Raw genomic sequence first — 102,868 nt, 5'->3', positions numbered from 1 at the left:
CCGGCGCCCCCCGAGCTCTCCCCCCTGCATTGCGGGGGCCGGGTGTGTTGTGTATATGAGCCCGTTGTGATACTCCTAAAAAGAGACGCGGCGTTTTTTTACCGTTGGGGGTGCTGGGGGGGGGGGGGCTGCTCCGGGGGGTTGGCGCCTTTAACCCCGGGCGGGGGGGCTACCCGTTTAGCGCCGCCGCCCATCCTTCCCCTTCCAGCCCATGACCATCACCCTGACCAGAAAAATCGCCGGCGCCGTCGCCGCCGCCGCCGTGCTCGGCGGCGCAAGCTATGCCTGGCTGCACTTCCATCGCGCGGGTCCCGGCCCGGAATTCATCAGCGGCAATGGCCGCATCGAGGCCACCGAGATCGACGTCGCCGCCAAGCTGCCGGGGCGGCTGCAGGACATCGCCGTCAACGAGGGTGACTTCGTGGCCGCCGGCCAGGTGCTGGGCCATATGCAGGTGCTGTCGCTGCAGGCCCAGCATGACGAGGCGGTGGCCATGCGCCAGCAGGCGATCGCCGGCGTCGCCAGCGCCGACGCGCTGGTGGCGATGCGCCAGAGCGACTACCAGGCCGCGCAGGCGCTGGTGGTGCAGCGCGAAAGCGAACTCGATGCGGCGCAGCGGCGCCTGAACCGTTCCGAGACGCTGGTGCTCGAGGGCGCCTCGTCCGAGCAGGAACTGGACGACGACACCAGCCGGGTGCGCGCCACGCGGGCGGTGATCCGGGCGGCCCGGGCGCAGGCGGCCGCTGCCCGCGGCGCGATCGACGCCGCCCGCACCCAGGCCGCCGGCGCGCGTTCGGCGGTGACGGCGGCCGAGGCCACGGTCGCGCGCATCGCCGTCGACATCGCCGACAGCGCGCTGACGGCGCCGCGCGCCGGCCGGGTGCAGTACCGCATCGCCCAGGCCGGCGAAGTGCTGGCCGGCGGCGGCAAGGTGCTCAACCTGGTGGACTTGAGCGACGTCTACATGACCTTTTTCGTGCCCGAACAGGCGGCCGGCAAGCTGGCCTTGGGCGCGCCGGTGCGGGTGGTGCTGGACGCCGCGCCGCAGTACGTGATCCCGGCGCAGGTGTCGTTCGTCGCCAGCACCGCGCAGTTCACGCCCAAGACGGTGGAGACGGCCAGCGAGCGCCAGAAGCTGATGTTCCGGGTCAAGGCGCAGATCGAGCCGGCGCTGCTGCGCAAGCATTTCAGGCTGGTCAAGACCGGCCTGCCCGGCGTCGCCTGGGTGCGGCTGGACAGCCAGACGCCGTGGCCGCCCGAGCTGGAAGTGCGGGTGCCGCAATGACCAGTGCTGCGGCCGCCGCCAGTCCCGCCCCCGTGGCCGAGCTGCGCGGCGTCGCGCTGCGCTACGGCAAGGCGGTGGCGCTGGCCGGCGTCGACCTGGCGCTGCCGGCCGGCTGCATGGTCGGCCTGATCGGGCCGGACGGGGTCGGCAAGTCCAGCCTGCTGTCGCTGCTGGCCGGCGCGCGCATGGTGCAGCAGGGCGAGGTGCGGGTGCTGGGCGGCGACATGCGCGCCCTGCGCCACCGCGACGCCGTCTGCCCGCGCATCGCCTACATGCCGCAGGGACTGGGCCGCAACCTGTATCCGACGCTGTCGGTGGAGGAAAACCTGCAGTTCTTCGGCCGCCTGTTCGGCCACGACGCGCCCGGGCGCCGGCGCCGCATCGACCAGCTGACGGCCGCCACCGGACTGGCGCCGTTCCTGCAGCGGCCGGCCGGCAAGCTGTCGGGCGGCATGAAGCAAAAGCTCGGCCTGTGCTGCGCGCTGATCCACGATCCCGACCTGCTGATCCTCGATGAACCGACCACCGGCGTCGATCCGCTGTCGCGCGCCCAGTTCTGGGACCTGATCGACGGCATCCGCGCCCAGCGCGCCGGCATGAGCGTGCTGGTGGCCACCGCCTACATGGAGGAAGCCGAGCGCTTCGACTGGCTGGTGGCGATGGATGCGGGCCAGGTGCTGGCCACTGGCGCGCCGCAGGCGCTGCGCCTGCGCACCGGCACGGCCACGCTGGAGGCGGCCTTCATCGCGCTGCTGCCGGCCGACAAGCGCGGCGGCCACCAGGCCGTCACCGTGCCGCCGTTCCAGGCGCCGGCCGACGGCGACGGCATCGCCATCGAGGCGCAGGGGCTGACCATGCGCTTCGGCGATTTTGTCGCCGTCGACCACGTCGACTTCCGCATCCGCCGCGGCGAGATCTTCGGCTTCCTCGGCTCCAACGGCTGCGGCAAGTCGACCACGATGAAAATGCTGACCGGCCTGCTGCCGGCCAGCGCCGGCAGCGCCCTGCTGTTCGGCGCCCGGGTCGACGCCGGCGACATGGCGACCCGGCGCCGGGTCGGCTATATGTCGCAGGCGTTTTCGCTGTATGGCGAACTGACGGTGGCGCAGAACCTGGTGCTGCACGCGCGCCTGTTCAGCGTGCCCGAGGCGGACATCGCCGCGCGCGTGGCCGACATGGCGGCGCGCTTCGGCCTGGCCGGCGTGATGGACACGCTGCCGGAGCGGTTGCCGTTGGGCGTGCGCCAGCGCCTGTCGCTGGCGGTGGCGATGGTGCACCGGCCCGAGTTGCTGATACTGGACGAGCCCACCTCCGGCGTCGACCCGGTCGCGCGCGACCTGTTCTGGCGCCTGATGATAGACCTGGCGCGGCGCGACCATGTGACGATCTTCATCTCCACCCATTTCATGAACGAGGCCGAGCGCTGCGACCGCGTCTCGCTGATGCACGCGGGGCGGGTGCTGGTCAGCGCGGCGCCGGCCGCGCTGGTGGCCGAACGCGGCGTCGCCACGCTGGAGCAAGCCTTCATCTCCTACCTGCGCGAGGCTGCGGCTGCGGACGACTCGGCGCCATCGGCCACACCGGCATCCACGACCGCCTTGCCGCCCGCGCCGGAGACCACCCCGCAAACACGCTGGCGCCGCAGCCTGGGGCGCGCCTACAGCTACACGCTGCGCGAGACGCTGGAGCTGCGGCGCGATCCGGTGCGCGCCACGCTTGCGCTGCTGGGTACGGCGATCCTGATGTTCATCATCGGCTACGGCATCAACATGGACGTGGAAAACCTGTCCTACGCGGTGCTGGACCGCGACCAGAGCGGCCTGAGCCAGAACTATGCGCTGAACCTGTCCGGCTCGCGCTACTTCATTGAGCATGCGCCGCTGGCCGACTACGACGACCTGGACCGCCGCATGCGCAGCGGCGAACTGGCGCTGGCGATCGAGCTGCCGCCCGGTTTCGGCCGCGACATCGAACGCGGCGTGCCGGTGGCGGTGGGCGCCTGGGTCGACGGCGCGATGCCGATGCGCGCCGAAACCACGCGCGGCTACGTGCAGGGTATGCATCAGGGCTGGCTGGCCGACCTGGCGCTGCACCGGCTGGGCTCGACCACGGCCGGCGCCGGCGCGCTGGAGACGCGCTACCGCTACAATCCGGACGTGCGCAGCCTGCCGGCGATGATACCGGCGGTGATCCCGATGCTGCTGATGATGATACCGGCCATGCTCAGCGCGCTCTCGGTGGTGCGCGAAAAGGAACTGGGCTCGATCCTGAACCTGTATGTCACGCCGGTCACGCGCGTCGAGTTCCTGCTCGGCAAACAGATCCCGTACATCGGCCTGGGCATGCTCAACTTCGCGCTGCTGACGCTGCTGGCGGCGACGGCCTTCGGCGTGCCGGTCAAGGGCAGCCTGGCCACGCTGACCCTGGCCGCGCTGGTGTACGTGCTGTGCTCGACCGGGCTGGGCCTGCTGGTGTCGACGTTTACCCGCAGCCAGATCGCCGCGCTGTTCGTCACCATGATAGGCACCATCATCCCCTGCGTGCAGTTCGCCGGGCTGCTCAATCCGGTCTCCGGGCTGACCGGCGCCGGCGCCGTGATCGGCCGCATCTACCCGGCCACCCATTTCCTCACCATCAGCCGCGGCGTGTTCAACAAGGCGCTGGGGCTGGGCGACCTGGCCGGTTCGCTGTGGCCGCTGCTGCTGGCGGCGCCGCTGATCCTGTCGGCGTCGGTGCTGCTGCTGAAGAAACAGGAAGGCTGACCATGCGCGTTCCCCTGGCCACGCGGCTGGCCCACATCTACCGCCTCGGCGTCAAGGAGCTGTGGAGCCTGCTGCGCGATCCGGCCATGCTGGTGCTGATTGTCTACACCTTCACCGTCTCGATCTACGTGGCCGCCACGGCGATGCCGGAAAGCCTGCACAACGCGGCCATCGCCATCGTCGACCTGGACGGCTCGCCGCTGTCGGCGCGCATCGCGTCGAGCTTTTATCCGCCGCATTTCCGCTCGCCGGTGCTGGTCAGCGCGGCGCAGGCGGACGCCGGCCTCGACAACGGCGACTACACTTTTGTGCTGGCGATCCCGCCGGACTACCAGCGCGACACGCTGGCCGGCCGGGCGCCGGACATCCAGCTCAATGTCGATGCCACGCGCATGAGCCAGGCCTTCACCGGCAACGGCTACATCCAGCAGATCGTCGCCGCCGAGGTCGGCGATTTCGCGCGCCGCCACCAGGCCGCCGCGCCGCCGGTCGACCTCGCGCTGCGCATGCGCTTCAATCCCAACCTTGAGCAGTCCTGGTTCGGCTCGCTGACCGAAATCATCAACAACGTCACCATGCTGTCGGTGATACTGACCGGCGCGGCGCTGATACGCGAGCGCGAGCACGGCACCATCGAGCACTTGCTGGTGATGCCGGTGACGCCGGTGGAGATCATGCTGGCCAAGATCTGGGCCATGGGCCTGGTGGTCGTGCTGGCGGCGCTGGCGGCGATGCTGTTCATCGTGCAGGGCGCGCTGCAGGTGCCGGTGCGCGGCTCGGTGGCCCTGTTTGTGCTGGTGGCCGCGCTGCACCTGTTCGCCACGACTTCGATGGGCATCTTCCTCGCCACCTTGGCGCGCAGCATGCCGCAATTCGGCATGCTGATGGTGCTGGTGCTGCTGCCCTTGCAGATGCTGTCGGGCGGCACCACGCCGCGCGAGAGCATGCCCGAACTGGTGCAATACCTGATGCTGGCCGCGCCGACCACGCATTTCGTCGCGGCCGGCCAGGCCATCCTGTACCGGGGCGCCGGCATCGACGTCATCTGGCCGCAGATGCTGGCCATCGCGGCGATCGGCGCGGTGCTGTTCGCCGGCTCGCTGCGCCGCTTCCGCAACACCATCGCGCAGATGGCTTGACGGCGCGCCGTTACGCAGTCGCAGGCAATTTGGCGATCAACTTGTCGAGCGTGATCGGATAGTCGCGCACGCGCACGCCGGTGGCGTTGTAGACGGCGTTGGCGATCGCCGCGCCGACGCCGCAGATGCCGAGCTCGCCCACGCCCTTGGCTTTCATCGGCGACGAGATCGGATCGGTCTCGTCCAGGAAGATCACTTCCTGGTGCGGGATGTCGGCGTGCACCGGCACCTCGTAGCCGGCCAGGTCGTGGTTGACGAAGAAACCGCCGCGCTGGTCGATGACCAGCTCTTCCATCAGCGCCGCGCCGACGCCCATCGTCATCGCGCCGATGACCTGGCTGCGCGCCGATTTGGGATTCAAGATGCGGCCGGCCGCGCACACGGCCAGCATGCGCCGCACGCGGATTTCGCCGGTGTAGATGTCCACGCCGACCTCGGCGAAGTGTCCGCCAAAAGTCGACTGCTGGCATTTTTTATCGAGGTCGCCGTATTCCATGAGGTCCTCGGCCACGACATCGCCATCGGCCGCCGCCTGCGCCAGCGGCATCGAGCGGCCGCCCGCCTGCACCGTGCCGCCGGCAAACGCCGCGCCGGCCGGATCGAGGTCCAGCTTTTGCGCCACCGCGTCGCGCAGCTTGACGCAGGCCGCGTACACGCCCGCCGTCGAGCTGTTGCCGCCCCACTGCCCGCCCGAACCGGCCGAGACCGGGAACGACGAGTCTCCCAGTTTGACGACGACCTTGGCCAGCGGCACGCCCATCATCTCGGCCGCCGTTTGCGCGATCACCGTGTAGCTGCCGGTGCCGATGTCGGTCATGTCGGTTTCCACCGTGACCACGCCGTTGCGGTCCAGCCGCACCCGCGCCGCCGACTTCTGCACCAGGTTGTTGCGGAAGGCCGCAGCCACGCCCATGCCGACCAGCCAGCGGCCGTCGCGCGTTTTGCCCGGTTGCGCGCTGCGCTGGTTCCAGCCAAATTTGTCCGCGCCGGTGCGCAGGCATTCCACCAGCCGGCGCTGCGAAAACTTGCGGTCCTTGTTCGACGGATCGGAGGTCGTGTCGTTGATGATGCGGAACATGACCGGATCCATCTTCAGCTTCTCGGCCAGCTCGTCCATCGCGATTTCCAGCGCCATCAATCCCGGCGCCTCGCCAGGGGCGCGCATGGCGTTGCCCTCCGGCAGATCCAGCACCGCCAGCCGCATTTTGGTCATGCGGTTGGCGCCGGCGTACAGCAGCTTGGTTTGCTGCACCGCCGTCTCGGGCTTGCCGTCGGGCAGATCGCCGGACCAGCTTTCATGGCCGATGGCGTTGATCTTGCCTTCGCGGCTGGCGCCGATGCGGATGCGCTGGATGGTGGCTGGACGGTGCGTGGTGTTGTTGAACATCAGCGGGCGCTGCAGCGCGACCTTGACCGGACGTCCGGCCGCCTTCGCCCCCAGCGCCGCCAGCAAGGCTTCCGCGCGCAGGAACAGCTTGCCGCCGAAGCCGCCACCGATGTAGGGCGAGATCAGGCGCACGTTTTCCTTGGGGATGCCCAGCGTCCTGGCCATGTCGCCCTTGCTCCAATCTATCATCTGGTTCGCGGTCCAGACCGTCAGCTTGTCGCCATTCCAGACCGCGATCGACGCGTGCGGTTCCATCATCGAGTGGGACTGGTCGGGCGTGGTGTAGGTCGCGTCCAGCTTGAGCGGGGCGGAGGCAAAGGCGCCGGCGAAATCGCCGACCTTGCTGTCCTTGTTTTCCTTGTCGGGATGCGGAGCCGCCTTGTCCTTGGCCTTGGCCAGGTCGTAGGCGCCTTTTTCGGCCGCATATTTCATCTGCACCAGCTGCGCGGCGGCGCGCGCCTGTTCGAAGGTTTCCGCCACCACCAGCGCGACGGCCTGGTGGTAATGCTGGATGTCCGGTCCGCCCAGCAACTTGGCCGTGTTGAATTTACCCTTGCCCAGCTTGCCGGCGCTGTCCGCCGTGACGATGGCGATGACGCCCGGGGCGCGCCTGGCCTCGTCCAGCGACATCGAGACGATGCGGCCCTTGGCGATGGCCGATCCGACCACGTAGCCGTAGGCGGCGTTGGGCGCCGCGGCGTGCTGCTCATACGCATACGGCGCGGTGCCGGTGGTCTTGCACGGGCCGTCGATGCGGTCGACCGGCTGGCCGACCACCTTCAACTGGTCGATGGGATTGGTGGTGGCGGGCGTGGTGAATTTCATGCTGTCAGCCTTTCTTCGCTTCCGCCAGCACCGAACTGAGCGTACGCTGGACCAGGGGAATCTTGTATGCGTTTTCGTGCGTGGTCTTGGCGCCGGCCAGCAGTTGCTCGGCCACCGCCTTGCCTCCTTGCGGCAGGCTGGCGTCGGCCGCCGGCAAGCGCCACGGCTTGTGCGCGACGCCCCCCAGCGCCACGCGTCCGCTGCCGTCGCCCTGCACCACCGCCGCCACCGACACCAGCGCGAACGCGTACGACGAGCGGTCGCGCACCTTGCGGTAGATGTGGTTGCCGCCCAAAGGCTTGGGCAGGGTCACGCCGGTGATCAACTCGCCGGGTTGCAAGGCGTGTTCGATCTGCGGCGTGCTGCCGGGCAGCTTGTGAAAATCGGCGATCGGGATGGTGCGCACCGATCCATCCGGCCGCACGGTTTCGACGTTCGCGTCCAGCAACTGCATGGCCACCGCCATATCGCTCGGATGGGTGGCGATGCAGGCATCGCTGACGCCGACCACCGCGTGGTTGCGGCTGTAGCCGGCGATGGCCGAGCAGCCGCTGCCGGGCTGGCGCTTGTTGCAGGCCTGGTTGGTGTCGTAGAAGTACGGACAGCGGGTCCGCTGCAGCAGGTTGCCGGCGGTGGTGGCCTTGTTGCGCAGCTGGGCCGACGCGCCGGCCAGCAAGGCGCGCGACAGCACGCCGTAGTCGCGCCGCACGCGTTCGTCGGCGGCCAGGTCGGTGTTGCGCACCAGCGCGCCGATCCGCAGCCCGCCTTGCGAAATGGCCTCGATCTTGTCCAGGCCCAGGCCGTTGACGTCGATCAGGTGCGGCGGCGTTTCAATTTCCAGCTTCATCAGGTCCAGCAGATTGGTGCCGCCGGCGATGAACTTGGCGCCGGGCGTGCGCGCGGCCGCAGCGGCGGCTTCGGCCGGCGATTGCGCGCGCTGGTAGGTGAACACCTTCATGCCGCCCTCCCCGCCACCTCGGTGATGGCGTCGATGATGTTGGAGTAGGCGCCGCAGCGGCAGATGTTGCCGCTCATGCGCTCGCGCAGTTCGGCCGCGCTGAGCACCGGCTTGGCGTTCAGGTCGGCGCTGACGTGGCTCGGTATGCCCTGCTTGATTTCGTCCAGCACCGACACGGCGGAACAGATCTGCCCCGGCGTACAGTAGCCGCACTGGTAGCCGTCGTGCTTGATGAAGGCGGCCTGCATCGGATGCAGCTTGTCCTTGTTGCCCAGCCCTTCGATGGTGGTGACCTTGGCGCCGTCGTGCATGACCGCCAACGTCAGGCAGGAATTGATGCGACGGCCGTCGACGATCACCGTGCAGGCGCCGCACTGGCCGTGGTCGCAGCCTTTCTTGGTGCCGGTCAGGTGCAGGTGTTCGCGCAGGGCGTCGAGCAGCGTGGTGCGGGTGTCGAGATTGAGCTGGTGGGTCTGGCCGTTGACTTGCAGCGAGGTCTTGGCCAGGACGGGAGGCGGATTGTTGCTTGCCGGTGTAGTGGCTTGTGCGCTTGCAACGGCGGGCACGGCGGCGGCCGTTGCGGAAAGTGCGCCGGCGATGAGCAACTCGCGCCTGGCAACGTTAATATCGCTGAAATCGTTCATGTCGATCGCATCCTCTGGTGTAGTGGCAGCTGGCGATGGACATGGTAAGCGGATAACTGTTAAGCCGACGCACGGTTGTCAACCGAGCGTGCTATAGCGCACGTACCTCGTCTTCCGTGAAGCCGGCCTTGAGACGCGCTTCGATGTTGAACGGGCCGCGCAGCGTCGGCGCCTTGTAGCGCACGGCCAGCTCGGCGTAGGTGGCGCGCGGCTCCAGGCCGCGCTGCTGGCACAGGTGGCCGTACCAGCGGTTGCCGATTTCCACGTGGCCGATCTCGTCGCGCAGGATGATGTCGAGGATCCTGGCCGCTTCAAGGTCGCTGGCCTGGGCCAGCTTGGCGCGCAGCGGTGGAATCGCGTCGAGGCCGCGCGCCTCCAGCGTGCGCGGCACCAGCGCCATGCGCGCCAGCACGTCCTCGGTGGTCTTGCCGACCATTTCCCACAGGCTGTCGTGCGCGGGGAAGTCACCGTATTGATATCCTAGCGTCTGCAAATGGGCGGACAGCATGGCGAAATGCGTGGCTTCCTCGGCCGACACGCGCAGCCAGTCGACGTAGTATTCGGACGGCATGTCCGGGAAGCGCCACAGCGCGTCCAGCGCCAGGTTGACGGCATTGAATTCGATGTGGGCCAGCGCGTGGATCAGCATGGCGCGGCCTTCGACGGTGGCCATCGAGCGGCGGCCTACCTGCAGCGGCGGCACCAGCTCCGGCCGCGCAGGACGACCAGGGATGGCGGCCTGCGGCTCCAGCGCGGCGCCCTCGGCCAGTCCGCAAGCGCCGGTGGACCAGGCCGCGTCCATCGCCGCCACCGCCATGACTTTGGCGGCCGGATCGGCTTCCAGCAGGCAATGCAAGGCGTAGGCGCGTAATTCCTGGGGGCTTGGGGGCATCGTGTAAACTCTGGCAACTATGGAAAGCGCGCAGTGTATCAAATTTATTTGGCACTGCACGAAGCGGGCGTGTCGATTTGGCGGCTGGTCGTTCGTCGTCATTGAAATCACCCCAATCACCTAGGAGATCCCGATGACTATCACTATTACAGCCTTTGAACGCTCGCCCGACGGCGGCATGGGACTGGCACGCGATACGCGCGTACGCTGGGCGTTGGAAGAAGCCGGCCTGCCCTATGACGTGCGCCCGGTTTCATTCTCCGCGATGAAGCAGCCGGCGCATTTGGCCATTCATCCCTTCGGCCAGATTCCAACCTACGAGGACGGCGATCTTGTGCTGTTCGAGTCGGGCGCGATCATTTTTCACATCGCCTCGCGCTATCCGGGCTTGTTGCCGGACGATGCCAACGCCCGGGCCCGCGCGATCACGTGGATATTTGCCGCACTCAACACGGTGGAGCCGCCGATCCTTGAAATTGTTACCGCAAAATTTATGGAGGGCGACAAGCCTTGGAGCAAGGAACGCATGCCCCTGATTGCGGATCGCATCCGCAGCCGGCTGGAGCAACTCTCGGCGCGCCTGGGCGATGCCGAATGGCTGGACGGCGGGTTCAGCGCGGGCGACCTGATCATGGTGTCGGTGCTGCTCAGGCTGAGGCCATCGGGTATTCTGAATGAATTTGCAAGCTTTGCCGCCTATGTTGCCCGTGGCGAAGCGCGGCCTGCGTACAAACGGGCTTTCGCCGCCCAATTGGCGTTCAACACTAAATAAACGGAGGAAAAAGATGACACGAGTTCGCGTTGAAGGTTTTACCGTCTCGCTCGACGGATACGGAGCGGGTCCGAATCAGGGCATCGACAATCCGCTGGGCGTCGGCGGAACGGAATTGCACCAGTGGCTAATCCCGACACGCACGTTCCAGCAGGCCCTGTTTGGCAAGGACGGCGGTACGACCGGGGTTGACGATGATTTCGCCGCCCGCAGCTTTCAGAACGTCGGGGCCTGGATTCTTGGACGGAATATGTTCTCCCCCGATCGCGGGGACTGGCCGGACAAGAACTGGAAAGGCTGGTGGGGAGACAATCCGCCATATCACGTTCCGGTTTTCGTCCTGACCCACTACGCCCGTCCTTCCATCGAGATGGAGGGCGGCACGACGTTCCACTTCGTCACGGGAGGCATACACGAGGCGCTCGACCGGGCACGCGAGGCCGCTGCCGGAAAGGACGTACGGATCGGCGGCGGAGTGAACACCATCAAGCAGTATCTCCGTGAGCGCCTCATTGATGAATTGCACATCGCTATCTCGCCGGTCCTGCTCGGCCAGGGAGAGTCGCCGTTCCAGGGGATAGACCTGCGGACCCTGGGATATGAATGCGTGCGATCCGTCGCGTCGGAGAAGGCCACGCACGTCGTCCTGAGGCTTAAATAACAGCGGGCTCCAGCAGCGTCAAGGTTTGTTGCCCGCTGTCCAGCCTGGCGCGCAGGCCGACCGGGATGGTGAACTGGTTGCGGATGTGGCCGAAGGAATAGCCGGCGACGGCAGGACGCGTCAGTGGCAGCAGATGCTGGTCGACGGTTTCGTCCAGCGTCAGCGCGCTTTCGCCGTCGGTGGCTTCGCAGTTCTCGAAGATGCCCAGCATGACGGCCGCCGCATGGCGGAAGCCCTGGCTCAGCTGCAACTGCGTCATCATGCGGTCGACGCGGTACGGTTCCTCGTTGACTTCCTCCAGGTACAGGATGGCGTCGTGGAAATCGGCCGCGTACGGCGTGCCGGCCAGCGCGGCCACCAGCGACAGGTTGCCGCCGATGAGCCTGCCGGTGGCGATGCCCTCGTGCACGGTGCGGATCGCGTAGTTGGGCTGTTCCAGCGCCTTCTGCGCGTTGTCGGTCGACATGGCAATGGTGTAGCTGTCGTGCGGCGTCATCAGCACGTTTTGCAGCTGCGACACTGAATATTCCGAGAACGTGGACGACGCCACCGGGCCATGGAAGGTCACCAGCCCTGAGTGCCGCAGCAGCGCCAGGTGCAGCGCGGTGATGTCCGAATAGCCGATCAGGATCTTCGGATTCGCGCGTATCAGCTGGTAGTCGATATGCTCGAGCAGCGAGATGCAGCCTGAGCCGCCGCGTATCGCCCACACGGCCTTGATCTCGGGATCGAGGAACATGCCGTGCAAGTCTTCCAGCCGCTGCGCCACCGTGCCGCCGTAATTGCCGTAGACATAGTTGATGTTGTCGCCGAGCCGAACCCGCAGTCCCAGCGATTCGATATTGGCCACAGCTTTGGCCAACGCCCCGTCGCTGGTGTGTCCGCCCGGCGCGACGATGCCTACCAGGTCGCCCGGCTGCAGGCGTCGCGGCTTGATCAGGTGCATGGATTTCTTTCGATGGGCGGCCGCTGCCGCCGGCAGTCCGGTAGTCCCCAGCGCGGCGGCGGCCAGCAGATTGCCGAACTGCCGCCGGCTGAAGGACTCCGTCATTACAGGAACTTGTACTTGAGCAGGATACTCAGCGAACGTCCGCGTGGATCTGCCACCCGGGGATCCCAGCCTGCGCCAACCACTTCATCCACGTTGTGCGCGGTGAACGGCGGATCCGTATCGAGCAGATTTTGTATGCCGATCGTGATCGTAGTGTTTCTGATGCCCGAGTAGGTGGCCGACAGGTCGTACTTGGTGTAGGCCTTCACGTCCGGGTTGAAGCCCGGCGGCGGCGCTGCCTTGCCGCCGTCCGGCAACTGGTCCTTGTAGCCGGAGCTGTAGTTCTGGATCAGCATCGCGCTCCAGTCGCCGCGCGCCAGGCTGATGGTGGCGTTGTGCTTCCAGCGCAGGTACAGGTCGCGGGTGTAGAAGTTGCCGACGTATTCCTTGTACGGCTGGCCTTCGATCTCGGCGAACTTGAAGCTCTGGGTGTAGGTGCCGTCCAGGTTGAAGTTCCACTTGTAGTCGCTGACCTTGCCTTCGCCACGCAGGCTGAGGTCGGCGCCGCGCGTCTTGGCGCCGGCCGCGTTGATCCAGCCGGCGGTCACGTAGGCGATGGTACCGTCCGCGTTGCGGATGATGTTCCCCGACAGCGCGGCCGCGTTGGCCAGCACCACTTGCGGCGTGCGGTTCAGGATGCGGTTGATCGAGTTGATCGCCCAGTAATCCAGCGAGGCCGAATAGCCCTTGACCGGTTCGATCACCATGCCGACGCTGCCCTGCTTCGACGTTTCCGGCTTCAGGTTGGGATTGCCGCCGGTGGTGTAAGGCAGGCGGGGAATCGCGCAATAGGCCGGGTCGCCGGGGTGGGCCGGGCAGCCGATGGGATCAATGATGCCGTTCGGCAGTTCCTGCGACAGCTGGGCCGAATACAGCTGCGTGAAGCTCGGCGCCAGGAAGCCCTTGTTGGCCGAACCGCGGAACAGCAACGAACTGGTCGGCTGGTAGCGGAACGAAACCTTGGGATTGGTGGTGGCGCCGAACACGCTGTAGTGGTCGCGGCGTACCGCCAGTTGCATTTCCAGTTCCTTGGTGATCGGCACCAGCAGCTCGGTGTAGACGGCCTTGACGTCGCGGCTGGCGTCGGGCAGCGCGGCATTGCCCGGCGACAGCAGGATCTGCGTGGCGTCGACGTCCTGCGCGAAGTTGTAGCCCTCGCGGCGCAGGTCGAAGCCCACCGCCATCGACATGGCGCCGGCCGGCAGCTGCCACACCTCGCCGGACAGGTTGCCGTCCAGCGAAGTCAGCGTGGTCTTGCCGTGCTGGAAGGCGCCGCGGAACATGGTGGATTCGACCAGGTCCTTGGCCGCCTGCGTCTGGGTCTGGCCGTCGGTGGCCCACGGATTGATGATGCCGGTGGCCAGCGCCGCGTTGATCTTGCTGGTGTAGCCGTAGCCGTTGGTCAGCGCGGTCTTGGTGGTGCTTTCCGCATGCGACACGCCGGCGCGGTAGTCCCACTTGCCGAGCACGCCTTCCAAGCCGACCAGCACGCGCGCATTGTCGGTGACGTTTTCCTGGGTGCGGTTGCCCCACGGGTAGGCGCGCCACTTGTAGATGATGGGCTTGGTCTTGTCGAAGGTCGGGATGATGGCCGACAGGTCCTGGTAGTAGGCGCCGCCGACCGGGTAGGCATTGCCGGCCGCCAGCGAGGTCGAGATCTGCACCGGCGTCAGCTCGGCCGTGGCCTTGGTGTGGCCGAACAAGCCTTCGACGAACAGCTTGTGGTCCGGGCTGATCTGCAGCGTGGCGCGGGTGACCGCGTTCAGGCGCTCGACCGGGAAGCTGATGACGTAGTCGGCGCCGTAGTCGTAGGCGCAGGAATAGGTGCTGCGGGCTGGCGAGGTGACGTCCTTCCACAGCGCGGTCTGGTATTGCGACATGCCGGGAACGCTGTCGCACTTGCCCTGGAAGCTCAGCGGATTGGCTTGCAGGTAGGTGGTCGGATCGCCCGGACGCTTGAAACCGGTGCCCAGCGCGGTGCCGGCGCCGGTCAGCTGGTTGGCGTACGGCGTGCCGGTGGTGTCCGGCGACAGGCCGCGCGCCGGCTGGAAGCCGTTGGCGAACGAGCGGTCACGCGAGCTGAGTTTCTCGTTGTTGTCATAGGTCACGCTGCCCATGACGTTGTAGCCTTCCTTCTGCAGCGAGCCGAAGCCGCCCAGCAGCGACAGCCGGCGGGTGGCGCCGCCGCCCTGCTGGGTGAAGTTGTCGCTGAGCGAGGCTTCGAGGCCGGTGTAGTCGGTGCGCAGGATGAAGTTGATCACGCCGCCGATGGCGTCGGTGCCGTAGATGGCCGAGGCGCCGTCCTTGAGGATCTCGACGCGCTGGATCGCGCCCAGCGGGATCGCGTTCAGGTCGACCGCCTTGGCGCTGGCGCCGAAGCTGGCGATGCGGCGGCCGTTCAGCAGCACCAGCGTGCTGTTGGGGCCGAGACCGCGCAGCGACGCGTACGAGGCGCCGCCGCTGACGCGGTCGGCGTCGGCGCCGAACACGTTGTTACCCGAGGTCATGTTGTCGGCGCCGGTGCCGTTGGCGGACAGGCTGCGGATCAGTTGCTCGGTGCTGGTGATGCCGGATTTTTCGATGGTGTCGTAGCTGATCACCTGGACCGGCAAGGCGCCCTCCTTGGCCACCCGCTTGATGCTGCTGCCGGTAATTTCGACGCGCTGCATCGCGGCGCCGGTATCCTGCGCAAACACCGGTCCCGCTACCGGGGCCACCACACCTATCAACGCAATCATTTGCGCCAGTTTCTTAACCTTCACGGCCTCTCCCTTTGATTGAACTTTGCGAGCTATCGAGTGCGGCCGGTGGCAATGTCATAGCATTACGTTATCCCGCCGTCGCTCAGATTAGTCCCATGCTTCCTATGCCAGCTAATGAAAATAGCTACTGTGCGTATAACTTTTAGTAATGAAGCCGGGCTTTGCGCAGCAGCATGCCAGTGGGGAGCGATTTGCGAAATGGTATTTGTATCTTTTTTGCCACGTTGTTATTAATAAACATCAGCCGACGGGCCGCTGCGCGGTCAGCTAAGTAAGGCACGGGCGGCTTCGGCGATGCTGCGGGCCAGTTGGCCGGCGCCGTGCGACAGCGGCGCGTGGGCCGGCGTCAGCAGGTAGAGCTGGATGGGAATTTCCGGCGCCCATGGCCGGCTTTGCAGGCGTCCGCGGCCGGATGCGGCGGTGAACGGATCGACCACCGCCATGCCGCCGCCCGCCTCCACCAGCGAACGGGCGATCTGGTAAGTCTGCACCACGGTGTGGAAGCGCGGCTGGATGCCTTGCGCCTCGCAGGCCGCCACCACCATCTCGCCCAGCGGATCGTTGTCGGCGTAGCCGATCAGCTCGCCTTCCAGCTGCGGCGCGGTCAGCGGCGTGGCGCTTTCCTGGTCCGGCCAGCGGCCCAGCGGCGCGATCACCGTCATCACGCCCTGCGCGATCGGTTCGGCGACGATGCCGGGATGGCGCGGGTCCTGCAGCGACAGGCCGAGGTCGGCCTCGCCCAGGCGCAGCGTGTTGACGATTTCGCTGGTGTGGTGGGTGGCCAGTTCGCAGCGGGTGTCGGCGAAGGCGCGGCGCCAGTCGCTCATCGCCTGCGGCAGCACGCTGACGGCGATAGTCGGCGTCGACACCAGGCGGATGGTTTCCACCGTGCGGCCCTTGAGGCTGGCGGCCAGGCGGCGGATGCCCTGCAGGTCGCGGTTGAGCTTTTCGGTCTCGGCGAACAGGCGGTGCGCTTCCGGCTTCGGGTACAGCTTGCCGCGCACGCGCTCGAACAGCGGCATGCCCAGTTGCAGCTCGCAATGCTGCAGCACCTTGGTGACGGCCGGCTGCGAAATGTGCAACACCTGCGCCGCGCCGCTGATGGTGCCGACCTGCATGATCGCGTGGAAAACTTCGATATGACGTAACCGCATCGTCTTTCTTTCAATAGCGCAATGAATGGGCATTCTACACAAGCCACGGTAAGCGGCAACGCATACGGCGCCCCTCTCGCTCCGAAAATGCTACGCTAGCCAGTTCAATCCCGGCACAGGAGCGAGACATGACTATCACAGGAAGCTGTCACTGCGGAAAAACCACTTTTCAAATCGACGGCGGGATACCCGATGCCCTGACCCGCTGCACGTGTTCGTTCTGCGCCAAGCGAGGCGCGCTGCTGGCGTATTACACCCCGGCCCAGTTTCACGTGACGTCCGCGGCGCCCGACGACGCGACCTATCGCTGGAACACCAACCTGGTAGCGCATCATTTCTGCGCCAACTGCGGATGTGCGACCTACTCCGACAGTCCAGCCTTCGAGATGGACGGCAGCTGGGATCAGCATACCCGCCGAATCGGCGTCAACGCGCGTCTTTTCGACAATTTCGACGCGTGCGCCGCTCACGTCGAAGTCATTGATGGCAAAAATCTTTGGTAGAAGTGAATTGCTACTGTAGCAGGAGCGCCGCCCGGACGCTGCCATGAGTTTGCTCGAGCAAGGCTTGCGCGTCCGCCACGGAGCGCTTGCGCATCAGCGCGACGATGGCGACCTTGACGTGGAAGCCGCATTGTTCCAGCACCGCGCGGGCGCTGGCCTCGTCTGCGCCGGTCACGTGCATGGTCAGCGCGACGGCGCGGCGCACCAGCTTGGCGTTGGTGGCCTTCATGTCGACCATCAGGTTGCCGTAGACCTTGTTCAGCCGCACCATGATGGCGCTGGAGATGGTGTTGAGGACGATTTTCTGCGAGGTGCCGGCCTTCAGCCGAGTGCTGCCGGAGATGACTTCCGGCCCCGTATCGAGCGTGATGCCGAACTCGGCCCGCATGGCGACCGGCGCGCCGCCGTTGTTGGCGATGCCTATGGTCAGCGCGCCGCTGGCGCGCGCCACGTCCAGCGCGCCCAGCACGTAAGGCGTGGTGCCGGAGGCGGCCAGCAGCAGGACGACGTCGTTGGCTTGCGGCCGCAGCCCGGCCATGTCGAGTCCGCCCTGCTCCCGGTTGTCCTCGGCGCCTTCGACCGCCTGGAACATCGCGCCCTTGCCGCCAGCCAGCAGCGACAGCGCCCGTTCATGCGGCCAGGAAAACGTCGGATGCAGCTCGACGCCGTCCAGCACGCCCAACCGGCCCGAGGTGCCGGCGCCGACGTAAATCAGCCTGCCACCGGCGGCAATGCGTGGCACCGCCGCGTCCACCGCGGCGGCGATGACGGCGGCGGCGCCACGCACGGCGTCCAGCGCGTTGAACTGGTCGGCGATCAGCGTGCCAACCAGCTCGGCTACCGGATACTGGTCCAGGCCGGTATGTTCCTGACTCGGGAGTTCGGTCTTTAGCATGCAAGAAGTGTAAGCTTGAATGCCGATTGCGGGTTATGAAAGCTTGCCAGATGGTCATTCCGAAAAGTTATACAAGGAGAGCCGGTTTTCATTGGCCTGGGTCGGATTGGCACAGTATTCTTGCCCTATCGAATAACCAAGGGCCAACATGAAACGCGAAATGCAGGCCTTGATGGGCATGTTGTTGATGTCCGGCGTGACGGCGGTCAGCGCCGGCCCCGCCGCCACGCTGGACCAGGAGCTGGCCGCCGTGGCCGCCGATCCGGCAATGCCGCTGGCCAGCCTGTCGGTGCTGGCGGTGCGCAACGGCAAAGTGCAGTATCAATATCAAACCGGCCAGCGCCGCATCGGCGCCTCGGCCGCGCCGGTCAATGCGGACACCATGTTCCGCATCGCCTCCATCTCCAAGATGATGACCACCTTCGGCGTGATGAAACTGGTGGAACAGCATCTGCTGGACCTGGACGCCGACGCCGGCAGCTACCTCGGCTACGCGCTGCGCAATCCTCATTTCCCGGAGCAGCCGATCACCTTGCGCATGTTGCTGACGCATACCTCGTCGCTGCGCGATGACGGCGGCTATTCCTGGGGCGCCGACGTCGCCATCCGCGACAAGCTGACCGGCGCGGGCGGCGTCTGGGCCTCGGCCGCCAACGCGGCGCCCGGCGCGTATTTCACGTATACCAACCTGAACTGGGGCGTGATCGGCACCATCATGGAAAAAGTCAGCGGCGAGCGTTTCGACCGCTTGATGAAACGCCTGCTGCTGGAGCCGATGGGCATACGCGGCGGCTATAATCCGTCCGAATTCTCCGCAGCCGAACTGGCGGACGTGGCCACGCTGTACCGCAAGCGCACCGTCGATACCGAGGTGTGGGACAGCGCCGGCCCGTGGATCGCGCAAGTGGACGACTACGGCACGCGGCCGCCGGCGGCGCCCGCCGGCATCGCCCACTACATCATCGGCGGCAACGGCACGCTGTTCAGCCCCACCGGCGGCATGCGCATCTCGGCCAACGATCTCGGCAAGATCATGCTGATGCTGATCAACAAGGGACAGTATCAGGGCCGGCAGATACTCAAGCCCGAGACCGTGACGCTGATGTTCAGCCAGCAATGGCAGGACAACGGCAGCAACGGCGACACCTATCGCGGCCTGTACCACAGCTGGGGCCTGGGCAGCCAGCGCTTCGAAGACCTGCCCGCCTTCGGCAACCGGCTGGTCGAGGGCGGCGGCTTCAGCGCGGCCGGCCACCTGGGCGATGCGTACGGGCTGATCTCCACCTTCGTCGTCGACCTGAAGCGCGGCAACGGCATGGTGTCGCTGATCGGCGGCACCGGTGCCGATCCCGAGCGCAATCCCGGCCGCTACTCGGCCATGACGCGCAGCGAAGAGCGCATCCTGACGGCGCTGTACCGTCACGCCATCCTCGGCCAATAATGATGAGCCAGGTGATAGTCATCGGCGGTGGCGTGGTGGGGCTGACATCGGCCTGGTGGCTGGCCGAGGCCGGCTACAGCGTGAGCTTGCTGGAGCGCGAGGCCGAAGTCGGCAGCATGGCCAGCTACCGCAACGGCGGCCAGTTGAGCTACCGCTACGTGGCGCCGCTGGCCGATGCCGGCGTGCCGCTGAAGGCGCTGCAATGGCTGTTCCAGCCCGACGGCCCGCTGCGCTTCAAGCCGGAGGCCGACCTGCGCCAATGGCGCTGGCTGGCGCAATTCCTGCGCAACTGCAATGCCGACAGCAACCGCCGCACCACCGCCACCTTGCTGCAATTGGGCGAGCTGAGCCGCAATGCGATGACCGAGCTGTCGCTGCAGTTGCCGCTGTCCGAGTTTTCCTGGCGCGACGCCGGCAAGCTGGTGGTCTACCGCAGCAAGCGCTTGTTCGATCGCGCCGCCGCCAACGCGGCCGCCTACGCCCGCGTGCTGGACCCGGCCGGCACGGCGGCGTACGAGCCGGCGCTGGCGGCGCTGCAAGGCGACCTGGCCGGCGGCATCTTCAATCCGGGCGAGGCGGTGGCCGACTGTCACGCGTTTTGCGTGGCGCTGCGCCAGCGTCTGGCAGATCACCGCAACTTCAGCGGCGTGCTGCGCTGCGACGTGCAGGCGCTGCTGACCGAGCGCGGCCGGATATCCGGGCTGCAGACCTCGATCGGCCGGCTGGGCGCCGACCATTTCGTGCTGGCGGCCGGCATCGACAGCCGCGACCTGGCGGCCGGCGCCGGCCTCTACCTGCCGATCTATCCGCTCAAGGGCTACAGCCTGAGCGCGCCGATACGCCCGCAGGACCTTGCGCCGGAAATCAGCGTCACAGATTTCGAGCGCAAGGTACTGTACGCGCGCATCGGCGATCAATTGCGCATCGCAGCGATGGTGGACCTGGTCGGCGCCGACCGCCGCATCGACCGCCGCCGCGTCGAGGGCCTGGTGCGGCTGGCCAGGGAAGCCATGCCGGGCGCGGCCGACTATGCCGGCGCCCAGGCCTGGGCGGGGCTGCGTCCGGCCACGCCGAACAGCGCGCCCATCATCGGCGCCACCCGCTACGACAATCTGTGGCTCAACGTCGGCCACGGTCCGCTCGGCTTCACGTTTGCCTGCGGCACCGCCAGCATCCTGGCCGGCATGCTGCGCGGCCAACAGGATCCATTCCCGCTCGACGGCCTGCGTTTGCCGCCCTGATCAGTTGCCAGACAGTCACTTTGCATTACAATTTGGCATTCGAACTTGGGAATGTCATGAAACACTCACTGCTGCATACGCAAACGCACCATACGGCCCGCGCCCTGTCGATGCGCCGATTGTTGCGCGACGGCGCGCCGCATGAGCGCAAACTGGTGTTCGGCTTGTGGCTGCTGTCGCTGGCGGCCAGCATCGCGCTGGGCCTGGCGACCGTGATCTTGCATTGGTCGGGACTGCCGGTCCGGCTGGGCGGGATCGAGCTGTACGTCACCGTCTATCCGCCGCTGGTGATATGCATGCTGTGGACGCTCACCTGCGGCTGGTGGTGGGGCGCGGTTCCCGGCTACCTGGCGACGCTGATGCTGGCCCTCTACAGCGGCATGCCGCCGGGCTGGGCGTTGCTGTTCAGCGCCGCCAATCCGCTGGGCTTCGCCGTCGTCGCGCTGGGCTACCGGGCCATCCCGATCAGCCGCCATCTGCACAACCCGGGCTCGGTGCTGTTTTATTTGCAGCTGGCGTTTGTCGGCGCGATCTTCAGTTCCAGCGGCGCGCTGGTGTGGTGCTACACCAACCGCATCGGCAGCAACGCGCTGCTGCCGATCTGGCAGGGCTGGTGGCTGGGCGCCTTCCTGCAAAGCGTGGTCATCGTGGCGCCGTTGCTGGCGGTGCTGTGGCCGCATATCGAGCGATGGCAGTCGGCGCGGCGATACTTGCTGGTCAAGCCGGGCGCCGATCCGCGCCGCTCGGTGTTGCGGCTGCTGGGCTGCGTGTCCGGCGGCGTGCTGCTGTACGGCTATGCCACGCTGCAACTGGCCGACCGCCTGCTGCTGGCGCAGTCGGGCGGCATCTCGCCGGGGCTGGCGGCGGTGATGGCGGTGGCCAGGGATACCACCTGGGCGTTCTACTGGGTGATGGCGTTGATCGTCGCCTTCATCGCGTTTTTCGGCTACCAGATGTTCGTGCACTGGCAGAGCCTGACCAACCAGCTGCTGGACGAGCTGCGCGTGGCCAACCAGCGGCTGTACACGCTGGCCGGCACCGACAGCCTGACCGGCCTGCACAACCGCCGCGTGGCGGACGAGCGCATCGCCGCAGAATGGCAGCGCGCGCGCCGCCTGGGCCATGGCGCGGCGCTGTTGATGATAGACATCGATCATTTCAAGCGCATCAACGACGGCCACGGCCATCCGGTCGGCGACGAGGCGATCCGCATGCTGGCGGCGGAAATCCGCGCCATGACGCGCGACATCGACAGCGCCTGCCGCTACGGCGGCGAGGAATTCCTGATCATCCTGCCGCAGGTCGACGCCGAAGGCGCCCATGCGTTTGCCGAACGCCTGCGCCAGCGCGTGGCCGAGCTGCCGGTGGCCTGCGCAGGCGGCACGCTGCACATCACCATCAGTCTCGGCATCGCCCTGTTCGATGCGGCCGAGCAGAGCCATCAGCGGTGGATCGAACGCAGCGACCATGCGCTGTACGAGGCCAAGCGCGACGGCCGCAACCGCGTGGTGCTGCGGTCCGCCTGACTTGGTTCCCCAGGAACTAATCCCTGTCCTACACCGACACCACACGCGCACCTATACCTGTACTGTCGCGGTCCTAGCATGATGAGCATTGTCGCCGCGTCGTTGACGCAGGGACTTTACCAACCATCTGGAGACCAAAATGAGCTACCTAGACCGCGACACATATGGCATCTACAGTAACGACAGCGACACCGACAGCGGCCCCGGCCCACGCCTGATGGGCGCCGACACGCTGATCGGCGAGGACGTCTACAACCGCCAGGACGAAGACCTGGGCGACATCAAGGAAATCATGCTCGACATGCGCCAGGGCCAGGTGGCCTATGCCGTGCTGTCCTTCGGCGGCTGGCTGGGCATGGGCGACAAGCTGTTCGCCGTGCCTTGGCAGGCACTGCAGCTCGACACCGTCAACAAGCGCTTCCTGCTGGACGTGACCAAGGAGCACCTGAAAAACGCGCCGGGCTTCGACAAGGACAACTGGCCCGACATGGCCAGCGCGGAATTCAGCACCCAGATGCACAATTTCTATGGCACCCAGCAGAACATGCCGGGCGCCCGCACCGCCAGCGGCAGCGTGATGGGCAGCAGCAGCGGCAGCCTGCAGAGCGATCCGGGCTACAGCGGCGGCACCACCGCTCCTGGCAGCCGCAGCGGCGACCTGTAATCTGGCCCACAGGGCGCACACATTGGCTCGTCAAGGCATGCGATAGCACGCATGCCTGGCGGGCTTCTCTGGTCTAATCGCTGCATCGACAGCCACTAGACCGCCCCATGCGCAAAACCCTTCCAACCCTTTCTCTGGTACTGGCGCTGAGCGCCATCCTCCTCCCCGCCTTTGCCTTTGAACCGTTGCCGCCGGAAACCATGGACGACACCCGCGTGTTCAAGGTGGAAGTGCTGCAAGTCACCGACATCGAACCCTACCAGGAAGCCTACAACGGTTTCATCTCGTCGCTGCAGGCGAGCGGGCTGGTGGCCGGCAAGAACCTGAGCGTCAACCGCGTGGCGATCGACTTCGACGTGGAAAAAGGCGGTTTCTGGAGCAAGCTCGGCGTGCTGCTGCGCATCCGCCAGGAGGCCGGCCGCATCGTCAACGCCAAGCCGGACATGGTGCTGACCATCGGCACGCCGGCCACCAAGTACGCGCGCGGCATGCTGGCCGAGGCCCACATCCCGCTGGTGTTCACGGCCGTGGCCAATCCCGAGGACGCCGGCTGCGTGTCGCTGGTCGACGGCGGCGAAGGCACCACCGGCTCCACCCTGTACACCGACATGTCCGACTCGCTGAAGCTGGTCAGGGACGTGTTCCCCAATGTGCACCGGATCGGCATGGTCCATACCGACGATGAAAACGGCGTCGCCAACGTGGCGGCCGCCACCGGCAGCGGCAAGCCGCTGGGACTGGAGGTCAGCGCGCGGCTGGTCAACAAGACCGACCACATCGCGCCCACGCTCAAGGAACTGTACAACGGCGGGCACGGCGTCGACATGTTCGCCGTGCCGCTGGACACCTACTACGGCCTGCATCGCTACGAGGCGGCGATGGACCTGGGCGATTTCGGCATGGAAAACCAGGTGCCGGTGGTGACGCTGGCGATGGTGCGCGTGCCGGGCGCGGCGCTGTACATCGGCGCCGACTTCACGCAGGTCGGCCGCCTGGCCGGCAACCAGGCCGCCAAGATCCTGCAGCGCCACACCAAGCCGGACGTGCTGCCCATCCTGCGCCAGCAAAACCCGACGGTGCTGGTCGATCCGGCGCGCATGGCGGCGCTGCACATCACCCTCCCCTCCGCGCTGGCGGACCGCAAGACCGAGGCCAGCAACGGCTTCTGGCAGATCGACTTGGCAAAATGACTTAATTGCACCAAAACCGGGCATTTGCTCTGGCACGCTTCTTGATAGAAGGTAAACGTACTCACCAGGGAATGTTCGATATGGCAAAATTCTTTAACGAAATGACCGCTGATGGCCTGGCGCACCATGCCAGTTCCGAGGTCCGTGAACACTACCGCGAGTTCTGCGGCTGGCTGCAGCGCCAGTCCGCCGAAACCATCGAGCGCAAGCGCGCCGAGGCCGACCTGACCTTCCGCCGGGTCGGCATTACCTTCGCCGTCTACGGCGACGATGCCGGCACCGAACGGCTGATTCCATTCGACACCATTCCGCGCATCATCCCGGCGGCCGAATGGACGCAGCTGCAGACCGGGCTGGTCCAGCGCGTCAAGGCGCTGAACATGTTCATACACGATATCTATCACGACCAGAACATCATCAAGGCCGGCATCATCCCCGCCGAGCAGATCTACAAGAACGCGCAGTACCGGCCGGAGATGCAGGGCATCAACGTGGTGTCCGACATCTACGCCCACATCGCCGGGGTCGACATCGTGCGTGCCGGCCAGGGCGAGTTCTACGTGCTGGAAGACAACCTGCGGGTGCCGTCCGGCGTGTCCTACATGCTGGAAGACCGCAAGATGATGATGCGGCTGTTCCCGGAGCTATTCGCCCGCAACAAGATCGCGCCGGTCGACCACTATCCCGACTTGCTGCTCGATAACCTGCGCTCGGTCGCGCCCATGGGCGTCAACGACCCGACGGTGGTCGTGATGACGCCGGGCATGTACAACTCGGCCTATTTCGAGCACGCCTTCCTGGCCCAGCAGATGGGCGTGGAGCTGGTCGAGGGCAAGGATTTGTTCGTCAGCGACAATACCGTGTTCATGCGCACCACGCGCGGACCGAAGCGGGTGGACGTGATCTACCGCCGGCTCGACGACGATTTCCTCGATCCGCTGGCCTTCCGCCCGGATTCGTCGCTGGGCGTGCCGGGCCTGCTGTCGGTCTACCGCGCCGGCCGCGTGACCTTGGCCAACGCCATCGGCACCGGCGTGGCCGACGACAAGTCGATCTACCCGTTCGTGCCCGACATGATCAAGTTCTACCTGTCGGAGGAACCGGTGCTGAACAACGTGCCGACCTACCAGTGCAGGAAGCAGGAGGATTTGCAGTACACGCTGGCCAACCTGCCGGAGCTGGTGGTCAAGGAAGTGCACGGCGCCGGCGGCTACGGCATGCTGGTCGGTCCGGCCTCGACCAAGCAGCAGATCGAGGATTTCCGCCAGCGCCTGCTGGCCCGGCCGGACGGCTACATCGCCCAGCCGACGCTGGCCCTGTCGGCCTGCCCGACCTATGTGGAAAACGGCATCGCGCCGCGTCACATCGATCTGCGTCCGTTTGTGCTGTCCGGCAAGACCATTTCGATGGTGCCCGGCGGCCTGACCCGCGTCGCCCTGCAGGAGGGCTCGCTGGTGGTGAACTCGTCGCAAGGCGGCGGCACCAAGGATACCTGGATACTGGAACGCTAAGGAGACAACAATGTTAAGCCGCACCGCAGATCACCTGTTCTGGATGGCCCGCTACACCGAGCGCGCCGAAAACACCGCGCGCATGCTGGATGTGAACGTGCAGACCTCGATGCTGCCGCAGTCCGACGCGGAAAACGCCCGCGGCTGGCGCGCCATGCTCGGCATTTCCGAGCTGCAATCGGCGTTCGACCTCAAGTACGATACGCTGGAGGCGCGCGCCGTCATCGATTTCATGGTGCGCGATCCGGACAACCCTTCGTCCATCGTGGCCTGCCTGACCGAGGCGCGCGAAAACGCCCGCGCCGTGCGCGGCACGCTGACCACCGAAGTGTGGGAAATCCAGAACCAGACCTGGCTGGACATGCAAAAACGCCTGGACAGCGACTTGCTGGAAAACGATCCGAGCAAGTTTTTCGAGTGGGTCAAGTTCCGTTCGCACCTGTCGCGCGGCGTGACGGTCGGCACCATGCTGCGCGACGAGGCCGTGCATTTCATCCGCCTGGGCACCTTCCTCGAGCGGGCCGACAACACGGCGCGCATCCTGGACGTCAAATTCCACGGCGGCGGCGCCGAAAGCGGCACCATGAGCCAGCGCGACTTTTATTACTGGGGCGCGCTGCTGCGCTCCGTTTCCGGCTTCGAGATCTACCGCAAGGTGTATCGCGACGTGATCACCCCGGCCCGCATCGCCGAGCTGCTGATGTTGCGCGGAGACATGCCGCGCTCGCTGCTGGCCTGCATGGACGAGGTGGTGCAAAACCTGCGCGAGGTGCGCAACGACGTGTCGGCCGATACCGAGCGCTTCGCCGGCAAGCTGCACGCCGACCTGCGATTCGCCAAGCTCGACGACATCCTGGCCAACGGCCTGCACGACACGCTGACGCGCTTCCTGGCGGACATCTATCAGTTGGGCAACCGCGTCAGCCGCGATTTCCTGGTGCCGCTGGCGGCATGACCGAGACTATTCCATGCAACTCAATATACGACACGAGACACGCTACACCTACACCACCCCGCTGGCGTACACCATCCAGCAGCTGCACCTGACGCCGCGTGCGGAGGCGCAGCAACACGTTTTATCGTGGAATATCGCCATGCCCGGCCACGTGCACGCGTACACGGACGCCTACGGCAACCTGTCGCACATGATGACGATGAACGTGCCGCACCAGGGCCTGGCCATCGTCGCCTCCGGCGTGGTGGAGACCACCAGCCCGGTCAACGGCAGGATTCCCAACGGCGACACGGTGTCGCCGCTGATCTTCACCGTCTCCACCCGGCTGACCGAGCAGACCCCGGGCATCCTGGAACTGGCGGCCTCTTGCCTGCCGGACGGCAAGGCCCAGACCAAGGATCTGATGTGCCTGGCTGAGCACATCTTTGGTGCGGTCCGGTATCAAAGCGGTGCGACCGCCGTCACCACCAGCGCCAGCGACGCGCTGGAACTGGGCCAGGGCGTGTGCCAGGACCATGCGCACCTGTTCCTGGCCTGCTGTCATGCGCACGGCATTCCGGCCCGCTACGTGTCCGGCTACATCGATCCGGAAACCAGCGACCATGCGGCCAGCCACGCCTGGGTCGACGCCTGGGCCGAGGACAAGGATTACAGCGGCTGGGTCAGCATCGACGTCACCCATGCGCGGCTGATGACGGACGCGTATTGCCGCCTGGCCATCGGCCGCGATTACGATGCGGCGGCGCCGGTGCGCGGCGTGCGGCGCGGCGGCGGCGTGGAGTCGATGAGCGTGGACGTACAGATCGTGCCCCAGTGAGGGTGTACAATAATCGTTCCAGAAATCAATAATTTGCTACGAAGATGACATATTGTGTAGGCATGCGCCTGAATGCAGGGCTGGTGTTCCTGTCCGATTCGCGCACCAACGCGGGCGTGGACCAGGTCGGTACTTTCCGCAAGATGAGCGTGTTTGAAATACCCGGCGAGCGGATGATGGTGATGATGACCGCCGGTAACCTGTCGATTTCCCAGTCGATACGCCAGCTGGTGTCCGAGCAGGTCGGCGCCGACGGGCGCAGCATCTGGAACGCGCCGACCATGCACGAGGCGGCCCGCATCCTCGGCGACGCCGTGCGCCAGGTGCACGAGCGCGACGCCAAGTCGCTGGCCGAGTTCGGCATCGAGTTCAACGTCAGCATCATCTTCGGCGGCCAGATCAAGGGCGAGCGCTGCCGCCTGTTCCAGATCTACTCGGCCGGCAACTTCATCGAGTCGCACGACGAAAACACGTATTTCCAGATCGGCGAGGCCAAGTACGGCAAGCCCATCATCGACCGCGTGGTGACGCCGGCCACCAGCCTGGACGACGCCGCCAAGTGCGCGCTGATCTCGATGGATTCGACCCTGCGCTCGAATGTTTCGGTCGGCCTGCCGCTGGACCTGCTGGTCTACGACAGCGGCGCGCTGGCGGTGACCCATTTCGTCACCATCGACGAGCGCAACCAGTATTTCCAGATGATACGCAGCACCTGGGGCGATCAGCTGAAAAGCGTGTTCGAGGGGCTGGACAACCCGGTCTGGAACGCCGCGCCCGAGGCCACCAGCAATGTGTTGCATTCGACGCGCAGCGGCGGCAAGCCGGTGCGGGTGGCGCCACCGGCCAATGTGGCCGCCCCGGCAATGTCCACCGCGCCGCTGCAGACGCTGGCGCAACAGTTTCATGACGGGCAACAATAAAACGGCAGGCGGCCTCCTGCCCGGAAAGGGTATGATGGCAGCAACATTCAACTTTCACTGCTTTGGAGCGCCGCATGTCTGACGCCTCACCGCCGAAGGGCGAGGAAACGATTTTTTCGGTCGATACCTTACTGAAATACATGGGCAACGACGACAAGGCGCTGGCCATCGTGTCGAAAATCGTCCGCGACGCCTGCGCGCCGGGCCTGGCGCCCATCCAGCAGGCCGGCGCCGCGCTGCGCGAAGAGCGCCTGCCGGAGGCCGGCAAGCTCCTGCACAGCCTGCGCGGCTCGATCGGCACGCTGGGCGCCAAGCGCCTGGTGGCGTCGTCGCTGAAGGTGGAACAGGCGATCGCCGAGCGTCAGCTCGACCAGATCCCCGCCCTGTTCGCCGCGCTCGAGGCGGAGTACATGCTGGTCTTGCGATCGGCCAACGAATGGCTGCAGCGCAACGCCCCGCAAGACGGAAAAACGGCCCAGGCTTGAACCCGGGCCGTTGCGCCTACAGCTGGCTCATGCCGCCATCAACGATCAGCTCGGTGCCGACGATAAACGCGGCTTCCGGGCTCGACAGATAAACCACCGCACTTGCCACCTCATCCGGCGTGCCGAAGCGTTTCAGCGGGATCATGGCCTGGATGCCGGCCGCCACTTCGTTCAATTGTTCCGCCTCCATGCCCAGCTTGCCGTACAGCGGCGTGGCGACCGGGCCGGGGCTGACCACGTTGACACGGGCGCCACGGCCTATCAGCTCGGCCGACAGCGTCTTGGCCAGTGAAATCAGGGCCGCCTTGCTGGCGGCGTAGACGCTGGAATTTTCCATGCCGATGTGGGCATTGATCGAACCGTTCAGGATCACGGCGGCGCCCGGGTTCAGCAGCGGCGTGACGGCCTGGATGGTGAAATAGGCGCCCTTGACGTTGGTATTGAAGATGTGGTCCCAGAAAGCGTCGTCAACATTGCCCAGCGGCGAGAACTTGGCCACACCTGCATTGATGAACACGGCATCCAGCGTCAGGCCCAGCGCGCTTAGCCGGGCGCCCAGCGCGGCGGCGGATTGGCTGTCGGCGGCATCGCTGACGATGGCGATGGCGCCGCCGCCCAGTTGTTCGCGCGCCTCATCCAGCTTGGCCTGGTCGCGGCCGGTGATGACCACGCGGGCGCCTTCCCTGGCGAATTGTTGGGCGGTGGCCAGGCCAATACCGCTGTTACCACCGGTCACCAGTACAGTTTTGTTTGCGAAGCGATTCATGATGGACTCCTGAAGTAGGGTTAAGTTGCAGCGCCGGGTTGGCTGCCATGGACTCCACTATATGATTCAGTCGTACTATCAACAATCGGCAAAACAAGCATGTTCCATTCATTAATTATGAATGGATGAGCCTGCTGCATTGCAACCTGCAGACTGCGCCAAGGGTGCTAACGAATGGTTACAATTGTTACCCTGATTAACGCGCTGCCTACAAGAGTAGGAAATTGTTCGTGTTAATATCGCCATCATTCTGCAGCATGGTCCTGGATAGCAAGGCGGAAGCGAGGCTACATCAAGCGTGCGTCGTGATTTTGGACAATTTTGTAGAATGGAAATAACGATTTACTACGTTTCGCGTATTGCGTATTAGACAATTTGCCCGTGTGCAAGTATAATGCTGCAATGCGTCGCTGGATTTTTGTCGTTACGAGCTTGAAGTGCTGCGAAAGATGGCCACAAGCGTCTCCTTGGAGTGAATTGTAGGAAGACTTTCCTTACCGTAGTGGCACTGATTTAACCAAGGGTAACTAACATATGGAATTATTCAACAAGTCTGGCGTGCTGGTATCGTCTGTCCTGGTGCTGGTCGGAGCGTTGATCGCCTGCCAGGCACAGGAAGACGCGATCCCCTCGCCGACGGTGATCGAGGCCGCGGCAATGCAGCTGGGGCCGCAAGGCCAGGCAGCCGCCGAGCGCCGCTTGCAGGAATGGGCCGACCAGGGTTCGCCGGTCGCCCAGCGCGAACTGGCGCTGCGCTACTTATCCAATCCCGCCAAGCGCAGCGAAGCGCGCCAGCTGTTCGAACGCGCCGCCAGCGCCGGCGATGCGCAGGCCGCTGTCGGCCTGGTCGGCATGTACCACGGTGGCGCCACCGGCATGGACACCACCGCCGGCAGTATCAGCACCAGCCGCTTGATCAAGGAAGCCGCCAACGTGAATTACATCGCGCCGCATTAAGCTCAGCAAGCTCCAGCATAGAGCCGTAATACCTCCGGGTGTTGCGGCTTTTTTATTGCCCGCCTGCTTTATAATTTACAAATACTGAATGGGAGGCCGGAATGGACAGGTTGCGTGCACTGGAAGTGTTCGTTGAAGTGGTACGCAGGGATGGCTTCGCCCGCGCGGCGGAGGCGCTGGACACCTCGCCGGCCAACGTTACCCGCTACATCAGCGACCTGGAGGCGCACCTGCAAACACGGCTGCTGAACCGCAGCTCACGCAAGATGTCGCTGACGTCCAGCGGCGAGGCGCTGTTCGAGCGCGCCAAGTCCATCCTCGACGACGTGGCCGAGGCCGAGGCCATCGTTTCCTCGGCCACCATGCAGCCGCACGGCCTGCTGCGCATCAACGCCCCGCTCAGCTTCGGCGTGCTGCACCTGGCGCCGCTGTGGGCCAAATTCATGCGGCAATATCCCGACATGCAGCTCGACGTCGCGCTGATCGACCGCGTGGTCGACATCGTCGAGGAAGGTTACGACATGGCGATCCGCATTTCGCGCGCCGGCTCGACCTCCCATGTGGCGCGCAAGCTGGCCACGTCGCACAACATCCTGTGCGCGGCGCCGGAGTACGTCCAGCGCTGCGGCATGCCGATGCAGCCGGCCGACCTGCTGCAGCACACCTGCATCGGCTACAGCTATTCGGCCACGGCCGACGAATGGCAGATCCTCGATGCGAACGGCCAGCCGCAATCGGTCAAGGTGCAGTGCGTAATGCACAGCAATAACGGCGACACCGCGCGCGCGGCCGCGATCGGCGGGCTGGGCGTGATCTGGCAGCCGAGCTTCCTGGTCGGCGCCGACCTGCGCGCCGGCCGCCTGGTGCGCGTGCTGCCCGACTACCACATGCCCGATATCGACGTGCTGGCGGTCTATCCCAGCCGCCGCCACCTGAGCGCCAAGGTGCGGGTGATGATCGATTTCCTCGTGGAAGAATTTTCCGGCATTCCGCCGTGGGACCGAGTCGACTGATTTCCCTACTTATAAATCCGTTTTTTCAATTGACGCAGATCAGACGACCTGCCATCTGTAACGCAGATACTCAAAAGTGCTGACCGCACTGGAGGAACTGTGAAGATGGATGATGGCGAGCAATACCGGGAGCAGTACAGGGAGCAACTGCTGGCCTATACACGACAGCACCGGGCGGGTCACTGGAGCGGCAGCTTTGCCCAGTTCATGGAGCAATTGCTGCCGGCGGCGCCCTGCCAGTTCGCGCGCAGTTCGCACCAATACCTGTGGGACATGTTGTGCTGGAGCGGCCAGCAAGGCGAGGACGGCAAGCTGCGCTTCAGCCTGTTCGCCGACGAGCTGTTCGGCATCGACGACGCGCTGGCGCGGGTGGCCGACTATTTCAAGGCGGCGGCGGCCGGCTCGGAGGTCGGGCGGCGCCTGCTGTTGCTGCTGGGGCCGCCGTCCGGCGGCAAGTCGACGCTGGTGATACGGCTCAAGCGGGGGCTGGAGGAATACAGTTACACCGACGCCGGCGCCTTGTACGGCATCGCCGGCTGTCCGGTGCACGAGTCGCCGCTGCACCTGGTGCCGCACACGATGCGCCCGGGCTTTCGCGAAGGCTACGGCGTCGACCTGTCGGGCGAGCTGTGTCCGCATTGCCGCGTGCGGCTGGAGCAGGAATACGGCGGCGACTTCCTGCGCATGCCGGTCGAGCGCATCTTCATTTCCGAGGCCGGCCGCAGCGGCATCGGCACCTACGCGCCGCACGATCCGAACACGGCCGACATCGCCGACCTGGTCGGTTCGGTCGACCTGTCCAAGGTGGCCGAGTACGGCGACGAGGGCGATCCGCGCGCCTGGTCGTGGTCGGGCGCGGTGTACGCGGCCAGCCGCGGCATGCTGGAGATGATCGAAATCCTCAAGGTCAAGCGCGAGTTCCTCTATCTACTGCTGACCTTGACGCAGGAGAAGAACGTCAAGGTCGCGCGCTTCCCGCTGATCTATCTGGACGAGACCATCCTGGCCCACACCAACCTGGCCGAGTTCCGCAAGTTTTTGCAGGAAAGCGAGAACGAGGGCCTGCTGGACCGGATGGTGATCGTGCAGGTGCCCTACACGCTGAATTACCGCGAGGAGGCGCGCATCTATCACAAGCTGATCCTGGCGGCGGCGCCGGCCTTCCGCAGCGTGCACCTGGACCCGCATGTGCTGCATTCGGCCGCCGTGTTCGCGGTGCTCAGCCGGCTGCACGAGGGCGAGGACCGCGACGGCGAGCTGGCCAGGCGGGTGCGCATCCATGCCGGCGAGGATGTGGACGGCGTGCACCAGGCGGAGGCGCAGCGCGTGCGCAGCAAGGAAAAAGCGCCCGACGAGGGCCTGTCCGGCGTCTCGCCCCGCTTCGTCATCAACGCGCTGTCGAACGCCATCATCCAGTCGCCGCGCAGCAGCCTGACCACGATGGACCTGCTGCTGGCCTTGAAGGACGGCATAGAAAGCGACGCCCGCATCGAGCCGGCGCGCAAGCGCAAGTGGGTCGACTATCTGGTGTTGACGCGCAAGGATTTCTACAACCGCTGGGTCAAAGAGGACGTGCACAAGGCCTTGTTCGTGTCGTTCGAACAGGAAGTCGAGGAGTTGCTGGGCAAGTACCTGGACGAGGTCGAGGCCATGCTGGACAACCGCCAGGTCAAGGACCCGATCACCAGCGAGGAGCGGCGGCCGGACGAGCGCTTCCTGCGCGCGGTGGAGGAGAAAATCCAGATTTCCGATTCCGGCAAGCAGTCGTTCCGGCAGGAGGTGGTGCGCAAGGCGATGAGCGCGTACAAGCGCGGCCAGCGTTTCGGCCTGGGCAGCCATGCGCAGCTGCGCGACGCCCTGCAGCAATACCTGTTCGAGCAGCGGCGCGATGTGCTGCGGCTGGTCAGCTCGGCCAAGCGGCCCGACGACGACGTGCGGGCCAAGATCTCGGCGGTGGAGCGGCGCCTGGTCGACGAATACGGTTACGACAGCCATTGCGCGCGCGAGGCGCTGAACTACGTCACCACGCTGCTGGCGCAGGAATGAGGACCGACCATGCTGCAAGGCCAAGGCGACTGGTACGAACTCTTTTCACGCGGCGCGCGCGACTGGCTGCGGCACAACGACAAGGTGCGCGAGGCGGTGCGCGGCCACTTGCCGGAGATTGTCTCCTCGTCGGACCTGATGAGCGGTACGGGCGCGCGCAGCGTGCAGGTACCGCTGCGTCTGCTTGAGCACGCACATTTCCGCCTGTCCGAGGGCAACAGCCGCACCGCCGCCGGCCAGGGGCCGGGCCAGCCGGGCGACCTGCTGCTGCCGCCGGAAGACGAATTCGGCGAAGGCGGCGCCGGCAATGCCGAAGGCGCGGTGACGCTGATGATGGAGTTCGCCGTCGACGATATCCTGGACTGGCTGTGGGAGGAATTCCAGCTGCCGCAGCTGCAGCCGCGCAGCACGGCGGCGCTGGACCAGCCCGAGGTGCGGCACCGCGGCTGGGACAAGCGCGGCGCCCGCTCGCGGCTGGACCGGCGGCGCACCGTCAAGGAGGCGATCAAGCGCCGCGCCGTGCAGCAGGCGCCGGCGCCGTTCACCAACGACGACCTGCGCTTCCGCCAGCTGGTGGAATTGCCGCGACCGTCGAGCAACGCGGTGGTGTTCTTCATGCTCGACGTGTCGACCAGCATGACGCAGGCCGAACGGCGGCTGGCCAAGACTTTTTTCTTCCTCGCGCTGCAGGGCTTGCGGCGCCGCTACCGCCACGTGGAACTGCGTTTCCTGGCGCACGCGGCGCGCGCGTGGGAATTCAACGAGCGCGATTTCTTCGAGGTCAGCGGCATGGGCGGGACGATGGCGTCGACCGGCTTCCGTCTGGCGCAGTCGCTGCTGCAGGCGCACTATGACACGGCCAGCTACAACAGCTATCTGTTCTACGCGTCCGACGGCGACAATTTTTCCGAGGACCGCGTGGCGGCCAGCCAGCTGCTCGGCCAGCTGGCGAAATGCATGAACTACATGGGCTATGTCGAAACCCTGCCCGGCATGCCGCGCATGCTGGAAACCGAGATGGGACGGATGTGGAAGGAGCGCGAGCGCCAGGGCTTGCCGCTGTCCAGCGTGGTGCTGACCGGCGGCGAGGACGTGATCGCCGCGCTGCGGCAGTTCCTGACGCGGCAGGCCGGCGCCGAGGCTCAGGCATGAGCACGCTGCAAGACTACGCGCCGCAGATCGAACAGCTGGCCGGCGAGCTGGGCCTGGAATATTACCCGGTCGATTTCGAGCTGGTGCCGCAGAATTTCATGCTGGAGATCGCCGTCTACGGCGTGCCGGTGCGCATGCACCACTGGTCGTTCGGCCTGCGCTACATCCACCAGCTGCTGCACCAGAACATGGGCCATTCGCGCATCTTCGAGGTGATGTTCCCCGGCGACCCGTGCCGCGCCTACCTGATGAACAACAACAGCCTGGCGGAAAATACACTGGTCACCGCCCACGTCATCGGCCACGCCGACTTCGTGCGCAGGAACGCGCTGTTCGAGCGCTTCATGAAGATGGCGGGCGGACACATCCTGGAGCAAAGCGCGGCGCGCGCGCACCGGCTGGAAGAGGCGCTGGCGCGGCACGGCCAGCGCAAGGTCGAGGCCGTGCTGGACGCGGCGCTGGCGCTGGAGCCGCACATCGATATCAACCAGGAACTGTACCGCGCGCCCTACCCCGATGCGGACGCGGCGGCGCCGGCGCCGCCGGAGCCCGGCGCGTTCCAGCGCCGCTATCAGTCGCTGCCCGGCGAATCGCCGCCGCCGCCGAGAACGGGCGGCCGCCCCACCCTGCCGCCGCATGCCGAGCATGACCTGCTGTGGTTCATCGCCCGCTACGCGCCGGAGATGCAGGACTGGGAGCGCGACATCTTCCTGGCCGTGCGCGAGGAATCGTTTTACTTCTACCCGGTGCACGCTTGCCAGATCATGAACGAAGGCTGGGCCTCGTACTGGCACGCGCGCCTGCTGCGCGAGGCGGAGTTCCTGCCGCACGCGTTGTACCTGCAGGCGCTGGCGGCCCATTCGGACGTGGTGCGGCCGTATGCCGGCGAGCAGCAGCTGGCGTTGGCGGTCAATCCCTATCACCTGGGCTTTTGCATGTGGGACCGCATCGTCGAAAAGCGGGGACTGGAGGAGGCGCGCCGCATCTGCGCCGAGGAGGACGACTTCGGCTTCATCCGCAACTACCTGGACGCCGAGCTGGCCGGGCAGCTGGACCTGTTCACCTACCAGGTGCGCAAGGATGGCGAAACCCGCGTGCTAAGCCGCGACCTGCATGACGTCAAGGAAGCGATCCTGGCGCCGAAGTACAACTACGGCGCGCCGCGCATCGCCGCCGAGCGGGTGCAGGACGACGGCAGCCTGATCCTGCGCCACGACCATGCCAGCGACGGCCGCGGCCTGGACCTGGCGCAGGCCGAGCAGGTGCTGGACTACGTGGCGCGGATCTGGCGCAGGCCGGTCAGCCTGCACACGGTGGATTTTCGCGGCGTGGGACGGGTGCTGACGATCACCCATCCAGCTGCTCAACATACCAGCGCAAAGCCTGCTTGAGGCCCCGGCGCAGGTCGTGGGTGGGCGCGTAGCCCAGCAGGTCGCGGGCCTTCGAGATGTCGGCCTGCGAATGGCGCACGTCGCCGGCGCGGAACTCGCCGTACTGCGGCTGGTAGTCGCGCAGATGCGGATACTCGTCGACCAGCAAGCCCTGCAGCATCAGATACAGATCGTTCAGGCTGGTGCGCGCGTTCAGCGCGACGTTGTAGACCTGGTTGACGGCGGCCGGGTGCTCGGCCAGCGCCGCCAGCAGATTGGCCTGCACCGCGTTGGCGACGTAGCAAAAGTCCCGGCTGCTCTCGCCGTCGCCGTTGATCACCAGCGGACGCCGCTCTATCATCGCCGCGATCCATTGCGGGATCACGGCGGCATAGGCGCCGGCCGGATCCTGGCGCGGACCGAACACATTGAAGTAGCGCAGGCCTATCGTCTCGGTGCCGTAGCAGCGCGCGTAGACGCCGGCGTACAGCTCGTTGACGTATTTGGTCAGCGCATACGGCGACAGCGCGTTGCCGACGTGCTGCTCCTGCTTGGGCAGCGCCGGATGGTCGCCGTAGGCCGCGCTGGAGGCGGCGTACACCAGGCGCCGCACGCCGGCCAGCCGCGCCGCGTCCAGCACATTGAGGTAGCCGCCGATGTTGATGTCGTTGCTCAGCAGAGGATCGTCGATCGAGCGCGCGACCGAGCCCAACGCGGCCTGGTGCAGCACGAAGTGGGCGCCGTCGCAGGCCTGGCGGCAGGCCGCCGGGTCGCGGATGTCGCCTTCGATCATCTCGAAGCGGCGCCAGGCGACGACGCCGACGGCGTCCCTGACCTGGTCCAGGTTGTGGCGGTAGCCGGTCAGGAAATTGTCCACCCCGACCACGCGCTGCCCCAGTTCCAGCAAGGCTTGCAGCAGGTTCGAGCCGATGAAGCCGGCCACGCCGGTGATCACCCAGCGGTACTGCTCCTGTTCCAGATGTTCGCGCGCGGTCTGGTAGCTGCTGGCGGCCGGCGTGCCGTTTTCATAGTCGGACATCACAGCCTCCATACGCTGAGGCCGCTTTCGCGCAGCGCCCGCTCGTCGAATTGCGATTTGAGATCGATGAAGCAGCCGGCCGCCACGATCTTGTCCTGCATCTGCTGCAGCGGCCGTTCGGCCAGTTCGCGGTGCGCCACGGCGCTGATCATCGCTTCGGCGCACGGCAGCTCGTCCCAGCTTTCCAGCTTGACGCCGTATTCGTGCATGGCCTCGTCGGCGTCGGCCACCGGATCGTGCACATGCACCTGCAGCCCGTAGGATTCCAGCTCGCGTATCATGTCGGCCACCTTGGAGTTGCGCAGGTCCGGGCAGTTTTCCTTGAACGTCAGGCCCAGCACGTTGACGCGGCAACCCTTGAGCTTGAAGCCCGCCCGCACCATCTGCTTGACGGTTTTCTCCGCCACGAACTTGGCCATGTCGTCGTTGATGCGGCGCCCCGCCAGGATCACGTGCGGATGGTAGCCCAGCATCTCGGCCTTGTGCGTCAAATAATATGGATCGACGCCGATGCAGTGGCCGCCGACCAGGCCGGGGCGGAACGGCAGGAAGTTCCACTTGGTGCCGGCCGCCTGCAGCACTTCCAGCGTGTCGATGTCGAGCCGGTCGAAGATGATGGCCAGCTCGTTCATCAGCGCGATGTTCAGGTCGCGCTGGGTGTTTTCAATGACCTTGGCCGCCTCCGCCACCTTGATGCTCGAGGCGCGGTGCACGCCGGCGTCGACCACCTGCTCGTACAGCAGCGCCACCCGCTCCAGCGTCTCGGCATCGTCGCCGGAAACGATTTTGCGGATCGACGCCAGCGTGTGTTCCTTGTCGCCGGGATTGATGCGCTCGGGCGAGAAACCGACGTGGAAATCGCGCAGCCATTGCAGGCCGGAACATTGCTCCAGCACGGGGATGCAGATTTCCTCGGTCGCGCCCGGATACACGGTGGATTCGTAGATGACCACGGCGCCTGCTTTCATATGCCGTCCCACCGACTGGCTGGCGCTGACCAGCGCCGAAAAATCCGGATTGTGCGCGCTGTCGACCGGTGTCGGCACGGCGACGATGATGTAGTCGGCCTCGCTGAGCGCGGCCGGGTCGCAGCCCATTTCCAGCCAGCGCGACGCGGCGAACTGCGCGGCGTCCACCTCGCCGCTAGGATCGATACCACGCCGGTAGTTGGCTACTTTGCGCGCCGACAAGTCCACGCCGATGGTGCGGCGCCGGGTTCCAAACGACACCGCCAGCGACAAGCCGACGTACCCCAATCCAACCACGGCAACCACTTCCATTTGACACCTCGCATGTGAGCATTAAATTAAGTCTTTGCCGATTCTACGGAGCGCACGGGAGGCGGCTGTTGAGATGGCACAAACGCGTACCGATTGCGCGGCAAGGCGATGCCGTTTGCGGCGTATCAACGAGGTGGAGCGTCAGAGTTCCTACTCTATGCATTCCACAGGCCAGGGAGAGCTTCATGTCGCGTGTCTTGTTCGTAGCAGTGCGGTCGGCGCGGTAGCCGCCTTATGCCCTTGCGTCTGCAACTGACCAGGACGATGTCGCTGGTGTTCTTCGCCGGCTTCGTGTTGGCGGCGGGCGTGTACCCGTTGCGGGACAGCTGGCTGCCGGCGATATTGCTGGCTTATGGCGCGCTGCTGTGCTGGCGTCCCGCGCTGTGGATGCTGGCCTTGCCGGCATTGTTGCCGGCGGTCGACCTGGCGCCGCATACCGGCTGGTTCTTTCTCGAGGAAATCGATCTGCTGCTGTTGCTGACGGCGGGCTTCTGCTATTGGCACCTGGCGCCGGCGCGCCTGCCGCGCTTTCCACCGCTGTTCACCGTCAGCCTGGCGCTGCTGGTGGCGGCCTGCGGCATCGGCTTGTGGCGCGGGCTGCAACCGCTGCCGGCCATCGACGCCAACGCCTTCAACAACTATCTCAGTCCCTACAATGCGCTACGCGTCGGCAAGGCCTGGCTGTGGGCACTGATATTGCTGCCGCCGTTGAAGCGCGCCGCCGGCCCCGGCCTGGAAGGATTGCAGCGGCTGCTGGTGCCCGGCATGCTGGCCGGCTTGCTGCTGGTCAGCTGCGCCGCGATCCATGAGCGCATGCTGTTCCCCGGCCTGCTCAATTTCGCCAGCGACTACCGCATCACCGCGCCCTTCTCCGCCATGCACACGGGCGGCGCCGCGCTGGACGGCTATCTGGCGCTCAGCTTTCCCCTGCTGGCCGCCTGGCTGCTGGGCCGGCAGTCGCCCGCGCGCCAGATGGCGGCGATGGTCCTGCTGCCGCTGGCTTTGTACGCGGGTCTGGCCACGTTTTCGCGCGGCCTGTACCTGGCCTACGCGTTGGCCTTCGCGATCCTGCTGGGCGTGCCGTTGAGCGCCAGGCTGCGCGAGGTCGGCGCGGTGCGTTTCGCCCGCCGCTACTGGCGGACCGCGCTGGCGCTGCTGCTCGTCGTGCTGCTGCTTGGATGGATGCTGGACCTGGTGTTCCGCAGCAGCGGCTACCGCGGTTTCGGCGCCGCGCTGGCGCTGCTGGCCGCCACGCTGCTGCTGTCGGCACAGGCGTTGCGGCCGGCGGTGCTGATCTGCGGCCTGGTCTGCGGACTGGCGCTGGCCGGTTTGCTGGCCTGGCTGCTGCCCGCTTTCGACCCGCCGCTGGCGTTGCTGAAGCCGCCCTATCTGCTGTTCATCTGCTCGGCGCTGGCGTTTGCCGCCGCCCTGCTGCGCGCGCGCGTCATGCTGCCGCTGGCGGCGATCGCCTTTGCCGGCCTGCTGTTCAACGCCGCCTGGATCGCCTACCACCACGCCGGCGAACCGACGCTGATGCCGAGCGCGGGCTTGCTGCTGATGGCGGTGTCGCCGGTGGCCTTGAATCTGGCCCGGCGCAAGCCCTTGTGGCGTCCGACCCGACGCCTGCTGTCCCACGCGCTGGCCGGCGCGCTGGTGCTGGCGGCGGTGGTGCCGATCGTCAACGGCTACTATGTCGGCGAGCGCTTCGCCACCACCAGCGGCGACCTGGCCACCCGCGTGCGGCACTGGAACAACGTGCTGGCCGTCATGGACGACGACCCGGCCACCGTCCTGCTGGGCGCCGGCCTGGGGAAATTTCCGTCGCTGTATTTCTGGCGCAATCCGGTGCACGAAGTGCCGCCCGCCTACCGCTACCTGGATCAGGCCGGCAATCGCTACCTGCGCCTGGCCACCGCCGACTATCCGGCCGGCTACGGCGAGATGCTGCGCATGCTGCAGATCGTCAAGGTCCAGCCCGCCACACCCTACCTGCTGGCCGTGGACGTGCGCAACGGCGGGCCGCCCGCCTTCCTGCACGTCAATCTGTGCGAACGCCAATTACTGTATCCGCAGGGCTGCGTCGCCATGCCCCTGCGCCAGATCGGCGGCGCGCCGGCCTGGCAGCGCCTGCAATTGACCATCGCGCCAAGCGAGCTCGGCCGCGATGGCGCGCCGGTGCAGCTGGAGATTTCCACCGAAGGCGAGCACGCGGCGCTGGATATCGACAACGTCAGCTTGCGCAGCGCGGTGGACCATCGTGAGCTGGTCCGCAACGGCGACTTTTCCGAAGCGAACACCTGGTGGTTCTTCAGCAGCGACCACCACCACCTGCCCTGGCACGTCAAGAACCTGGGCCTGAACCTGTATTTCGAAATGGGCTGGCCAGGGCTGCTGGCCTACGCCGGCATGCTGGGCAGCGCCTGCGCCGCGCTGCTGCGCCGTAGCCGGTCGACCGGCCACGGCGTGCCGCCGGCGGTCTGGCTGGCTTCGCTGCTGGCGTTCCAGGCGGTCGGCCTGTTCGACAGCCTGTTCGACGTGCCGCGCATCACGCTGCTGTTCATGCTGGTGCTGTTTGCCGCCGCCCTGAGTCCCGCCACGCCGCCACGGAGTGTACGATCATGAAACTTTTACCCTTGCTGCCGCTGTTGTGGTTGGGATTGTGCGCGCCGCCTGCCGCCCATGCAGACGAGCTCAGCCATACCATCGAAGTCGTCAAGCCCTCGGTGGTCGGCATCGGCAGCTTCGTCAAGACCCGCAGCCCGGCGCTGTCGTTTGTCGGTTCCGGTTTCGTCATCGGCGACGGGTTGACCATCATCACCGCCGCCCACGTGGTCAACGACCTGTTGCAAACCGGCCAGGGCGATACGTTGGGCATCCTGCTGCGCCAGGGCGACGGCGCGCAGTTCCGCTCCGCCACCGTCAGCATGATCGACAGGGAACACGATCTCGCGCGCCTGCAGGTGCGCGGCACGCCCATCCCCGCGCTGCAGCTGGGCGATTCGACCAAGGTACAGGAAGGAAAATCGCTGGCCTTCATGGGCTTCCCGCTGGGCATGGTGCTCGGCCTGCGCCACGTCACCCATCGGGCGACGGTGTCGGCCATTACGCCGGTGGTCATGCCCGCGCTCAGCTCGCGCCAGCTGGACGTCAAACAGCTGAGCCAGCTGGCCAAGCCGACCTACGCCGTCTTCCAGCTCGACGGCACGGCTTATCCCGGCAGCAGCGGCAGCCCGTTGTTCGACCCGGACAACGGCAAGGTGATCGGCATCGTCAACATGGTGTTCGTCAAGGGTGTCAAGGAGACGGCGATCACCGCGCCCAGCGGCATCACCTATGCGATTCCCGCGCAGTTCATCGGCGAGATGGGCCGGTAAGCCATGTCAAGTCTTGCCCGCCAGCAGACGGCCGGTAATACCCGGCTCGTCCCACGTCGGGAAGAAATATGGATAGAACGAACGCTCGGTGCTGTCCTGCTCCATCAGCCCGCCGAACTTGCGGATCTGCTCGCCCATGTAATCCAGTTCCAGGCGCAGCAGCACAGCCGGCGCGCCGACCCGCGTGCAAGGCCGTTCGCCGCCAAAATCGCGGAAGCCCAGCATGCGCTTGTAGAACATCACGTGACGGGGATTTACCTCGATCACGTAATCGGTATAACCATGGATGTTGTGGGCGTAGATGTAGGAAATGTGTATCAGCGCGGCAAACACCCGCTTGGATACGCCCTTGTCGATGGCCAGCCGCGAAGGCTCGCACAGGCGCCGGTTCTGGCTTCGCAGTTCGTCGAGCTTGTCGCGGAAATTTTCGTCGGCCGGCAGGCCGACTTCTTCGTTGTCCAGACACAACGACATGGTGCCCACGGTCTGTCCACCGGTTTCGGCAAACAGCGTGATCTTGTTCAGGGCATGGACGGCATTCGGATCGACCGAATAGCCGCGCCAGCCGTACATTTTCTTCAGTAGCAGGCTGGCGGCTTCGCGCCGTCCCTGCGAGTTGGCCATACGAATATGAAAAATTTGCTGATCTATGGTGTGGTCCAATTCCACCTCTTTCTTGCCCTCGCCGACCACTAGGTCGCGCAGGCCTGGACTCGCTTCGAATGAAACTATGGCGTCGTCATGTTGCACAATTGGCATCCTGTCAGGTCTGTCGGCCAGCTGTCGGCAAAGGACAAACTGGGCTCATGCTCTTCAGACCTGCTGCTGAGACAGAAAGTTCCCCGAAAATTGAAATATTTTTTTGCCGGTCAGAACCAGCTCTCCGGGATCACCAGCACGTCGCCGGGCAACACATTGACGTTGGCGGAAATATCGCCGTCGCGCAGCAAGTCCTGCAGGCGCACCGGCACCTTTTGCTGGGCCCCGTTCACCGTACGGATGAGGCTGGCTTTGTTGCCGGCGGCGAAGTCGGTGATGCCGCCGACGGCGATCAGCACGTCCATCAGCGACATCCCCTGGCGGTAGGCCAGCGCCTGCGGCTTGGCGGCCTGGCCGATGACGCGGATCTGCTGGTTGTACGGACCGACGAAGCTGGTGACGATGACGGTGGCCATCGGCTGCTGGATGTATTTTTCCAGCGCCTTCTCGATGTCGCGCGCCAGCTCGGTCGAGGTCTTGCCGGCAGCCTGCAGGTCTTCCACCAGCGGCGTGGTGATCTTGCCGTCCGGCCGCACCGGCACGCTGACCGAGACCTCGGGATTGCGCCAGACATTGATGTTGACGACGTCGCCGGCGCCGATCAGGTAGTCCCGCTGCACGGGCGGCGGCTCGTCTTGCGGCGGTAGCGGTTGGTGCGCGCAGCCGCACAACAGCAGCAGCGTCAGCAGGGAGGAAGTGAATGGGCGGCTAAATGAATACATGGGGGATCTCGCTGGAATAGGCAGGATTCCATGATTCAGAAAACCCGCCCACCTCTGCTTGATCTGGCTCAAGCACTGCACAGTTAATAAAAAATCCAATTTTGTCGGTCATATAATTTGACTTCCGCAGCCTTACAACTGGAGCAATCGGACTATGGAACAGATGATTAACCAGCTGTTAATCAGCTTGCAGGGGATATGGAAATATCGCTGGCAGGCGATCGCCGTCATGTGGCTGGTGGCGATATTGGGCTTTGCCAAAGTGGCGATGCTGCCCGACGATTATCAAACCTCGGCGCGGGTATTTGTCGACACCCAGAGCATATTAAAACCGCTGCTGTCGGGGATGACCAGTGTGCCCAACGTCGAACAGCAGGTGTCGATCATGAGCCGCACGCTGCTGAGCCGGCCGAATGTCGAACGGGTCATGCGCATGGTGGACCTGGATATTAACGCCAAAACCCCGCGCGATCACGAACAGCAACTGGACGAATTAATGAGCAAGATAAAAATCGGCGGCACCGGTAATTACGACATTTATACCATCACATATAACAACCGTAATCCCAGGCTGGTGCGCGACGTCGTGCAGTCGCTGCTGACGATATTCGTCGAAGGCAGTTTCAAGGGAAAAAACGGCGAGCAGAAAAAAGCCGTCCAATTTATCGACGACCAGATCAAGGCCTACGAGGATAAATTGATCACCGCCGAAAACCTGGTCAAGGAATTCAAGCTTAAAAATAATGGCGTGCTGCCGCGCCAGGGTGTCGACTACAGCAACCAGCTGATGCAGTCGTCGGATACGCTCAACACCGCGCGGCTGGAGCTGGTGGAAGCCGAGCAGGCGCGCAACGCCATCCGCAGCCAGATCAGCGGCGACGAGCCGGTGCTGGGCGCCGACCTGAACCCGGCCAGCATCGACAATCCCGAGATCGACGGCCGCATTTCCGCGCTGAACAAGAACCTCGACGCGCTGCGCATGCAATATACCGAGCTGCATCCGGACATCGTCGCCGCCAAGCGCCTGATCGCCCAGCTGGAGGCGCGCAAGGTCGAGGAAAGCAAGCTCAAGCCGTCCGGCGACCCCGGCAAGAACTACAGCCCGATGCTGCAGCAGCTGAAGGTGGCGCAGACCGAGGCCGACGCCAAGGTGGCGGCGATCAGCGCCCGCGTGCAGGAATACGCGGCGCGCCACCAACGCCTGCTGGCCCAGGCCAACGCGGTGCCGGAGATCGAATCGGAGCTGTCGCAGCTGAACCGCGACTACCTGATCAACAAGGACAACTACGAAAAGCTGATCGGCCGGCGCGAGGCCGCCAAGCTGTCGGGCGATCTCAGCTCGACCACCGACATGATGAGCTTCAAGATCATCGACCCGCCGACCGTGCCGCTGACGCCGATCGGACCCAACCGGCCTCTGCTGTACAGCCTGGTGCTGGGCGGCGCGCTGCTGACCGGCGTGGCCACGGCCCTGCTGATCAGCCAGGTCCGGCCGACTTTCCTCAGCCCCAGCGAGTTGCGCGAGCGCACCGCCCTGCCGGTGCTGGGCACGGTCTCTATGAACTGGACCGAGGCCGAGAAAATCAAGCGCAAGCGCGGCCAGTACCTGTTCGGCGGTGCCCTGTCCTGCCTGTTCGTGGCCTACGGCGGCGTGCTGGCGATGACCTTGCTGCGATACTAGGAGAAACGGATGGATCAAGCCAACGATCAGTTAGTGCTGCGCAACGGCGCGGCGCGCTATGTCGATATCAACCTGGAGCGGCTCAACAAGCTGGGCATGGTGACGCACGATGGCGGCCGCACGGCGGTGGCCGAGGACTTCCGCATCATCAAGCGGCCTCTACTGCGCAACGCGCGCGGCGACCACGATGTCGCGCCGCTGCGGCACGGCAACCTGATCGTCGTCACCAGCGCGCTGCCCGGCGAAGGCAAGACGTATTGCGCGGTCAACCTGGCGATGAGCATCGCGATGGAAATGGACATCACCGTGCTGCTGGTCGACGCCGACGTGGCCCGGCCGTCGGTGCTCAAGGTGCTGGGCCTGCCCGCCGAGCCGGGCCTGATGGACATCCTGCTGCGCGAGCAGACCGAGCTGTCGGACGTGATCTTGAAGACCAACGTGGCCACGCTGAGCATCCTGCCGGCCGGCCGCGCCAACAAGCACGCCACCGAGTTGCTGGCCAGTCGCAGCATGAGCCGGCTGCTGACCGAGATCGCCGAGCGCTACGCCGACCGCATCGTCATCTTCGATTCGCCGCCGCTGTTGATGACCACCGAGGCCAGCGTGCTGGCCGCGCAGATGGGCCAGATCGTCATGGTGGTCGAGTCCGAGACCACCACCCAGCACGCGGTCAAGGAAGCGTTGCGGCAGATCGAGCAATGTCCGAACGTCAGCCTGATCTACAACAAGAGCAAGTCGTTCCCGGGCGGCGAATACTATGGTTATTATGATTAACCTGGCTCCGCGCGGCGCTCCTTACCAGCTGAGCATATTAGTACTGTTGAGTTTGCCAGCAGCGGCGATTCCGTCCGAGTGGACCGTCATTCCATCGCTGCGCCTGCGTGAAACCTACAGCGACAATATGAACCTGGCGCCGGCGGGCCAGGCGCGCAGCGAATTCAGCACGGAAATCACGCCCGGCATCGCGATCAGCACCAACGGCCCGCGCCTGAACCTGGCGCTTGACTACTCGCTGCGCCAGGCGTTCTACACGCGCGAGGCCGACCGCCGCACCCAGCAGCTCGATGCCAGCGGCCACGCCCAGGTGCTGCAGGACTGGCTGTATCTCGACGCCCGCGCCAGTATCAGCCAGCAGAACATCTCGGCCTTCGGCCCGCAGCAGATCGATACGCTGCAGGTGACCGGCAACAGCAACACGGTGCGCGCCACCAATATCAGCCCTTATCTGCAGCACTATTTTCACGGCCTGGCCACCGCGCGCCTGCGCTACGACTATGATCGCGTGACCAGCGGCAGGCTGCTCAGCGTGCGCAGCGACCGCACCAACCTGCAGCTGACCGGCGACAACGGCGGCCAGGGCTGGAACTGGTCGCTGTCGGCCGACCGCCAGAACATCGACGACGCGGCGCTGCCCAAGGTCACCATGAGCGACACCACGCTGACGCTGAGCTATCCGTTCAACAGCCGGCTGTCCGGCTTCGTCACCGGCGGCTACGAAAAAAACGATTACCATACCAACGGCACCCAACCGGAGGGACGCCACTGGTCGGTCGGCGCCAACTGGACGCCGTCGCCGCGCACCAAGATCGCCGCCAGCGTCGGCCGCCGCTTCTTCGGCAACACCTACAGCCTGGATGCCGACTACCGCATGCGCAGCATGTACTGGACCGTCAGCTACAACGAAGACATCACCACCACCCACGGCGAGTTCCTCAGCATCCCGCCAACCGGGCTCAGCGATTTCCTGTACCAGTTGTGGGCCACCCGCATCCCGGATCCACAGACGCGCCTGCAGACCATCAAATTGTTCCTGCTGGTCTCGCAGATGCTGGGACCGAACGGCAACGTCAATTTCTTCAGCCACCGCTACTATCTGCAGAAGGACTTGAAGCTGGGCACCGTCTACAGCACGCCGCGCAGCGCGCTGGCGCTGACGCTGTCGAACACCCGCCGCACCGCCCAGACCAGCAGCGCCATCGACAGCCCGCTGCTGGGCCCGGACGAACTGGCCTTGGAAGACCACACCCGCCAGAGCGCCGCCCAGGCCGGCTGGAACTGGCGCATGTCGCCGCGCAGCAACGTCACCGTGGGCGCCAGCCTGAGCCGCGTGGAATCGCTGAGCACCGGCCGCTCCGACCGCAACGCCGCCGTGACCGTGGCGCTGACCCAGCAACTGGCGTCCAAGGTCAGCGCCAGCGTCGACCTGCGCCATATCCGCCATACCAGCAACACCGGCGGCAACTACCGTGAAAACGGCATCGGCGCCTCCGTCTCGATGGCGTTTTAAATGGAGTCCACCATGTCCGCCCCTGCCCGCATCGTCTGTGTCGTCGCCGCCCGCCCCAACCTGATGAAGATGGCGCCCATCCTGCGCGCGCTGAAGCAACCCGAGCATCATCTGCAGGCGCTGCTGGTGCACACCGGCCAGCACTACGACAGCGACATGGACGGCCAGTTCTTTGCCGCGCTGGGCATGGCCGCGCCGGATTACCAGCTCAAGGTAGGCTCGGCCAGCCACGCGGTGCAGACCGCCGAGGTGATGCGCCGCTTCGAGCCGGTGCTGGAACAGTCCGATCCGGCCGCCGTGCTGGTGGTCGGCGACGTCAACTCGACGCTGGCCTGCGCGCTGACGGCGGCCAAGATGAATATCCCGGTACTGCACGTGGAGGCCGGCCTGCGCAGCTACGACCGCGCGATGCCGGAGGAAATCAACCGCATCCTGACCGATCAGCTGTCGACGCTGCTGTTCACCAGCGAGTCCAGCGGCATGAGCAACCTGCTGCGCGAAGGCGTGGACCCGGCGCGCATCCATTTTGCCGGCAACGTCATGATCGACACGCTGCAACAACAGCTGCCGCGCGCCACCTCGGTAGCCGACGTGCTGCGCCAGGCGCACCTGGCCGGTTTCCTGGAGGACGACGCACAATACGCGCTGCTGACCCTGCACCGGCCATCCAACGTCGACGATCCGCGCCGCCTGCGCGCGCTGATGGAAACCATGGTCAGGCTCAGCGCCGACCTGCCGGTGCTGTTCCCGCTGCACCCGCGCACGCGCGACATGCTCAAGCGCCACGAGCTGACCGCCCTGCTGCAGACGCCGCGCATCGCCTGCCTGCCGCCGCAATCCTACCTGGACATGCTGGGCCTGATGAAGCATGCGCGGGTGGTGCTCACCGATTCCGGCGGCGTGCAGGAGGAAACCACGGCGCTGGGCGTGCCCTGCCTGACCTTGCGCGAAAACACCGAACGGCCGGTCACCGTCACCGAGGGCAGCAACGCCATCGCCGGCCGCGACCCGGCCGTGATCCTGGCGCTGAGCCGCGACATCCTGCGCTACGGCGGCAAGGCCGGCCGCATTCCGCAATTCTGGGATGGACATGCGGCCGAACGCATCGCCGGCCACATCGCCGGCTGGCTGGCAAACGAGCGGGAGCGCGGCTGATGCGCAACGCCCTGTCCATCGACGTCGAAGACTATTTCCAGGTCTCCGCCTTTGCCGGCCACATCGACCGCGCCGACTGGGACCGGCTGCCGTGCCGCGTCGAGCACAACGTCGACCGCATCCTCGGCCTGCTGGACCAGCACCACACCCACGCCACTTTTTTCACGCTGGGATGGATCGCCGAACGCTACCCGGCGCTGGTGCGCCGCATCGTCGCCGGCGGCCACGAGCTGGCCAGCCACGGCTACGCCCACCTGCGCGCCAGCGAGCAGACGCCGGCCCAGTTCGCCGACGACATCGTCCGCAGCAAGCATTTGCTGGAGCAGCTGTGTGGCCTGGCCGTGCTCGGCTACCGCGCGCCCAGCTTCTCCATCATGGAAGACAACCTGTGGGCGCTGGACAGCCTGCGCGAAGCGGGCTACCGCTACAGTTCCAGCATCTATCCGATCCAGCACGACCACTACGGCATGCCCGGCGGCAGCCGCTTCGCCTGGCGCCCGCGCGGCGACCAAGGCGTGCTGGAGCTGCCGGTCAGCACCGTGCGCATGCTGGGCCGCAACTGGCCGGCCGGCGGCGGCGGCTACTTCCGGCTGTTGCCGTACGCGGCCTCGCGCTGGGCCTTGCGGCGCATCAATTCGGCCGACGGCCAAGCTGGCATATTTTACTTTCACCCGTGGGAACTCGATCCCGGACAGCCCAGGCAGCGCGGCATCGCGCTCAAGACCAGGTTTCGCCACTACCTCAATCTGCACCGGATGGAGGCACGCGTGGCCCGCCTGCTGACCGACTTCCACTGGGGCCGCGTCGATCACATCTTTCTGGGGACAGCATGAAGCAATGGAGTGTCGGCACGATGGGGCCGCAGGATCGCGCGCGGTGGGATGCCTTTGTCCAGCGCTGCCCGAGCGCCACCTTCTTCCACCGCGCCGGCTGGCAGCGCGTGATCGAGGAGGCCTTCGGCCATCCCACCTGGTATTTGGTGGCCGAGTCCGAAGGCCGGATCGGCGCGATCCTGCCGCTGGCGCAGGTCAACAGCCGCCTGTTCGGCAACACCCTGTGCTCGCTGCCGTTCTGCGTCTACGGCGGAATCGCCGCGCTGGACGACGGCGCCGCCGCCGCGGTGGACCAGGCCGCCCAGCAGCTGGCGGCGCGGCTGCGGGTGGACCATCTCGAATACCGCCAGCTGCAATCGACGCACGCCGACTGGCTGCACAAGGACCTGTACGCCACGTTCCGCAAGCCGCTGCTGGCCGACAACGAACGCAACATGCTGGCCATCCCGCGCAAGCAGCGGGCGATGGTGCGCAAAGGCATCGCCGCCGGTCTCACCAGCGTGATCGACAACGGCACCGAAGACTTCTTCAATAATTACGCCACCAGCGTCCACCGGCTGGGCACGCCGGTCTTCAGCCGCCGCTATTTCCGCCTGCTGCAAGAGCAGTTCGGCCAGGACTGCGAAGTGCTGACGGTACGCCATGCCGGCAAGCCCGTCTGCTCGGTGCTGAGCTTCCATTTCCGCGAAGAAGTGCTGCCCTACTACGGCGGCGGCGGCGATGCCGCGCGTGTACTGGCCGGCAACGACTTCATGTACTGGGAGGTGATGCGCCGCGCCGCCGAACGGGGCTGCACGCTGTTTGACTTCGGACGCAGCAAATACGGCACCGGCGCCTTCGCCTTCAAGAAGAACTGGGGCTTCGAGCCGCAGCCCCTGCGCTACGACTACCAGCTGCACCGCGGCAAGCGGCTGAAGGACGTGCAGCCGCTCAATCCGCGCCTGCAAGTGCTGATCAAGGCGTGGCGTTTGATGCCCTTGTCGCTGGCCAACGCCATTGGTCCGCACATCGTGCGCCAGCTGGGATAGCGCCATGCGCGACCTGCTGTTTTTGGCCCACCGCATCCCTTTTCCTCCGAACAAGGGCGACAAGATCCGCGCCTATCACACGCTGCGTTACCTGCGGCAGCACTTCCGCGTCCACCTCGGCTGCTTCGTCGACGACGCCGCCGACCTCGCGTACGTGGAAGGCCTGGCTGCCGAGTGCGCCAGCAGTTGCTTCATCCGCCTGCATCCGCGCAGGGCCCGGCTAGCCAGCCTGCCGGCGCTGTGGCGTGGCGAAGCGCTCAGCCTGCCTTATTACCGCCATGCCGGCCTGCAGCGCTGGGTCGGCAAGACGCTGTCGCAATACCGTATCGCCACGGCGATGGCGTTCTCCGGGCCGATGGCGCAGTATCTGCCGGTCCGCACCGCGCACGGGCCGCTGGCGCGGGTGCTGGACCTGGTCGATGTCGACTCCGAAAAATGGCAGAACTACGCGGACAAGCGGCAATGGCCGTTGTCGTCGCTGTACCGGCGCGAAGGCCGCTGTCTGCTGGAATTTGAACGCGCAATGGCGCGCGGCGCGGAACAGGTGCTGCTGGTGTCGCGCGCCGAAGCCGCGCTGTTCAGGCTGCGCGCGCCGGAGTCCGCCCACAAGACTGGCCACTTCAACAATGGCGTCGACAGCGTGTATTTCTCGCCTCAGCCGTCGGTGCCGGATCCGTACGGCGGCGCGCGGGCGCTGGTGTTCACCGGCGCCATGGACTACCCGCCTAATATAGAAGCAGCCAGCTGGATGGCCGAGCGCATCATGCCCGCGCTGCGGTTGCAGTTTCCCGCGCTGCAATTCCATATCGTCGGCTCGCGCCCGGCCGCCGCGGTGCAGGCGCTGGCGAAGCGGCCCGGCATACACGTCAGCGGCACCGTGCCGGACGTGCGGCCCTACCTGCAGCACGCGGCGCTGGCGGTGGCGCCGCTGCAGATCGCGCGCGGCGTGCAGAACAAGATACTGGAAGCCATGGCGATGGAACGCACCGTGGTCGCCACGCCGCAGGCGCTGGAAGGCATTTCGGCGACGCCGGGAAGCGAAGTCATCAGCGCCTCCGGCGAAGGCGAATTCATCCGGCACATCAGCCGGCAACTGCTGTCGCCCGACGAGCTGGGCGCGGCCGCGCGGCGGCGCGTGCTGCTGGATTATCAATGGGAGCGCAATCTGCAACGGCTGGGCGCGGTGCTGGGCGTGGAGATGCCATCGCCCTCGCCATCCCCGGCGTCCTCCCCGGCGGAGTCGGCGCCATGAGCGTCGCCACGACATTGCTGCCGGCGGCTGAACCGGAGCAGACGGAGCCGGCTCAACAGCCGCTGCCGCCACCTTCGGCCACGCGCTGGCGCTACGGCCTGCTGATCGCCGCGCTGTGTGCGCTGTTGGGCATGTATCTGCCGACGGCGGCCGCCATGGCCGAGATCTGGTGGCGTTCGCAAACCTTTGCCCACGGTTTTCTGATACTGCCGGTGTGCCTGTGGCTGGTCTGGCGCCAGCGCGACCAGCTGGCCGCCGTCCCCTGTCGGCCGTCGCCGCCGATGCTGCTGGTGCTGGCCGCGTTGGGCGCCACGTGGATGCTGGCCGCCGTCGCCAACGTGCAGGTGCTGCAGCAATATATGCTGGTGTCGATGCTTGCTGTGACGGTCGCCGCCGTGCTTGGCTGGCGCTATGCGGCCGCGATCGCTTTTCCGCTAGCCTATCTGCTGCTGGCGGTGCCGTTCGGCGAGGTCTTCATTCCACCGCTGATCGAATTCACCACCCGCTTCACGGTGGGCGCGCTGCAAATGGTGGGCATACCCGTTTTCCAGGAAAACAATTATCTGGCTCTGCCCAGTGGCAACTGGTCGGTGGTCGAGGCCTGCAGCGGCCTGCGCTACCTGATCGCTTCGGTCGCGCTGGGCACGCTGTATGCCTACCTGACCTACCGCAGCCCGGTGCGGCGCGCGGCATTCATGGTGGTCGCCGTGGTGTTGCCGGTGCTGGCCAACGGCGTGCGCGCCTTCACCATCGTGCTGGTCGGCCACCTCAGCAACATGACGCTGGCGGTCGGCATCGACCACCTGATCTACGGCTGGGTGTTTTTCGGCCTGGTGTCGATGCTGATGTTCTGGACCGGCGCCCGCTGGCGCGAAGCCGCGCTGCCGCCGCCTGCCGAGTCGCCCGCGGCGACGGCGCCCTCGGCCACGCCGGCCGCCTTCGCCGCGATGGCGCTGGCGGCAGTGCTGGTGGCCGCCGTCTGGCCGCCGCTGGCCGGCACCGCCTTGCAAGCGGCGCCACCGGACCATGCACCGGAGGCCCGCTTGTCGCTGCTGCCGCCGCCTCCGCCGTGGCGCACCGCCGACATGGCGCCCAACGACTGGCATGTGCTGCACCGCGGCCAGCCGCAGCGCTGGCAGGCCAACTACCTCAATGGCGCCAGCAAGGTATCGCTGCAGCTGACCTGGTATCGCCACCAGTCCAAGGGCGATGAATTGCTGGCCCGCGTGTGGAACGCGCTGCCGCTTGACGGCCCCCAATGGAAGGAACTCGCCAGCGAACCGCGCACGGTGCGCGTCGGCAGCCGCAGCTTCACGGTGGAGCAAACCATCGTCCAGGCCGGTGCTGTCAAGCTGCTGGTGTGGCGCTGGTATCGCCAGGCCGGCGTCGACACCGACAGCCCCTTGCTGCTCAAGCTCTTGCTGGCGCGCAGCAAGCTGCTGGGCGGTGCCGACGGCGCCGCCGAAATCGCCCTCGCAGCCGGCTACGACGAACAGCCGGCCCAGGCCGCCGCAGCCATGCACAACCTGCTGACAGCCATGCTGCCCGCGATCGACCAGGGACTCGACCATGTCGCCGGCCGCTGACACCGAAAATCCACCTGTTGCGCCACTGATCGTCCACCTGATCCACAGGCTGGACGTGGGCGGCCTGGAAAACGGCCTGATCAACCTGATCAACAACCTGCCACCCGACCGCTATCGCCACGCCATCGTCTGCCTGCAGGACTACACCGACTACCACCTGCGCATCCGGCGGCCGGGCGTGGAAATCATCAGCATCAACAAGCGCGACGGCAAGGACTGGGGCCATTACCTGCGCCTGTTCCAGACCCTGAAGCGCTTGCGACCGCTGCTGGTACATACCCGCAACCTGTCCGGCATCGAAGGTCAGCTGCTGGCGGCGGCGGCCGGCGTGCGCCTGCGCGTGCACGGCGAGCATGGACGCGACATGAACGACCTGCACGGCCTGAGCCGCAAATACCGTTTGCTGCGCAAGCTGCTGCGCCCGCTGATCGGTCATTTCATCGCCGTCAGCAAGGACCTGGAAGCATGGCTGATCGGCACCATCGGCGCCCGTCCGCAGCGCGTGACCCATATCTGCAACGGCGTCGACAGCCTGCAGTTCCATCCACGCCTGGGCCCGCCGGCCGCCATCGGTCCGCCGGGCTTCCTGTGCGAGGACGCCTTCGTTATCGGCAGCGTGGGCCGCATGGTCGAGGTCAAGGATCATCTGTCGCTGGTGCAGGCCTTCGTACTGCTGATCGCCCAGCATGCGCTGCCGCGCGACCAGCTGCGGCTGCTGATCGTCGGCGACGGCCCGTGCAGACAGGCCTGCCTGGATCTGCTGCGCCAGGCCGGCATGAGCGAGCTGGCCTGGCTGCCGGGCGCGCGCGACGATATTCCGCAAATGCTGCGCGCCATGGACGTGTTCGTGCTGCCGTCGCTGGCCGAGGGCATGTCCAACACCATCCTGGAAGCGATGGCCACCGGCTTGCCGGTGGTCGCCACCGAGGTCGGCGGTAATTCCGACCTGGTCCATGGCGGCTGGACCGGCTCGCTGGTGCCGCCGCAATCGCCGGAGCTGCTGGCCGACGCCATTCTCGACTATTTCCATATGCCGGCCCTCGCCGCCAGCCACGGCCAGCGCGGCCGACGCCGTGTGCTGGCCGAATACAGCCTGGTGGCGATGGCCGATGCTTATCTTGCCGTCTACGACGCCCTCGCCGCTCCACCGCCACCTGATCGATGAAAGGACAGCCATGTGCGCCATCGCCGGAATTTATGACCTCCTCCGCCACCCGGATATCGACGCCAGCCTGCTGCTGGCGATGACCGACAGCCAGACCCATCGCGGCCCCGACCAGGGCGGCACGCACCTCGAAGCCGGCATCGGCCTGGGCCACCGGCGCTTGTCCATCATCGACCTGGGCGGCGGCCAGCAGCCGCTGTTCAACGAAGACCACAGCGTGGTGGTGGTCTACAACGGCGAGATCTACAACTTCCAGGCGCTGGCGCGCGAGCTGCAGCAGTTCGGCCACATCTTCCGCACCCACAGCGACACAGAGGTCATCGTGCACGCGTGGGAACAATGGGGCGAGCGCTGCGTCGAGCACTTCCGCGGCATGTTTGCCTTCGCGCTGTGGGACCGCCGGCAGCAGGCGCTGTTCCTCGCGCGCGACCGGCTCGGCGTCAAGCCGCTGCACTACGCGCTGCTGGACGACGGGCAACTGCTGTTCGCCTCCGAGATGAAGGCGCTGCTGCTGCATCCGGGGCTGCGCCGCGAGCTCGACCCGCTGGCCGTGGAAGAGTATTTCGCCTACGGCTACATCCCCGAGCCGCGCACCATTTTCCGCCAGATCCGCAAGCTGGAACCCGGCCACACGCTGCTGCTGCGCAAGGGCGCCACGCTGGCCGCACCGCGCCGCTACTGGGACATTCCCTTCGCCGTGCGGCAGCCGGTCAGCGAGGAACAAGCCGCCGACGAGATGCTGGAGCGCCTGCGCGAAGCGGTGCGCATCCGGCTGGTGGCCGAGGTGCCGCTGGGCGCCTTCCTGTCCGGCGGCGTCGACTCCAGCGCCGTCGTGGCGATGATGGCGCGCGAGTCGGCCGAGCCGGTCAACACCTGCTCGATCTCGTTCGGCGACCCGCAATACGATGAAACGCCGTACGCCAACATGGTGGCCGAGCGCTACCGCACCCGCCACCACAGCCAGCGCGTGGAGCAGCACGAGATCAGCCTGGTCGACCGCCTGGCCGGCCTGTACGACGAGCCGTATGCCGACAGCTCGGCCTTGCCGACCTACCGCGTGTGCGGACTGGCGCGCCAGCGGGTGACGGTGGCCTTGTCCGGCGACGGCGGCGACGAGAACCTGGCCGGCTACCGCCGCTATCGCTACCACGTGCACGAAGAGCGCTTGCGCAGCATGCTGCCGCTGGGCGTGCGCAAGCCGCTGTTCGGCACGCTGGGACGGCTCTATCCCAAGGCCGACTGGGCGCCGCGTCCGCTGCGCGCCAAAACGACCTTCGAAGGGCTGGCGCGCGATTCGGTGGCGGCCTATTTCCACGGCATCTCGCTGATGAGCGACACCATGCGCGGCGCGCTGTTCAGCCCGGAACTGAAGCGGCAGCTGGGCGGCTACCAGGCGGTCGAGGTGCTGCGCCGCCACGCCGCCAACTGCCCCAGCGACCATCCGCTGTCGCGCGTGCAATACCTGGACCTGAAGACCTACCTGCCCGGCGACATCCTGACCAAGGTCGACCGCGCCAGCATGGCCCACGGCCTGGAGGTGCGTGTGCCGCTGCTCGATCATCAACTGGTCGAATGGATGTCCAGCCTGCCGCCGACGCTCAAGCTGCGCGGCGGCGTCGGCAAATACCTGTTCAAGCGCGGCCTCGAGCAATTGCTGCCGCGCGAACTGCTGTACCGCAACAAGATGGGCTTCTCGGTGCCGCTGGCCGAATGGTTCCGCGGTCCGCTGCGGGCGCATCTGGAGAGCAGCCTCGGCAGCCCGGTGCTGGCCGACTGCGGCATGTTCAACCTCGGCTACGTGCGCGAGCTGATGGCGCAGCACCTGTCCGGCCGGCGCGATCACAGCGCTGCGCTGTGGTCGTTGTTGATGTTCGAATCGTTCCTGCGCCAATTGCCCGCGGCGGCGCCGCGCAACCTGATCAGGCAGGCCGCATGAAACAGCCACTACACGTACTGCACATCCTCGACCATTCGCTGCCGCTGCACAGCGGTTATACCTTCCGCACGCTGGCGATCCTGCGCCAGCAGCGCGCGCTGGGCTGGCGCACCACTCACCTGACCAGCGCCAAGCAAGGCGACGCGGCGGCGCAGGAAGTCGATGGCTGGCACTTCCTGCGCACGCCGCCGCTGCGGGCCTGGTGGACGGCGCTGCCGGTGCTGGGTCAGCTGGGCGTGGTCATCGGACTGTACCGGCGCCTGCTGCAAGTTGCGGCGACGACCAAGCCGCATATCCTGCACGCCCACTCGCCGGCGCTGAACGCCCTGGCCGCGTTGCGGGTCGGCCGCAAGCTGGGCATCCCGGTAGTCTACGAAATCCGCGCATTCTGGGAAGACGCCGCCGTCGACCACGGCACCAGCCGGGCCGGCGGCCTGCGCTACCGCATCTCGCGCGCGTTGGAAAGCCATGTGCTGCGGCGCGCCGACGCCGTCACCACCATCTGCGAAGGCTTGCGCACCGACATCGTCGCGCGCGGCATCGCGGCGGCCAAGGTCACCGTTATTCCGAATTCTGTCGACAGCGTGCTATTTCCGCAGGCGCGCCCGCCGGACGGCGTGTTGGCCCGTTCGCTGGGCCTGGGCGGCGGTCCGGTGCTGGGTTTTCTCGGCTCGTTCTATGCCTACGAGGGCCTGGCGTTGCTGATCGGTGCCATGCCGCGCATGCTGGCCGTGTTGCCGGGACTGCAACTGCTGCTGGTCGGCGGCGGCCCGCAGGACCTGGCGCTGCGCGCGCTGGTGGCCAAGCTGGGCCTGCAAGGCAAGGTTATCTTCAGCGGCCGCGTGGCGCACGACAAGGTCGCCGATTATTATGGGTTGACCGACATCCTGGTCTATCCGCGCCTGCCGATGCGGCTCACCGAACTGGTCACACCGCTCAAGCCGCTGGAGGCGATGGCGCAGGGGCTGCTGGTCGTGGCCTCCGATGTCGGCGGCCACCGGGAACTGGTCCAGCACGGCAAGACCGGCATCCTGTTCAAGGCCGGCGACGCCGAAGCGTTGGCGGAACAAGTGATACAGCTGGTGCGCCAGGCCGATACCTGGCCCTTGCTGCGCCGGCAAGCGCGCGCCTACGTCGAGAGCGAGCGCAACTGGGCCGCCAGCGTCGCCCGCTATGGCCCGATCTACCAGCGCCTCACGGCGCAAGCGTCATGAGCCGTCCGCCTTGCAATGACAGCAGCACCGTCGCCATGGCCGGGCTGCGCATCGCGCTGATCGGCCCGCTGCCGCCGCCGGCCGGGGGCATGGCCAACCAGACGGTCCAGCTGCACGCCCTGCTGCGCGCGGCCGGCGCCGAGGTCGAGCTGGTGCGCGTCAATCCGCCGTGGGCGCCGCACTGGGTTGCCGGCATCCGCGGCCTGCGCGCCGCGCTGCGCCTGCCGCCCTACCTGTGGCGGCTGTGGCGCGCCGCCGGACAGGCGCAGCTGCTGCACGTGATGGCCAATTCCGGCTGGTCGTGGCATCTGTACGCGGCGCCGGCGATCTGGATCGGCCGTCTGCGTGGCAAAGGCGTGGTGGTCAACTATCGCGGCGGCGAGGCCGAGGCCTTCCTCGCCCGCAGTGCCGGCCTGGTCGGCTTCAGCATCCGCCGCGCGCACGCGGTCGTCGTGCCGTCAGCCTTCCTGTCCGGCGTGTTCGGGCGGCACGACATGGCCACGCAAATCGTGCCCAACATCGTCGACCTGCAGCGTTTTGGGCCGGCCCGGAATGTGCCGGGACGGGGTGAAATCCTGATCGCACGTCATCTGGAAGCGCTGTACGACCATGCCACGGCGCTGCGCGCCTTCGCGCTGGTGCGGCGCGAACTGCCGCGAGCCCGGCTGACCATTTGCGGCGAAGGCCCCGAGCTTGAACGCTTGAAACAGCTGTCGCGGGAACTGCGGCTGGACGACGCCGTGCACTTCGCCGGCAAGACCGGCCACGCCGCGATGGCCGGGATCTACCGGCGCAGCGACCTGATGCTCAATCCCAGCCTGGCCGACAACATGCCCAATTCCGTGCTGGAAGCCTGGGCCAGCGGCGTGCCGGTGGTCAGCACCAATGTCGGCGGCATTCCGCATCTGATCAGCGACCAGGTCACCGGCCTGCTGGTGCCGCCCGGCGACCATGCCGCCATGGCGCAGGCGATGCTGGCCGTGCTGCGTGACCGGGAGCTGGCCAAGGCGCTGGCGTCCGCCGGCCTTGACGAAGCCCGCCGCTATACATGGAACAATGTCGCGCCTTTGCTGATGGCGCAATACCGCCGCGTGCTGAAGCGCCCGCCGGCCTTCGGCTACACGGCGCTGGTGTCCTCGCTGCTGTTCCCCGTGCATGAGCTGCTCAAGCGGCACCGCAGCGTCGCCCTGCGGCGGCGCATGGAGCACACCCAGTGGTGGCCGCAGGCGCAATTGCAGGAATTGCAGCTGCAGCGCCTGCGCGCCCTGCTGCTGCATGCCTCCGAGCACGTGCCGTATTTCCGCCAGCTGTACGCGCGCATCGATTTCGACGCCAGCCAGGTCAGGGACTTGAGCGCGCTGCGCCGCCTGCCCATCCTGAACAAGGCCGACATCAACGGCGGCCGCGACGACTTCATCGCCGACAACGCCGGTCCGCTGCAGCGCTTCAACACGGGCGGCTCCAGCGGCGAGCCACTGATCTTCTACCAAGGCAAGGAGCGCGTCAGCCATGACGTCGCCGCCAAGTGGCGCGCCACGCGCTGGTGGGGCGTCGACATCGGCGATCCCGAAGCCCTGATGTGGGGCTCGCCGATCGAGCTCAACGCGCAGGACCGCTGGCGCAGCCGCCGCGACCGCCTGCTGCGCAGCCTGCTGCTGCCGGCGTTCGACCTGTCCGCCGCGCGGCTGGACGACTATCTGGACAAGTTGCGGCGCCAGCGTCCGGCGATGCTGTTCGGCTATCCGTCTGCCATGTGCGTGCTGGTGCGGCACGCGCAGACGCGCGGCGTCAAGTTGGACGGACTGGGCGTCAAAGTCGTGTTCGTCACCGCCGAGCGCCTGTACGACGAGCAGCGCAGCCTGCTGGAGAATGCGTTCGCCGCGCCGGTCGCCAACGGCTACGGCGGCCGCGACGCCGGTTTTCTTGCCCACGAGTGTCCGGAAGGTGGGCTGCACATCACGGCCGAAGACGTGATCATTGAAATCGTCAATGCGCAAGGCGCGCCGGTGGCGCCGGGCGACAGCGGCGCCATCGTCGTCACCCATCTGGCCAGCGCGGATTTCCCGTTCATCCGCTACGCCACCGGCGACGTGGGCTCGCTCGACACCCGCCAGTGCCCATGCGGACGCGGCCTGCCCTTGCTGAAACGGGTCGAGGGCCGGGTCACCGATTTCGTCGTCGCGCTCGACGGCACCGTCATGCACGGCCTGGCGCTGATCTACGTGCTGCGCGACCTGCCGCAGGTGCGCGCCTTCAAGATCATCCAGGAAAGCCTGGAACTCACCCGCGTGCTGCTGGTGAGCGTGGACGGCTTGCCGCAGGCCGTGCACCTGAGCATCGTCAGCCAGTTCCGCGCGCGCCTGGGTGCGACGGTAAGCATATCGATCGAGGAAGTAGCGGAGATTCCGGCGGAAGCGTCCGGAAAACACCGTTATGTCGTCAGTAAAATCGCCGCCAAATAAAGAGATACCAACATGCCTATACTTGCCTATGCCGTCGTGACTCTGTTGCTGGCGATCACGCTCTACACGCTGCACAAGCTGCGGCGCGTGCACATCCTGCTGCACGATTTCCGCGACCAAAGCCGCAACGACCAGGTCGGCATGTTCCGGCAACTGGAGGCGCTGCAAGGCCTGTACATCGAGCTGGACATGAAGAAAAGCCTGCCGCCGACGCGCGGCTGGGCGGCGTCGCCGGACTTCCTGCTGGAAGTGGCGCGCCAGGCGCGCACCATGCCAGGCGCAACCGTGGTTGAATGCAGCAGCGGCACGTCGACGCTGGTGCTGGCCCGGTGCATGCAGCTGAACGGCGCCGGCAAGGTCTACAGCCTGGAGCACGACGCTCATTTCGCCGCGCAAACCCGCGCCCAGTTGCGCCGGCTCGGCCTGCAGGAATGGGCGCAGGTGGTCGACGCGCCCTTGCAGCCTTACAATCTGGATGGGCAGTCGTGGCCCTGGTATGACCTGTCCGGATTGCCTACCCAGCTGAATATCGACCTGCTGGTCATCGACGGCCCGCCGTTGGCCACGCGCACGCTGGCGCGCTATCCGGCCGGCCCCTTGCTGTTCCCGAAGCTGAACGCCGGCGCCGCCGTCTACCTGGACGACTCGGCGCGTCGCGATGAGCAGTCGATTTTGCGGCGGTGGCAAGAAGAATTCCCAGCGCTGGCGCAATCGGCCAGCAGCTGCGAGAAAGGCTGCGCGGTGCTGCGCAAATCTTAATGTTCGGCCACGATCGCCCGCACCATCCGGGTTTCTTCCGGATGTTGCAGCTGGTAGCGGTCGCGTCCCGTGTGTCCCCGCGCGAGGTGGGCGGCGATGGTGGCCGGCGTCAGCTCCACGCCAAAGTCCTCCGGCACGCCGGCGCCGTCGCCGAACATGCGGCTCAATATCATCTGCCCGACATTCTTGCGGTAGTGCGATGGTTCCCAGTAATACACCATGTCCGGCCTGCTGCTAACCTGCGGTATCGACTCCGTGGTCACGCTGTTGAACCCTGAAAAATCATAAATTCTTACGTCGCAGCCGCGCGCGCGGTGCCGGGCGCCGAGATCGGCCAGTTGCGTCTGCCAATTTTCCAGTTCCGGCCACTTACCGGCCCAATACAAGGCGTCGCTGGTCATCGCATGGGTGGGATTGACGTACAGCCGCACGCTGGTCCCTCCACGGCATAGCCCGGCCACGCTGTCGTCAAGCGCCTGCATGGCCTCGGCCGTCGGGCCGGTGCCGCGGATGTATTCCCGCACGCGTGGCACGATGGCGGTCTTGGTCCCGCCCCAGCCATCGATACGTTCGCGCATGCAGACGTCGTCGCGCTGGCCTTGCAGGGCCAGACTGGAGCGGCAATTGCCGCTGAACGTGCCCTTCAGCAGACGGATCGAATCGGCCGTCATGTCCAGCGTGATCGCCCGTTTAAGGTTGAGCAAGGCGCGCCGCCACAGATACAGCGGCCCCTTGGCCACCAGCTCGCGGTCGAAGTCGGTATTGCCGATCTCCATCGAGAAGGACGGTGCGTCGATGCCCCACGCCACGGCTTTCAGGTTGCCCACGGTCGCCGCATGGCGCACCATCGCCATGGCGTCGCTGAGGGAGGCGCCGGACAGGGCGCCGTTGAACACCTCCTGTCCGGCAAACGCGGCGATCCCGGTCGGCAGGCCCAGCTCAGTGCGAGAATTGCCGACATAGACGATCGCGGGCTTGAATCGCGCCAGCGCATAAGTCTTGCCCCAGGCGCTGAGCCGCTCCCGGCCCGGCTGCATGCGCTGCAGCTCCGGCGTGTTCCATTGATGGATCAGATAGGGATCCAGTTGATAGTTGAGCGCCGCCACCGTGCCGATCACCGCCGCGCTGCAGGCGACCAGGATCGTCACGTAACTACGCCATTCCGCGTTCGAGTGTGTGCTCATGATCAGAATTGAAAGTATAGGAATTCGCTGACCCGGTTCATGCTGAACACGCAGCCCAGGAACAGCAACGAGAACGCCAGACTCCACGCCATGCGCGGACGCCAAGCCCACAGCAGGCTGCCCTTGCGATGAAAGATCTGTTCGACGCAGGGCGCGTAATGGCGGAAAATTTCTTGCGTATTCGGCGCGACGAACGCCAGCAACATCGCCAGCAGCAATACCGGAATGCCGGCGCCGCTGAAATCGATCCAGCGTATGCCGGTGAAGCTGGCGTGCGCCGGCAGATACGCCGCGTAGGCGGCCAGGCCATGCGGTAAGGCCAGCCCGTTGACTCCCACCATGCCGCTCAGGACGCCGCCGGCCGTTTCCAGGTCGGGCGCGCGGAACACCACCCACGCGGCCAGCACCGCCAGGAAGGTCAGCGCCCTGCCCCACAGGCGCGGCGCCCGCTGGCCGACGAGTGCGGTCCAGCCCTGGTGCGCGACCAGATACAGGCCGTGCAAGCCGCCCCACACGACGAACGACCAGCCGGCGCCGTGCCACAGGCCGCCCAGCAGCATGGTCAGCATCAGGTTGCGGACGCGGCGCGCGGCGCCATGGCGGTTGCCGCCCAGCGGCACGTATAAATAGTCGCGCAGGAAACGCGACAGCGTCATGTGCCAGCGCCGCCAGAACTCGGCGATGTTGGCCGCCTGGTACGGCGAATTGAAGTTCAGCGGCAGCTTCACGCCGAACAGCCGCGACAGGCCGATCGCCATGTCGGAATAGCCGGAAAAATCGAAATATAGCTGGAACGCATAGGCCAGCGCGCCTATCCACGCCTCCACCAGCTGCGGATGCGCGCCCGCCGCGAACACCGGCGCGACCAGCGTCGACAGCGGATCGGCCAACAGCACCTTCTTGGCCAGCCCCATGACGAAAATCGACAGGCCGACGGCAAAGTCTGCCGCATGCAGGCCGGGACGCTGCTCGAATTGCGGCATCATCTCCTTGTGGTGCAGCACCGGCCCCGCGATCAGGTGCGGGAAATAGCTGACGAACAAGGTGTAATGCCAAAACCTGTATTCGCCGGCCAGGCCACGATAGCAATCGACCAGGAATGCGATCTGCGTGAAGGTGAAGAAGGATATGCCGATCGGCAGCACCACCGCCCAGCCATGCAGATGCGTATGCGCCAGCGCGTTGACGCTGTCGAGGAAGAAATTGGCGTACTTGTAGTAGCCCAGCAGCAGCAGGTTGGCCGTCAGAGCAAGCACCAGCCAGCGCTTGCGGTTGGTGGGCACCGCCGCGACGATGCGCCGCGCCGCCAGGTAATTGAAGACGATGGACGCCATCAGCAAGGGCAGATAGCGCACGTCCCAATAGCCGTAGAAGAACAGCGAGGCCAGCGCCAGCCAGCCGGTCGCCCAGCGCGGCCGCCAGCGCGCCAACACCGCATACCCGGCCAGCACCAGCGGCAGGTACAGGAACAGGAAGCTGAAGGAATTAAACAACACGGCAAGCCTCCTGCTGTTGCACCTCGGTGTAGCAGGCGACGATCTGCTCGGCCACCCGTTGCCAGCTGTAGCGCTCGACCAGCGCCCGCACGGCTGCGCGCTCGGGCGGACGCTCGGCCAGCTGCGTCAGCGCCAGCCGCATGCCGGCGCTGTCCTTCCAGCGCAGCTGCTTCAGTGCAAAAGCGCTGTCGGGCAGGCTGAGCGCGCTTTCGTCGGTCATGACGACCGGCGTGCCGGCCGCCAGCGCCTCCAGCACCGACAGCGGAAACACCTCGCCCTGGCTGGGCAGCGCCAGTACCGAGGCGGCGGCATAGGCGCTGGCCAGCAGCGGATCGGCATGTTCCAGCTGTCCCAGCCAGCGCACGCGCGGCATCGCCAGCAGCTGCTGCAGATAGCCCTGGTGCTGGCGCTGGGCTCGCCCTATCAGCACCACCGGCAAGCCGGTGCCGGCCAGGGCCTGCAGCAGTCCCAGCTGATTCTTGTACGGGGAAATCGCCCCGACCATCAGCACGAAGGGGCCGCTCAGGCCGGTATGCTGGCGAAACTTGTCCGGCTGGGCGTCGAAGAAATGCGGGCTGATGCCATTTGGCAGCACGCGTACCTTTTCCCTCGGTGTATGGAATGCGCGGACGATGGCGTCCCGCTCGGCCGCGCCCAGCGCGATCACCAGCTGCGACAGCTGCAGCGCGCGCTTGATCTGCGCGTAGCTGGTTTGCACGTTCCAGCCGGTGATCCTGCCGGCCAGGCGATCGGCCAGGCGCGCACGCATGCCGTCCAGCCGGCTCCAGCCGGGAGACAGCACGGCCGACAGGACCAGCGGCACGCCCAGCTCCGCCGCCAGCTCCACCAGCCGGTGGTTGCCGTTGATGGCGGAGAACACATGGATCAGATCGAACTGATCCAGCCGCTGCCGGTTCGGATCGACCAGTTCCACCCGCAAGCCGGGCACGGACAGCCGCTGCAACGCCGCGATGGTCGAACTTACCTGTATCTGCAAGCCGCCCTCGCGCTGGAACAGCATCGGATAGGAGAGGATGCCCACGCGCATAAATGATCCTTTACGGTAGTTTGCCGAGCAAGGCCAGCGCCTTGCGCCCGGCCAATGTGCATTCGGCGGCCAGCTCGTGTTGGAAGAACAGGATCGCCGCCAGCCACGGCAGCAAGGCGCACAGCGCCGCGGCCAGTAGTTGCGGCAACGGATGCGTCAATGAAAACGGCTGCCAGGCCATCAAGCCCAGCGGCCCCGCCAGGCTGACGGCGGCGACCAGCGCGCTGCGGCGCACCGCGCCCAGCAATGCCGGCAACTGCAGACCGGTCAGCCGATGCAGCGTCAGCCAGGTCCAGCCGCTGCGGAAGACGGCACCGACCACCACCGCGAACGCCACCCATTTCAAACCAAAAGGCGCCGCCAGCAGCACAGCCACGACGCGCACCGGCACCGACAAGGCGTCCAGCCTGGCTTGCGCGCCGACCTCGCCCATCGCCACGAACAGGTAGCGCGACATGCTGAACATGCTATACAAGGCGCTCGAGACGCAGATGATGCGTATCAAGGGCACGCAGGCATCCCATTGGTCGCCGTACAGCACACGCACCACGGCCGGCGCCATGATCGCGACGAAGCCGAAAAACGGCCAGGCCAGCGCCGTCACGTAGCTGATGGTGGTCAGGTAGGCTTGCCGCAAGTCCTGGCCGGAGCGCGCCTGCGCTGAAAACAGCGGGAAGATCACCGGCGAGATCGCGCTGGTCACCAACTGGTTGAAGACATTGATCACACCCTGCGCCTTGCCGAAAATGCCGACTTCCGCCACGCCGATCATCTTGCCGACGATCAGGTCCGGCGCAGCCACGCCCAGTTCGTCGGCAACGCTGCCGGCGGTGGTGATCGAGCCGAACGACAGGATGCGCCCCATGCCGCGCCGCGCCGGCAGCCAGGGCAAGCCCTGCGGCCGACAGCAGATGCTGGCCAGCAGCGATGCCGCGGTTCCCGCCACCGCGCCCCACACCAGGCTCAGATAGCTGTAGCCTGCCAGCGCCATGCCCACCGAGCACGCCAGCTGGGCCAAAGTGCTGCAAGTGTTGATCGTGAAAATCGACGAGAAGCGCATCTGCCGCCGCAGATAAGGCAAGGCCACGGAACTGAACGGTATCAGCAGGAAGTTGATCGACAGCAGTTGCAACACCGTGCTCAGGCGCGGGTCGTGGTAGAACCGCGCCGCCACGCCGCTGCCGCCGAGGATCACAGCGGCCAGCAGCCAGGCGACGAAGATGCTGGTGCCGAGCGCGGCGCGCAGCTTGTCCTCGGTCAGGTTCTTCTCCTGGATCACGTAGGGGCCGACGCCGAAATCACGCACCGCCTGCGCCAGGCCCGCCAGCACGGCGCCGACCGAATAGACGCCGATCTCGGCCGGCGTCAGCAGTCGCGCCAGTATCATCGTGCCGACCGTATTGAGCAGCAGCAGCGTGTATTTCTCTGCAAACGAGACGGCGAAGGATAGACGGGCGCGCATCAGATCAGACCATCGTAAAACGCGTGCACCAGCTTGCCGACCACGGCGGTGCTGTAGCGCTCCACCGCCTCGGACCTGCCCTGCCGCCCCAGCCTCGCGCGGCGCTCCGGGTCGGCCAGCAGCCGGGCGATGATGGCCGCCGCCACCGGCACGTCGTCCGCCGGCACCAGCAGGCCGCCGCCGCTGTCGCGCAGGATGTCTGCGCTGCCGGGCACGTCCGTGGCGACCACCGGCACGCCGCAGGCCATGGCCTCGATGGTGGCGATGCCGAAACCCTCGTTGCGGCTCATCAGGACATGCAGGTCCAGCGCCGGCAGCAAGGTTTCAACCGCCGGCACAAAGCCGGTGAACACCACGTAAGGCGCCACGCCCGCCAGCCTGGCCTGTTCGCGTAACATCGTTTCCAGCGGCCCGCTGCCGGCCATCAGCAGATATAGATGCGCATATTGGCGCCGCAGCAGGATGAACAGTTCCAGCAGCAGCGCCGGCCGTTTTTGAACCGACAGGCGCCCGACCGCGCCGATCACCAGCGCGTCCGGCGGCAGGCCCAGGCGCTGCCTGGCCGCGTCGCGCAGCCCGGCCGACGGCTGGAACCGTTCTGTGTCGACCGAGTTCGGTATCACCGCCAGCCGCGCGGATTCCGGCAGGTAGGGCCGATAGATCGCCATGAAATGCGCCAGCGCAGACGGCGACACCGCGTACACGCCGCGCACGGCGGCAAAGGCCTGGCGCAGCAGCGGCTGGTGCCAGGCGCTGATGTCGGCCGGCGGGAAGGCGTTGTGCACGCTGAGCACCGCCGGCAGCCGGCAATGCCGGGCCAGCCACAGCACCGACGCGCCGTAATTGGTCCAGCACAGGGCCACGTGCACCAGGTCCGCCCGGAACGCCTTCAGCCGGTGCGCCGCCCACAGCCGGGAGCGCAGCAGGTTCCAGCGACGCCATTGCCACTGCTCGAAGAACGCGGGCGGATCGAATTCCGCCAGCGGGATCTGCTCGCCGGCCAGTTGCGCGGTCCAGGCGTCGAAGCCGACAAAACGCCGCAGCGCCAGGCTGCCGCTCACGCCGGCCGATCGCAGATAGCGCACTTCCTGCGCCATGCGCAGCTCCATGCCGCCCAACTCGCCGGAATAGCTGGTCATCAGGACGTGCTTGCCGGGCCGGCGCCGGCCCAGCCGCGATTCGAAAAAGTAGCCGCGCAGATAGGCCAGCTCCCAGCGATGCTGGAACAGCCGGTCGGCATCGCCCAGCACACGGGCGCGCAGGTATCCGGCGCACTCCTTCAGGTAACGCAGCTGCATCCAGCGCGGCACGCCCAGCCATTCGGGGAAGGTGCCCGGACTGTCCTGGCGATACTTGCCGCGGCCGAAACGCCACGCCTTTTCCAGCACATACTCGATGCTCAGCTGATGCGCGCGGATATGATGGGCAACGCGGGCCGACTTGCAAAACCACGAACGGTAGCCGGCCTGGCCCAGCCTGCGGGTCAGCTCGGTTTCGCTGCCCATCGCATAGGCGCCGCCGTTGGGGCCGATCGACGTGTCGTAGCGGTAGCCGGCTTCGAACACCGAGCGCCGGATCGCCATATTGGCGCCCCACACGAGGCCGGGGAATACCGGACCGTCGGGCAACGCGGCCGATGTCAAGCCATAGGTCAGGCCGGTCGGCACCAGGCGCGGCAGCCACTCCGGCGGCGGTTCCGCCCAGTCCGGCTCGATGGCGCCGCCGAACACCGCGTACTCCGGATGGGCGTCGGCGCAATCCTGCCACTGCACCAGCCAATCGGACGCCGGCGTCGCGTCGTCGTCGCTGAACACGAACAGCTCGTCGGCCGCCGGCCCGGCTTCGCGCAGCAGATATTCCAGCGCCAGGTTCAGTGCCGCATTCTTGCCGGCGATCGGCGTGTGCAGCAGGCGCAGCGGCAAGCACTCCGCATACGAGCTGACCAGCGCGGCGCTGCCGTCGTTGCTGCCGTTGTCGACCACCAGCACGCGCCAGCCGCCGGCGGGTGCCTGCAGGCGACAATAAGCATCCAACACTTTCGGCAATGTCGAAGCGCCATTGCAGGTGGCCATGAGAACGGTCAACAAGGGCGCATCTCCTGTGTCCTATGATTGCAGCTGGTCAAAAATCCAGTGTAATGACAGGCTCAGATAGTTCGTTGAGCCACATCAACGAGTGCCCTCAACCATGCGCGACATCCTGATTACCCTGATTGTTTTCTCCAGCCTCCCGTTCATCTTGCGCAATCCCGTCAACGGCGTCCTCATGTGGGTGTGGATCAGCGTGATGAATCCGCACACGCAAGGCTGGGGTTTCGCCACCACCTTCCCGTTCGCCTTCATCATCGCGGTGGCCACGCTGTTCAGTTTTGCCATCTCGCGCATGCCGAAGACGTTGCCGGTGTCGGGCATCACCTTCGCCCTGATCGGGCTGATTTTGTGGATGAATGTGACCACGCTGTTCGCCATGTTCCCGGTGTCGGCCTACCCGCAGTGGGGCAAGGTGATGAAGATCATGCTGATGAGCGTGGTGACCATGATGGTGATCCGCAGCCGCGAGGACATCCAGCGCTTCATGTGGGTGCTGACGCTGTCGCTCGGCTACTACGGCGTCAAGGGCGGCATCTTCACCATCCGCAGCGGCGGCGTCGACCGCGTGTGGGGACCGGAAAGCACCTTCATCGCCGACAACAACGCCATCGCCCTGGCGCTGATCATGACCATACCGCTGATGCGCTATCTGCAGCAGCGCAGCACCCAGCGCTGGGTGCGCCACGGCATGACCGCCATGATGTTGCTCAGCGCGCTGGCCGCGCTGGGCTCGTATTCGCGCGGCGCGCTGCTGGCCATCGGCGCCATGGTGATGTTCATGTGGATGAAGGGCCGGCACAAGATGCTGGGCGGACTGCTGATCGCGCTGCTGACGCCGCTTGCTTTCCTGTTCATGCCGGATCGCTGGAGCGAGCGCATGGACAGCATCAATACCTACCAGGCCGACGAATCCGCGCTGGGCCGCATCAATGCCTGGCATATGGCGTGGAACCTGGCCAAGGACCGCTTCTTCGGCGGCGGCTTCGAGATCGCCGAGCCCCTGACCTTCTTCCTGTACGCGCCGAATCCGGCCGATATCCACGCCGCCCACAGCATCTATTTCCAGGCGCTGGGCGAGCACGGCTTTGTCGGACTCGGGCTGTACCTGCTGCTGCTGGCCGCGACCTGGCGTTCGGCGTCGTGGATCATCCGCCACGCCCGCCAACAGCCCGACCTGGAGTGGGCCGAACAGCTGGCGACGATGATACAGGCCAGCTTTATCGGCTTCGCCGTCGGCGGCGCCTTCCTCAGCCTGCTGTATTTCGATGTGCCCTACTATTTGATGGCCGCCATCGTCGCCACCCGGCTGCTGGTGGCGCAGCAGCAAGCGACCGCCGCGCCCGCGCGCGTGCCGGCCCTGGCGGCGCGGAGCGCCACGGCGGAGGCGTCATGAACCGGAGGTTGTCGATCCTGATCTACCACCGTGTGCTGGCGCAGTCCGATCCCCTGCTGCCCGAGCTGCCCGACGTGCGGCTGTTCGACCGCCACATGGCGCTGGTCAGGCGCTGCTTCAACGTGCTGCCGCTGAGCGCGGCTGTGCGTCAGCTGCGGCAAGGGAACCTGCCGCCGCGCGCGGCCTGCATCACCTTCGACGACGGTTACGCCGACAACGCGGAATGCGCCCTGCCGGTATTGCAGCGCCACAAGCTGAGCGCCACCTTCTTCATCGCCAGCGACTACCTCGACGGCGGCCAGATGTGGAACGACGACGTGATCGCCTGCGTGCGCCACGCGCCGCCGGGCATGCTGGACATGTCGGCCCTGGGCTGCGGCCTGCTGCCGGTGCACACCATGCAGCAAAGGCAGCAGGCCATGGAGCGCCTGCTGGCGGCGCTGAAATACCTGCCGTACGCGCAACGCTTGTCATTGTCGAGGCGGATCGCGCCGCCGCGCGGCGGGCAGTTGATGATGCGCAGCGACCAGGTCCGCCAGCTGCTGGCGGCCGGTATGGAGATCGGCGCCCACACCAGTTCCCACCCCATCCTGTGCCGCCTGCCGGACACCGAGGCCGCCGCCGATATCGCCGCAGGGAAAGACAAGCTGGAGGCCATCACCCAGTCGCCCGTCACGCTGTTCGCCTATCCGAACGGCAAGCCCGACGCCGACTACGACCGGCGCCACGTCGCCATGATCGGCAAGCTGGGCTTCACCGCCGCCGTCACCACGGCGCCCGGCGCCGCCCATGCCGGCAGCGATCCGCTGCAACTGCCGCGCTACACGCCGTGGGAACAGGACCGCGCGCGCTTCCTGCTACGGCTGTGGGCGAACCGGCGGGCCTGAGCGGGCCAGCCATTGCTCCAGCATCATCAGCACCCACACCATGGTGCCGTGATAGGCGGGATGCTCGCTGACCAGGGTGCGCATCAGGCGGTCGATGAAGTCCGCGCGGACGATGCGGCGCCGCTTCAAATCGTTGAGGCTGTCGAACACCAGGCCGCGCAGGCCGGCATCCTGCTGCAGCCAGTGGCCGAACGGCAGGCCGAAGCCGTGTTTCTTCTTGCGCAGGATGGCCGGCGGCAGATAGCCGCGCAGCGCGCGCTTGAAGAAATACCGCAACCGCGTGCCGTTCAGCTTGTCGCGCGGCGACAGGCGCGACGAAAACGCCAGCATGTCGTCGCTAAGGAATGGAAACGCCACATCGACACCGCCCAGCTCGCACGCCAGGCTGACCTTGCGCAGGTCGTTGTCGGCCAGCGTGTAGCGCAGGTCCAGCGTCTGCATGCGGTTGATCTGGCTCAGTCCCCGGCCTTTCCAGTAGCAGTCGTTCAACTGGCCGATCGGTCCGTCCTGGTCCACCGAAGCCAGGAAGCCGGGATCGAGGACGTCGCCGGCGCCGTAGCGCCGCAACAGATTGTAGGTCTCCAGCCGCGCCGGCATCGGCACCACGGCCTGCTCGACGTAGCTGCGGGCCTTGCGCAGCAAGCCCAGGTTGACCTTGCCGCCCAGTCCGAACAGCAAGGGCTCCAGCGCGACTTGCCGCAGCGCCGACGGCACCCGTTCATAGCGCGACAGCACGGCCTGGTGGGCGTAGCGCTCGTTGCCGCCGAACAGCTCGTCGCCGCCGTCGCCGCCCAGCAGCCTGCTGACGCCATCGATGCGCGCCATGTTGGCGCAATAGTACGCGGGCACGGCGGAGGAATTGCCGAACGGCTGGTCCGACGCCGCCGCGATGCGCGGAATGGCGGCCGTCACGTCGCTCGCCGTCACGTAAAGCTCGTGGTGATCGGCGCCGAAGTGGCGCGCGGCGATGCGGGCGTATTCCATCTCGTCATAGCCGGCGACGTCGAAGCCTATCGAGTAGGTGCGCGGCGCGCTGCCGCTGATGCTGGCCAGCATGCCCGCCAGCGTCGAGCTGTCGGTGCCGCCGCTGAGGAAGGCGCCGGTGCTGGCGGTGCCGACCGCCTGCCGCACCGAACTTTCCAGCGTGGACAGGAATTGCTGCCGCAGTTCGGCAAATGACAATTGACTGTCTTCGTGGTACGCGATCTTCCAGTATTCGCCGCAGTGCAGCTTGCCTTGCCGGTAGTCCAGGTATTCGCCCGGCAGCAGCCGCCGCTGGCCGCGATAGATGCTGCGCGGCGCCGGGATCGTGTGGAAGTACAGGTAGTTGTAGATGGCCTGCGGATCCAGCGCGCTCACCGCCAGCGGATGCGCCTGCAATGCCGCGGCCGACGAGGCAAACAGCAGACCCTGCGCCACCTGCTGGTAATGCATGGTGTGCACGCCGCTGCGGTCGATGGCCAGCAATACCTGCCCGGATTGCTCGTCCATCAGGCACACCGCGAACGCGCCGGACAGCGCGGCGCATGCCTGCGCGCCCTGCCGGCGCCACAGCACGCCGAAGCGCTCGGCCAGATTGTCGGCGTTGCCGTTCAGCGTGGGCCGGCCCCAGATCGCCACCAGCAGGCTGCCCTCGCGGTGCAGGCTGGCGCTGTCGGCCGCGGCCGCGACCGCAACGCCGCAGCGTTCGGCCGCCTCGATGCGCAGCGGACTGGAATCAAAGCGCGACAATGGCTCCGCCATGCCCACCAGCAGCTGCCGGGCCGGCTCGGCGCCATCCGATATCGATATATATCCGCACAAGCCGCTCATACCAGCACCTCCAGCGGCGCCGGATGGCCGAGGAACGCGGTCGGGCTGGCCGTCAAACCGTAAGCGCCGGACTGGAAGATGACGATCAGGTCGCCGACGTCGGCACTCGGCAGCTCCATGCGGTCGGCCAGCAGGTCCAGCGGCGTGCACAGCGGGCCGACGATGCTGACCGTCTCGCGCGGGCCGCCCTGCATACGGTTGCCGATCGCCACCGGATAGTTCTTGCGGATCACCTGGCCAAAATTACCGGACGCGGCCAGATGGTGATGCAGGCCGCCGTCGGTGATCAGGAACGTCTGGCCGTGCGAGCGCTTGCGTTCCAGCACCCGGCACACATAAATGCCGCTCTCGGCCACGAGATAGCGCCCCAGCTCCAGTATCGGCTGGGTTTGAGGCGACGCCTGGCGCAGCAGCTGCAGCGCGCTGTCGAGGCCGTCGGCCACCGCCGCCAAGTCCAACGCCCGTTCGCCGGGGAAATACGGCACGCCGAAACCACCGCCTATATTCAGCATCCGCATCGGCGCATGCGCGTGTTCGGCCAGGCGGATGGCCAGCTGCACGGACAAGCGCTGCGCCTCGCAGATCGCCGCCGCCGACAGGTTCTGCGCGCCGCAAAACAGATGGAAGCCGTGAAAATCCAGCCCAAGCTGCTCCAGCCGCCGCAGCATCGCCGGCATGCGCGCGGCGTCGACGCCGAACTGGCGGGCGCCGCCGCCCATTTTCATGCCCGCATGTTTCAGCTCGAAGTCCGGGTTGACGCGCACCGCCACGCGCGGCGTCATGCCGAGTTCGGTGCCGATGCGCGCGGCCCGCTCCATTTCCATCTCGGATTCCAGGTGCAGCAACACGCCGGCCGCCACCGCGCAGCGCAGCTCGGCGTCGCGCTTGCCCGGCCCGGCAAAGCTGATGCGCTCGGGCGCCATGCCGGCATCCAGCGCCACCTTCATCTCGCCGCTGGAGGCCACGTCGAAGCCGTCGACCAGCGCCGCCATCATCTGCACCAGCGCCGGCATCGGATTGGCTTTCACCGCGTAATGCAGATGCACGTCCGGCGGCAGCGTGCGCCGCAGCAGTTCCACGCGCGACACGATGTGGCTGCGTTCGTAGGCGTAAAACGGCGTGCATCCGACCCGCTCCGTCAGCCGCGTCAGCTGGACGCCGCCGATCTGCAGGCAGTCGTCCAGCAGCGGGAACTGGGTTTGCGCCGCGTGGCGCGGCAATTCGGCGACGGCCGCCATCACGACGCGCACCGTGCTTCAGCCATCTGATCGGCCAGCAGCTTGCGGTCTATCTTGCCGTTCGGATTGCGCGGCAGCGGCAAGTCGCGGACTTCGATCGCCGTCGGCATCATGTAGGCCGGCAAACCCAGGCGGCAAGCGGCCATCAGCGCCTCGCCATCGATCACGCCATCGGGCGGCGGGGCGACGATCAGCGTGATCGATTGTCCCAGTGTCGCATGCGCCACGCCGATCGCGGCAGCCTCCGCCACCAGGCCGGTGGCATACACCACCTCCTCCACCTCGGTCGGGCTGACGCGGTAGCCGGAAGTCTTGATCATCTCGTCGGTGCGGCCGATGAAATACAGATAGCCTTCCTCGTCGCTGCGCACCGTGTCGCCGGACCACACGGCCAGCTCGGCGACCGGCAGTCCGCCCAGGCGGTCCGGCAGCGGCCGGAAGCGTTCGGCGGTGCGCTGGACGTCGTTCCAGTAGCCCATCGCCACCAGCGCGCCGCGGTGCACCAGCTCGCCCGGCTCGTTGGGCGCGCAGGGCGTGCCGTCCGGGCGCAGCACCAGTATTTCCGCGTTGGGGATGGCCTTGCCGATCGAATCGGGACGCAGGTCCAGCTGCTCCGGCGCCAGATAGGTCGAACGAAACGCCTCGGTCAGGCCGTACATCAGGTAGACCTGCGTGTGCGGCAGCGCCTTGCGCAGCGCCGCCAGCGTGTGGCGCTGCATGGCGCCGCCGGAATTGGTGATGTAGCGCAGGCGCTGGGCGTGGCGCCAGTTCAGTTCCGCCAGCTGCATCCACAGCGGCGGCACCGCCGCCAGCCCGGTGATGCGCTCGTGATGCACCGCATCCAGCACGTCGCGCAGCAGCAGGTGGTTCAGCAGCACGGCGCAGGCGCCGACGGCAAACGCGGTGGTCAGCTGGCTCAGGCCGTAGTCAAAACTCAGCGGCAGCACGCACAGGATGCGGTCTTCCGGATTGTTGCCCAGATAGCTGGAAACGCTCAGGGCTCCCGCCACCAGGTTGCGGTGCGACAGCACCACGCCCTTCGGCTTGCCGGTGCTGCCGGAGGTGTACAGGATGGCGGCCACGTCGCTGTCGATGCAGGGATGCGGCGGCGCTGCCTGCGCCGAGCGCATGCACTCGCGCCAGGACAACATCTGCACGCCGTCCAGCGCGGGCAGCGTCTCCATCGATCCGATGACGATCACCTTGCGCAGCGCCGGGCAGCCCGCCAGGTCGGCGGCCAGCAGGTTCAGCCGCTCGCGCGTGGTGACCAGGATGCGCACGCCGCAATCGGCCAGGATGTGGGCGACCTGCGCCGGCTTCAGCACCGGATTGACCGGCACGAACACCGCGCCCGCGGCGGCCGCGCCGAACATGGCCGCCACCGCCTCCTCGCGCTTCTCGGTGAACACCGCCAGCCGCTCGCCGCGGCCCAGGCCGTTGTTGAGCCAGGCCCACGCCGCCGTTTCGATCATGTGCGCCAGCGCGTTGTAGTTCAGGCCGACGCCCTGGTAGCTCAGGGCTTGCCGCTCCGGCACGCGTTGCGCCGACTGGAAAATAAATTGGTGAATTAACTGCGTCATGGAGGATCCCTTGGAAAGACTGCCCTCTATGATTGAGATAAATCGCCCGGCCGTTCTTGATGTTGGTCAAGCAGGGCCGCTGCTTGTGCTGGCTCAAACCCGCGTCGCCGCCGCCGGGGTCTAATTTCACTTCCGCTCACTTTTACATCTCCACGATGACTAATGGCTTGCGTCATACCTACGCCCAACTAGGCTGGCTGAATGCCATGCTGTACTGGCTCGGCCACGCGTTGGCGGCGGTCAGCGCCGGCCGCTGCGGACTGTATCGCTACCATTTCGTCGCCCAGTACATCGGCGACACGCCGCTGTGCGCGGAGCGCGGCCTCGATATCGACATCCGCGAGCAGCGCGCCGGCGAGACCTTGCCGGACGACTATCCGCGCCCCGCTTCCGTGGTGTGGCAACGCTATGCGCAAGGCGCGCAGAGCCTGGCCGCCTGGCGCAAGGGCCGGCTGGCCGGCTTCCTGTGGCTGGTGTTCGACGCCTATCAGGAAGACGAGGTCCGCGCGCAATACCGGCTCGCCTCCTCGCGCGCGGCCTGGGATTTCGACGTCTGGGTACGGCCGGAAGAACGCCTCGGCTGGGTGTTTCCACGTCTGTGGGAAGCGGCGCGGCTGCGGCTGCGCCAGCGCGGCGTGCGCTGGAGTTGCAGCCGCATCTCAGCTTTCAATCCCGCTTCGCTGCGCGCCCACGCGCAAATCGGCGTGGTCCGGCTCGGCGGCGCGGTCTTCCTGCGCTGCGGGCAATGGCAATGGATGTTCTCCAGTCTGGAGCCGCGCTTTCATTTTTCCCGCCACCCTTCCACTTTTCCACAACTGATGTTCGACACCAGCACGCTGGCCGACGTCGCCCCATAGGAGTCACCATGTCCCGTATCGACCAGGTCAGCCAGATCCTGCGCACCACACTCGGCCTCGGCGCCATGCCGTTGAAGGCGGACACGCCTTTGCTCGGCAGCCTGCCGGAACTTGATTCGATGGCGGTCGCCAACCTGATCCTGGCGCTGGAGATGCAATACAGCATCGCCGTCGAGGACGATGAAATCAGCGCCAGCCATTTCGCCACCGTCGGCACGCTGGCCGCTTTCGTCGAAGGCAAGCTGGCATGACGATCCACGCGCAGCGCGCCCATGCCCTGCCGTTTTTCCTGACGGCGGCGGTGGGGGAACGCTTTTGCCTGTATCACCAGCCTGATCCGGATGTCCCCGAGCGCGGCGCCATCCTGTACGTCCACCCTTTTGCCGAGGAACTGAACAAGAGCCGTCGCATGGCGGCGCTGCAAGCCCGTGCCTATGCCCGCGCCGGCTACGGCGTGCTGCAGCTGGACTTGTACGGTTGCGGCGACAGCAGCGGCGACTTTTCCGACGCCCGCTGGCACAGCTGGCTGGACGACCTGGCCTTGGGCTGGCAATGGCTGGCCCAGCGCGGCAGCGCGCCGCGCTACTTGTGGGGACTGAGGCTGGGCGCGCTGCTGGCCCTGCAGTTTGCCGCGCGCGCGCAACCGGCGCCGGCCGGCCTGGTGCTGTGGCAGCCGGTCATCAGCGGCCGCGCGCACCTGAACCAGTTCATGCGCATGCAGAGCGCGGCGCGCATGTTCGGCGCGGCCCCACCTGCGCAGCCGGCCGACGGCGGCGATGTCGGCACCGAAGTCGCCGGCTACCGGCTGGCGCCGGAATTGATCGAAGCGATCAAGCAAACCGACGCATCCTTTGCGCCGCCCTGCCCGGTGCAGTGGCTGGAACTGGCGACGCCGCCGGCCCCGCCCGCGCTGCAACCGGCCTCGGCGCTGCTGATCGAGCGCTGGTCGCGCGCCGGCGCGTATATCGACGCATTTGCGCTGGACGGCGAACCGTTCTGGGCCACGCCGGAAATCACCGAGGTGCCCGGATTGCTGGCCGCCACGCTGAACGCCATGCCGGTGCTGGCGGAACGCTCATGAACTGGCAGCGCCGCGTGGTGCAGTTTACCTGCCACGATAGCTGGCTGGTCGGCGTGCTGCACCTGCCGGACGCGCCGCTGCCGCGCGGCCTGTTGATCGTCACCGGCGGCCCGCAATACCGTGTAGGCAGCCATCGCCATTTCGTGCTGCTGGCGGAACAGCTGGCCGCCGCCGGCATCCCCGTCATGCGCTTCGACTATCGCGGCATGGGCGACAGCGAAGGCGACCCGCGCGACTTTACGGCGGTAGACGACGACCTTTCGGCCGCCATCGGCCATTTCTTCAGCCTGCTGCCGGGGATGAAGGACGTCGTGCTGTGGGGATTGTGCGACGGCGCCACCGCCGCCGCCGGCTACGCGGCGCTCGACCGCCGGGTCGCAGGCCTGATCATGCTGAACCCCTGGGTGCGCACTGAACAAGGCCTCGCCCGCGTCACGCTGCGCCACTATTATGTGCAGCGGCTGCTGGACAAGGAGTTCTGGCGCAAGCTGGCCAGCGGCGCCGTCGGTGTCGGGCGCACGTTCAGCTCCTTTGTCCAGCTGGCCTCCGCCGCCCGCCAATCGCAAACGGCGTCGGACATGAATGTGCCCCAGCGCCTGTACCTGGCCTTGTCGCGCTATCGCGGCCCCTTGCTGATCGTCTTGAGCGGCGCCGACCTGGGCGCCAGGGAATTTTCGGCATTGCCGGCGCGGCATGCGCACTGGCGCAAGCTGCTTGCCGCGCCGCGCGTCCGCACGGAAACCATCCCGCAGGCCAACCACACCTTCGCCAGCAAGGCCTGGCGCGACGATGTCACGTCGTTGTGCAGAGACTGGATCGCATCATGGTGAAGCGCGTGCTGATGATCGCCTATCACTACCCGCCGATGTGCGGCGGCAGCGGCATCCAGCGCACGCTGGCGTTCACCCAGTATCTGCCGCAATTCGGCTGGCGGCCGCTGGTGCTGTCGGTGCATCCGCGCGCCTACGAGGACGTCGCCGCCGGCCAACTCGACGGCCGGGTGCCGGTGCACCGCAGCTTTGCGCTGGACACGCAGCGCCACCTGGCCTTGCGCGGCCGCTATCCCGGCTGGCTGGCGCAGCCCGACCGCTGGATCTCGTGGTGGCTCAGCGCCGTGCCGGCCGGCTTGCGGCTGATACGCCAACACCGGCCGGACGTCATCTGGTCCAGCTACCCGATCGCCACCGCGCATCTGATCGCGCTCAGCCTGCACCGGCTCAGCGGCATTCCGTGGGTCGCCGACCAGCGCGACCCCATGGTCGATCTCGACTATCCGCCCGACGTGCGCCGCCGCAACATCCATCACTGGATCGAGCGGCAGGCAGCGACGCGCGCCGCCGCCGTGGTCTGCACCACGCCCGGCGCCTTGAGTGCCTTGGGGCAGCGTCATCCGCAAATGGACCGCAAGCGCATCGCGCTGATTGAAAACGGCTACGACGAAGGCAGCTTCATCGCGGCGGAGCTCGCGGCGCCGCGCCCGCCTGCGCCCGCCGGGCAGTTCCGCCTGCTGCACAGTGGCGTGATCTATCCGTCGGAGCGCGATCCGGCGCCGCTGTTCGCCGCCCTGGCCCGGTTGCAGGCCGACCAATACATCAACCCCGCCAGCTTCCGGCTGGTGCTGCGCGCCAGCGCCCACGACGACCATCTGCGCGACCTGATGCGGCGGCATCACGGTGTCGCCGAACTGGTCGAACTGGCGCCGCCGCTGCCATATCGCGAGGCGCTGGCCGAAATGCTGGAGATGGACGGCCTGCTGTTGCTGCAGGCCGCCAACTGCAATGGCCAGATCCCGGCCAAGCTGTACGAATACCTGCGTGCCCGGCGTCCGTTGCTGGCCCTGACCGATCCGGCCGGCGACACCGCCGCCGCCCTGCGCCGGGCCGGCATCGACACCATCGGCAAGCTCGACAACGCGGCCGACATCGCCGGTTCGCTGATGCGCTTCCTGCGCCTGTGCCGCGAACGCAGGGCGCCGGTAGCTGCGCCGGCGCTGATCGCCAGCCACTCGCGCGGGGCCCGCACCGGCGAGCTGGCCACCCTGCTGGACCGTACCCTATATAAGGAGCAGTCATGAAACCTAGCCACTATCTACTCTGCGCGGCGCTACTGACGGCCGCGCATACCGCCATGGCGGCCGCCGAGGACTGCGGCACCTACGTCAAGCACGATCCCGGCGGCGACTACACCAATCCGGCCGACCGCGAAGGCCTGGTGGTGGTCGAGCAATACCATTTCACGCCGGAGGTCGAGCGCCTGGTGCGCGGCGCCACCGGTTCGCTGGGCGCCGACATCGGCTATGTGCTGGACCACTTCCCCAACCATCACCGCGCACTGACCGCGATGACCAAGCTGTCGCTGCGCGACAAGAACCGCAAGCCCTACGGCGCCCACTACACGATCGACTGCTATTTCGACCGCGCGCTGCGCTTCCGGCCGGACGACGCGCGCGTGCACTCCATCTACGGCGGCTACCTGCTGGCGCTCGGGCAGAACGACGCCGCGCTGGAGCAGCTGCAGCAGGCGGCGAGCCTGGAACCGTCCAACGCCACGGCCTACTACAACCTCGGGCTGTTGTTCATGAAACGTAAGGACTATGACCGCGCGCTGGTCAACGCGCACAAGGCCTACGGCATGGGATTCCCGCTGCCGGGCCTGAAAAACCAGCTGGTTGCGGCCGGCAAATGGCGCGAGTCCGACTAGCTTTATTTCAAGCCGTGATGGTTCATCAAGTCGTACAAGGTCGGCCGGCTCACACCCAGCAATTCCGCCGCCCTGACGATATTGCCGTCGACCCGCGCCAGCGCCTGCACCATGACGCGGTACTCGGCCGCCTCGCGCGCCTGGCGCAGGTTGACGTTGGGCTCGTCGGCCGTGCTGTCCGGCAGCCCCAGGTCCTGCGGCGTGATTTGCGGCCCGTCCGCCATGATGACGGCGCGCCGCAGGCAGTTTTCCATCTCGCGCACATTGCCCGGCCACTGGTAGGATTCGATCGCCGCCAGCGCGTCCGGGCTGAAACTCAATATCTGCCGCGACTCGCTGGCGCAGAACTTGTTCTTGAAATGGTGGGCCAGCAGCGCGCAGTCGCCGACGCGCTCGCGCAGCGGCGGTATCGACAGCACGATTTCGCTGAGCCGGTAATATAAATCCTCGCGGAAGCGGCCTGATTCGGCCAGCGCCTTCAGGTTCTGGTGCGTGGCGCAGACGATGCGCACGTCGATGCTGATCTCGCTGCGCCCGCCCACCCGCTCGATCACGCGCTCCTGCAGGAAACGCAGCAGCTTGGCCTGCAGCGGCAGCGGCATGTCGCCTATCTCGTCGAGAAAGAAGGTGCCGCCGTGCGCCAGCTCCAGCTTGCCCAGCGTCTGCCGCTGGGCGCCGGTGAACGCGCCCTTTTCGTAGCCGAATAGCTCGCTTTCCAGCAAATGTTCCGGGATGGCCGCGCAATTGATGGCGACGAAGCGCTTGTCGTGCCGTGGGCTCAAGCGATGCACGCCGCGCGCCACCAGTTCCTTGCCGCTGCCGGAGTCGCCCAGCAGCATCACCGTGGCCGACGACGGCGCCACCCGCTCGACGCTGCGGCACACCCGCAACATGCCGGGATCGCGGCTGATGATGCCGGCCAGCGGCGAATCGGACTGGATCTGCATCATGCGCCGGTTTTCCTGCTGCAAGGCGTGCAGATAGAAGGCGCGCTCGATCACCAGGGCCAGGGTATCGGCATCGAGCGGCTTCTGGTGGAAATCGTAGGCGCCGGCGGCGATCGCCTTCAGCGCGTTGGCGCGGTCCTGGTTGCCGGACAACAGGATCACCTTGGTGTCCGGCGCGGCGGCCAGGATCTGCTGCAGCAGCGCCAGGCCCTCGGTGGCGCCGTCCGGATCCGGCGGCAGGCCGAGATCCATCGTCGCCACCGCCGGCTGATGGCGGCGCAGCTGCGCCATCGCCGATTCGCGGTCGTCGGCCACCACCACTTCGTAGGCGTCCAGGCTCCAGCGCAGCTGCTTTTGCAGGCCGGTATCGTCCTCTATCACCAGCAATTTTTGCTTGCCCATATACTCGTTACCTTATTGTTCAGGCCGCCGCAGCTTCCGCGTGCAGCGGCAGGATCAGCCGAAAAGTCGTGCCCAGCGACGGCGCGCTGCTCACTTCCAGTCGGCCGCCGATTTCCTTCGCATATTCCCGGCTCTCAAACACGCCTATGCCCATGCCGGCGGTCTTGGTCGATTCGAACGGCCGGAACAGCCGCTCACGGATGAATTCCTCGCTCATGCCCTGCCCCGTGTCGCTCAGCTCGATCACGGCGAAGGCGTCGTTGCGCAGCAGCCGCACCGCCACGCTGCCGTGGCGCGGCGTGGCTTCCACCGCGTTCTGGATCAGGTGGCCGATCACCCGCTCCAGCCGCTGGCGGTTGGCCAGCACCATCAACCCGGACGCGCGCAGGTCCAGCGCCGGGCGCGGCTCCAGCGCGGCGCACGCCTGCACGGTCTGCGCCAGCAGGCTGTCCAGCTGCAGCGGCGCGCAGGGATCGGGCGCGTCGTCGCGGCGCAATTTCAGCAGCAGCGTCTTCATCTTGGCCAGCGAGTGCGACAGCGTCTCCAGCATGTCTTCCTGGAAGGCCGGATTGTTCTTGTGCCGCTCCGCGTTCACCAGCAGCAGCGACAGCTGCGACACCAGGTTCTTCAGGTCGTGCACGACAAAGGTGGACATGCGGTTGAACGATTCGAACTGCCGCGCCACCGCCAGGTTGTCGGCCGATTCGCGGTGCGCGAGGTAGCTGGCGGCCTGGCTGCCGGCGATCTTGAGCACGTCGCGCACCTCCCAGTTCATCAGCTGCCTGGTGCGCGGTTGCGCCAGGCAGACGAAGCCGAACAGCCGGCGCTCCAGCATCAGCGGCACCACCAGCCACATGCGCTCGTCGCCGGCCAGCCAGGCCGGCGGCGGCAGGCCGCCGTAGCGTTGCGGCGCCTCGCGCCATTCCTGCAGATCGATCACCCAGCCGCGCGAGGCCAGCACGCCGCACAGCGCGCCGCCGGCCGGCTCGGCGTTCTCCGGCAGCGGCATGTTCCAGCGCGCCACGGCCTGATAATGCGTCTCGTCGCGGCGCAGCCACAAAATGCCGGCCGGACTTTCCACCAACTCGGCCACGGCCTGTATCGCCCGCTCCGGCAACACGTCGCCGTGCTCGCCCAGCGCCCGCGTGAAGCGCTGCCATTCCTGCCGGTAATCGTAATGGCCCTGGTAGAAATGCTTGCTGATGAAGACCTTCAGGCGCGCCCGCATGGTGCCGGAAAACAGCACGCCGGCCAGCAGCAGCCCGGCGCCGAACAGACAGGCCTGCTGCATCAGCGTGCCCCACACGCCGCCGATGAAGCGCAGGTACCAGGCGCTGGCCGCCATCGCCCCCAGGTACAACGCCGAACCGAGCAGCGCAGCCGAACGGAACATGATCTGGCGCGACAGCTGCAGGCCGGCCGTCCACGCCGGGTTGCGCGCGATGGCCACCGCCAGCAGCGGCGCGCTCAAGGCGTTGACGGCGCCGCGCGCGGCCCAGATATCTTCATTGATGCGGCGGAACAGCAAGGCTTCGCTGTACAGGTAGAAATCGTAGGCGAACAAGGCGCCGATGCCGAGGCAGGCGAACTTGATGCCCCAGCGCGCGTTGTCCGGCGTGTCCCGGTACAAATGCTCGACCAGCAGCATGCCCAGCACCGCCAGCCCGAGCCGGATGGCGATCACCGCCAGCATGTGCAGGCCATAGCCCGCCGCCAGTTCCAGCGCCGCCAGCGCGGCCACGGCGATCAGCCAGGCCCGCTGGCGCCAGCCGGCGCCGGCCAGCACCAGCAGCAGGACCAGCCATGCCGCCGTGCGCAAGGCCTCCAATGCGTTGACGCCGGCCGCCGCCGCGCCGGCCCAGGCGGCGGTCAGCAGGCAGGCGCCGCCGAAGGCGCCGGCATGGCGCCGCTTGCGCCAGCCTCCGCGCAACAGCAGCGAGGCCAGGATCAGATACGCCAGCACCGCACATCCATGACTGATGGCGGAAACCTGCTGCCAGGTCATCAACGGCTGCCCTTTCCAAACAACACAACCTGCACCGTATCGAGCAGTATCAGCAAATCGAGAAACAGGCTGTTGTTCTTGACATAGTACAGGTCGTATTGCAGCTTGCGCACGGCGTCGTCGACCGAGGCGCCATAGCTGTAGCGCACCTGCGCCAGCCCGGTGATGCCGGGCTTGATGCTGTGCCGCACGTTGTAATAGGCGATCTCGCTGCACAGCTGCTCGACAAAATAAGCCCGCTCCGGGCGCGGGCCGACAAAACTCATCTCGCCCTTGAACACATTCAGCATCTGCGGCAATTCGTCGATGCGCAGCTTGCGTATCCAATGCCCGACGCGGGTGACGCGCGGATCGTTGACCGACGCCCATTTCGGTTTGCCGTCCTGCTCGGCGTCGAGCCGCATGCTGCGGAACTTCAGCACCTTGAACAGTCGGTTGTCGCGCCCCACGCGCTCCTGCTGATAAAACACCGGCCCGCCGTCCTCGATGCGGATCGCCAGCGCGGTCAGCAGCATGATGGGCAGCGAGGCCAGGCAGATGGCGCCGCTGGCCACCAGGTCGAAGGCGCGCTTGACCGCCGCCCGCAACAAGCTCTGGTCGAAACCGCCGCCGAAGATCAGGTAGCTGGGCTGCAGCGAATCGATGCGGATCTGGCAGGCCTCGCGCTCGAAGAAGCTGGCGGCGTCGGTGACGGGCACGCCGCCCAGCGCGCACTCCAGCAGCTGGCGCACCGGAAACGCGCCATTGCGGCGGTCGCCGACCGAGACCACGATTTCGTCGGCCGCATAGCGCCGCGCCAGGGCCAGCAGCGACAGGTCGGCCGGCAGCAGCATGGCCGGCGGCACGCTGGAGAGCTCGCCCGCCACCGGCACGAAGCCGACCACCTTGAACTGGTGGAAGCCGACGCTGGACGCCGCCAGCTCCCAGCATTGGCGCGCGGTGGCGCCGTCGCCGATGACGATCAGCCGCTGCTCCATCATGCTCGACTGCGCCGAGGTGAACACCAGCAGCCGCGCCAGCAGCACCGCCGCCCCGCCCAGCACGAACACCACGCTGCCGAGCCGGCCGAACTGCGCCTCGGGCACCATGCTCGCCAGCAGGTTCAGCAGGCCGAAGCCCAGCACAAACGACGGCAGGATGCGCAGCAAGGTGCTCTTGATATCCTCCCTGGACTGGTTGTGCTGGTACATGCCCAGCGTGCCCATGCTCAGCACGACGACCAGCGCAAACGCCAGCGCCGGCAGGTACAGCTGGTCGGGGCCGTGTCGGCCCTTGAGCCACAGCGGCGCGCTGGCGACCGCGGCCGTCAACAGCACCAGCAACTCCAGCAACAACAGCATGAAGGCTATCTTGGACACATAGTGGTGGAATATCCTGATCACAATCTCTCTCCTGCGCCTGGGAACCGTTGTAACTAAGCGGCGTAACCAAGATGATGCTGAACAGTCGGAGCGCACGTGTTGAGCCGCCACAATCGCTGTACAGTTCTGCCTCAATACGGTGAAAAACAGCGCATATATGACGCGCTCATGACAAATGGTCTATAGTCATGGTTCTTTACCGTATCCAACACGTAATCATGAAATTTGACGTCGCAATTGTTGGCAGTGGACTGGCCGGTTTGTCGGTCGCCCTGCATCTGGCCGAAACGCGCACCGTCGCGATCATTTCCAAGCGCGCGCTGCTGGACGGCGCCAGCAACTGGGCCCAGGGAGGCATCGCCGCCGTGCTAGATTCCGGCGACAGCCACACCCAGCACATCGACGACACGCTGATCGCCGGCGGCGGCCTGTGCGACGAGAGCGCCACGCGCTTCATCGTCGAGCACGGCCGCGAGGCGATCGAATGGCTGATCGAGCAAGGCGTGCCCTTCACCCGCGACGAATCGGCCGAGATGGGATTCCACCTGACCCGCGAAGGCGGCCACAGCCAGCGCCGCATCATCCACGCGGCCGACGCCACCGGCCACGCGGTGCAGGTCACCTTGGAAGAAAAGGTGCGCGCCCATCCGAACATCACCTTGTTCGAACATCACTGCGCGATCGACCTGATCACCTCGGACAAGCTGCATCCTGTCAAAAAAGGCAACGCCCAGCCGAAGTGCTACGGCCTGTACGTGCAGGACGAGCTAAGCGGCCAGGTCCACACCTTCGCCGCCGAGCACACGGTGATGGCCACCGGCGGCGCCGGCAAGGTCTACCTGTACACCACCAATCCGGACACCGCCAGCGGCGACGGCATCGCCATGGCCTGGCGCGCCGGCTGCCGCGTGTCCAACATGGAATTCATCCAGTTCCATCCGACGTGCTTGTACCACCCGTACGCCAAGTCCTTCCTGATCACCGAAGCGATACGCGGCGAAGGCGGCGTGCTCAAGCTGCCGCCGGAAGCCGGCGCGGCCGCAGGTTTCCGCTTCATGGTGGCCCACGACGAGCGCGCCGAACTGGCGCCGCGCGACGTGGTGGCCCGCGCCATCGACTTCGAGATCAAGAAGCGCGGCCTCGATTACGTGCACCTCGATATCAGCCACAAGCCGGCCGAGTTCCTGATCGAGCACTTCCCGACCATCTACGCGCGCTGCCTGGAACTGGGCATCGACATCACCAAGCAGCCGATTCCCATCGTGCCGGCCGCGCACTACACCTGCGGCGGCGTGGTCACCGACCTGATGGGCCGCACCGACCTGCCCGGCCTGTACGCGGTCGGCGAAACCGCCTGCACCGGCCTGCACGGCGCCAACCGCCTGGCCAGCAATTCGCTGCTCGAATGCGTGGTGATCGGCCGCGCCTGCGCCACCGATATCGCGGCTAAGGAAAAAGGCGAAGTGCCCTACCTGCCGGACTGGGATGAAAGCCGCGTCACCGACGCCGACGAGGAAGTGGTGATCGCCCACAACTGGGACGAGCTGCGCCGCTTCATGTGGAATTATGTCGGCATCGTGCGCACCACCAAACGGCTGGAACGCGCGCAGCACCGCATCGCGCTGCTGAAGGAAGAAATCGACGAGTACTACCAGAACTTCCGCATCACGCACGACCTGCTGGAGCTGCGCAACCTGGTCGACGTGGCCAACCTGATCGTCAACAGCGCGCTGCAGCGGCGCGAGAGCCGCGGCCTGCACTTCAGCCGCGACTATCCGGAGACGCTGCCGAAAGCCCTGCCGAGCATCCTGACTCCGTCGCGCCGCAAATAGGAGAGCCCCATGCCCACAGTGCGCCTGGCCACGCCGGCCGACATACCCGCCATGGAGGCGCTGATCGCGCGTTCCGGCATCGAGTTGAGCGAAGGGTTTTACACCAAGCGGCAGGCGCAGGCGGTGACGCAGCATGTGTTCGGTGTCGACACCCAGCTGGTCGCGGACCAGACCTACTTCCTGATTGAAGACGATGCCGGCAAGCTGCTGGCCTGCGGCGGCTGGAGCAAGCGCAGCACGCTGTTCGGCGCCGACCGCACCAAGCAAGGCGCCGACCCCTTATTGGATCCGGCGACCGAGCCGGCCCGCATCCGCGCCTTTTTTGTCGATCCGTCGGCGGCCAGGCAGGGACTGGGCCGCCTGCTGCTGACCCACTGCACCGACGCGGCCGCGGCCGGCGGCTTCCATACGCTGGAACTGGCCGCCACCATGCCAGGCGTGCCGCTGTACCTGGCCTGCGGATTCGAGGTGGCGGAGCGCTTCGAGATCACGCTGCCGGACCAGGTGCAGGTGCCACTGGCCCGGATGCGCAAGTCTATCGCCGCTTAGGCGCTTTTCTTTCCGGCTTGCTTGCGGCGCTTGACGTAGCCCAGCAAGCCCAGGCCCGCCAGCATCATGCCGTAGGTCGTCGGCTCAGGCACCGGTGGCGCCACCGAACCAAAACCATCCAGATAGGCGTAGCCGGTATGTGCGGTCGGCTCGCAATCGGCCGCCAGCAGCGACAGCGTGAAGCTGTGGCCGGACAGCGATTTGTCGATGCTCAGCTGCTCGACCTGCCACTGTGGCGTGTAGAACAGATCGCCTTCCGAGGAGAAGCGCGCATCGACGCCGCCGCCGGTGTAGCCGGCGTTGTAGCTGCGGCTGATCAGCAGGTTGCCGGTGGTGTTATCGGTCAGCGTCAGCTTCATCACCGCCGATTCGTCCTCGCTATGGCCGCCGTTCTGCAGCACCGCTTTCCAGGCGAAGAAGATGTTGGCGTCGGTGTAGTTGTTGACCTTCTGGCTGATCACCGTGGCCAGGCCGCCGTCGGTGGTGTCTTCCGCGCGGTAGGCATATTTGCCGCTGTACACGGTGGTGCCGATCAGGCTGCCGAGATTGGGGTCGACGTAGCTCTGGTCGATGACGGCGCCGCGGACGCCGTCGTCCGAGTTCAGGCTGCCGCCCGGCAGGAAGTCCGCCGGCGACAGGTCGGTGTTCGAACTGCCGTAACGATAGCCGCCGCCGGTGGTCCAACCGGCAGTGGTACCCGTTTCGAAGGCTCCGTTGATGAAGCCACCCGCCTGCGCCGCGCCGGTCAGGCCCAGCATTGCCACTACACCCGCAATGAATTTCAATTTCATCTCTCTCGCTCCATGGTTGTTGATGCCAAAAAAACAAGCGAGAGTATATTATTTTTAAATCATTATTTTTTGATAATTTCAATCGTGCGCGGGTGGTTTCAACAATGAAACTGGATTAACCAACAATGCGTAAAGAATAATCCGTGGCGCGGACATCCTTGGTCAGGCTGCCGATCGAGATGCGGTCGACGCCGGTCTCGGCGATGGCCCGCACGGTGTCGAAATTGACGCCGCCCGAACCTTCGAGCAAGGCGCGGCCGGCATTGATCCGCACCGCTTCGCGCATCATGTCCAGGCTGAAGTTGTCCAGCAGGATGGACACCGCGCCCGCTTCCAGCGCCTCGTTCAGCTCTTCCAGGTTTTCCACTTCCACCTGTATCGTCACGCCCTTGTCGAGGCGCTTGGCCGCCAGCACCGCGTTGGTGATGCCGCCGGCTGCGGCGATATGGTTTTCCTTGATCAGGATGCCGTCATACAGCGCCAGGCGCTGGTTCTGGCCGCCGCCAACGCGCACCGCGTACTTCTGCGCCAGCCGCAGGCCGGGCATGGTCTTGCGCGTGTCGAGGATGGCGGCGCGGGTGCCGGCGATCACGTCCACATACTTGCGGGTGACGGTCGCAACGCCCGACAGCAGCTGCAGGAAGTTCAGCGCGCCGCGTTCGGCCGTCAGCAGCGCGCGCGCCGGGCCTTGTATCGTGCAGACCAGGCTGTCGGCCTTCATCAGATCGCCTTCGGCGTACTGCCAGTCGATCTCGATGCCGGCCTGCATGCAGTTCATGACGCCTTCGAACCACGGTGCGCCGCACAGCACGGCGTCCTCGCGCACGATCACGCGGGCGGTGGCGCGGCCGCCTTCCGGCACCAGCAGGCCGGTCAGGTCGCCGCTGCCGACGTCCTCCAGCAGCGCGGCCAGCAGATTGGCTTCGAAAGCGGATTTCAGCGCGTCGTCGAACGGCGCGAATTTATTCACCAGAGTACTCATGCCGGACCGATTCCCGAAAACAGTTTAGCTTCTTTCGCCAGGTCGGCGCCGGGCTGCACCCGGGCTTTTTTCGCCGCGGCGAAATCGAGCATGCGGTTGATCGAGGTGACGGCCTGTTTGCCCACTTCCGGATCGACGTGGATTTCGTTCGCGCTGCTCGTGTCCATTTTTTCCAGCACGTCGGCCAGGTTTTGCAGGCCGTTCATCGCCATCCACGGGCAGTGCGCGCAGCTCTTGCAGGTGGCGCTGTTGCCGGCGGTCGGCGCCTCGATGAAACGCTTGCCCGGCGCGGCGGCGCGCATCTTGTGCAGGATGCCGTTGTCGGTGGCGACGATGAAGGTGTCCGCGTCCGATTCGACGGCGGCGTTGATGATCTGCGTGGTCGAGCCGACCACGTCGGCCAGTGCCACCACGTTGGCCGGCGATTCGGGATGCACCAGGATCTTGGCGTGCGGGTACTGGGCCTTCAGCAGTTCCAGCTCGACGCCCTTGAATTCGTCGTGCACCAGGCAGGAGCCCTGCCACAGCAGCATGTCGGCGCCGGTTTGCTTCTGGATGTAGCCGCCGAGATGCTTGTCCGGCGCCCACAGGATTTTCTTGCCCTGCTCGTGCAGGTGCTTGACGATGTCCAGGCCGATCGACGAGGTCACCATCCAGTCGGCGCGCGCCTTGACGGCGGCGCTGGTGTTGGCGTACACCACCACGGTGCGATCCGGGTGGGCGTCGCAGAAGGCGGCGAATTCGTCGGCCGGGCAGCCCAGGTCCAGCGAACAGGTGGCGTCCAGGTCAGGCATCAGGATGCGTTTTTCAGGACTGAGGATCTTGGCGGTTTCGCCCATGAAGCGCACGCCGGCGACGACCAGCGTCTTGGCCGGATGGTCGCGGCCGAAGCGCGCCATCTCCAGCGAATCGGAGACGCAGCCGCCGGTTTCCTCGGCCAGGTCTTGCAGGTCGGCGTCGACGTAGTAGTGGGAAACGAGCACCGCCTGCTTTTCCTTCAGCAGGCGCTTGATGCGTTCCTTGAGGGCGACGCGTTGCTCGGCGGATGGCGTGGCTGGCGTGCGCGCCCAAGCGTGGGCGGTGCAGCTGGCGCCGTCTTGCGGATGCTCGTACTCGACGGCTTTGATCTCTATGGTTTGCATATTGTTCGGTTATTCGTAAAACGTGAGACTAGACTATGGCACATTGCGAAAAATCCCGCTTGGGGCGGGATTCTTTTCTGGTTTAATCGATGCCCTGGCTGGTCAGGTAGTCTTCGTAGTTGCCGCGGAAATCGACCACTTCGTTTTCCTTGATCTCGATGATGCGGTTGGCCAGCGACGACACGAACTCGCGGTCGTGCGACACGAAGATCAGCGTGCCGGCGTATTTTTCCAGCGCGATGTTGAGCGACTCGATCGATTCCATGTCCATGTGGTTGGTCGGTTCATCGAGCAGCAGCACGTTGTGGCGGCCCAGCATCAGCTTGCCGTACATCATGCGGCCCTTCTCGCCGCCGGACAGCACCTTGACCGATTTCTTCACCTCGTCGCCGCCGAACAGCAAACGGCCCAGGATCGAGCGCACGGCCTGGTCGTCGTCGCCTTCCTTGGTCCAGTTGCCCATCCAGTCGGTCAGCGTGATGTCGCTGGCGAATTCCTCGGTCGGATCCTGCGGCATGTAGCCGACGTTGGCGTTTTCCGCCCACTTGACCATGCCGTGGTCGGCGTGCAGGCCGGCGATGTCGTCGCCGCCGATGCAGCGCAACATCGTGGTTTTGCCGGCGCCGTTGGCGCCGATGATGGCGATGCGCTCGCCCGCTTCCACCATGATGCTGAAATTGTTGAACAGCTGGCGATCGTATTTCTTGGCGATGCTGTCCACCTCGACGGCCAGGCGGTGCAGCTTCTTCTCGCCGTCGAAACGCACGAACGGATAGGCGCGCGACGACGGCTTGATGTCGTCGACCTTGATCTTCTCGATCTGCTTGGCGCGCGACGTCGCCTGGCGGGCCTTGGATTTGTTGGCGGCGAAACGGCGCACGAAGTCCTGCAGCTCGGCGACCTTCTCTTTGGCCTTGGCGTTGTTGGCCAGCTGCTGGTTGCGGGCCTGGGTCGACGCGAACATGTACTCGTCGTAGTTGCCCGGGTAGATCTTCAGCGTGCCGTAGTCCATGTCGGCCACGTGGGTGCAGACCTGGTTCAGGAAGTGGCGATCGTGGGAAATGATGATCATGGTGGAGTTGCGCTCGTTGAGCACATCTTCCAGCCAGCGGATCGTGTTGATGTCCAGGTTGTTGGTCGGTTCGTCGAGCAGCAGGATGTCCGGATTCGAGAACAGCGCCTGCGCGAGCAGCACGCGCAGCTTCCAGCCTGGCGACACATTGCTCATCGGGCCCTGGTGCAGGTCGATGGCCACGCCGGCGCCCAGCAGCAGCTCGCCGGCGCGCGATTCGGCGGTGTAGCCGTCGTATTCGGAGACTTTGCCTTCCAGGTCGGCGGCTTTCATGTAGTCGTCGTCGGTCGCTTCCGGATTGGCGTAGATGGCGTCGCGTTCCTGCATCGCCGCCCACATTTCGGTGTGGCCCATCATGACCACGTCCAGCACGCGCATTTCTTCAAAGGCGAACTGGTCCTGGCGCAGCTTGCCCAGGCGCTCGTTGGTATCCAGCATCACGTTGCCGCCCGACGGTTCCAGGTCGCCGCCCAGGATTTTCATGAACGTCGACTTGCCGCAACCGTTGGCGCCGATCAGGCCATAGCGGTTGCCATCGCCGAATTTGACGGAAATGTTTTCAAACAACGGCTTGGCGCCGAATTGCATCGTGATGTTTGCTGTGCTGAGCATATTGGAATTGGACTTTGAGAAAGGTAACGCGGAAAGGCGAGATTATACAGCAGTCGAGGATTTTCGTGGGATCCCCTATATAAAACAAGCACTTACAGCGACTTGAGGCACATCGGGTCATTGCGGCGCCCGTCCCAAGCTGAGCCCAGCCAGCTCCACCGCAGCCGAGGTGATCTATAATCCAGTCCAGTCGGCACCCGGTTAGCGGCGCCCACAACCTGGAAAGAGCCCGATGAAAGCTTTGTTTGTTTTGCTGGCGGTGTCCGTATCCGCTTCGGCCGTCGCGGACGACTCCGCCCTGCTGCGCTGCCGCGCCATCGCCGACGTCGCCGGCCGCGTGGCCTGTTACGATGCGATTCCGGTTGGCGCTGCGCCGGCAAGGCCGGTCGCCCTGGCCGTTCCAACCGTTGCCGCAGCCGTGCCTGCTTCCACCGCCGCCGCGCCGGCCGCCATCAGCGCCGCCGAGGAAGCCGAGCGCAACTTCGGTCTGACCGCTACCCAGATGCGCAAGCCGGACTCGCCCACCTTCATCCAGAGTACGCTGATCGGCCGCATCGACGGCTGGGGGCCGAACACCACGTTCCGCCTCGCCAACGGCCAGTCCTGGCGCGTGAACGACGACAGCAGCGGCAACGTCAACGAAATCGACAACCCGAAAATCAAGATCACCCGCAACCTGCTCGGCACCATATTCCTGGAAATCGAAGGCAGCAACCAGGCGCCGCGCGTGCGCCGGGTGCAGTGATCACCGCGTAATCACAGCGTCGGGTAGTCGCTGATCGTCAGGTCGAAGCCGCGCGCCGTCGACACCAGATGCGCCATGCCGCCGTACGGCAGCGTGGCGCGCTCCTTGATATGGCCGAACGGCAGCCCGGTCAGCACCGGGATCGGCAGCCGCTCGCGCAGATAAGCCAGCATCGTCTCGAAGTCGTAGCCGTTGTCGTACGGACTTAGTTTGTAGCCCGAGAAATCGCCCAGCACCAGCGCCCGCTGGCCTTCCAGCGCCCCGGCGTAGAACAGCTGCAGCACCATGCGCTCGACGCGGTACGGGTGCTCGCTGATATCCTCCAAAAACACGATGCCCTGGTCCAGCGACGAGAAATACGGCGTGCCCAGCAAGCTGACCATCATCGCCAGGTTGCCGCCCCACAGCTTGCCGCTGACGTCGACCAGCGGGTTGTCGGCGCCGCCCTCGGCCACCGCGCCGCGCACCGTGTGCACCGGTCCGCGCAGGCAATCCCAGAATTGGTTCAGCGTGTAGTCCACCGGCTGTTCGCGGATGAAATCGTCGCACATCATCGGCCCGCCGAAGCTGATGCGGCCGGTCTGCTTCATCAGCGCCATCTGGAAGGCGGTGAAGTCGCTGTAGCCGACGAACAGCTTGCCGCTGTCGGCCATCGCGCGGAAATCGATCTGCGGCAGCAAACGGCTCATGCCGTAGGAGCCGCGCAGCGCCACCACCACCTGCACGTCCGGATCGGCGGCGGCCGCGTTCAGCTGCGCCAGGCGACCGGCGTCGGTGCCGGCGAAGCGCTGGAATTTCTTGTCGTCGTCGTAGTAATTGTGGACCAGGTGGCCTTGCTGGCGCAGGCGCGCGATGCCTGCCTGCAGTGCCGCGTTGTCGGGCGCGTAGCCGCCCGGAGCGGCAATCGCGATGCCGATATTGGATGTGCTCAAAATGTCTCTGTCATTGATGGGTGCCGCTGCCCGCCCGATGCGGTCTCAGCGGAGGAATGTCCGCCGCCATATTACCGCGCAGGTGATGGTCGAGCAAGGCAAGCAGCCGTTCGATCAGCTGCGGCGGCAGGTCGTGGCCCATGCCTTCGATCACCTGCAGCCTGGCGTTCGGGATGGCGGCCGCCGTATCGGCGCCGCAAGCCAGCGGCACCAGCGGGTCGGCCGCGCCGTGTATCACCAGGGCCGGACAGCGGATCTTGCGCAGCAGCGCGGTGCGGTCGCCGGACGCCACCACGGCCACCATCTGCCGCATCATGCCGGCCGGGTAGACGCTGCGATCCAGCGCCCGTTCGATGTTGGCGCGCAACTGCCGTTCAGGCGTCGGGAACGACGGGCTGCCGATCACGCGGTACACCGACACCATGCGGTCGACCACTTCCTGGCGGTTGGCCGGATCGGCCGGCGCGCGCATCAGCGCGTTGCGCGCCGCCGGCGTCGGGCCGGGCAAGCCGCGCCGGCCGCTGCTGGACATGATGGAGGTCAGGCTCAGCGTGCGGTTGGCGAAGCGGGAAGCGAAAATCTGCGCGATCATGCCGCCCATCGATACGCCGACCACGTGCGCCTTGCCTATGCCCAGCGCATCGAGCAGGCCGAGCGCATCGTCGGCCATGTCGTTCAGCGTGTAGGCGGTGGACTGCTTCCAGCCCACCAGCGACTTCAGGTAGGCCAGCAGCAGATTGGGTTTCTTGTGGTGTTCGAACTTGCTGGACAAGCCGATGTCGCGGTTGTCGTAACGGATCACGTAGTAACCCTGCTCGACCAGGCCGTCGACAAAGTCCTGCGGCCAGGCCACCAGCTGCATGCCCAGCCCCATGATCAGCAGCACCGGCGTGTCCAGCGGATTGCCGCTGGCCTCGTAGGCGATGGTAATGCCGTTTGCTTGTGCGGTGGCCAAAGCAGTCTCCCTGGATGGTCCGGATAAACACTGGCTTCAGCATACCATTTTTGCCGGCGCCAGGAAAACCGCCGCTAGTCAGTCGTGCTTTTGCGGGCTGCCGCGGCGGCCGCGCGGCGGGCGGCGAAGAAACTCTTGAGCATGTCGCCGCACTCTTCGGCCATGATGCCGCCGGCGACGTCGGTGTGATGATTCAGCTGTTCCTGCTGGAACAGGTTGAGCACCGAGCCGCAGGCGCCGGTCTTCGGGTCGGTGGCGCCATAGACCACCCTGGCCAGGCGCGCGTGCATCATCGCGCCCGAGCACATGACGCACGGCTCCAGCGTCACGTACAGCTCGCAGCCGGGCAGGCGGTAGTTGCCCAGCGCCTCGGCCGCCGCGCGCAGGGCGACGATCTCGGCGTGCGCGGTCGGATCATGCCTGCCGATCGGCTGGTTGTAGCCGCGCGCGATCACCACGCCGTCCTTGACGACGACGGCGCCCACCGGCACCTCGCCCAGATCCCGCGCGTGCTGCGCCTGCTCCAGCGCCAGCCGCATAAAATCGATTGCCTCAGGCATCGGTGATCTCTGCCCAGCAGTTGGGGGTTTCGTGCAGCACCAGCTTGTGCAGGTGCAGGCCGGTGCCGTAGCGGTCCTTGTAGGCGGACTTGAGGATCTCGAACGCCACGTGGGCCAGGTTTTCCACGGTGGGAATGCGGTCGATCACCACCGTCTTGTGGCCGGGCAGCGTGGCGAGGAAATCGCGCACCGCCGCATCCTTCTCGTAGACGATGAAGGAATGGTCCCAGACGTCGACCAGGTGTTCCTTGGCCAGCGCCTTGATGTCGGAAAAGTCCATGATCATGCCGTTGTCGGAATTGCCTTCGGCGGTGATGATGTTGCCGGTCAGCGTGATTTCCAGCGTGTAGCGGTGGCCGTGCAGGTTGCGGCACTGGCTCTTGTGGTCGGGGATGCGGTGGCCGGCGTCGAATTCCAGCTTGCGGGTAATGGTCAGCATTATGTATGGGTACTCAGGGTATCTGTAAAAGTTTATGTGTTTGCAAGCTCAGCTTCCATTTCGGATTGCGCTTGCAGGTTTCGATCGCCAGTTTGGTATTGAACTCGGCCAGCGGGCCGTCCATCGCCTGCACGTAGAAATTCTCGAAATCGAGCTGCTCGTAGGCGCTCAGGTCCTGCCCCGTTTGCGGGATCACCACCTTGATTTCGCTACCCTTGGTCACCACCAGCTGCGAACCCATCTTCGGACTGACGCAGATCCAGTCGACGCCGGCCGGCACCGGCAGCGTGCCGTTGGTTTCAATCGCGATCGTAAAGCCGACCGCATGCATCGCATCGATCAGCGCGGTATCGAGCTGCAGCAGCGGCTCGCCGCCGGTGAACACCACGTATTTGCTGGCGGCGTAGGTCTGCGGCCACAGCGCGTCGATGGTCGAGGCCAGCTCCTGCGGCGTCTTGAACTTGCCGCCGCCTTCGCCGTCGGTGCCGACAAAGTCGGTATCGCAGAACTGGCAAACGGCGCTGGCGCGGTCGATCTCGCGCCCGGTCCACAAATTGCAGCCGGAAAAGCGGCAGAACACGGCGGGACGCCCGGCATGGGCGCCCTCACCCTGCAGCGTGTAAAAAATCTCTTTGATACTGTAAGTCACGGCGGTTCCTGATTGGACAACCCTCAATTATATCTCACGCCGCTGTTTTCGGCCTATGCCTTCCAAAGTTGACTTAGCACAATGCTACTGCAAGGCAACCACGATATGTTGACCCGGTGGACACCCATCCGGAGAAGATACAGCATGCGCTACACTGCAACATACTTGGAAATTGATATCATCGTTGCCGGCGGGGTCGCGCTGGCGACCATCGCCCTGGCGCTGTTGTGGCGCCAGCACCGGCTGCGCCGCGTGCTGGCCGAACTCCACCAGCGGCTGGGCATGGAGCGCGGCAGCCGCGAACTGGCGGAACAGGCGCTGGTCCAGACCCGCCAGCAAATCCACCGCCTGAACGCCAGCCAGCAGTCGCTGCGCGACGCCGAACGGCGCCGCATCGCCCGCGACCTGCACGACGACATGGGCCAGCACCTGCTGGCGCTGACTTTCGAGGTCGCCCGCCTGGCCATCCGCCATCCGCAACTGGCCGAGCCGCTGGCCCAGGTCGAGGCCCGGCTGCACAGCGCCACCCGCTCGCTGCGCACCATCGTCCGCGACCTGCCGCCCGAGGCGCTGGAAGATGGATTGCAGGGCGCGCTCCAGCAGCAGATGGAGCAATTTTCCCGCCTCAGCGGCATTCCCTGCCGGCTCGAGGCCGAGCCGGCGGCCTTTACCGCCCAGTCCGGCGACGGCGCCGTCATGGATGCGGTGGTCTACCGCGTCCTGCAAGAATCGCTGAGCAACATCGCCCGCCACGCCCAGGCTTCCGAGGTCTGCATCGGCCTGTGCCGCGGCGCGGACAGCCTGAGCCTGACGGTGCGCGACAACGGCATCGGCCTGCCCGATCCGCCGGCGCGGAGCGGCCTGGGCCTGCGCGGCATCGCCCAGCGCGTGGCCGAAGCCGGCGGCCGCCTCGACATCTCCAGCGAACCCGGCCACGGGACGGCGTTGACCATGTCCTTTCCGATTCAATAACAAGAAAACGACAAGAAAGCGGACCTGTCCATGCACAACACGCAAAAAATCCAGCATCTGATGGAATTTTCGCAGGCCGACATGCAGCACGGCTTCGCCCTCAAACTGATGGAGCTGCTGGTCATTCCGACCTTCGTGGTCGACATCCACGGCAAGGTGATCATCTGGAACAAGGCCTGCGAGCGCCTGACCGGCGTCGACGCCTGGGAGGTGCTGGGCACCGGCGACCATTGGAAGTGCTTTTATCACGAGCAGCGCCCGACCCTGGCCGACCTGGTGATCCAGGGCCGCTCCGGCGACCTGAACGCGCTGTACAACCGCCATGCGCGCAGCAACCACGGCGACCATAACCTGCGCGCGGAAAACTGGTGCGACATGCCGCGCGTCGGCCGGCGCCGCTACCTGGAGGTCGACGCCAGCCCGATCTTCGATGCCGAAGGCAAGCTGGTGGCCGTGGTGGAAACGCTGCGCGACGTCACCGACGAAAAGCGCGCCCAGGTGGCGCTGGAGCAGCTGGCCAGGCGCGACGGCCTGACCGGCCTGGCCAACCGCCGCTGCTTCGACGACACGCTGCAGGCCGAGTGGCAGCGCGCGCTGCGCCAGCAGCAGCCGCTGTCGCTGCTGATGGTCGACGTCGACAATTTCAAGCAATACAACGACGCCTACGGCCACCTGGGCGGCGACGAATGCCTGCAGCGCATCGCCAGCGCGGTGTCGAGCGAGATGCGCGCCAACGACCTGGTGGCGCGCTACGGCGGCGAGGAGTTCGCCGTGATCCTGCCCAACCAGTCGCTCAAGGGGGCGGCCATCGTGGCGGAACGGATACGCTGCCGCGTCGAACAGCTGCACCTGCCCAACCTGGGCAGCCAGCAGCACGTGGTGACGGTGAGCATAGGCGCGGCAACCGCGCTGGCGGCGGCGGAAAACGACCCCAGCCAGCTGGTGGCGACCGCCGACTCGGCACTGTACCGCGCCAAGCACATGGGCCGCAACCGCATCAGCCTGCCGGAGCCGCCCGCCGAGTGAGCCCGGCTCAGCCTACCCAGGGCGTGTACGGAATGCCGACCGGGATGATATGGCTGACGTTGGCGATATTCTCGGGCGATTCCGAAAAACCGACCAGCACCTCGGCGCGCGAGGTCCCGGCGTGCAGCGCGTCGGTCCAGAACTTGAAGCCGCCGGGCAGCGGATCGCGATGCAGCACGTTGTTGTACAGCGCGGTGACGAAGGTTTCGTCGGTGGCATTGGCGCCGTAGCGAGTGGCGAACTCGGCGCTGCCGGTAAAGCCCGCGGCGATGCTGACGATGCTGGCGCCGTGGTCCAGCGCATCCATCCAGAAACCCATGCCCGGCAGGCCCGGCACCCGGTTGAACATGGCGCCGAACAGGCGGTACACCTGACCGGCCGTGCCGTTGACGTCCAGCGCCAGGGACACGTCGTCAAATTGCACCCGTTCGACGCCGATCAGCGTGTCGGTGCCGCCATTGCCCAAAGTGTCCACCACGGTCACCGCCGAGCCGTTGGCGGCCACCTGGTAATTGGCGCGCGCACCGCTGAGCTTGAGAACATCCAGCCCCGCGCCTCCGGCGATCAGTTCGTTGCCGGCTGCGCCGGTCAGCAAATCCGCGCCGGCGCCGCCCGCCTTCACGCTCACGTTTGCCAACTGCAGCGTCATGTCGCTGAACTGAAGCGTGGAGATGCCGGTCAGCGTATCGGTACCGTCGCCGCTGACCGTCAGCTGACTCGCGCTGCCGCTGAAGGTGTACGCGGATGCGGCCTTGCCAAACACCACGGTATCGCTGCCGCCGCTACCGGTGATCACATCATTGCCGGCACCCTCGTAGATGGTGTCGGCGCCGCTGCCGCCGGTGATGGTGTTGCCGGCGCTATTGGCGTAGATGGTGGAGCCGCCGCTGCCGGCGATCGCGCGCTCGATGGTGACGTTGTAGGCAATCGAGATATTGTTGTAGCCCGGCGCGGTTGAACTGAAGGTGCCTGCGTTCAGGTTGATCACGGTCTGCGCGGTGCAGCCGCTGAAGTCCAGCGTATCGGTGCCGCCGGCGTCCCAGATGCACTGCATCGGCGCGCTTTGGGTGAAGCTGTAGGTTTCGTTGCCGGTGTGATAGCTCATGTTGGCGCCATACAGGTATTGCATCGCCTGGATGTCGTACAGCATCGGCGTGATGCCGTATTTGCCGCTCAACTGGGAGCCGGAACTTTCGTGATACGACATCTGGCTGTAGTCGAGATTGTCGGTGCTGGCCGGTAGGAACGGGCCATCGACATCGCCGCCGGTCGAGTTGTAATTACCCGGGTGCTTCAGTCCCAGCGTGTGGCCGAGTTCGTGGATCAGCACGGCCGGGCCGTACGAGCCCGGAGTGAAGTCGCGGTTGAAGCTGTCCACGTTGTTGGTAAACAAATACGTCGGGTTGTGTCCGTCCGGCAGGTAGGCGTAGCCGCTGCTTTGATTGCCTTGGTCGTTGGTCCCCAGCTGGATACTGCCGTTCGAGCTGACTTCGGTGAACTTGACGTTGGCCACAGCCGCCCACGCGGCCAGCGCCGTGCGCACACCTGCCTTTTGCTCGGACGACATCGGCGCGAAGCCGTTGGAATCGTCGGCGCTGGCGTCGTTCGGCACGGAGGTCATGAAACTGTACGTCAGCGTAACGGCCTTGCCCGGCGAGGCCGCCCAGCTGCTGTACACCAGAGAATCGATCGAATTATTTCCCGTCGTAAAAAAAGCCATGATCTTGCCGTTGCGTTGGTCTGTAATTGCGTGATAGTAACATCAGAATGGCAGCGGCAAGCGGTCCGGCCCGCTCCATTTTTTCCATGTCACCATAGAAAACAACTTATTGGGTGCACTCAGGTGCTGCCCTCGTCAAACGGGTTGTCCACAGTCTCTGTGGCCGGTGGTGGCAATTTGGCCGGCAGCTCCCGCGCCTCCAGCCGGGCCACCACGTCGCCCAGCAGCTTGTGCAGTGCGCGGGCGTCGGCCAAGCCTGCCCGGTCGGCGGTCAGGTCGACGTCGCCGCTGAGGGTGACGCGGTCGAGCCGGTTTTCGATCGCCAGATGGCCGATGTTCAGCACGTCGGACTCGTTCGCATAGGGTACGAATTTGCTCATGATTGACTCCGGGATTTACGAGTTTTTACCTTAGGCAAGCGCAACATTGTCTCTTTTTGGGCCGCCGACAGCGACGGCAGCAAATCGATGCCGACCCGGCTTTCCAGTTGCGCGATGCTCAGCGTTTCATATTCGGCATCGGCGCGGTTCTCGATGAAGAACGCGGCGCCGGCGCGCTGGCGCGGGCTGTACACCAGTTTATACAGGTGGGTCGGCACCAGCACGTTGCCGGCCTTTTGCAGCTTGCCGCCGATGAAGGCGGGACCGGTCAGCACGTACAGGTCACCCTCCTTCTGCGCCAGTTTGCGCACGGCGCCTTCGATGCCGGCCCACACGTGGCGGTTGTTGTCGGCATCCTGCGGCACCATGTTGGCCAAGGTGAAGCTCTGGTGCTGGGTTTCGCGGTCGGGCATGTCGCCGTTCGGCGCCATGTGGCCGCGGTCGTAGCCGCTGCGCGCGTAATCGGACAACTCGGCGCGCCGGCTGGCCGGCAGCAGCGATTCGCTGTGGAAGGAATTCTCGCGCGACAGCGTCTTGGCCGCTTCCAGATTATCGGCGGTCAGGTGTTCGGCCGACCACAGCGGCGTGCGCGTGATTCCGGAGTGCATGACGCCGAACACGCCGTAGCACAGCTCGGTGGTGGCGCTGCTCATCTTGGGATTGCGAATTTCCGGCAGGCGGCCGTCGACATAGTGGGCAGGACAGGCGCCGGCCCAGGCGGCGGCGCTGCCGAACAAGCCGCAGGCCATTACGGCGGCCGCGACGGATCGTTGAATCAGATGCATATTTCTTTCAGGCAGAATGTGGTGGCGGCATTCTAGCGGACAACAGCGCGCGATGGCACACCGAATAAGCCGCCACCAGCCTTTCCATCGAAAATCCCCGATTCAACCCGCTGGGATTGGGCAGGATCCACACCCTGGCGCCGCCGAAGCGCTCCGCCTGCTCGCCCCACTCCACCGTTCCTTTCCGCATGATGCCGGCGTAGGCCGCCTTGCCGAGGAAGGCGACGCAACGGGGCCGGTAGAACGCGATCTTGGCGGCCAACGCCGACGCGGCATCCTCGAACTCCTGCGCATGGACCTGGCTGGCGCGGCTGGTCGGACGTTCGACGGCGGTCGTCAGGCCGATGCCAAAGTCGAGAGCGCTCCGGTCTTCCTCCGGCGCCAGCTGGCGGGGCGTGAACCCGGCCAGGTGAACCACCGGCCAGAAGCGGTTGCCGCGGCCGAGAAAATGATGCCCGGCCGCCGCCGCGCCGGCGCCGGGATTGATGCCGCAAAAGACAATTTCCAATCCATGTCCAAGGATGTCGGGAAGCGCTTGCTGGTCGGTGGGATGCATGCCGCGCAGTATGGATCAGCGCGCCTGCCTGATCAACCCAGGCTTGCCCCGATGTCCCCAAAACGATGCTGTTTGGCTCCGGAGTGATGCACTCAGGAATTCCCTTTATTACTGATGAATACCATACTGAATTATCGATGGGGCCAACCAGGCGCCCATGCCAGGCCAAGGAGTAATTCATCATGATGAAGCAACACTGGAGAACATCCTTCCTCTTCGGAGAAAACGTGCCGTATATCGAGGAGCTCTACGAGTCCTACCTCGACGATGCCGATTCCGTGTCGCGGGAATGGCGTTCATACTTCGAATCGCTGCAATTGGCGCCGGCGGGCGGCGGCGCGTCGTTATCGCTGGCCAGAAAGCAGGTCGCGGTGCAGTCGCTGATCGCGGCCTACCGGATGATCAGCGCCCGCCAGGCGCAGCTCGACCCGCTGCAATGGAACCCCGTGCCACCGCTGCCCGAGCTGACGCCGGCCTACCATGGCTTGACGCAAAACGACCTCGACACCCACTTCAGCAGCGCCGGCACCTACTTCCAGGACGGCGATTCGGCATCGCTGAAGGACATCGTCGCGGCGCTCGAAGAAACCTACAGCGGAACGCTCGGTGCGGAATACATGTACCTGGCCGACGCCGGCCAGCGCCAATGGTGGCAGATGCGGCTCGAAGCGGCCCACTCGAAGCCGCAGCTCAGCAACCAGCAGCGCAAGCACATCCTGGAACGGCTGACGGCGGCGGAGGGCCTGGAAAAATACCTGCACACCCGCTACGTCGGCCAGAAGCGCTTCTCGCTGGAGGGCGGCGAAGCGCTGATCGTGCTGCTGGACGAACTGCTGCGTCGCGGCGCGGCCCACGGCATCAAAAGCGCGGTGCTGGGCATGGCGCACCGGGGCCGCCTGAACGTGCTGGTGAACACCATCGGCAAGCCGGCCCAGATGCTGTTCGACGAATTTGAAGGCAAGACCGCCCACCTGCTGCCGGCCGGCGACGTAAAGTATCACAAGGGCTACACCGGGACCATGGAGACCGACGACGGGCCGCTCGAAGTGGTACTCGCCTTCAACCCCTCGCACCTGGAAATCGTCAATCCCGTGGTCCAGGGCATGGCCCGCGCCAAGGCCGAACGGATGGGCGTGCTGGAAGAAGGCGGCGTGCTGCCGGTCGAGATCCACGGCGACGTCGCGATATCCGGCCAGGGCATCGTGATGGAGACCATGAACCTGAGCTACACCAAGGGCCACGGCACCGGCGGCACGATCCATATCGTCATCAACAACCAGATCGGCTTCACCACCTCGGCCCCGGGCGAAACCCGTTCGACCTTCTACTGCACCGACATCGCCAAGCTGATCGAAGCGCCGGTATTGCACGTCAACGCCGACGATCCCGAGGCCGTCGTCGAGGCGGTTCGGCTGGCCATCGAATACCGGACCACCTACAAGCGCAGCGTGGTGATCGACCTGGTCTGCTTCCGCCGCCACGGCCACCAGGAGCAGGACACGCCAGGCATCACGCAACCGCTGATGTACCGTTCGATCGCAGGCCATCCCGGCGCCCGTGCCATCTACGCGCAGAAGCTGGTCGATGCCGGCGTGCTGACGCAGGAACAGGTCGACGAATACGCCAACGCGTATCGCGATACCCTGGCCCAGGCCGAGGAGCCTGTCATTCCGGCGCCGCTCGCAGCGAACAAGGCAAGCCGAAATATCAGGTACTCCGCGCCGTCGCTGGACGCCATCCGTGAGCTTGCGCACAAGATTTCCGAAGTGCCCGAAACGTTCGCCCTGCACCCGCTGGTGACCAAGGTCGTCGGCAGCCGCCGCGACATGGCGGACGGCGCCAGGCCGCTCGATTGGGGCATGGCCGAGCACCTGGCGTTTGCCTCGCTGCTCGCCACCGGCACCCACGTTCGGCTGAGCGGCCAGGATAGCGAGCGCGGCACCTTCAGCCACCGCCATGCGGTGCTGAACAACCAGAACCGGCAAGTGCGCGGCGAAGGAAAATACGTGCCGTTGAACCACCTCGCTGCCGGACAGGGACAATTCAGCGTCAATAACTCCATCCTGTCCGAGTCCGCCGTGCTGGCTTTCGAGTATGGCTATTCGGCGATCCGCGACGACTCCCTGGTGATGTGGGAAGCGCAATTCGGCGACTTCGCCAACGGCGCCCAGGTCGTCATCGACAACTTCATTTCGGCGGCGGCCGCCAAGTGGGGCCAAAGCAACGGCGTCACCCTGCTGCTTCCGCACGGCCAGGATGGACAAGGTCCGGAGCACGCGTCGGCACGGCTGGAGCGCTATCTGCAGCTGTGCGCGGAGGAAAATATCCAGGTGTGCCAGCCCACCCTGCC

The 102,868-nt window shown here is 66.0% G+C and carries 87 protein-coding genes; 50 read left to right on the top strand and 37 right to left on the bottom strand.

What is annotated here, in order from left to right:
• Positions 1–211: 211 nt before the first annotated feature.
• The 3 genes from ACCD07_RS19600 to ACCD07_RS19590 are packed head-to-tail and all read left to right on the top strand — an operon-like array spanning position 212 to position 5,186.
• Positions 212–1,285, top strand: coding sequence for an HlyD family secretion protein (locus ACCD07_RS19600; protein ID WP_353398898.1), 1,074 nt, complete (start codon positions 212–214; stop codon positions 1,283–1,285).
• On the top strand, positions 1,282–4,047 hold the full coding sequence (gene rbbA, locus ACCD07_RS19595) for a ribosome-associated ATPase/putative transporter RbbA (RefSeq protein ID WP_413448305.1): 2,766 nt from the start codon (positions 1,282–1,284) through the stop codon (positions 4,045–4,047). Before ACCD07_RS19600 ends, rbbA begins: the two co-directional genes overlap by 4 nt.
• A gap of 2 nt (positions 4,048–4,049) precedes the next feature.
• Complete coding sequence (locus ACCD07_RS19590; protein WP_413448304.1) at positions 4,050–5,186, top strand: ABC transporter permease; 1,137 nt, start codon at positions 4,050–4,052, stop codon at positions 5,184–5,186.
• Positions 5,187–5,196: 10 nt separating this feature from the next.
• On the opposite strand, the gene paoC is transcribed toward ACCD07_RS19590, so the two are convergent.
• From paoC to ACCD07_RS19570, 4 genes are all read right to left on the bottom strand, one after another.
• On the bottom strand, positions 5,197–7,398 hold the full coding sequence (gene paoC / locus ACCD07_RS19585) for an aldehyde oxidoreductase molybdenum-binding subunit PaoC (RefSeq protein ID WP_413448303.1): 2,202 nt from the start codon (positions 7,396–7,398) through the stop codon (positions 5,197–5,199).
• Between the two features lie 4 nt (positions 7,399–7,402).
• Complete coding sequence (locus tag ACCD07_RS19580; protein ID WP_413448302.1) at positions 7,403–8,356, bottom strand: FAD binding domain-containing protein; 954 nt, start codon at positions 8,354–8,356, stop codon at positions 7,403–7,405.
• The gene (gene paoA, locus ACCD07_RS19575; protein ID WP_413448301.1) at positions 8,353–9,000 is read right to left on the bottom strand and encodes an aldehyde dehydrogenase iron-sulfur subunit PaoA; all 648 of its coding nucleotides are present in this window, start codon (positions 8,998–9,000) and stop codon (positions 8,353–8,355) included. The genes ACCD07_RS19580 and paoA overlap by 4 nt, the downstream gene beginning before the upstream one ends.
• Before the next feature lie 91 nt (positions 9,001–9,091).
• Positions 9,092–9,892 carry a ferritin-like domain-containing protein gene (locus ACCD07_RS19570; protein WP_413448300.1) on the bottom strand — a complete coding sequence of 267 codons (801 nt, stop codon included), beginning with the start codon at positions 9,890–9,892 and terminating at the stop codon, positions 9,092–9,094.
• Between the two features lie 133 nt (positions 9,893–10,025).
• Between ACCD07_RS19570 and ACCD07_RS19565 the strand changes: the two genes are divergently transcribed.
• On the top strand, positions 10,026–10,664 hold the full coding sequence (locus ACCD07_RS19565; RefSeq protein ID WP_413448299.1) for a glutathione S-transferase family protein: 639 nt from the start codon (positions 10,026–10,028) through the stop codon (positions 10,662–10,664).
• Positions 10,665–10,677: 13 nt separating this feature from the next.
• A complete protein-coding gene (locus ACCD07_RS19560) occupies positions 10,678–11,325 on the top strand; it encodes a dihydrofolate reductase family protein (RefSeq protein ID WP_413448298.1) in 648 nt (215 codons plus the stop codon).
• On the opposite strand, the gene ACCD07_RS19555 is transcribed toward ACCD07_RS19560, so the two are convergent.
• The 3 genes from ACCD07_RS19555 to ACCD07_RS19545 form a co-directional block, all read right to left on the bottom strand.
• Complete coding sequence (locus ACCD07_RS19555) at positions 11,318–12,376, bottom strand: S66 peptidase family protein (protein WP_413448297.1); 1,059 nt, start codon at positions 12,374–12,376, stop codon at positions 11,318–11,320. The two genes, ACCD07_RS19560 and ACCD07_RS19555, sit on opposite strands and share 8 nt — an antisense overlap.
• Positions 12,376–15,138, bottom strand: a complete 2,763-nt coding sequence (locus ACCD07_RS19550) for a TonB-dependent receptor (protein WP_413448296.1) — start codon at positions 15,136–15,138, stop codon at positions 12,376–12,378. Before ACCD07_RS19550 ends, ACCD07_RS19555 begins: the two co-directional genes overlap by 1 nt.
• A 263-nt stretch (positions 15,139–15,401) precedes the next feature.
• The gene (locus tag ACCD07_RS19545; RefSeq protein ID WP_413448295.1) at positions 15,402–16,292 is read right to left on the bottom strand and encodes a LysR family transcriptional regulator; all 891 of its coding nucleotides are present in this window, start codon (positions 16,290–16,292) and stop codon (positions 15,402–15,404) included.
• A 128-nt stretch (positions 16,293–16,420) separates the two neighbouring features.
• Between ACCD07_RS19545 and ACCD07_RS19540 the strand changes: the two genes are divergently transcribed.
• On the top strand, positions 16,421–16,795 hold the full coding sequence (locus tag ACCD07_RS19540; protein WP_413448294.1) for a GFA family protein: 375 nt from the start codon (positions 16,421–16,423) through the stop codon (positions 16,793–16,795).
• A 10-nt stretch (positions 16,796–16,805) separates the two neighbouring features.
• Here ACCD07_RS19540 and ACCD07_RS19535 read toward each other — a convergent pair whose 3' ends face one another.
• Complete coding sequence (locus ACCD07_RS19535; RefSeq protein ID WP_413448293.1) at positions 16,806–17,690, bottom strand: N-acetylmuramic acid 6-phosphate etherase; 885 nt, start codon at positions 17,688–17,690, stop codon at positions 16,806–16,808.
• A gap of 148 nt (positions 17,691–17,838) precedes the next feature.
• On the opposite strand from ACCD07_RS19535, the gene ACCD07_RS19530 reads away from it, so the two are divergent.
• The 10 genes from ACCD07_RS19530 (at position 17,839) to ACCD07_RS19485 (ending at position 28,440) form a co-directional block, all read left to right on the top strand.
• The gene (locus ACCD07_RS19530) at positions 17,839–19,131 is read left to right on the top strand and encodes a serine hydrolase domain-containing protein (RefSeq protein WP_413448292.1); all 1,293 of its coding nucleotides are present in this window, start codon (positions 17,839–17,841) and stop codon (positions 19,129–19,131) included.
• Between the two features lie 2 nt (positions 19,132–19,133).
• Positions 19,134–20,372, top strand: a complete 1,239-nt coding sequence (locus ACCD07_RS19525; protein ID WP_413448291.1) for a D-amino acid dehydrogenase — start codon at positions 19,134–19,136, stop codon at positions 20,370–20,372.
• A gap of 56 nt (positions 20,373–20,428) precedes the next feature.
• The gene (locus ACCD07_RS19520) at positions 20,429–21,898 is read left to right on the top strand and encodes a diguanylate cyclase (RefSeq protein WP_353398851.1); all 1,470 of its coding nucleotides are present in this window, start codon (positions 20,429–20,431) and stop codon (positions 21,896–21,898) included.
• Between the two features lie 139 nt (positions 21,899–22,037).
• Positions 22,038–22,562, top strand: coding sequence for a PRC-barrel domain-containing protein (locus tag ACCD07_RS19515; protein WP_413448290.1), 525 nt, complete (start codon positions 22,038–22,040; stop codon positions 22,560–22,562).
• A 107-nt stretch (positions 22,563–22,669) separates the two neighbouring features.
• Complete coding sequence (locus ACCD07_RS19510) at positions 22,670–23,752, top strand: ABC transporter substrate-binding protein (protein ID WP_413448289.1); 1,083 nt, start codon at positions 22,670–22,672, stop codon at positions 23,750–23,752.
• Positions 23,753–23,832: 80 nt separating this feature from the next.
• A complete protein-coding gene (locus ACCD07_RS19505) occupies positions 23,833–25,263 on the top strand; it encodes a circularly permuted type 2 ATP-grasp protein (RefSeq protein ID WP_176650870.1) in 1,431 nt (476 codons plus the stop codon).
• Between the two features lie 10 nt (positions 25,264–25,273).
• Positions 25,274–26,218: an alpha-E domain-containing protein gene (locus tag ACCD07_RS19500; RefSeq protein WP_176650869.1), complete on the top strand. Its 945-nt coding sequence runs from the start codon at positions 25,274–25,276 to the stop codon at positions 26,216–26,218.
• A 13-nt stretch (positions 26,219–26,231) separates the two neighbouring features.
• On the top strand, positions 26,232–27,035 hold the full coding sequence (locus ACCD07_RS19495) for a transglutaminase-like domain-containing protein (protein WP_176650868.1): 804 nt from the start codon (positions 26,232–26,234) through the stop codon (positions 27,033–27,035).
• A gap of 44 nt (positions 27,036–27,079) precedes the next feature.
• Positions 27,080–27,955 (top strand): proteasome-type protease, encoded by an 876-nt coding sequence (locus ACCD07_RS19490; protein ID WP_176650867.1) that lies wholly within the window; start codon positions 27,080–27,082, stop codon positions 27,953–27,955.
• 74 nt (positions 27,956–28,029) lie between these two features.
• Positions 28,030–28,440, top strand: coding sequence for an Hpt domain-containing protein (locus tag ACCD07_RS19485; RefSeq protein ID WP_176650866.1), 411 nt, complete (start codon positions 28,030–28,032; stop codon positions 28,438–28,440).
• A 16-nt stretch (positions 28,441–28,456) separates the two neighbouring features.
• Here the strand turns inward: ACCD07_RS19485 and ACCD07_RS19480 are convergent, their stop codons facing one another.
• Positions 28,457–29,206, bottom strand: a complete 750-nt coding sequence (locus ACCD07_RS19480) for an SDR family oxidoreductase (protein WP_176650865.1) — start codon at positions 29,204–29,206, stop codon at positions 28,457–28,459.
• Between the two features lie 534 nt (positions 29,207–29,740).
• Between ACCD07_RS19480 and ACCD07_RS19475 the strand changes: the two genes are divergently transcribed.
• The 5 genes from ACCD07_RS19475 to ACCD07_RS19455 all read left to right on the top strand — a co-directional run bounded on the left by ACCD07_RS19475 (position 29,741) and on the right by ACCD07_RS19455 (position 35,765).
• A complete protein-coding gene (locus ACCD07_RS19475) occupies positions 29,741–30,163 on the top strand; it encodes a hypothetical protein (RefSeq protein ID WP_176650864.1) in 423 nt (140 codons plus the stop codon).
• A 101-nt stretch (positions 30,164–30,264) separates the two neighbouring features.
• Positions 30,265–31,176 carry a LysR family transcriptional regulator gene (locus ACCD07_RS19470; protein ID WP_353398840.1) on the top strand — a complete coding sequence of 304 codons (912 nt, stop codon included), beginning with the start codon at positions 30,265–30,267 and terminating at the stop codon, positions 31,174–31,176.
• A 105-nt stretch (positions 31,177–31,281) separates the two neighbouring features.
• Complete coding sequence (locus tag ACCD07_RS19465; RefSeq protein ID WP_176651261.1) at positions 31,282–33,222, top strand: serine protein kinase; 1,941 nt, start codon at positions 31,282–31,284, stop codon at positions 33,220–33,222.
• A 9-nt stretch (positions 33,223–33,231) separates the two neighbouring features.
• Positions 33,232–34,374, top strand: coding sequence for a DUF444 family protein (locus ACCD07_RS19460; protein WP_176650862.1), 1,143 nt, complete (start codon positions 33,232–33,234; stop codon positions 34,372–34,374).
• The gene (locus ACCD07_RS19455) at positions 34,371–35,765 is read left to right on the top strand and encodes a SpoVR family protein (protein WP_353398835.1); all 1,395 of its coding nucleotides are present in this window, start codon (positions 34,371–34,373) and stop codon (positions 35,763–35,765) included. The genes ACCD07_RS19460 and ACCD07_RS19455 overlap by 4 nt, the downstream gene beginning before the upstream one ends.
• Here the strand turns inward: ACCD07_RS19455 and ACCD07_RS19450 are convergent.
• Together ACCD07_RS19450 and ACCD07_RS19445 are read right to left on the bottom strand one after the other, a co-directional pair.
• Positions 35,722–36,783 (bottom strand): SDR family oxidoreductase, encoded by a 1,062-nt coding sequence (locus tag ACCD07_RS19450; RefSeq protein ID WP_176650860.1) that lies wholly within the window; start codon positions 36,781–36,783, stop codon positions 35,722–35,724. The genes ACCD07_RS19455 and ACCD07_RS19450 overlap by 44 nt on opposite strands.
• A complete protein-coding gene (locus tag ACCD07_RS19445) occupies positions 36,783–38,063 on the bottom strand; it encodes a nucleotide sugar dehydrogenase (protein ID WP_176650859.1) in 1,281 nt (426 codons plus the stop codon). The genes ACCD07_RS19450 and ACCD07_RS19445 overlap by 1 nt, the downstream gene beginning before the upstream one ends.
• Positions 38,064–38,297: 234 nt before the next feature.
• Between ACCD07_RS19445 and ACCD07_RS19440 the strand changes: the two genes are divergently transcribed.
• Positions 38,298–40,685, top strand: a complete 2,388-nt coding sequence (locus tag ACCD07_RS19440) for a hypothetical protein (protein WP_413448288.1) — start codon at positions 38,298–38,300, stop codon at positions 40,683–40,685.
• Positions 40,682–41,437, top strand: coding sequence for a S1 family peptidase (locus ACCD07_RS19435; RefSeq protein ID WP_413448287.1), 756 nt, complete (start codon positions 40,682–40,684; stop codon positions 41,435–41,437). The genes ACCD07_RS19440 and ACCD07_RS19435 overlap by 4 nt, the downstream gene beginning before the upstream one ends.
• A 6-nt stretch (positions 41,438–41,443) precedes the next feature.
• Here the strand turns inward: ACCD07_RS19435 and ACCD07_RS19430 are convergent, their stop codons facing one another.
• Positions 41,444–42,196 carry an N-acyl amino acid synthase FeeM domain-containing protein gene (locus ACCD07_RS19430; RefSeq protein ID WP_176650856.1) on the bottom strand — a complete coding sequence of 251 codons (753 nt, stop codon included), beginning with the start codon at positions 42,194–42,196 and terminating at the stop codon, positions 41,444–41,446.
• A 110-nt stretch (positions 42,197–42,306) separates the two neighbouring features.
• Positions 42,307–42,918: an XrtA/PEP-CTERM system exopolysaccharide export protein gene (locus ACCD07_RS19425; protein WP_176650855.1), complete on the bottom strand. Its 612-nt coding sequence runs from the start codon at positions 42,916–42,918 to the stop codon at positions 42,307–42,309.
• Between the two features lie 154 nt (positions 42,919–43,072).
• Between ACCD07_RS19425 and ACCD07_RS19420 the strand changes: the two genes are divergently transcribed.
• From ACCD07_RS19420 to ACCD07_RS19360, 13 genes are read left to right on the top strand one after another with little or no spacing between them, the layout of a single operon-like run.
• Complete coding sequence (locus ACCD07_RS19420; protein WP_176650854.1) at positions 43,073–44,599, top strand: XrtA system polysaccharide chain length determinant; 1,527 nt, start codon at positions 43,073–43,075, stop codon at positions 44,597–44,599.
• Between the two features lie 9 nt (positions 44,600–44,608).
• Complete coding sequence (locus ACCD07_RS19415) at positions 44,609–45,373, top strand: XrtA-associated tyrosine autokinase (protein WP_176650853.1); 765 nt, start codon at positions 44,609–44,611, stop codon at positions 45,371–45,373.
• Positions 45,357–46,886: a TIGR03016 family PEP-CTERM system-associated outer membrane protein gene (locus tag ACCD07_RS19410; RefSeq protein ID WP_413448286.1), complete on the top strand. Its 1,530-nt coding sequence runs from the start codon at positions 45,357–45,359 to the stop codon at positions 46,884–46,886. The genes ACCD07_RS19415 and ACCD07_RS19410 overlap by 17 nt, the downstream gene beginning before the upstream one ends.
• Positions 46,887–46,898: 12 nt before the next feature.
• Complete coding sequence (gene wecB, locus ACCD07_RS19405) at positions 46,899–48,041, top strand: non-hydrolyzing UDP-N-acetylglucosamine 2-epimerase (protein ID WP_413448285.1); 1,143 nt, start codon at positions 46,899–46,901, stop codon at positions 48,039–48,041.
• Positions 48,041–48,874: an XrtA system polysaccharide deacetylase gene (locus ACCD07_RS19400; RefSeq protein WP_176650850.1), complete on the top strand. Its 834-nt coding sequence runs from the start codon at positions 48,041–48,043 to the stop codon at positions 48,872–48,874. The genes wecB and ACCD07_RS19400 overlap by 1 nt, the downstream gene beginning before the upstream one ends.
• Entirely contained in the window at positions 48,871–49,902 is a 1,032-nt protein-coding gene (locus ACCD07_RS19395) for a FemAB family XrtA/PEP-CTERM system-associated protein (protein WP_353398805.1), read from the top strand. The genes ACCD07_RS19400 and ACCD07_RS19395 overlap by 4 nt, the downstream gene beginning before the upstream one ends.
• Positions 49,903–49,906: 4 nt before the next feature.
• Entirely contained in the window at positions 49,907–51,154 is a 1,248-nt protein-coding gene (locus ACCD07_RS19390; protein WP_413448284.1) for a TIGR03087 family PEP-CTERM/XrtA system glycosyltransferase, read from the top strand.
• A complete protein-coding gene (gene xrtA, locus ACCD07_RS19385) occupies positions 51,151–52,740 on the top strand; it encodes an exosortase A (RefSeq protein WP_353398799.1) in 1,590 nt (529 codons plus the stop codon). The genes ACCD07_RS19390 and xrtA overlap by 4 nt, the downstream gene beginning before the upstream one ends.
• Entirely contained in the window at positions 52,724–53,905 is a 1,182-nt protein-coding gene (locus tag ACCD07_RS19380) for a TIGR03088 family PEP-CTERM/XrtA system glycosyltransferase (protein ID WP_413448283.1), read from the top strand. The genes xrtA and ACCD07_RS19380 overlap by 17 nt, the downstream gene beginning before the upstream one ends.
• Positions 53,906–53,915: 10 nt before the next feature.
• The gene (locus ACCD07_RS19375) at positions 53,916–55,841 is read left to right on the top strand and encodes an XrtA/PEP-CTERM system amidotransferase (protein WP_413448282.1); all 1,926 of its coding nucleotides are present in this window, start codon (positions 53,916–53,918) and stop codon (positions 55,839–55,841) included.
• Positions 55,838–57,055: a TIGR04063 family PEP-CTERM/XrtA system glycosyltransferase gene (locus tag ACCD07_RS19370; RefSeq protein ID WP_413448281.1), complete on the top strand. Its 1,218-nt coding sequence runs from the start codon at positions 55,838–55,840 to the stop codon at positions 57,053–57,055. Before ACCD07_RS19375 ends, ACCD07_RS19370 begins: the two co-directional genes overlap by 4 nt.
• Positions 57,052–59,517, top strand: coding sequence for a glycosyltransferase (locus tag ACCD07_RS19365; protein ID WP_413448280.1), 2,466 nt, complete (start codon positions 57,052–57,054; stop codon positions 59,515–59,517). The genes ACCD07_RS19370 and ACCD07_RS19365 overlap by 4 nt, the downstream gene beginning before the upstream one ends.
• 12 nt (positions 59,518–59,529) lie before the next feature.
• On the top strand, positions 59,530–60,276 hold the full coding sequence (locus ACCD07_RS19360) for a class I SAM-dependent methyltransferase (RefSeq protein WP_176650843.1): 747 nt from the start codon (positions 59,530–59,532) through the stop codon (positions 60,274–60,276).
• Here the strand turns inward: ACCD07_RS19360 and ACCD07_RS19355 are convergent.
• The 5 genes from ACCD07_RS19355 to ACCD07_RS19335 are packed head-to-tail and all read right to left on the bottom strand — an operon-like array spanning position 60,273 to position 67,553.
• Positions 60,273–61,460 (bottom strand): hypothetical protein, encoded by a 1,188-nt coding sequence (locus tag ACCD07_RS19355; protein WP_413448279.1) that lies wholly within the window; start codon positions 61,458–61,460, stop codon positions 60,273–60,275. The genes ACCD07_RS19360 and ACCD07_RS19355 overlap by 4 nt on opposite strands.
• Before the next feature lie 2 nt (positions 61,461–61,462).
• Positions 61,463–62,956: an MBOAT family O-acyltransferase gene (locus tag ACCD07_RS19350; protein ID WP_413448278.1), complete on the bottom strand. Its 1,494-nt coding sequence runs from the start codon at positions 62,954–62,956 to the stop codon at positions 61,463–61,465.
• Complete coding sequence (locus ACCD07_RS19345) at positions 62,946–64,004, bottom strand: glycosyltransferase (protein WP_413448277.1); 1,059 nt, start codon at positions 64,002–64,004, stop codon at positions 62,946–62,948. The genes ACCD07_RS19350 and ACCD07_RS19345 overlap by 11 nt, the downstream gene beginning before the upstream one ends.
• A gap of 10 nt (positions 64,005–64,014) precedes the next feature.
• Positions 64,015–65,466: a lipopolysaccharide biosynthesis protein gene (locus tag ACCD07_RS19340; protein WP_413448276.1), complete on the bottom strand. Its 1,452-nt coding sequence runs from the start codon at positions 65,464–65,466 to the stop codon at positions 64,015–64,017.
• Positions 65,466–67,553, bottom strand: coding sequence for a glycosyltransferase (locus ACCD07_RS19335; RefSeq protein ID WP_413448275.1), 2,088 nt, complete (start codon positions 67,551–67,553; stop codon positions 65,466–65,468). Before ACCD07_RS19335 ends, ACCD07_RS19340 begins: the two co-directional genes overlap by 1 nt.
• Positions 67,554–67,653: 100 nt before the next feature.
• On the opposite strand from ACCD07_RS19335, the gene ACCD07_RS19330 reads away from it, so the two are divergent.
• Together ACCD07_RS19330 and ACCD07_RS19325 are read left to right on the top strand one after the other, a co-directional pair.
• Positions 67,654–68,949 carry a putative O-glycosylation ligase, exosortase A system-associated gene (locus ACCD07_RS19330; RefSeq protein ID WP_413448274.1) on the top strand — a complete coding sequence of 432 codons (1,296 nt, stop codon included), beginning with the start codon at positions 67,654–67,656 and terminating at the stop codon, positions 68,947–68,949.
• Positions 68,946–69,836 (top strand): polysaccharide deacetylase family protein, encoded by an 891-nt coding sequence (locus ACCD07_RS19325; protein ID WP_413448273.1) that lies wholly within the window; start codon positions 68,946–68,948, stop codon positions 69,834–69,836. The genes ACCD07_RS19330 and ACCD07_RS19325 overlap by 4 nt, the downstream gene beginning before the upstream one ends.
• On the opposite strand, the gene ACCD07_RS19320 is transcribed toward ACCD07_RS19325, so the two are convergent.
• The 3 genes from ACCD07_RS19320 to ACCD07_RS19310 are packed head-to-tail and all read right to left on the bottom strand — an operon-like array spanning position 69,807 to position 74,466.
• Positions 69,807–71,648 carry an asparagine synthetase B family protein gene (locus ACCD07_RS19320; protein WP_413448272.1) on the bottom strand — a complete coding sequence of 614 codons (1,842 nt, stop codon included), beginning with the start codon at positions 71,646–71,648 and terminating at the stop codon, positions 69,807–69,809. The genes ACCD07_RS19325 and ACCD07_RS19320 overlap by 30 nt on opposite strands.
• Positions 71,645–72,886, bottom strand: a complete 1,242-nt coding sequence (locus ACCD07_RS19315) for a pyridoxal-dependent decarboxylase, exosortase A system-associated (RefSeq protein WP_413448306.1) — start codon at positions 72,884–72,886, stop codon at positions 71,645–71,647. The genes ACCD07_RS19320 and ACCD07_RS19315 overlap by 4 nt, the downstream gene beginning before the upstream one ends.
• Complete coding sequence (locus ACCD07_RS19310; RefSeq protein WP_413448271.1) at positions 72,886–74,466, bottom strand: acyl-CoA ligase (AMP-forming), exosortase A system-associated; 1,581 nt, start codon at positions 74,464–74,466, stop codon at positions 72,886–72,888. Before ACCD07_RS19310 ends, ACCD07_RS19315 begins: the two co-directional genes overlap by 1 nt.
• A 167-nt stretch (positions 74,467–74,633) precedes the next feature.
• Here ACCD07_RS19310 and ACCD07_RS19305 point away from each other — a divergent pair, with 167 nt between their 5' ends.
• From ACCD07_RS19305 to ACCD07_RS19280, 6 genes are read left to right on the top strand one after another with little or no spacing between them, the layout of a single operon-like run.
• Positions 74,634–75,323: a hypothetical protein gene (locus ACCD07_RS19305; protein WP_413448270.1), complete on the top strand. Its 690-nt coding sequence runs from the start codon at positions 74,634–74,636 to the stop codon at positions 75,321–75,323.
• A gap of 8 nt (positions 75,324–75,331) precedes the next feature.
• Positions 75,332–75,574: an acyl carrier protein gene (locus tag ACCD07_RS19300; RefSeq protein WP_176650834.1), complete on the top strand. Its 243-nt coding sequence runs from the start codon at positions 75,332–75,334 to the stop codon at positions 75,572–75,574.
• A complete protein-coding gene (locus ACCD07_RS19295) occupies positions 75,571–76,404 on the top strand; it encodes a hydrolase 2, exosortase A system-associated (RefSeq protein WP_176650833.1) in 834 nt (277 codons plus the stop codon). Before ACCD07_RS19300 ends, ACCD07_RS19295 begins: the two co-directional genes overlap by 4 nt.
• Complete coding sequence (locus tag ACCD07_RS19290) at positions 76,401–77,234, top strand: hydrolase 1, exosortase A system-associated (protein WP_176650832.1); 834 nt, start codon at positions 76,401–76,403, stop codon at positions 77,232–77,234. The genes ACCD07_RS19295 and ACCD07_RS19290 overlap by 4 nt, the downstream gene beginning before the upstream one ends.
• On the top strand, positions 77,228–78,478 hold the full coding sequence (locus tag ACCD07_RS19285; RefSeq protein WP_413448269.1) for a glycosyltransferase: 1,251 nt from the start codon (positions 77,228–77,230) through the stop codon (positions 78,476–78,478). Before ACCD07_RS19290 ends, ACCD07_RS19285 begins: the two co-directional genes overlap by 7 nt.
• Positions 78,475–79,104, top strand: a complete 630-nt coding sequence (locus ACCD07_RS19280; RefSeq protein WP_176650830.1) for a tetratricopeptide repeat protein — start codon at positions 78,475–78,477, stop codon at positions 79,102–79,104. The genes ACCD07_RS19285 and ACCD07_RS19280 overlap by 4 nt, the downstream gene beginning before the upstream one ends.
• Positions 79,105–79,106: 2 nt before the next feature.
• Here the strand turns inward: ACCD07_RS19280 and prsR are convergent, their stop codons facing one another.
• The 3 genes from prsR to ACCD07_RS19265 are packed head-to-tail and all read right to left on the bottom strand — an operon-like array spanning position 79,107 to position 83,840.
• Positions 79,107–80,453: a PEP-CTERM-box response regulator transcription factor gene (prsR, locus tag ACCD07_RS19275; protein WP_176650829.1), complete on the bottom strand. Its 1,347-nt coding sequence runs from the start codon at positions 80,451–80,453 to the stop codon at positions 79,107–79,109.
• A gap of 19 nt (positions 80,454–80,472) precedes the next feature.
• Positions 80,473–82,458, bottom strand: a complete 1,986-nt coding sequence (gene prsK, locus ACCD07_RS19270) for an XrtA/PEP-CTERM system histidine kinase PrsK (RefSeq protein WP_413448268.1) — start codon at positions 82,456–82,458, stop codon at positions 80,473–80,475.
• Positions 82,458–83,840 (bottom strand): TIGR03013 family XrtA/PEP-CTERM system glycosyltransferase, encoded by a 1,383-nt coding sequence (locus ACCD07_RS19265; protein WP_353398751.1) that lies wholly within the window; start codon positions 83,838–83,840, stop codon positions 82,458–82,460. The genes prsK and ACCD07_RS19265 overlap by 1 nt, the downstream gene beginning before the upstream one ends.
• Positions 83,841–84,037: 197 nt before the next feature.
• Between ACCD07_RS19265 and nadB the strand changes: the two genes are divergently transcribed.
• Complete coding sequence (nadB, locus tag ACCD07_RS19260; RefSeq protein ID WP_353398748.1) at positions 84,038–85,651, top strand: L-aspartate oxidase; 1,614 nt, start codon at positions 84,038–84,040, stop codon at positions 85,649–85,651.
• Positions 85,652–85,660: 9 nt separating this feature from the next.
• Positions 85,661–86,200 carry a GNAT family N-acetyltransferase gene (locus ACCD07_RS19255; RefSeq protein ID WP_176650825.1) on the top strand — a complete coding sequence of 180 codons (540 nt, stop codon included), beginning with the start codon at positions 85,661–85,663 and terminating at the stop codon, positions 86,198–86,200.
• Here ACCD07_RS19255 and ACCD07_RS19250 read toward each other — a convergent pair.
• The 4 genes from ACCD07_RS19250 to ACCD07_RS19235 form a co-directional block, all read right to left on the bottom strand.
• Entirely contained in the window at positions 86,197–86,991 is a 795-nt protein-coding gene (locus ACCD07_RS19250; RefSeq protein WP_353398742.1) for a PEP-CTERM sorting domain-containing protein, read from the bottom strand. The genes ACCD07_RS19255 and ACCD07_RS19250 overlap by 4 nt on opposite strands.
• Positions 86,992–87,106: 115 nt before the next feature.
• Positions 87,107–87,973: a carboxylating nicotinate-nucleotide diphosphorylase gene (gene nadC / locus ACCD07_RS19245; RefSeq protein ID WP_413448267.1), complete on the bottom strand. Its 867-nt coding sequence runs from the start codon at positions 87,971–87,973 to the stop codon at positions 87,107–87,109.
• A complete protein-coding gene (gene nadA / locus ACCD07_RS19240; RefSeq protein ID WP_413448266.1) occupies positions 87,970–89,115 on the bottom strand; it encodes a quinolinate synthase NadA in 1,146 nt (381 codons plus the stop codon). The genes nadC and nadA overlap by 4 nt, the downstream gene beginning before the upstream one ends.
• Before the next feature lie 82 nt (positions 89,116–89,197).
• Positions 89,198–90,799 (bottom strand): ABC-F family ATPase, encoded by a 1,602-nt coding sequence (locus ACCD07_RS19235; RefSeq protein WP_176650822.1) that lies wholly within the window; start codon positions 90,797–90,799, stop codon positions 89,198–89,200.
• 232 nt (positions 90,800–91,031) lie between these two features.
• Here ACCD07_RS19235 and ACCD07_RS19230 point away from each other — a divergent pair, with 232 nt between their 5' ends.
• A complete protein-coding gene (locus tag ACCD07_RS19230) occupies positions 91,032–91,544 on the top strand; it encodes a hypothetical protein (protein ID WP_413448265.1) in 513 nt (170 codons plus the stop codon).
• 11 nt (positions 91,545–91,555) lie between these two features.
• Here ACCD07_RS19230 and ldcA read toward each other — a convergent pair whose 3' ends face one another.
• The 5 genes from ldcA to queE all read right to left on the bottom strand — a co-directional run bounded on the left by ldcA (position 91,556) and on the right by queE (position 95,079).
• Positions 91,556–92,476 (bottom strand): muramoyltetrapeptide carboxypeptidase, encoded by a 921-nt coding sequence (gene ldcA, locus ACCD07_RS19225; RefSeq protein ID WP_176650820.1) that lies wholly within the window; start codon positions 92,474–92,476, stop codon positions 91,556–91,558.
• Between the two features lie 10 nt (positions 92,477–92,486).
• Entirely contained in the window at positions 92,487–93,431 is a 945-nt protein-coding gene (locus ACCD07_RS19220; RefSeq protein WP_176650819.1) for an alpha/beta fold hydrolase, read from the bottom strand.
• 74 nt (positions 93,432–93,505) lie between these two features.
• Positions 93,506–93,991 carry a tRNA adenosine(34) deaminase TadA gene (tadA, locus tag ACCD07_RS19215; RefSeq protein ID WP_413448264.1) on the bottom strand — a complete coding sequence of 162 codons (486 nt, stop codon included), beginning with the start codon at positions 93,989–93,991 and terminating at the stop codon, positions 93,506–93,508.
• On the bottom strand, positions 93,984–94,430 hold the full coding sequence (gene queD / locus ACCD07_RS19210) for a 6-carboxytetrahydropterin synthase QueD (RefSeq protein WP_176650817.1): 447 nt from the start codon (positions 94,428–94,430) through the stop codon (positions 93,984–93,986). Before queD ends, tadA begins: the two co-directional genes overlap by 8 nt.
• A 13-nt stretch (positions 94,431–94,443) precedes the next feature.
• Complete coding sequence (queE, locus tag ACCD07_RS19205) at positions 94,444–95,079, bottom strand: 7-carboxy-7-deazaguanine synthase (protein WP_176650816.1); 636 nt, start codon at positions 95,077–95,079, stop codon at positions 94,444–94,446.
• A 165-nt stretch (positions 95,080–95,244) separates the two neighbouring features.
• Here queE and ACCD07_RS19200 point away from each other — a divergent pair, with 165 nt between their 5' ends.
• A complete protein-coding gene (locus ACCD07_RS19200) occupies positions 95,245–96,051 on the top strand; it encodes a sensor histidine kinase (RefSeq protein ID WP_413448263.1) in 807 nt (268 codons plus the stop codon).
• Positions 96,052–96,081: 30 nt separating this feature from the next.
• Positions 96,082–97,077 (top strand): diguanylate cyclase, encoded by a 996-nt coding sequence (locus ACCD07_RS19195; RefSeq protein WP_413448262.1) that lies wholly within the window; start codon positions 96,082–96,084, stop codon positions 97,075–97,077.
• 7 nt (positions 97,078–97,084) lie between these two features.
• On the opposite strand, the gene ACCD07_RS19190 is transcribed toward ACCD07_RS19195, so the two are convergent.
• The 4 genes from ACCD07_RS19190 to mug all read right to left on the bottom strand — a co-directional run bounded on the left by ACCD07_RS19190 (position 97,085) and on the right by mug (position 100,518).
• Entirely contained in the window at positions 97,085–98,797 is a 1,713-nt protein-coding gene (locus ACCD07_RS19190; RefSeq protein WP_413448261.1) for a DUF4214 domain-containing protein, read from the bottom strand.
• 119 nt (positions 98,798–98,916) lie between these two features.
• Entirely contained in the window at positions 98,917–99,177 is a 261-nt protein-coding gene (locus ACCD07_RS19185; RefSeq protein ID WP_176650812.1) for a hypothetical protein, read from the bottom strand.
• On the bottom strand, positions 99,174–99,962 hold the full coding sequence (locus tag ACCD07_RS19180) for a DNA/RNA non-specific endonuclease (RefSeq protein ID WP_176650811.1): 789 nt from the start codon (positions 99,960–99,962) through the stop codon (positions 99,174–99,176). The genes ACCD07_RS19185 and ACCD07_RS19180 overlap by 4 nt, the downstream gene beginning before the upstream one ends.
• Positions 99,963–99,969: 7 nt before the next feature.
• Positions 99,970–100,518, bottom strand: coding sequence for a G/U mismatch-specific DNA glycosylase (mug, locus tag ACCD07_RS19175; RefSeq protein WP_176650810.1), 549 nt, complete (start codon positions 100,516–100,518; stop codon positions 99,970–99,972).
• Between the two features lie 182 nt (positions 100,519–100,700).
• Between mug and ACCD07_RS19170 the strand changes: the two genes are divergently transcribed.
• On the top strand, positions 100,701–102,868 hold a 2,168-nt coding region (locus tag ACCD07_RS19170), incomplete at its 3' end, for a 2-oxoglutarate dehydrogenase E1 component (RefSeq protein ID WP_413448260.1).

Source organism: Duganella sp. Dugasp56 (assembly GCF_047304105.1).
Lineage (GTDB): Bacteria > Pseudomonadota > Gammaproteobacteria > Burkholderiales > Burkholderiaceae_D > Rugamonas > Rugamonas hordei.
This window is presented reverse-complemented; position numbering and strand designations above follow the sequence as displayed.

What these genes read in the sequence shown, in the direction of transcription:
- ACCD07_RS19600 (WP_353398898.1), top strand. Translation starts at nt 212, where the DNA reads ATGACCATCACCCTGACCAGAAAAATCGCCGGCGCCGTCGCCGCCGCC.
- rbbA (WP_413448305.1), top strand. Translation starts at nt 1,282, where the DNA reads ATGACCAGTGCTGCGGCCGCCGCCAGTCCCGCCCCCGTGGCCGAGCTG.
- ACCD07_RS19590 (WP_413448304.1), top strand. Translation starts at nt 4,050, where the DNA reads ATGCGCGTTCCCCTGGCCACGCGGCTGGCCCACATCTACCGCCTCGGC.
- paoC (WP_413448303.1), bottom strand. Translation starts at nt 7,398, where the DNA reads ATGAAATTCACCACGCCCGCCACCACCAATCCCATCGACCAGTTGAAG.
- ACCD07_RS19580 (WP_413448302.1), bottom strand. Translation starts at nt 8,356, where the DNA reads ATGAAGGTGTTCACCTACCAGCGCGCGCAATCGCCGGCCGAAGCCGCC.
- paoA (WP_413448301.1), bottom strand. Translation starts at nt 9,000, where the DNA reads ATGAACGATTTCAGCGATATTAACGTTGCCAGGCGCGAGTTGCTCATC.
- ACCD07_RS19570 (WP_413448300.1), bottom strand. Translation starts at nt 9,892, where the DNA reads ATGCCCCCAAGCCCCCAGGAATTACGCGCCTACGCCTTGCATTGCCTG.
- ACCD07_RS19565 (WP_413448299.1), top strand. Translation starts at nt 10,026, where the DNA reads ATGACTATCACTATTACAGCCTTTGAACGCTCGCCCGACGGCGGCATG.
- ACCD07_RS19560 (WP_413448298.1), top strand. Translation starts at nt 10,678, where the DNA reads ATGACACGAGTTCGCGTTGAAGGTTTTACCGTCTCGCTCGACGGATAC.
- ACCD07_RS19555 (WP_413448297.1), bottom strand. Translation starts at nt 12,376, where the DNA reads ATGACGGAGTCCTTCAGCCGGCGGCAGTTCGGCAATCTGCTGGCCGCC.
- ACCD07_RS19545 (WP_413448295.1), bottom strand. Translation starts at nt 16,292, where the DNA reads ATGCGGTTACGTCATATCGAAGTTTTCCACGCGATCATGCAGGTCGGC.
- ACCD07_RS19540 (WP_413448294.1), top strand. Translation starts at nt 16,421, where the DNA reads ATGACTATCACAGGAAGCTGTCACTGCGGAAAAACCACTTTTCAAATC.
- ACCD07_RS19535 (WP_413448293.1), bottom strand. Translation starts at nt 17,690, where the DNA reads ATGCTAAAGACCGAACTCCCGAGTCAGGAACATACCGGCCTGGACCAG.
- ACCD07_RS19530 (WP_413448292.1), top strand. Translation starts at nt 17,839, where the DNA reads ATGAAACGCGAAATGCAGGCCTTGATGGGCATGTTGTTGATGTCCGGC.
- ACCD07_RS19525 (WP_413448291.1), top strand. Translation starts at nt 19,134, where the DNA reads ATGAGCCAGGTGATAGTCATCGGCGGTGGCGTGGTGGGGCTGACATCG.
- ACCD07_RS19520 (WP_353398851.1), top strand. Translation starts at nt 20,429, where the DNA reads ATGAAACACTCACTGCTGCATACGCAAACGCACCATACGGCCCGCGCC.
- ACCD07_RS19515 (WP_413448290.1), top strand. Translation starts at nt 22,038, where the DNA reads ATGAGCTACCTAGACCGCGACACATATGGCATCTACAGTAACGACAGC.
- ACCD07_RS19510 (WP_413448289.1), top strand. Translation starts at nt 22,670, where the DNA reads ATGCGCAAAACCCTTCCAACCCTTTCTCTGGTACTGGCGCTGAGCGCC.
- ACCD07_RS19505 (WP_176650870.1), top strand. Translation starts at nt 23,833, where the DNA reads ATGGCAAAATTCTTTAACGAAATGACCGCTGATGGCCTGGCGCACCAT.
- ACCD07_RS19500 (WP_176650869.1), top strand. Translation starts at nt 25,274, where the DNA reads ATGTTAAGCCGCACCGCAGATCACCTGTTCTGGATGGCCCGCTACACC.
- ACCD07_RS19495 (WP_176650868.1), top strand. Translation starts at nt 26,232, where the DNA reads ATGCAACTCAATATACGACACGAGACACGCTACACCTACACCACCCCG.
- ACCD07_RS19490 (WP_176650867.1), top strand. Translation starts at nt 27,080, where the DNA reads ATGACATATTGTGTAGGCATGCGCCTGAATGCAGGGCTGGTGTTCCTG.
- ACCD07_RS19485 (WP_176650866.1), top strand. Translation starts at nt 28,030, where the DNA reads ATGTCTGACGCCTCACCGCCGAAGGGCGAGGAAACGATTTTTTCGGTC.
- ACCD07_RS19480 (WP_176650865.1), bottom strand. Translation starts at nt 29,206, where the DNA reads ATGAATCGCTTCGCAAACAAAACTGTACTGGTGACCGGTGGTAACAGC.
- ACCD07_RS19475 (WP_176650864.1), top strand. Translation starts at nt 29,741, where the DNA reads ATGGAATTATTCAACAAGTCTGGCGTGCTGGTATCGTCTGTCCTGGTG.
- ACCD07_RS19470 (WP_353398840.1), top strand. Translation starts at nt 30,265, where the DNA reads ATGGACAGGTTGCGTGCACTGGAAGTGTTCGTTGAAGTGGTACGCAGG.
- ACCD07_RS19465 (WP_176651261.1), top strand. Translation starts at nt 31,282, where the DNA reads ATGGATGATGGCGAGCAATACCGGGAGCAGTACAGGGAGCAACTGCTG.
- ACCD07_RS19460 (WP_176650862.1), top strand. Translation starts at nt 33,232, where the DNA reads ATGCTGCAAGGCCAAGGCGACTGGTACGAACTCTTTTCACGCGGCGCG.
- ACCD07_RS19455 (WP_353398835.1), top strand. Translation starts at nt 34,371, where the DNA reads ATGAGCACGCTGCAAGACTACGCGCCGCAGATCGAACAGCTGGCCGGC.
- ACCD07_RS19450 (WP_176650860.1), bottom strand. Translation starts at nt 36,783, where the DNA reads ATGTCCGACTATGAAAACGGCACGCCGGCCGCCAGCAGCTACCAGACC.
- ACCD07_RS19445 (WP_176650859.1), bottom strand. Translation starts at nt 38,063, where the DNA reads ATGGAAGTGGTTGCCGTGGTTGGATTGGGGTACGTCGGCTTGTCGCTG.
- ACCD07_RS19440 (WP_413448288.1), top strand. Translation starts at nt 38,298, where the DNA reads ATGCCCTTGCGTCTGCAACTGACCAGGACGATGTCGCTGGTGTTCTTC.
- ACCD07_RS19435 (WP_413448287.1), top strand. Translation starts at nt 40,682, where the DNA reads ATGAAACTTTTACCCTTGCTGCCGCTGTTGTGGTTGGGATTGTGCGCG.
- ACCD07_RS19430 (WP_176650856.1), bottom strand. Translation starts at nt 42,196, where the DNA reads ATGCCAATTGTGCAACATGACGACGCCATAGTTTCATTCGAAGCGAGT.
- ACCD07_RS19425 (WP_176650855.1), bottom strand. Translation starts at nt 42,918, where the DNA reads ATGTATTCATTTAGCCGCCCATTCACTTCCTCCCTGCTGACGCTGCTG.
- ACCD07_RS19420 (WP_176650854.1), top strand. Translation starts at nt 43,073, where the DNA reads ATGGAACAGATGATTAACCAGCTGTTAATCAGCTTGCAGGGGATATGG.
- ACCD07_RS19415 (WP_176650853.1), top strand. Translation starts at nt 44,609, where the DNA reads ATGGATCAAGCCAACGATCAGTTAGTGCTGCGCAACGGCGCGGCGCGC.
- ACCD07_RS19410 (WP_413448286.1), top strand. Translation starts at nt 45,357, where the DNA reads ATGGTTATTATGATTAACCTGGCTCCGCGCGGCGCTCCTTACCAGCTG.
- wecB (WP_413448285.1), top strand. Translation starts at nt 46,899, where the DNA reads ATGTCCGCCCCTGCCCGCATCGTCTGTGTCGTCGCCGCCCGCCCCAAC.
- ACCD07_RS19400 (WP_176650850.1), top strand. Translation starts at nt 48,041, where the DNA reads ATGCGCAACGCCCTGTCCATCGACGTCGAAGACTATTTCCAGGTCTCC.
- ACCD07_RS19395 (WP_353398805.1), top strand. Translation starts at nt 48,871, where the DNA reads ATGAAGCAATGGAGTGTCGGCACGATGGGGCCGCAGGATCGCGCGCGG.
- ACCD07_RS19390 (WP_413448284.1), top strand. Translation starts at nt 49,907, where the DNA reads ATGCGCGACCTGCTGTTTTTGGCCCACCGCATCCCTTTTCCTCCGAAC.
- xrtA (WP_353398799.1), top strand. Translation starts at nt 51,151, where the DNA reads ATGAGCGTCGCCACGACATTGCTGCCGGCGGCTGAACCGGAGCAGACG.
- ACCD07_RS19380 (WP_413448283.1), top strand. Translation starts at nt 52,724, where the DNA reads ATGTCGCCGGCCGCTGACACCGAAAATCCACCTGTTGCGCCACTGATC.
- ACCD07_RS19375 (WP_413448282.1), top strand. Translation starts at nt 53,916, where the DNA reads ATGTGCGCCATCGCCGGAATTTATGACCTCCTCCGCCACCCGGATATC.
- ACCD07_RS19370 (WP_413448281.1), top strand. Translation starts at nt 55,838, where the DNA reads ATGAAACAGCCACTACACGTACTGCACATCCTCGACCATTCGCTGCCG.
- ACCD07_RS19365 (WP_413448280.1), top strand. Translation starts at nt 57,052, where the DNA reads ATGAGCCGTCCGCCTTGCAATGACAGCAGCACCGTCGCCATGGCCGGG.
- ACCD07_RS19360 (WP_176650843.1), top strand. Translation starts at nt 59,530, where the DNA reads ATGCCTATACTTGCCTATGCCGTCGTGACTCTGTTGCTGGCGATCACG.
- ACCD07_RS19355 (WP_413448279.1), bottom strand. Translation starts at nt 61,460, where the DNA reads ATGAGCACACACTCGAACGCGGAATGGCGTAGTTACGTGACGATCCTG.
- ACCD07_RS19345 (WP_413448277.1), bottom strand. Translation starts at nt 64,004, where the DNA reads ATGCGCGTGGGCATCCTCTCCTATCCGATGCTGTTCCAGCGCGAGGGC.
- ACCD07_RS19340 (WP_413448276.1), bottom strand. Translation starts at nt 65,466, where the DNA reads ATGCGCGCCCGTCTATCCTTCGCCGTCTCGTTTGCAGAGAAATACACG.
- ACCD07_RS19330 (WP_413448274.1), top strand. Translation starts at nt 67,654, where the DNA reads ATGCGCGACATCCTGATTACCCTGATTGTTTTCTCCAGCCTCCCGTTC.
- ACCD07_RS19325 (WP_413448273.1), top strand. Translation starts at nt 68,946, where the DNA reads ATGAACCGGAGGTTGTCGATCCTGATCTACCACCGTGTGCTGGCGCAG.
- ACCD07_RS19320 (WP_413448272.1), bottom strand. Translation starts at nt 71,648, where the DNA reads ATGAGCGGCTTGTGCGGATATATATCGATATCGGATGGCGCCGAGCCG.
- ACCD07_RS19315 (WP_413448306.1), bottom strand. Translation starts at nt 72,886, where the DNA reads ATGGCGGCCGTCGCCGAATTGCCGCGCCACGCGGCGCAAACCCAGTTC.
- ACCD07_RS19310 (WP_413448271.1), bottom strand. Translation starts at nt 74,466, where the DNA reads ATGACGCAGTTAATTCACCAATTTATTTTCCAGTCGGCGCAACGCGTG.
- ACCD07_RS19300 (WP_176650834.1), top strand. Translation starts at nt 75,332, where the DNA reads ATGTCCCGTATCGACCAGGTCAGCCAGATCCTGCGCACCACACTCGGC.
- ACCD07_RS19295 (WP_176650833.1), top strand. Translation starts at nt 75,571, where the DNA reads ATGACGATCCACGCGCAGCGCGCCCATGCCCTGCCGTTTTTCCTGACG.
- ACCD07_RS19290 (WP_176650832.1), top strand. Translation starts at nt 76,401, where the DNA reads ATGAACTGGCAGCGCCGCGTGGTGCAGTTTACCTGCCACGATAGCTGG.
- ACCD07_RS19285 (WP_413448269.1), top strand. Translation starts at nt 77,228, where the DNA reads ATGGTGAAGCGCGTGCTGATGATCGCCTATCACTACCCGCCGATGTGC.
- ACCD07_RS19280 (WP_176650830.1), top strand. Translation starts at nt 78,475, where the DNA reads ATGAAACCTAGCCACTATCTACTCTGCGCGGCGCTACTGACGGCCGCG.
- prsR (WP_176650829.1), bottom strand. Translation starts at nt 80,453, where the DNA reads ATGGGCAAGCAAAAATTGCTGGTGATAGAGGACGATACCGGCCTGCAA.
- prsK (WP_413448268.1), bottom strand. Translation starts at nt 82,458, where the DNA reads ATGACCTGGCAGCAGGTTTCCGCCATCAGTCATGGATGTGCGGTGCTG.
- nadB (WP_353398748.1), top strand. Translation starts at nt 84,038, where the DNA reads ATGAAATTTGACGTCGCAATTGTTGGCAGTGGACTGGCCGGTTTGTCG.
- ACCD07_RS19255 (WP_176650825.1), top strand. Translation starts at nt 85,661, where the DNA reads ATGCCCACAGTGCGCCTGGCCACGCCGGCCGACATACCCGCCATGGAG.
- ACCD07_RS19250 (WP_353398742.1), bottom strand. Translation starts at nt 86,991, where the DNA reads ATGAAATTGAAATTCATTGCGGGTGTAGTGGCAATGCTGGGCCTGACC.
- nadC (WP_413448267.1), bottom strand. Translation starts at nt 87,973, where the DNA reads ATGAGTACTCTGGTGAATAAATTCGCGCCGTTCGACGACGCGCTGAAA.
- nadA (WP_413448266.1), bottom strand. Translation starts at nt 89,115, where the DNA reads ATGCAAACCATAGAGATCAAAGCCGTCGAGTACGAGCATCCGCAAGAC.
- ACCD07_RS19235 (WP_176650822.1), bottom strand. Translation starts at nt 90,799, where the DNA reads ATGCTCAGCACAGCAAACATCACGATGCAATTCGGCGCCAAGCCGTTG.
- ACCD07_RS19230 (WP_413448265.1), top strand. Translation starts at nt 91,032, where the DNA reads ATGAAAGCTTTGTTTGTTTTGCTGGCGGTGTCCGTATCCGCTTCGGCC.
- tadA (WP_413448264.1), bottom strand. Translation starts at nt 93,991, where the DNA reads ATGCCTGAGGCAATCGATTTTATGCGGCTGGCGCTGGAGCAGGCGCAG.
- queD (WP_176650817.1), bottom strand. Translation starts at nt 94,430, where the DNA reads ATGCTGACCATTACCCGCAAGCTGGAATTCGACGCCGGCCACCGCATC.
- ACCD07_RS19195 (WP_413448262.1), top strand. Translation starts at nt 96,082, where the DNA reads ATGCACAACACGCAAAAAATCCAGCATCTGATGGAATTTTCGCAGGCC.
- ACCD07_RS19190 (WP_413448261.1), bottom strand. Translation starts at nt 98,797, where the DNA reads ATGGCTTTTTTTACGACGGGAAATAATTCGATCGATTCTCTGGTGTAC.
- ACCD07_RS19185 (WP_176650812.1), bottom strand. Translation starts at nt 99,177, where the DNA reads ATGAGCAAATTCGTACCCTATGCGAACGAGTCCGACGTGCTGAACATC.
- ACCD07_RS19180 (WP_176650811.1), bottom strand. Translation starts at nt 99,962, where the DNA reads ATGCATCTGATTCAACGATCCGTCGCGGCCGCCGTAATGGCCTGCGGC.
- mug (WP_176650810.1), bottom strand. Translation starts at nt 100,518, where the DNA reads ATGCATCCCACCGACCAGCAAGCGCTTCCCGACATCCTTGGACATGGA.